Annotated in this window: 97 protein-coding genes, 1 tRNA gene, 2 pseudogenes and 1 riboswitch; of the genes and pseudogenes, 52 read left to right on the forward strand and 48 right to left on the reverse strand. The window is 42.9% G+C overall.

Annotated features, from left to right (window positions below; all coding sequences use genetic code 11):
* Positions 1 to 70: 70 nt before the first annotated feature.
* Entirely contained in the window at positions 71 to 982 is a 912-nt protein-coding gene (locus JMY00_RS03325) for a DUF262 domain-containing protein (RefSeq protein WP_201579123.1), read from the reverse strand.
* Between the two features lie 125 nt (positions 983 to 1,107).
* Between JMY00_RS03325 and JMY00_RS03330 the strand changes: the two genes are divergently transcribed.
* The gene (locus JMY00_RS03330) at positions 1,108 to 2,406 is read left to right on the forward strand and encodes a VWA domain-containing protein (RefSeq protein WP_201579124.1); all 1,299 of its coding nucleotides are present in this window, start codon (positions 1,108 to 1,110) and stop codon (positions 2,404 to 2,406) included.
* Between the two features lie 109 nt (positions 2,407 to 2,515).
* Here JMY00_RS03330 and JMY00_RS03335 read toward each other — a convergent pair whose 3' ends face one another.
* On the reverse strand, positions 2,516 to 3,412 hold the full coding sequence (locus JMY00_RS03335) for an ABC transporter substrate-binding protein (RefSeq protein ID WP_201579125.1): 897 nt from the start codon (positions 3,410 to 3,412) through the stop codon (positions 2,516 to 2,518).
* Between the two features lie 172 nt (positions 3,413 to 3,584).
* Positions 3,585 to 3,701, reverse strand: a riboswitch (TPP riboswitch).
* A 273-nt stretch (positions 3,702 to 3,974) separates the two neighbouring features.
* Complete coding sequence (locus tag JMY00_RS03340; RefSeq protein WP_201579126.1) at positions 3,975 to 4,805, reverse strand: hypothetical protein; 831 nt, start codon at positions 4,803 to 4,805, stop codon at positions 3,975 to 3,977.
* A gap of 431 nt (positions 4,806 to 5,236) precedes the next feature.
* Here JMY00_RS03340 and JMY00_RS03345 point away from each other — a divergent pair, with 431 nt between their 5' ends.
* Both JMY00_RS03345 and JMY00_RS03350 read left to right on the forward strand, forming a co-directional pair.
* Entirely contained in the window at positions 5,237 to 5,659 is a 423-nt protein-coding gene (locus tag JMY00_RS03345) for a YbaN family protein (RefSeq protein WP_201579127.1), read from the forward strand.
* Between the two features lie 243 nt (positions 5,660 to 5,902).
* Entirely contained in the window at positions 5,903 to 6,112 is a 210-nt protein-coding gene (locus JMY00_RS03350; protein ID WP_045453470.1) for a cold-shock protein, read from the forward strand.
* Positions 6,113 to 6,352: 240 nt separating this feature from the next.
* Here the strand turns inward: JMY00_RS03350 and JMY00_RS03355 are convergent, their stop codons facing one another.
* Positions 6,353 to 7,474 (reverse strand): YeiH family putative sulfate export transporter, encoded by a 1,122-nt coding sequence (locus JMY00_RS03355; protein WP_201579128.1) that lies wholly within the window; start codon positions 7,472 to 7,474, stop codon positions 6,353 to 6,355.
* 220 nt (positions 7,475 to 7,694) lie between these two features.
* On the opposite strand from JMY00_RS03355, the gene JMY00_RS03360 reads away from it, so the two are divergent.
* Positions 7,695 to 8,630, forward strand: a complete 936-nt coding sequence (locus JMY00_RS03360; protein WP_201579129.1) for a LysR substrate-binding domain-containing protein — start codon at positions 7,695 to 7,697, stop codon at positions 8,628 to 8,630.
* 116 nt (positions 8,631 to 8,746) lie between these two features.
* Here the strand turns inward: JMY00_RS03360 and JMY00_RS03365 are convergent, their stop codons facing one another.
* Entirely contained in the window at positions 8,747 to 9,208 is a 462-nt protein-coding gene (locus JMY00_RS03365) for a universal stress protein (RefSeq protein WP_057761630.1), read from the reverse strand.
* Positions 9,209 to 9,307: 99 nt separating this feature from the next.
* Positions 9,308 to 9,769, reverse strand: coding sequence for a universal stress protein (locus JMY00_RS03370; protein WP_160023545.1), 462 nt, complete (start codon positions 9,767 to 9,769; stop codon positions 9,308 to 9,310).
* A gap of 296 nt (positions 9,770 to 10,065) precedes the next feature.
* On the opposite strand from JMY00_RS03370, the gene JMY00_RS03375 reads away from it, so the two are divergent.
* A complete protein-coding gene (locus tag JMY00_RS03375) occupies positions 10,066 to 13,131 on the forward strand; it encodes an insulinase family protein (RefSeq protein WP_201579130.1) in 3,066 nt (1,021 codons plus the stop codon).
* Between the two features lie 82 nt (positions 13,132 to 13,213).
* Here JMY00_RS03375 and JMY00_RS03380 read toward each other — a convergent pair whose 3' ends face one another.
* Entirely contained in the window at positions 13,214 to 13,777 is a 564-nt protein-coding gene (locus JMY00_RS03380) for an NUDIX hydrolase (protein WP_201579131.1), read from the reverse strand.
* A gap of 467 nt (positions 13,778 to 14,244) precedes the next feature.
* Here JMY00_RS03380 and JMY00_RS03385 point away from each other — a divergent pair, with 467 nt between their 5' ends.
* The gene (locus JMY00_RS03385; protein ID WP_201579132.1) at positions 14,245 to 14,979 is read left to right on the forward strand and encodes a CoA pyrophosphatase; all 735 of its coding nucleotides are present in this window, start codon (positions 14,245 to 14,247) and stop codon (positions 14,977 to 14,979) included.
* A gap of 132 nt (positions 14,980 to 15,111) precedes the next feature.
* On the opposite strand, the gene JMY00_RS03390 is transcribed toward JMY00_RS03385, so the two are convergent.
* The 3 genes from JMY00_RS03390 to nhaA all read right to left on the reverse strand — a co-directional run bounded on the left by JMY00_RS03390 (position 15,112) and on the right by nhaA (position 18,602).
* A complete protein-coding gene (locus tag JMY00_RS03390; RefSeq protein WP_346764999.1) occupies positions 15,112 to 16,509 on the reverse strand; it encodes an oxygenase MpaB family protein in 1,398 nt (465 codons plus the stop codon).
* Between the two features lie 68 nt (positions 16,510 to 16,577).
* Entirely contained in the window at positions 16,578 to 17,180 is a 603-nt protein-coding gene (locus JMY00_RS03395; RefSeq protein WP_201579134.1) for a DUF2799 domain-containing protein, read from the reverse strand.
* A 219-nt stretch (positions 17,181 to 17,399) separates the two neighbouring features.
* Positions 17,400 to 18,602 carry a Na+/H+ antiporter NhaA gene (gene nhaA, locus JMY00_RS03400; RefSeq protein ID WP_201579135.1) on the reverse strand — a complete coding sequence of 401 codons (1,203 nt, stop codon included), beginning with the start codon at positions 18,600 to 18,602 and terminating at the stop codon, positions 17,400 to 17,402.
* A 465-nt stretch (positions 18,603 to 19,067) separates the two neighbouring features.
* On the opposite strand from nhaA, the gene JMY00_RS03405 reads away from it, so the two are divergent.
* On the forward strand, positions 19,068 to 19,823 hold the full coding sequence (locus tag JMY00_RS03405) for a TSUP family transporter (RefSeq protein WP_201579136.1): 756 nt from the start codon (positions 19,068 to 19,070) through the stop codon (positions 19,821 to 19,823).
* A gap of 118 nt (positions 19,824 to 19,941) precedes the next feature.
* Here JMY00_RS03405 and JMY00_RS03410 read toward each other — a convergent pair whose 3' ends face one another.
* The 3 genes from JMY00_RS03410 to radC all read right to left on the reverse strand — a co-directional run bounded on the left by JMY00_RS03410 (position 19,942) and on the right by radC (position 25,797).
* On the reverse strand, positions 19,942 to 21,318 hold the full coding sequence (locus JMY00_RS03410) for a dicarboxylate/amino acid:cation symporter (RefSeq protein ID WP_057761609.1): 1,377 nt from the start codon (positions 21,316 to 21,318) through the stop codon (positions 19,942 to 19,944).
* Between the two features lie 515 nt (positions 21,319 to 21,833).
* Positions 21,834 to 24,764, reverse strand: coding sequence for an acyl-CoA dehydrogenase (locus JMY00_RS03415; RefSeq protein WP_201579137.1), 2,931 nt, complete (start codon positions 24,762 to 24,764; stop codon positions 21,834 to 21,836).
* Positions 24,765 to 25,113: 349 nt separating this feature from the next.
* Positions 25,114 to 25,797: a DNA repair protein RadC gene (radC, locus tag JMY00_RS03420; RefSeq protein WP_165597972.1), complete on the reverse strand. Its 684-nt coding sequence runs from the start codon at positions 25,795 to 25,797 to the stop codon at positions 25,114 to 25,116.
* Between the two features lie 128 nt (positions 25,798 to 25,925).
* Between radC and coaBC the strand changes: the two are divergent.
* Positions 25,926 to 27,302, forward strand: a pseudogene (coaBC, locus tag JMY00_RS03425) (bifunctional phosphopantothenoylcysteine decarboxylase/phosphopantothenate--cysteine ligase CoaBC); the annotation flags it as partial.
* A gap of 125 nt (positions 27,303 to 27,427) precedes the next feature.
* On the forward strand, positions 27,428 to 28,210 hold the full coding sequence (locus tag JMY00_RS03430) for a sulfite exporter TauE/SafE family protein (protein ID WP_201579139.1): 783 nt from the start codon (positions 27,428 to 27,430) through the stop codon (positions 28,208 to 28,210).
* A gap of 58 nt (positions 28,211 to 28,268) precedes the next feature.
* Here JMY00_RS03430 and JMY00_RS03435 read toward each other — a convergent pair whose 3' ends face one another.
* The 3 genes from JMY00_RS03435 to JMY00_RS03445 all read right to left on the reverse strand — a co-directional run bounded on the left by JMY00_RS03435 (position 28,269) and on the right by JMY00_RS03445 (position 31,306).
* Positions 28,269 to 29,183: a histone deacetylase gene (locus tag JMY00_RS03435; protein ID WP_201579140.1), complete on the reverse strand. Its 915-nt coding sequence runs from the start codon at positions 29,181 to 29,183 to the stop codon at positions 28,269 to 28,271.
* A 128-nt stretch (positions 29,184 to 29,311) separates the two neighbouring features.
* Positions 29,312 to 30,166: a YbjN domain-containing protein gene (locus JMY00_RS03440; RefSeq protein ID WP_201579141.1), complete on the reverse strand. Its 855-nt coding sequence runs from the start codon at positions 30,164 to 30,166 to the stop codon at positions 29,312 to 29,314.
* 30 nt (positions 30,167 to 30,196) lie between these two features.
* A complete protein-coding gene (locus JMY00_RS03445) occupies positions 30,197 to 31,306 on the reverse strand; it encodes a hypothetical protein (RefSeq protein ID WP_240990638.1) in 1,110 nt (369 codons plus the stop codon).
* A gap of 162 nt (positions 31,307 to 31,468) precedes the next feature.
* Between JMY00_RS03445 and ccmA the strand changes: the two genes are divergently transcribed.
* The 5 genes from ccmA to ccmE all read left to right on the forward strand — a co-directional run bounded on the left by ccmA (position 31,469) and on the right by ccmE (position 34,933).
* Entirely contained in the window at positions 31,469 to 32,098 is a 630-nt protein-coding gene (gene ccmA / locus JMY00_RS03450) for a heme ABC exporter ATP-binding protein CcmA (RefSeq protein WP_201579142.1), read from the forward strand.
* A gap of 84 nt (positions 32,099 to 32,182) precedes the next feature.
* The gene (locus tag JMY00_RS03455) at positions 32,183 to 32,890 is read left to right on the forward strand and encodes a heme exporter protein CcmB (RefSeq protein WP_160023583.1); all 708 of its coding nucleotides are present in this window, start codon (positions 32,183 to 32,185) and stop codon (positions 32,888 to 32,890) included.
* 272 nt (positions 32,891 to 33,162) lie between these two features.
* The gene (gene ccmC, locus JMY00_RS03460) at positions 33,163 to 33,951 is read left to right on the forward strand and encodes a heme ABC transporter permease CcmC (RefSeq protein WP_057761594.1); all 789 of its coding nucleotides are present in this window, start codon (positions 33,163 to 33,165) and stop codon (positions 33,949 to 33,951) included.
* A gap of 16 nt (positions 33,952 to 33,967) precedes the next feature.
* A complete protein-coding gene (gene ccmD, locus JMY00_RS03465) occupies positions 33,968 to 34,189 on the forward strand; it encodes a heme exporter protein CcmD (protein WP_160023571.1) in 222 nt (73 codons plus the stop codon).
* A gap of 243 nt (positions 34,190 to 34,432) precedes the next feature.
* Positions 34,433 to 34,933, forward strand: a complete 501-nt coding sequence (gene ccmE / locus JMY00_RS03470) for a cytochrome c maturation protein CcmE (RefSeq protein ID WP_201579143.1) — start codon at positions 34,433 to 34,435, stop codon at positions 34,931 to 34,933.
* Positions 34,934 to 35,033: 100 nt separating this feature from the next.
* Here ccmE and JMY00_RS03475 read toward each other — a convergent pair whose 3' ends face one another.
* From JMY00_RS03475 to JMY00_RS03505, 7 genes are all read right to left on the reverse strand, one after another.
* The gene (locus JMY00_RS03475; RefSeq protein WP_201579144.1) at positions 35,034 to 35,882 is read right to left on the reverse strand and encodes an aldo/keto reductase; all 849 of its coding nucleotides are present in this window, start codon (positions 35,880 to 35,882) and stop codon (positions 35,034 to 35,036) included.
* A gap of 328 nt (positions 35,883 to 36,210) precedes the next feature.
* The gene (locus JMY00_RS03480) at positions 36,211 to 37,188 is read right to left on the reverse strand and encodes a MetQ/NlpA family ABC transporter substrate-binding protein (RefSeq protein ID WP_201579145.1); all 978 of its coding nucleotides are present in this window, start codon (positions 37,186 to 37,188) and stop codon (positions 36,211 to 36,213) included.
* A 170-nt stretch (positions 37,189 to 37,358) separates the two neighbouring features.
* Positions 37,359 to 38,045, reverse strand: a complete 687-nt coding sequence (locus JMY00_RS03485; protein ID WP_201579146.1) for a methionine ABC transporter permease — start codon at positions 38,043 to 38,045, stop codon at positions 37,359 to 37,361.
* Between the two features lie 19 nt (positions 38,046 to 38,064).
* Positions 38,065 to 38,835, reverse strand: coding sequence for a methionine ABC transporter ATP-binding protein (locus tag JMY00_RS03490; protein ID WP_057761581.1), 771 nt, complete (start codon positions 38,833 to 38,835; stop codon positions 38,065 to 38,067).
* 248 nt (positions 38,836 to 39,083) lie between these two features.
* A complete protein-coding gene (locus JMY00_RS03495) occupies positions 39,084 to 41,213 on the reverse strand; it encodes a sensor histidine kinase (protein ID WP_201579147.1) in 2,130 nt (709 codons plus the stop codon).
* Between the two features lie 85 nt (positions 41,214 to 41,298).
* Complete coding sequence (locus JMY00_RS03500) at positions 41,299 to 42,021, reverse strand: response regulator transcription factor (protein WP_057761578.1); 723 nt, start codon at positions 42,019 to 42,021, stop codon at positions 41,299 to 41,301.
* Between the two features lie 256 nt (positions 42,022 to 42,277).
* Complete coding sequence (locus tag JMY00_RS03505; RefSeq protein WP_201579148.1) at positions 42,278 to 43,501, reverse strand: efflux RND transporter periplasmic adaptor subunit; 1,224 nt, start codon at positions 43,499 to 43,501, stop codon at positions 42,278 to 42,280.
* A 684-nt stretch (positions 43,502 to 44,185) separates the two neighbouring features.
* Between JMY00_RS03505 and pilG the strand changes: the two genes are divergently transcribed.
* The 9 genes and pseudogenes from pilG (at position 44,186) to JMY00_RS03550 (ending at position 57,348) form a co-directional block, all read left to right on the forward strand.
* Positions 44,186 to 44,563, forward strand: coding sequence for a twitching motility response regulator PilG (pilG, locus tag JMY00_RS03510; RefSeq protein ID WP_057761576.1), 378 nt, complete (start codon positions 44,186 to 44,188; stop codon positions 44,561 to 44,563).
* Between the two features lie 180 nt (positions 44,564 to 44,743).
* On the forward strand, positions 44,744 to 45,106 hold the full coding sequence (locus JMY00_RS03515) for a response regulator (RefSeq protein WP_057761573.1): 363 nt from the start codon (positions 44,744 to 44,746) through the stop codon (positions 45,104 to 45,106).
* Between the two features lie 3 nt (positions 45,107 to 45,109).
* Positions 45,110 to 45,640, forward strand: a complete 531-nt coding sequence (locus JMY00_RS03520; RefSeq protein ID WP_160022438.1) for a chemotaxis protein CheW — start codon at positions 45,110 to 45,112, stop codon at positions 45,638 to 45,640.
* Positions 45,641 to 46,129: 489 nt separating this feature from the next.
* Positions 46,130 to 47,230 (forward strand): annotated as a pseudogene (locus JMY00_RS03525) (methyl-accepting chemotaxis protein); the annotation flags it as partial.
* 188 nt (positions 47,231 to 47,418) lie between these two features.
* Positions 47,419 to 48,276 (forward strand): CheR family methyltransferase, encoded by an 858-nt coding sequence (locus JMY00_RS03530; protein ID WP_201579150.1) that lies wholly within the window; start codon positions 47,419 to 47,421, stop codon positions 48,274 to 48,276.
* Positions 48,277 to 48,306: 30 nt separating this feature from the next.
* Entirely contained in the window at positions 48,307 to 55,182 is a 6,876-nt protein-coding gene (locus JMY00_RS03535; RefSeq protein WP_201579151.1) for an Hpt domain-containing protein, read from the forward strand.
* On the forward strand, positions 55,172 to 56,167 hold the full coding sequence (locus JMY00_RS03540) for a chemotaxis protein CheB (protein WP_201579152.1): 996 nt from the start codon (positions 55,172 to 55,174) through the stop codon (positions 56,165 to 56,167). The genes JMY00_RS03535 and JMY00_RS03540 overlap by 11 nt, the downstream gene beginning before the upstream one ends.
* Before the next feature lie 17 nt (positions 56,168 to 56,184).
* Complete coding sequence (locus JMY00_RS03545) at positions 56,185 to 56,682, forward strand: hypothetical protein (protein WP_201579153.1); 498 nt, start codon at positions 56,185 to 56,187, stop codon at positions 56,680 to 56,682.
* Between the two features lie 138 nt (positions 56,683 to 56,820).
* Positions 56,821 to 57,348: a cytochrome b gene (locus tag JMY00_RS03550; RefSeq protein ID WP_201579154.1), complete on the forward strand. Its 528-nt coding sequence runs from the start codon at positions 56,821 to 56,823 to the stop codon at positions 57,346 to 57,348.
* A gap of 85 nt (positions 57,349 to 57,433) precedes the next feature.
* Here JMY00_RS03550 and minE read toward each other — a convergent pair whose 3' ends face one another.
* The 5 genes from minE to JMY00_RS03575 form a co-directional block, all read right to left on the reverse strand.
* Positions 57,434 to 57,724 (reverse strand): cell division topological specificity factor MinE, encoded by a 291-nt coding sequence (minE, locus tag JMY00_RS03555; protein ID WP_057762631.1) that lies wholly within the window; start codon positions 57,722 to 57,724, stop codon positions 57,434 to 57,436.
* A 2-nt stretch (positions 57,725 to 57,726) separates the two neighbouring features.
* Entirely contained in the window at positions 57,727 to 58,539 is an 813-nt protein-coding gene (minD, locus tag JMY00_RS03560; protein WP_057761560.1) for a septum site-determining protein MinD, read from the reverse strand.
* 289 nt (positions 58,540 to 58,828) lie between these two features.
* Positions 58,829 to 59,653 (reverse strand): septum site-determining protein MinC, encoded by an 825-nt coding sequence (gene minC, locus JMY00_RS03565; RefSeq protein WP_201579155.1) that lies wholly within the window; start codon positions 59,651 to 59,653, stop codon positions 58,829 to 58,831.
* A gap of 71 nt (positions 59,654 to 59,724) precedes the next feature.
* A complete protein-coding gene (locus JMY00_RS03570; RefSeq protein ID WP_240990639.1) occupies positions 59,725 to 60,822 on the reverse strand; it encodes a hypothetical protein in 1,098 nt (365 codons plus the stop codon).
* A 351-nt stretch (positions 60,823 to 61,173) separates the two neighbouring features.
* Complete coding sequence (locus JMY00_RS03575; RefSeq protein ID WP_201579157.1) at positions 61,174 to 62,136, reverse strand: acyltransferase; 963 nt, start codon at positions 62,134 to 62,136, stop codon at positions 61,174 to 61,176.
* A 375-nt stretch (positions 62,137 to 62,511) separates the two neighbouring features.
* Here JMY00_RS03575 and JMY00_RS03580 point away from each other — a divergent pair, with 375 nt between their 5' ends.
* The 7 genes from JMY00_RS03580 to JMY00_RS03610 all read left to right on the forward strand — a co-directional run bounded on the left by JMY00_RS03580 (position 62,512) and on the right by JMY00_RS03610 (position 71,297).
* Positions 62,512 to 63,168, forward strand: a complete 657-nt coding sequence (locus tag JMY00_RS03580; RefSeq protein ID WP_057761553.1) for an OmpA family protein — start codon at positions 62,512 to 62,514, stop codon at positions 63,166 to 63,168.
* Between the two features lie 340 nt (positions 63,169 to 63,508).
* Positions 63,509 to 64,969, forward strand: a complete 1,461-nt coding sequence (locus JMY00_RS03585; RefSeq protein ID WP_201579158.1) for an imelysin family protein — start codon at positions 63,509 to 63,511, stop codon at positions 64,967 to 64,969.
* A 403-nt stretch (positions 64,970 to 65,372) separates the two neighbouring features.
* A complete protein-coding gene (locus tag JMY00_RS03590; protein WP_201579233.1) occupies positions 65,373 to 66,953 on the forward strand; it encodes a di-heme oxidoredictase family protein in 1,581 nt (526 codons plus the stop codon).
* A 69-nt stretch (positions 66,954 to 67,022) separates the two neighbouring features.
* Complete coding sequence (locus JMY00_RS03595) at positions 67,023 to 68,174, forward strand: imelysin family protein (RefSeq protein ID WP_102091839.1); 1,152 nt, start codon at positions 67,023 to 67,025, stop codon at positions 68,172 to 68,174.
* Positions 68,175 to 68,177: 3 nt separating this feature from the next.
* Positions 68,178 to 69,740: a DUF1513 domain-containing protein gene (locus tag JMY00_RS03600; RefSeq protein ID WP_201579159.1), complete on the forward strand. Its 1,563-nt coding sequence runs from the start codon at positions 68,178 to 68,180 to the stop codon at positions 69,738 to 69,740.
* Positions 69,741 to 69,956: 216 nt separating this feature from the next.
* The gene (locus JMY00_RS03605) at positions 69,957 to 70,490 is read left to right on the forward strand and encodes a M48 family metallopeptidase (RefSeq protein WP_201579160.1); all 534 of its coding nucleotides are present in this window, start codon (positions 69,957 to 69,959) and stop codon (positions 70,488 to 70,490) included.
* Between the two features lie 204 nt (positions 70,491 to 70,694).
* Entirely contained in the window at positions 70,695 to 71,297 is a 603-nt protein-coding gene (locus tag JMY00_RS03610) for a methyltransferase domain-containing protein (protein WP_201579161.1), read from the forward strand.
* Here JMY00_RS03610 and JMY00_RS03615 read toward each other — a convergent pair.
* Both JMY00_RS03615 and JMY00_RS03620 read right to left on the reverse strand, forming a co-directional pair.
* Positions 71,275 to 71,946 carry a hypothetical protein gene (locus JMY00_RS03615; RefSeq protein WP_201579162.1) on the reverse strand — a complete coding sequence of 224 codons (672 nt, stop codon included), beginning with the start codon at positions 71,944 to 71,946 and terminating at the stop codon, positions 71,275 to 71,277. The two genes, JMY00_RS03610 and JMY00_RS03615, sit on opposite strands and share 23 nt — an antisense overlap.
* Positions 71,947 to 71,986: 40 nt before the next feature.
* On the reverse strand, positions 71,987 to 72,898 hold the full coding sequence (locus JMY00_RS03620) for a hydrogen peroxide-inducible genes activator (protein WP_201579163.1): 912 nt from the start codon (positions 72,896 to 72,898) through the stop codon (positions 71,987 to 71,989).
* Between the two features lie 268 nt (positions 72,899 to 73,166).
* Between JMY00_RS03620 and ahpC the strand changes: the two genes are divergently transcribed.
* Positions 73,167 to 73,733, forward strand: coding sequence for an alkyl hydroperoxide reductase subunit C (gene ahpC, locus JMY00_RS03625; protein WP_201579164.1), 567 nt, complete (start codon positions 73,167 to 73,169; stop codon positions 73,731 to 73,733).
* 192 nt (positions 73,734 to 73,925) lie between these two features.
* On the opposite strand, the gene JMY00_RS03630 is transcribed toward ahpC, so the two are convergent.
* Complete coding sequence (locus JMY00_RS03630; protein ID WP_057761532.1) at positions 73,926 to 74,174, reverse strand: DUF465 domain-containing protein; 249 nt, start codon at positions 74,172 to 74,174, stop codon at positions 73,926 to 73,928.
* Positions 74,175 to 74,613: 439 nt separating this feature from the next.
* Between JMY00_RS03630 and ahpF the strand changes: the two genes are divergently transcribed.
* Together ahpF and JMY00_RS03640 are read left to right on the forward strand one after the other, a co-directional pair.
* Complete coding sequence (gene ahpF, locus JMY00_RS03635; protein WP_201579165.1) at positions 74,614 to 76,191, forward strand: alkyl hydroperoxide reductase subunit F; 1,578 nt, start codon at positions 74,614 to 74,616, stop codon at positions 76,189 to 76,191.
* Between the two features lie 257 nt (positions 76,192 to 76,448).
* Complete coding sequence (locus JMY00_RS03640) at positions 76,449 to 77,897, forward strand: alanine/glycine:cation symporter family protein (protein WP_201579166.1); 1,449 nt, start codon at positions 76,449 to 76,451, stop codon at positions 77,895 to 77,897.
* 84 nt (positions 77,898 to 77,981) lie between these two features.
* Here the strand turns inward: JMY00_RS03640 and JMY00_RS03645 are convergent, their stop codons facing one another.
* The 6 genes from JMY00_RS03645 to JMY00_RS03670 all read right to left on the reverse strand — a co-directional run bounded on the left by JMY00_RS03645 (position 77,982) and on the right by JMY00_RS03670 (position 83,180).
* Positions 77,982 to 78,740: a glutathione S-transferase family protein gene (locus JMY00_RS03645; protein ID WP_201579167.1), complete on the reverse strand. Its 759-nt coding sequence runs from the start codon at positions 78,738 to 78,740 to the stop codon at positions 77,982 to 77,984.
* 198 nt (positions 78,741 to 78,938) lie between these two features.
* The gene (locus tag JMY00_RS03650) at positions 78,939 to 79,796 is read right to left on the reverse strand and encodes a bile acid:sodium symporter family protein (protein WP_201579168.1); all 858 of its coding nucleotides are present in this window, start codon (positions 79,794 to 79,796) and stop codon (positions 78,939 to 78,941) included.
* A 377-nt stretch (positions 79,797 to 80,173) separates the two neighbouring features.
* A complete protein-coding gene (locus JMY00_RS03655; RefSeq protein WP_057761521.1) occupies positions 80,174 to 80,506 on the reverse strand; it encodes a TIGR01244 family sulfur transferase in 333 nt (110 codons plus the stop codon).
* A 63-nt stretch (positions 80,507 to 80,569) separates the two neighbouring features.
* On the reverse strand, positions 80,570 to 80,896 hold the full coding sequence (locus tag JMY00_RS03660) for a sulfur transferase domain-containing protein (protein WP_057761519.1): 327 nt from the start codon (positions 80,894 to 80,896) through the stop codon (positions 80,570 to 80,572).
* Positions 80,897 to 81,142: 246 nt separating this feature from the next.
* A complete protein-coding gene (locus JMY00_RS03665) occupies positions 81,143 to 82,846 on the reverse strand; it encodes a SulP family inorganic anion transporter (RefSeq protein WP_201579169.1) in 1,704 nt (567 codons plus the stop codon).
* A 46-nt stretch (positions 82,847 to 82,892) separates the two neighbouring features.
* The gene (locus tag JMY00_RS03670) at positions 82,893 to 83,180 is read right to left on the reverse strand and encodes a metalloregulator ArsR/SmtB family transcription factor (RefSeq protein WP_201579170.1); all 288 of its coding nucleotides are present in this window, start codon (positions 83,178 to 83,180) and stop codon (positions 82,893 to 82,895) included.
* Positions 83,181 to 83,558: 378 nt separating this feature from the next.
* Here JMY00_RS03670 and JMY00_RS03675 point away from each other — a divergent pair, with 378 nt between their 5' ends.
* The 3 genes from JMY00_RS03675 to trxC all read left to right on the forward strand — a co-directional run bounded on the left by JMY00_RS03675 (position 83,559) and on the right by trxC (position 85,772).
* Positions 83,559 to 84,431 carry an MBL fold metallo-hydrolase gene (locus tag JMY00_RS03675; RefSeq protein ID WP_102091850.1) on the forward strand — a complete coding sequence of 291 codons (873 nt, stop codon included), beginning with the start codon at positions 83,559 to 83,561 and terminating at the stop codon, positions 84,429 to 84,431.
* A 159-nt stretch (positions 84,432 to 84,590) separates the two neighbouring features.
* Positions 84,591 to 85,211 carry a class I SAM-dependent methyltransferase gene (locus tag JMY00_RS03680; RefSeq protein ID WP_201579171.1) on the forward strand — a complete coding sequence of 207 codons (621 nt, stop codon included), beginning with the start codon at positions 84,591 to 84,593 and terminating at the stop codon, positions 85,209 to 85,211.
* 123 nt (positions 85,212 to 85,334) lie between these two features.
* Positions 85,335 to 85,772: a thioredoxin TrxC gene (trxC, locus tag JMY00_RS03685; RefSeq protein WP_160022393.1), complete on the forward strand. Its 438-nt coding sequence runs from the start codon at positions 85,335 to 85,337 to the stop codon at positions 85,770 to 85,772.
* Between the two features lie 187 nt (positions 85,773 to 85,959).
* On the opposite strand, the gene JMY00_RS03690 is transcribed toward trxC, so the two are convergent.
* The 4 genes from JMY00_RS03690 to JMY00_RS03705 all read right to left on the reverse strand — a co-directional run bounded on the left by JMY00_RS03690 (position 85,960) and on the right by JMY00_RS03705 (position 88,374).
* Positions 85,960 to 86,355: a hypothetical protein gene (locus tag JMY00_RS03690; RefSeq protein WP_057761508.1), complete on the reverse strand. Its 396-nt coding sequence runs from the start codon at positions 86,353 to 86,355 to the stop codon at positions 85,960 to 85,962.
* Positions 86,356 to 86,521: 166 nt separating this feature from the next.
* Positions 86,522 to 86,881 (reverse strand): SirB2 family protein, encoded by a 360-nt coding sequence (locus JMY00_RS03695; RefSeq protein ID WP_101205742.1) that lies wholly within the window; start codon positions 86,879 to 86,881, stop codon positions 86,522 to 86,524.
* A gap of 74 nt (positions 86,882 to 86,955) precedes the next feature.
* On the reverse strand, positions 86,956 to 87,276 hold the full coding sequence (locus JMY00_RS03700) for a BolA family protein (RefSeq protein ID WP_201579172.1): 321 nt from the start codon (positions 87,274 to 87,276) through the stop codon (positions 86,956 to 86,958).
* A gap of 285 nt (positions 87,277 to 87,561) precedes the next feature.
* Positions 87,562 to 88,374 (reverse strand): M48 family metallopeptidase, encoded by an 813-nt coding sequence (locus tag JMY00_RS03705; protein ID WP_057761502.1) that lies wholly within the window; start codon positions 88,372 to 88,374, stop codon positions 87,562 to 87,564.
* Between the two features lie 530 nt (positions 88,375 to 88,904).
* Here JMY00_RS03705 and JMY00_RS03710 point away from each other — a divergent pair.
* Positions 88,905 to 88,979 (forward strand) — tRNA-Gly (locus JMY00_RS03710).
* A gap of 210 nt (positions 88,980 to 89,189) precedes the next feature.
* Positions 89,190 to 90,596, forward strand: a complete 1,407-nt coding sequence (locus JMY00_RS03715) for a Na+/H+ antiporter NhaC family protein (RefSeq protein WP_201579173.1) — start codon at positions 89,190 to 89,192, stop codon at positions 90,594 to 90,596.
* Positions 90,597 to 90,630: 34 nt separating this feature from the next.
* On the opposite strand, the gene JMY00_RS03720 is transcribed toward JMY00_RS03715, so the two are convergent.
* The gene (locus tag JMY00_RS03720; RefSeq protein WP_201579174.1) at positions 90,631 to 91,536 is read right to left on the reverse strand and encodes a LysR family transcriptional regulator; all 906 of its coding nucleotides are present in this window, start codon (positions 91,534 to 91,536) and stop codon (positions 90,631 to 90,633) included.
* Positions 91,537 to 91,695: 159 nt separating this feature from the next.
* Here JMY00_RS03720 and JMY00_RS03725 point away from each other — a divergent pair, with 159 nt between their 5' ends.
* From JMY00_RS03725 to JMY00_RS03735, 3 genes are all read left to right on the forward strand, one after another.
* Positions 91,696 to 92,409, forward strand: a complete 714-nt coding sequence (locus tag JMY00_RS03725) for a pirin family protein (RefSeq protein ID WP_201579175.1) — start codon at positions 91,696 to 91,698, stop codon at positions 92,407 to 92,409.
* Between the two features lie 67 nt (positions 92,410 to 92,476).
* Positions 92,477 to 93,430: a pirin family protein gene (locus JMY00_RS03730; RefSeq protein ID WP_201579176.1), complete on the forward strand. Its 954-nt coding sequence runs from the start codon at positions 92,477 to 92,479 to the stop codon at positions 93,428 to 93,430.
* Positions 93,431 to 93,637: 207 nt separating this feature from the next.
* Positions 93,638 to 94,249 carry a nitroreductase family protein gene (locus tag JMY00_RS03735; protein ID WP_201579177.1) on the forward strand — a complete coding sequence of 204 codons (612 nt, stop codon included), beginning with the start codon at positions 93,638 to 93,640 and terminating at the stop codon, positions 94,247 to 94,249.
* A gap of 176 nt (positions 94,250 to 94,425) precedes the next feature.
* On the opposite strand, the gene JMY00_RS03740 is transcribed toward JMY00_RS03735, so the two are convergent.
* The 3 genes from JMY00_RS03740 to nadR form a co-directional block, all read right to left on the reverse strand.
* On the reverse strand, positions 94,426 to 94,860 hold the full coding sequence (locus JMY00_RS03740) for an Mpo1-like protein (protein WP_071003023.1): 435 nt from the start codon (positions 94,858 to 94,860) through the stop codon (positions 94,426 to 94,428).
* A 212-nt stretch (positions 94,861 to 95,072) separates the two neighbouring features.
* Positions 95,073 to 95,804, reverse strand: coding sequence for a nicotinamide riboside transporter PnuC (gene pnuC, locus JMY00_RS03745; protein ID WP_201579178.1), 732 nt, complete (start codon positions 95,802 to 95,804; stop codon positions 95,073 to 95,075).
* A 127-nt stretch (positions 95,805 to 95,931) separates the two neighbouring features.
* Entirely contained in the window at positions 95,932 to 96,990 is a 1,059-nt protein-coding gene (nadR, locus tag JMY00_RS03750) for a multifunctional transcriptional regulator/nicotinamide-nucleotide adenylyltransferase/ribosylnicotinamide kinase NadR (RefSeq protein WP_201579179.1), read from the reverse strand.
* A 722-nt stretch (positions 96,991 to 97,712) separates the two neighbouring features.
* On the opposite strand from nadR, the gene JMY00_RS03755 reads away from it, so the two are divergent.
* From JMY00_RS03755 to JMY00_RS03770, 4 genes are all read left to right on the forward strand, one after another.
* Positions 97,713 to 97,925, forward strand: coding sequence for a PspC domain-containing protein (locus JMY00_RS03755; RefSeq protein WP_057761485.1), 213 nt, complete (start codon positions 97,713 to 97,715; stop codon positions 97,923 to 97,925).
* Positions 97,926 to 98,394: 469 nt separating this feature from the next.
* Complete coding sequence (gene glyQ, locus JMY00_RS03760) at positions 98,395 to 99,396, forward strand: glycine--tRNA ligase subunit alpha (protein ID WP_201579234.1); 1,002 nt, start codon at positions 98,395 to 98,397, stop codon at positions 99,394 to 99,396.
* A 9-nt stretch (positions 99,397 to 99,405) separates the two neighbouring features.
* Positions 99,406 to 101,499, forward strand: coding sequence for a glycine--tRNA ligase subunit beta (glyS, locus tag JMY00_RS03765; protein ID WP_201579180.1), 2,094 nt, complete (start codon positions 99,406 to 99,408; stop codon positions 101,497 to 101,499).
* Between the two features lie 296 nt (positions 101,500 to 101,795).
* Positions 101,796 to 102,086, forward strand: a complete 291-nt coding sequence (locus JMY00_RS03770) for a hypothetical protein (RefSeq protein WP_227522949.1) — start codon at positions 101,796 to 101,798, stop codon at positions 102,084 to 102,086.
* A gap of 73 nt (positions 102,087 to 102,159) precedes the next feature.
* On the opposite strand, the gene JMY00_RS03775 is transcribed toward JMY00_RS03770, so the two are convergent.
* Both JMY00_RS03775 and JMY00_RS03780 read right to left on the reverse strand, forming a co-directional pair.
* The gene (locus JMY00_RS03775; RefSeq protein WP_201579181.1) at positions 102,160 to 102,621 is read right to left on the reverse strand and encodes a cell division protein ZapA; all 462 of its coding nucleotides are present in this window, start codon (positions 102,619 to 102,621) and stop codon (positions 102,160 to 102,162) included.
* 108 nt (positions 102,622 to 102,729) lie between these two features.
* On the reverse strand, positions 102,730 to 103,170 hold the full coding sequence (locus JMY00_RS03780) for a hypothetical protein (protein ID WP_057761479.1): 441 nt from the start codon (positions 103,168 to 103,170) through the stop codon (positions 102,730 to 102,732).
* 212 nt (positions 103,171 to 103,382) lie between these two features.
* Here JMY00_RS03780 and JMY00_RS03785 point away from each other — a divergent pair, with 212 nt between their 5' ends.
* The 4 genes from JMY00_RS03785 to JMY00_RS03800 all read left to right on the forward strand — a co-directional run bounded on the left by JMY00_RS03785 (position 103,383) and on the right by JMY00_RS03800 (position 108,457).
* Positions 103,383 to 104,036, forward strand: a complete 654-nt coding sequence (locus JMY00_RS03785) for a UPF0149 family protein (protein ID WP_057761477.1) — start codon at positions 103,383 to 103,385, stop codon at positions 104,034 to 104,036.
* Positions 104,037 to 104,084: 48 nt separating this feature from the next.
* Complete coding sequence (gene argE, locus JMY00_RS03790) at positions 104,085 to 105,365, forward strand: acetylornithine deacetylase (RefSeq protein ID WP_240990640.1); 1,281 nt, start codon at positions 104,085 to 104,087, stop codon at positions 105,363 to 105,365.
* Between the two features lie 175 nt (positions 105,366 to 105,540).
* Positions 105,541 to 106,305, forward strand: a complete 765-nt coding sequence (locus JMY00_RS03795; protein ID WP_201579182.1) for a LysE family translocator — start codon at positions 105,541 to 105,543, stop codon at positions 106,303 to 106,305.
* A 319-nt stretch (positions 106,306 to 106,624) separates the two neighbouring features.
* Entirely contained in the window at positions 106,625 to 108,457 is a 1,833-nt protein-coding gene (locus tag JMY00_RS03800) for a DUF3413 domain-containing protein (protein ID WP_201579183.1), read from the forward strand.
* Between the two features lie 133 nt (positions 108,458 to 108,590).
* Here the strand turns inward: JMY00_RS03800 and miaB are convergent, their stop codons facing one another.
* Entirely contained in the window at positions 108,591 to 110,084 is a 1,494-nt protein-coding gene (gene miaB, locus JMY00_RS03805) for a tRNA (N6-isopentenyl adenosine(37)-C2)-methylthiotransferase MiaB (protein ID WP_201579184.1), read from the reverse strand.
* Between the two features lie 347 nt (positions 110,085 to 110,431).
* Here miaB and JMY00_RS03810 point away from each other — a divergent pair, with 347 nt between their 5' ends.
* The 3 genes from JMY00_RS03810 to JMY00_RS03820 all read left to right on the forward strand — a co-directional run bounded on the left by JMY00_RS03810 (position 110,432) and on the right by JMY00_RS03820 (position 115,075).
* Positions 110,432 to 112,546, forward strand: a complete 2,115-nt coding sequence (locus tag JMY00_RS03810) for a lytic transglycosylase domain-containing protein (RefSeq protein ID WP_201579185.1) — start codon at positions 110,432 to 110,434, stop codon at positions 112,544 to 112,546.
* A 488-nt stretch (positions 112,547 to 113,034) separates the two neighbouring features.
* Complete coding sequence (locus JMY00_RS03815) at positions 113,035 to 113,715, forward strand: hypothetical protein (RefSeq protein WP_240990641.1); 681 nt, start codon at positions 113,035 to 113,037, stop codon at positions 113,713 to 113,715.
* 376 nt (positions 113,716 to 114,091) lie between these two features.
* Positions 114,092 to 115,075, forward strand: coding sequence for a malate dehydrogenase (locus tag JMY00_RS03820; RefSeq protein WP_102092813.1), 984 nt, complete (start codon positions 114,092 to 114,094; stop codon positions 115,073 to 115,075).
* The last annotated feature ends 268 nt before the right edge of the window (positions 115,076 to 115,343 follow it).

Genomic DNA, 115,343 nt, shown 5'->3' on the forward strand with positions numbered 1-115,343 from the left:
AGGTTGGATGGAGAATAATCTACCTAAACTATTTCATAATATGGGTTGTACTTCTTTTATTTTGGATTGACTATAGAGAGTCGTATACAGCAACATTAAAGTTAGACATTTTAACTAGTTGATTGTTCTTACTTTTGAACTTAGCAAATGGCAGATCAATATTTGAATTATCAATTATTTTGAATGTATCTATGAAATATTTTTTCATATAACTAAGTTGATCAGGTTCAAGTTCATTAAAATCTATCATCTTTTGAGTGAGGAAGTTTTTAAATGAACCTTTATATTGTGTATAACCGTTTCTATAAGATAAAGCAAAGAATCTTAGAACTAATTCTTCATCTTCCATCTTTTTTACTTTGCCTTCCGAGAGGTTCGTTGCAGATACAAAAAACTTATTCTTTACTAATTCTTTAATCAGTTTTTTAAAAGGTCCTCTGCATGTAGCATTTCTAAGCTCTTGTGGCTCTAGTTTTACAGAACCTGAATTTAATCGTTCAAAAATATCGTATTTAACTTGATTGTCTATTGTCGAATCAATGCGTAAACAACGTATTGTCCTTTCTTCTAATCTTCTTATTAAGAAAGGGGGTAGTTGGTTATATTTAAGACCATTCAATTCTTCTAATACTTCTAATCCAACTAATACAAGCTGGTTCTTCAAAAACTCATAAATCGCAGTTAGTCTTTGTTGACCATCTATAACAGAATAGCGAGCTATTCCTTCGTCAACTTCATCATCTACGTCTACATCTTGTGATATATAAATTAGAGGTACTGGTATGTTTAGAATCAGACTCTCAATTAGTCTGGAAGAGTACTCTGGAGTCCATCTATGCTTTCGTTGATAATCAGGATTTAATTTTATAATTCTTTTATCTATTTTTTTCACTAAAGTTTCTAGATCATATTCAATGTTTTGAGTTTTAACTGTTCGCTCTTTAGCCTTATTTTGTATGTCTTTTAAGTTGTCTACAAGCATGATGTTTACCTAGTATTAAAATTTATTTGTTAATATGGATATAGTAGCAAATAACATCTTTAATGTAATAAGTGAAATCAAAATTCTAATCTAATAAAATAATGCTAATTGTACTAAGGAAAACCATGAACTATCTCACCGTCGGACAACGCGCGCCTTTAGGCAATCTTACTATTGACGATACCGTACCCATCACGCTTAAGTTCACTCGCCAAAGTCCGATAGAGATTGATATCAGCTGCTTTGCCTTAGACGCAGCGGGCAAACTGATCAATGATGATTACATGGTGTTTTATAATCAGCCAACCTCACCGTGCGGGCAAATCAAGCTCACCCATTACGAGTCGCAGCCAACAGCGAGTAAAGGCATCCAAGCCGAGTTTGAGGTGAATTTATCCAAACTGGCGACTAATATAGACAGCTTTTTTTTTGTGTTATCAGCCGACACACCGCTCAATCAAATTCAATCGTTAGAGATTGGCATTTGGCAGCAATCGCAAAAGGCGCAGGCAGAATATCAAGCAGCAGACTTTGCCCAGCAGCAAGCCAGTATGCTGATGCAGCTTTATCGTAAGAGTGGTGTGTGGCGGGTATCTAACGTCGCGCAAGGTTTTAATGGTGGACTTGCTGCCATCGTGCAGCATTTTGGTGGTGATGTAGAAGAGAGTAGTCCACAAGCAGCAGAGACGACCGCCACGCCAATGCAAGCAAAACCATCGCTAGAAAAGGTCATGCTAGACAAAGCCCCAAAACTGGTCAATCTGGCTAAAAAAGCCACGATATCGCTTGAGAAACGCCAATTACAACAATTAACGGCAAAAGTGGCGTTGGTGCTAGACGCCTCAGGCTCAATGAATAGACAGTACAAAAAAGGCCGCGTGCAAGAAGTAGTCAATCGCATATTACCATTGGCAGTGAACTTCGATGACGACCAAGCGCTAGACTGCTGGGCATTTGCCCGAGATCCGCAGTATTTGGGCGAGATTGGACTGAGCAATTATGACGGTTTCATTAACAACGCTCATGGCGGCTGGCGCAAATGGGCACTTGGCCCGCGCATTAATAACGAAGCAGAGGTCATGAAAGCTGTGACGGAGTTTTATCAAAAGGACGGCTTGGATGTGCCTGTCTACGTGCTATTTATCAGTGATGGCGGGGTGAATGACAATCGCGGTATCACGAGAGTCATGACGGAAGCCGCGAAACTGCCGATATTTTGGCAATTTGTGGGCTTAGGTGGTCGTGTTTATGGCATCCTAAAAAAACTAGACGACATGACAGGGCGCGTGATTGATAATTGCGACTTTTTTGAACTCGATGACTTGGATGATATCAGCGAAGAAGCGTTGTATGAAAACATGCTAGAAGAGTTTCCAATGTGGCTAAAAGAAGCCAAGCAACTTGGTATAGTCACTTCACTATAAAAGTATGACTGCGTTAACCTCATTATTCGATTACAGCTCAATAAAAAACCGCCACAGTAAACACTATGGCGGTTTTTTGTTATTTAAAATATCTTAACTTATAGAATACCTATAGCGCCCACAGCGACTGATACTGCTCATCAGTCAAGGTCACGATATCGATCTCGGCTAGCATCTCACGCAGTTCTTCCCATTTGCTCGCACTTGGCGTAATCGGCGTGACTAATCTACCCAGCGTATTATCAATGATGGCATCCATCAGAGTATCCGCTTCGGTTTTACTATAGTCGTAGTACATACGGTGGGCAGTCTCTGGCTCGTTTTTGCACAGTTCCGTCATTTGGTTGGTCACTTGGATAAAGGTATCTATCGCATCTTTTTTCGCGCTATAGATCTCATCCGTTGTCAGAATCTCTAACGCCGAAAAGTTAGGATAAGGTGACAGATGCTGATCGATAAACTCAAACTCTAAACCCTCATGAGTTGCTTCAACGCCTTCAAAGTTATAAAAGCATAGCCATGCACCATCTAGGCTTGGGTCTTCTTGCAGATTTTTTATATGATAAAAGTCTTTTTGTACAAAGCTCACATTATCACGGCTGATACTAAAGCCGTTTTTCTTTGTATAGCGAGCCAATATCTCAAAGCCAATACGATTGGTTTTTTCTTCAGCGGCAGGGGTGCAGATGCGAATCGGCTGATTGTTTTTTAATTTATCCATGCTAGCGCGTTGCATCAATATGCCGCCATCGGTCTCAAAAAAGCAGCCTAGTGCGCGTAGATTAGGCGCGTAATGCTCAAACAGGTGGATAGGCTCATTGACATGTAGATCGATACTTTGGTTCTGTAATTCGGCAAAGCCATCATAGTGATCATCTGGCTCGATAATGGTGATATCAAGCCCTGCCTGCTCATATGCGCCCGTGGTCACACCAGCGATAAAGGGCAGATGATCAGGGTTTAAAAACCATTCGAGGGTCAGAGTAAGTTTGGTGGTCGGCTGCATGGTTGTTCCCTTTTAAGTATAGAAAACAATCAGACTGATACGATTAAGTAAAACAAGAAAGGCCAAATAAGAAAAGTGAAGTCTCGATGCTAACTGTCAGATGCTCGGTATTTGATATGGTCAACACTATCAGTACGTCATCTATAGACTGCTCTTATTTATAGACCTCTGAGGGCGTGTCACGCTTGTTTCCTACGTCAGTGCTAACTGCTTCAGGTTCACGGGTGTGTCTCAGCGATGATGTGGGCTGTGTCTACAGCGTTAAATCAAAGCACCCCGACAAGATTGATTGGTATTGCATTATTTTCGATCAGTACCGCTAATGAATCCGTACTGCGAAAGGCTATTATCGATAGCTACTGCGTCATCATAGACGACCTGTGAGAGTTAATGCAAGATTTTGGACAGGTCAGTAAACTGACTACACATGACTAAAAGAAGCACGTGAAACAGAATTGATAAAAAAATAACCGTATCAAACGATTACTGCTAACAGAGAAACCGCTTACAGTGTGACTGTGAGCGGTTTTTTATGATCTAGTGTTTACAGACAATTAGATAATTATTCGGCATATAAAGGATCAAGCATTTTCGGCAAAACGTAGCTATTATCGACTGGCATTTTGAAGATATTACCCTCGATGTCACCAACCTTGCTCCATTTAAGTTGATTGGTCTCCAAATCAATCAGATAAATGCCGTAATTCTGTGATTTGACTAGGATATCCATATTAGAGATTCCAGTTATCATACCTAACATGCCTATTGCACCAGTCGCTACTCTTGCACCTACTGAAGGTTGCGCACCATCAGCCAATACGACAAATATCTTGTTCGCACCTTCGATTTTTTTGATGATTTGCAGGCTCTTACTATCTAAGAGTAAGTCTGGATAATCTATAGGATCATCATTAGCTGCTTTTCTACTGACTATTAAAGCCTTGTACAGATCTTGATAAGCTTTATTGGTTACTGAGTCAAAGGTATTGATTGAGCTCAAGACAGGATAGTCAGTATTAGGTTGCTCTTCGGCACCGTCGGTTAATACAATATCCATCTTGGTCAATATCTCTTTAGTACGTGCTCCGCATATAAAAGGGGATGAAATATGATTAACTTTGACCCCTTTTTCTACTAGTTTAGATTTGACAGTTTGCGCCATAGCACGAGAAGCACTATCCGACTGTTGGAACATGATGTCATTATTACCATTTTCTATGCGGATAACGCAACCATCACTAATAATACTGACAGGCTCAGATTTTAAAGACTGCTGAGTTTGGTCGTAAGCTGAGCGCACCTCTGGGTTAGTAGTAGTTGCACAACCACTAAAGATTGCGGTGACTGCTAAAGCAAGAGATAGGGTAGCTGTTTTTGTAGAAAGTTGAATCATAACAATCCTAATAAGTAGTACAGATATGAGAAGAGGCAGTCATAAACAGTGATTAAATAAACAGCAAGCAAAGAGGCATTTTAAGAGATAACGCTTAAGGAGATAACCCTGAGATACTCTTAATACTTAGCTATAAATAAAAATCTAATGAAATGTACATTCATAATAAGTTACATAAAGACACTATTTAGAAACTTTATAGATTATGTATTTATATCAAACAAATATCTACTAAATAAATAGATCATTAATGATTATTGATATATGGCGAAATCTTATACATGACACAAAAGACAAACTAAAAACGCAAAAGTAATCTTGTTTGTATATAAGGTCTAATGCATGATAAATGCTTAATTTGGACTGATATTAATAGCGTTTATCGATATTGCTCCTCGTATTTCACTTACTAAAAACATGATACGACCTTCATGACCGACAATAAAAAAACGTTCTATTACCGACCCAAGACCGATCAATCCAACAGCCCAATGCTGCGTTGGACCTTTGTGACGCTTGGTTGGTTGTTTTTTATCTTAGGTATTATCGGTATATTGTTGCCAGTGATGCCTACCGCGCCTTTTATCTTGCTAGCAGCAGGTTGCTGGGCACGCAGTTCTCGACGTTTTCATTTTTGGCTGATTAATCATAAATACTTTGGTAAATTCGTCCGTGACTGGGAAGAAAATCATGCTGTTCCGCTTTATGCCAAGTGTTTAGCGACGATTATGATGGCAGCATCGACAATTATGTTATTTTATCGTTTGCCTGCCGATATGATGTGGATGGCATGGGCGGTAGCCGCTGTCTGTAGTGGGGTGGCGATATATTTGTTCCGTTTACCAAATGCTTAAATCCGTTGCAATTTGCGCCAAAATCAGCCAATAAACGGCTCTGGTTACACGAAACATGAGATAAGACTTGCGATACTGGGATGTACCCCTTATAATACGCCCAAGCTTAAGAGCAGTTCTGCACCAAATCATTACCTCGTAGTATTAGTTATAATCCTTCGTTTTAATATTTATCGTTCAGTAGCTATTTGCAAGCGTTACCGGTCACTAGACCATTAATAAATTTAAAAGTAGGATTATACTATGTCAGACGTTCAAAAAGGTACAGTTAAGTGGTTCAACGAAGCTAAAGGCTTTGGTTTCATCGCTCCAGAAACTGGCGCAGACGTTTTTGCTCATTACAGCGAAATCACTGGTTCAGGTTTCAAAACTTTGGCTGAAGGCCAAGAAGTTGAGTTCACTGTAACTCAAGGCCAAAAAGGCCCACAAGCACATAACATCGTTGCTATCTAATTTGTCTTTATAGACAGATAGATGAATAGATGTAGAAAAGCGAACCTTCGGGTTCGTTTTTTTTCGTCTGCGATTTGGTATTTAAGATATGAGTACTTAAGCGAGTAGAGGTCTTATTCGAAAGATTTTAACTAATCATATTAGACCGCGACCAATGCAAAAAGGCCTCTAGCTATTTATAACTAGAGGCCTTTTATGTTGTGCAATGAAGTAATAAGCTAAAAATGAACAGTCGAATTATTATATAAAGCTAATGCCGATATTGATCAGACCACCGCCCAGTATCAACCAACCAAACATAATAGCACCCAAGATAAGCGGTCTAACGCCAGCTTGCTTAATTGCACTTAGATGAGTGGTCAGACCTAGCGCAAACATAGCCATCGTCAGTAACACATCATCTAGCATCACCATACTGCGTACGATACTCTCAGACATTGGCACCCACGTATGTATCAACACAATGCCGATAAAGATAAACGCAAACCATGGCACTTTGACTTGTTTGACACGGGTCATAAATGACGCTGTCTCGTCTTTATTATCTTCTTCTACAGCTGCACTATCTACGGTGCGATCTTTGGTTAGCGCAAACGATAACACAAGCAGGAAAGGCGCGAGCATCATGACGCGTATCATTTTGGTCACGACCGCGGTATCACCAATCTCGGTATTGATTGCATTACCTGCGACTACGACTTGCGCTACTTCATGGACGGTTGAGCCAGTGTACATGCCGTACTGCTGGGCGCTGAGCCAAGGCTGTAACCAACCAAGATGATATAAAAAAGGATAGAGCAGCATCGCGATAGTACCAAACACCACCACAGTTGCCACGGCGATAGTGACTTTATGAGCTTGCGCGTTGACCACTGGCTCTGCGGCAATGACGGCAGCAGCACCGCAAATACTTGCCCCTGAGCCAATCAAAATCACCGTTTCTTTATCGACTTTTAACCACCTAGTACCTAACCAATAGGTCAGCAAAAAAGTTGATGTCAGTACCAGTGCATCCGTCATAATCGCTGGCATACCGACGCTCGCAACTTGCGTCATGGTTAGCTTAAACCCATAAAACATAATTGCAAGTCGCAGTATCTGACCTTTGGAAAAGCAAACGCCGCTGTTTAAACGTTCAGTGAATTTGGGATAGATAGTATTGCCTAAGATCATACCTAGCAAAATTGCTAGCGTTAAAGAGGATAGTCCAACGATATGCCCGTTTGACCAGATATCCAAACTGCTGTCCAACCATAAGCAAAACAAACTACCAATCAGAACGACTACCAATCCCGCCAAGTGAAGGTGATTAGGGGTATAGTTATGAACGGAGTTGCTGACTGATTGGACGAGTGTGTGCATGACGCGGCATCCTATTACTTATATTAAGATAAGCATAAGCTTATGAATAGACATTATATGCCTGCTATATTTATAATAAAAACAGATTAATAAGATATAAGCTATCGATTTTTTAGGTTAAAGTTTATGATAGAAGTCGATGTACCGCGCATAAGCATCAAAAAAGACAAACGTCACGAATAAAACAGCGCAAAAACTGACATAAGGTATTATCAGTATCATGAAAAAATCTGTGCAGACAGTGCCAAAGATTACGCTTAAGCAGCTTGCTGTTTTTGTCAGTATTTATCAGACAGGTAGCACCAGTCGTGCCAGTGAGGAGCTGCATTTATCACAATCAGCGGTCAGTAGCGCACTGACAGAGCTGGAGTCTAGACTACAGATGCCGCTATTTGAGCGCGTCGGTCGCAGGCTTAATCAACACCCTAATGCCCATCCTATTTATATACAGGCACAGGCTATCTTGGGTCAGTCGCTCACGCTTGAGCATTATCATCAGTATCAAGCAGAACAGATTCATATCGGTGCCAGCACCACTATTGGCAATTACGTGCTGCCATCTTTACTTGGTAAGCTATATGAGGCGTTACCCGATGCCAATGTCGATATGTATATTGCCAATACTCAAGAGGTAGTTAGCGAGGTTGAGCAACTAAATATCGATATCGCGCTGGTAGAAGGAATGCCGCGTCCGGTAGATATGAAAGTTATTGAGCAGCACAAATGGCGTACCGATACGCTAATGATATTTGCCAAGCGTGATAGCAAGTGGCTAAAGGGTATAGCTACCTATAGCCAAGATAAGGACTGCTATCAGCTAAGTATCAATCAGCTAGCGCAGTTGCCGTTACTGGTGCGCGAGGCAGGGTCAGGCACACGGCAGATTATCGATGAGCAATTGCTTAAGTATCTACCTAATGCAGAAGTGGTGAAGGCGATACATCAATCCGAGGCCATCAAGCACATGGTGAGTGCAGATATTGGTCTTGGTTGTCTATCGCAGCATGTGATTGAGACGGAACTCTCGACAGGGACGTTGGTACAAGTGAACGTGGCGGGAATTGATTTATCAAGGACATGGTGGCTAGTCTGGCATAAAGCCCGTCACCAGAGTCCTATTTGGCAAACCTTTATAGATATTATTCAACAGGGTTAAGCAATGAGTTTGGATTAACCTAAAACCTATTAACCATAAAAAAGCGCAGCGTTAAAAGTTACGCTGCGCTTTCTTTTAGAGATTCTTTAATAATATAAGACAATCAAAGTATATTGTTATGCTGAAACAGGCTTGTCCAGTCGCACCACAAAGCTGTCGCAAGGTACATTGGGCAAGATATTATCCGCAGTTGCCCCACTGATCCATGCAGCTATACCCGTACGCTTATGACGTCCGATGACCAATAGATCGACATCATGTTTATGACAGTAGCTGACGATACCTTCACTGCTAGAGATAGCAGTCGTGACTTCTGACGTTGCTGCATTTAGCTGATTGCGTTCAAGGAATTGCGCTAGCTTTGCACGCGCTTCTTGGCAGCGTTCATCATCAATCTCATCGTATAGGCTAGAGGCAGGCACCAGCTCATAGCCGAAGCCAACCATGGTGTCTTTGACAATATGTAAAACAGATAGCTTAGAGCCTGGACGGTTTTCGACGATGCGCTTGGCCTTTTGGGCGACTATATCTGCATCAGAGAGTAAGTCGGTGACCAGTAAAATATGTTCGTAACTCATAGCGTCTTCCTCATGTCAGATAGTATTTACTATAGCACTACTCTAGGGCGCTGTTAAGTAAAGCTTGTCGTCTTTAGCAGCGGATGAGAGCAATGCCAATTATTCCAAGACAGGCTGATCAAGCTTCACCACTAAACTGTCGCAAGGCACATTTGGTAAGATACTGTCGGCAGTGGCTCCTACCAGCCAAGCGGCAATACCATGGCGCTCATGGCGTCCAATGATAAGTAAGTCGACGTCTTTTTCACGGCAATAGTTAATGATACCTTTGCTATTAGAGATAGCAGCGGTGACCTCAGAGTTGATTGCTTCTAGCCCGTTACGTGCCAAAAATTGCGCTAATTTCGCCCTTGCTTCTTGCCACTTCTCACTATCGACATCACCTGATAGGCTAGAGGCAGGCACGAGCTCGTAACCGAAGCGAACCATGTCATCTTTGACTATATGCAAGACAGACAGTCTGGCTTCAGGAGAGCCTGCGAGAATACGCTTGGCTTTTAGCGCCACTTTGTCCGCATCGGATAGCAAATCAGTGACCAGTAAAACGTGTTGGTAGCTCATAAAGTACTCCACTCCTGTTAATAGTTAACTTTATAGTAGCAGTGCAGGCTGTTTTTGTTAAGCAATAAATCCATAATAAAATTGTGGGTATTTATAAATTTGTAACTTTAAGGCTCTGATAGCTAAAGTTGATAGCTGCGTAGATTATGTGGTGGATTATTGCATGGCTGTTGCCTTGACTTATCCATGTCGCAGCCCCACTAATAGCGCTAAGCCAACTCTTTTTTAGCCAATTTATTACTCTATTTTCCCTGACAGTCAGGGCACTATACGCATAATAAGCGATAAGGATAACTATGACGGACACGCCATTTACTGCTGATTTAACCTTGCATCCAGCATTTGAGCTGATTGAGCATCGCCATATTGAGGCGCTATCGATGGATGTGCTGATCAGTCAGCATGTAAAAACAGGAGCGATGCATTATCATTTGGCACACCCAAGTGATGAAAATGCGTTTTTGGTCGGTTTTCGCACCCAGCCAATGGACTCAAAAGGCGAGGCGCATGTCTTAGAGCACGTGGCATTGTGTGGTTCGAACAAATTCCCAGTGCGTGATCCGTTCTTTTCAATGATTAAACGCTCGTTAAATACGTTTATGAATGCGATGACCGCCGCTGATTGGACGGCCTATCCCTATGCGACGCAAAACAAAAATGACTACTTTAACTTGCTTGCTGTCTATCTAGATGCGTCGTTTTTCCCGAATATCCATCCGCTCGATTTTGCCCAAGAAGGCATTCGCGTGGAGCTTGACGAAAATGATAAGCCGCAGTTTAAAGGTATCGTTTTTAATGAAATGAAAGGCGCGATGAGTGGCGAGATTGATCAGCTATATCATACGGTTGCTCATCATCTGTTCCCAACGACGACCTATCATTATAATTCAGGCGGTGATCCTGCTGATATCCCTGACTTGACGCACACTGAACTGACCGAATTTCACCAGAGCCATTATCATCCGTCAAACAGCGTCATCATGAGCTTCGGTAATATTCCTGTTGCCGAGACGCAAGCGAAAATACACGAAGATGCTCTGATTCAATTTGAAGCAGGCAAGAAGCATGTATCGCGTCCAGAGCAACGTTTGTCTGCACCAATCAGTGCGGTTGATACTTATACTGCTGACGAAGCAGGCCCAGATCAGACGCATCACGTGGTTGCTTGGTTACTACCATCGATTACCGATCCTAAGCAGCGCTTAGCATTGCGTCTATTAGAAGGCGTATTGATTGAGCATGCAGGCTCGCCATTGCGTGCTTATCTTGATAGCCATCCACTAGGTAAAGCGCCAAGTCCACTATTGGGTCTTGATGACAGTCATTATGAGATGGTCTTTTATACGGGACTGCGCGGTTCTAACCCTGAACATGCCGAAGCGGTAGAGCAGGGTATTATCGACTTACTGACCGAAGTAGCCAATTCACCAGTTGATGATGAGACAATCGAAACCATTCTGCATCAGATTGAGATTGATCAGCGTCACATTGGTGGCGATAGCATTCCTTATGGTCTGAACTTGATGCTAGAAGGGTTTAGTACTGCCATTCATGATGGCAACCCTATCGATGTTTGGGAAGTAGACGAGCACCTACAGTGGCTACGTGAGCAAGTCGTCGATCCACAGTGGCTACCGAACTTAATTAAAACGCATCTATTGGACAATCAGCATCGTGTACGCGTAACGATGACCCCTGATAGCGAAAAAACAGCCCGTTTGGCAGCAGCTGAGCAGACTCGTTTGGATACTATCGCGATGGATTTGACTGCTGATGACAAAGCTATTTTAAAGCAACAAGCCTTAGATTTGGCTGCACGTCAAGCTGCGCCAGATGATTTAAGCTTATTGCCAAAAGTTGGTTTAGAAGACGTGCCAACGGATATTAGCTTTAAAGAAGGCACGCAAAAGCAGGTGTGTTTGAGCGGGCAAGACAGCACGCTATTTGCGTATGAAGCGGGCACCAATGGCATCTATTACTATCAAGTTATCATACCGTTGACCGATGCGATTGGTAATGCGAACGCAGATGCGCTACCCGTCAATGATGTGATCAATCATCCATTGTTGCCTATTTATTTAAGTCTATTGTCTGAGCTAGGTACTGACTCGCTTAGTGCTCATGAGATGCAAGCTAAGCAAGCAGCGCATTCTTCTGGTGTGACCGCTCGTATCAGCCAGCGTACCAACGTCGATGATAGCCAAGCAATTAGCAGCTACTTTGTCGTGGCAACGCGTGCGCTAAATCGCAAACCTGAAGCGATTGATTTGCTCAAAGAAGTCATGGAGCACAGTATTTTTTCTGAGCATGACCGTATCAAAGAAATCTTGCAACAGCGTCAAGCGGGTTGGCAGTCAAACCTTGCAGGATCTGGTCACTCTTATGCCATGCAAACAGCTAGTCGTGGCATGAGTCGCCAAGCGCAGTTGGAATATGTGCGCAGCGGTCTACCAGCATTGAACGCGCTTAAGGATTTCTTGGCACATGCTAGTACAGATGATGCTCAGTGGGATCAACTGGCTACGAGCTTGATGGATTTACATCAACGTCTGATCAGTTTGCCTAAGCATGCCGTTATTATCTGTGAAGCAGAGCAAACCGAACGCTTAAGTAGTTTAATCGTTGATAGCTGGAAAGACAGCCAAGCGACGACCGCTTCTAATGATTTAACCAACGCAGCAGCAAATATCCCAAGTGAGTTTGCAAATCTGCAATTAGATAATGCATTGAATGGTGTGACTGATACAGTCAAAGCATTAGAAAACGGGGTAGCGCTTGATGTTGCAGATCTAGCATGGCTAGTACCAACCAACGTATATCACAATGCCAGTGCTTATACTGTACCTGCTGCTGACCATCCTGATACCCCTGCACTCATGGTATTAGCGCCTTACTTACGTAACGGTTATTTGCACAGTGCGATTCGTGAGCGCGGCGGTGCCTACGGTGGCGGTGCAGGTTACGATGCCAACGCTTGTGCCTTTAAATTCTTTAGCTATCGTGATCCACAATGTGCTGAGACCTTTGCTCACTTTGAAGCCAGTATCGAGTGGTTATTAAACGAGCCACAGACCGATGAGCAATTGGAAGAAGCTATTTTAGGTATTATCTCAGGCATGGATAAGCCAGGCTCTCCTGCAGGCGAAGCAATCAAAGCCTGCTTTGCAAATCTACATCATCGCGGTGTCGACTGGCAGCGCAAAATGCGTGCGTCAATATTGGCCGTGACAGTCGCTGATTTGCAGCGCGTTGCTAAGCAATATCTACAAGGGCAAAAGCATGTACGTGCAGTACTAGCGCCTTACGACAAAGAAGAGACGGTAAAAGGTCTTGGTTTTGAGGTTTGTAGAATAAAGAGCTAAGACAATTAGGTTTATTTTTGATTAAAAGTTAAGCACAGAAAAGCCAAGCATCATGCTTGGCTTTTTGCGGTTAGGTAATTGACTAATATCGTTTGATACTCAAATCTTTGCCAATTTTGTCTTGATGAATCGGAAATTCTGACAACTCGTTATACTGCTTACGATCAGCAAAGTAGCTTTTTAGAGTACGGCGAATGGCTTCAAATGCAAGTTTATCCCATGGGATGTCTTCTTCGCTAAACAGTGCACAGTCGAGACTTTCTGAGCCAATACCATACGCGCCATCTTTTAGATCGGCCAGATAAATAGAGTAGATCTGCCCAATATCTGGCAAATCATAAATGCAGTATAGATGCGGATTTAGTACGATAGCATCAGCTTCTTCGTAGCTCTCGCGCGCAGCACCCTCAGCCATGGTCTCACCATTTTCCATAAAACCTGCAGGTATCGTCCATAGCCCATATTGTGGCTCAATGGCACGGCGGCAGAGTAGTACTCTATTTTCGTGTACGACTAGCGAACCACAAATAACTTTTGGGTTTTCGTAGTGGATATAGTGGCAATTGGGGCATACCAAACGCGGCATATTGTCCGTAGGTGGGATTTTTCGTTCTGCTTCATGACCGCATTGGAGGCAATAGCGCATATCAACTACCTTGTTATAAAAGTTATTGTGTATGATGTTTTTTATAGGCTATAAGACCTATATTCTGCAGTGCTGCTGTCATCGTTTCGAGATACGTTAGATACAAGGATGATGAGACAATTGCTACAGGCAGCAAATGGCGTAGAACTGACAATAAACCTAACTTAAATGCATCTGATTTAAACGTACCTGACTTATATAAGATCGACTATATAAGATATTACTCTAAAGAGCAGCTATCGTCTTAAGATAGCACATATTATCGACGGACAGAATCACGATAACAGTAACGCATCATTTCACAGATAGGCTGACTATGATCTATTGAGAGTGCCGTTATTGAGAACTGATAAGCAATGAATTAGTCACATAAATAATATGCAGCCATTATTATATTACGCTAGTCTAGTGAGTGTTCAGTAGTTATTAAGAACGCTTAATAATGATAAAAATATAGGGCAATTATAATGTTATTCCCACCGGAGGCTGTAAGCTTCGATAACCTGTCAGTTGCTGTACCTACTTTTATTCGTCATCCGACGCTTCGTCAATTAGCTGAACGAGTGCAACATGAGACCTTAAATGCGCTGACAAGTCCGGCGATGTACGAGGCACATAATGCCTCTCATAGTAGCCGTGTATTAGACAGCCTATATCAGACACCGATTGCTGATGCCTCAATACTGGTCGCTATTACTCATGAGCGCAGGCCTAAACTACTACTAACACGCCGCGCCGCCCATATGAACAGTCATGCGGGTGAAGTGTCTTGTGTGGGTGGTAAACATGATCGAGGCGATGGTAATAATGTCGTTACTGCATTGCGTGAAGCCTGTGAAGAAACAGCGCTACCACCCAATAAAGTCCAATTGCTTGGTCAGCTACCGATCCAAACTTCAAAAAGTGGTATGAGCGTACGTCCAATCGTGGCACTCATCGCCCCAGGTCTAGTGCTAGTTCCTGAAGCGGGAGAAATATCACGTATCTTTTGGGCAGACTTAGAGTCGTTAGTCACTCAACCAACGGTAGAATATGAGATTGAGTATAAGATGCAAGAGCAAATGGCTACCATACTGACGCCGAGCTGGCAGGTCGATGGTGAGACAGTATGGGGGCTAACAGGACGGGTAATTGCTAACCTATTAGAAACAGGGTTTGATCGACAGCTAGAATGGTATTACCGCGTAGAAAACAAACGCTGATAAATGTCATCTATTTATAATATAGTCGATGCAATTTAAAAGTAGTACAAGGCAACCGAGTGTAGATGTATATGTAATACTTCAAACGAGGTTAACGCAGTAATGCTTTTATAGTGGAATGACTATGGTCATCTACTTATAATAATCATCGTTCTTTTTAAGCCACCAGTTCATATTGTCTTGGCGCTTGGCACGGAATGCTTCTAGCTTATGAGCAACGGACGCGTTATGCTGCCGTGCAGTATCGAGCGCAAAAAGAATCGGTACTGAAGACAATACACCAAAGCGTATCTTCGATTTTGGTAAGTCCAGCCCATCGCCTATATCATCACCGACCAAAGTCCGAGTGACACTTGCGTTGACCATTTCAACAAAACGTCCACGCCGATTGTCTTCACCCATCAGCTGACGCGGTAAATCATGCAATGCTTTTGCCAATGGCTGACCCATCTTAAAATCTAGCTGCTGTATCGATAGATAGGTATAGAGCCATTCCCAACACGCGGCCTCATCTTTTGGTAAACGATCTAGATCAACTCCCATCCAATAACTGGCAAGATTCCATAGATGCAGAATACCTTCAGCTTCTTCTGTACTAATACGTGCGCCTAGCAATCGTAGACCGCGCATAATCAGTAAGGAGAATTGTAAATGGGTGGCAATCATATCGGTTTGATTGATAGGGATGCCCCAATAGTCGGTATTCCAACTACCGTCAGGGTTATGATGTTGCTCGGCGTTTGGTATCACGCCTGTAGCAGCATTGCCTTTACCTTTGAGTAAGTTTTGCCGTACCAAAGTATGTATCTGACGTACTTGGATCGATTGGCGCCAGCCCTCAGAACCAATAGCTAATACTTGCTCGATAGGTTTGTTTTGATTAACTGCATTCACATTAGTTGAGGGGTGTTCAGACACGGCCAAGATATAAGCATAAGTACGCATCAGTCGCGGTAGTGCATCGTGCATCAGTGCACCCGTCTGAATGAGTGGTAGCGAGAGAGCAGGAATGCTATAGCCAGCCATTAGAGCAACATTACGCAGTAGCCAAATGAGCATCAATGGATAGCGCCGATAGGCAACCGCACCTATCCGAGCAAGCTTTGGGTCGAACCAATCAGGATGGCTGCTAAATTGCTCAGTGAGCGCGTTAAATGATGGGTTGGTTGCAAGGTCCTTGTTTACAAGGTCTTTGTTCGCAGGATTATTGTTTGAACTATCGCCAAGAATATTATGCTGTAAAGGCTTCGCAAATTTTATGCTTTGAGCGGCTAGCGCGTCTGCAATCGGATCGCCAATATCATAACCTGCCACTATCTCATTTAGCAGAGCAGACGATATCGTAAAGTCTTTCGGTAATAGATAACGTTTAATGCGTTTTAAAACCTGCAAATCACTATGGTCATCGATAGCAGTAGTACGTCCATGACGCTGATAAACGTTCGATGATTGAGCATTCGATGACTGAAAGTCAGGTTTGTCAGTTGGAGTACTTGCCGTATTGATGATTTTCTTATCCATAGTTATCAAGTACCATTTTCGGAGTGAGGACATGCCTTAGAACGTAAAACTTGCATTGCGATAGCTTCGCATCCCAGTCATTCGTAAAAATTACTGGATTGGTTCAATGAATCCAATTGCTGCTGTGTTATTCGGATACGGCGTTTAGTATCACGAATCTCATCAGATAGAGATAGCAGCCGTGCACGAGCTTCTTTTTCATTAGCAAAATCTAGCATGTCACCATTTTCCAGCTTATCGAATTCTGATTGATAAGTATCTAAGAGGCGATTATCTTTGTCTAATTGACTGTCTAAGGCGTAATAATCTAGCCCTTTTTGATTAGCCGCTTGCAATGTATTGACCATAGTGATCGGGCAAACGTTGTTCAACTGACGACCACGTCTACCGATGTTATAGGCATTATTGATAGTGCAGTATTGTTGCAGGCCAAGTTTACGGCCTCGCTCCCATGCCTGATAGTCAGGCGCGACGCTAGCTTTGGCACAGGCTTTTGTATGAGAGGCTAAGCGGTCTGAATGATAACCTGCCACGCCATCGTTATAGCCGATAGCTTGCCAGTCACCGATGAGACATTCTTGCTTGGAGAGTGTTGCACAGCCTGCTAGCAGATAGACACTACCGAACACAGATAATCCTAATGCCAGTTGACGTACAGCATGGTATATAGGTTGGTACATGGTTAGCTCCGATAGCTGTGATAACTATGATAACGATAATAACTACGAACACAAATAAATGATGCTAGCAATCAATCACATTATGCAGACTTGTCATTAATTGCTAAGTCACTTATAAATATCTCGATAACGCATATATAAATAAAATAGAGCAGCTTATAAGTGGGATCAATATTAAGCAATACCACCATAAGCTACTCTATATCTCAAGGGTATTCATTAATGCGGGCGAGTCAAGTCGACCGATGTACCACTAGCATTGTCTTTTAAGCTCATTTTTAGCATGATGTAACCAGCAATACCAGAGACGATTGAACCCATGATAATACCCAAGCGCTCATCAAACATAGTGGTGTCGCCAGCGAACGCCAAGCCACCAATGAACAAACTCATGGTAAAACCAACACCACACAATAGAGCTGCACCGTAGATTTGCTTATAGTCCATACCTTTTGGCATGGTTGAGATACCAAGCTTAAAGATTAACCAGCACATGAACATGACGCCTAACTGCTTACCAATAAACAAACCAGCAGCAATACCTAGCGGCACTGAGTGGAATAACTCAGCAAAACCTGCGCCTTCGAGAGAGATACCCGAGTTGGCAAAAGCAAAGATTGGCAAAATACCAAAGGCAACAGTATTGTGCAGATCATGCTCTAGCTCTTCAAGCGGAGAGTGCTCAGGATCAGTACGATCGAACATCGGGATAAATAGTGCTAATACCACCCCTGCCAATGTTGCATGGATACCAGACTTGAGTACAGCAATCCACATGACCAGACCGATGAGTAGATACGGCGTGATGTTGGTGACGTTACGGCGATTAAGAACATATAAGAACGGCAAACATAAACCAGCTACTGCCAATGACTCTAATGACAACTCACTGGTGTAAAACAAAGCGATAATCAGAATCGCGCCAATGTCATCAAAAATAGCAATAGAGACCAAAAACACTTTTAGCGAGTTTGGTACGCGATTACCTAAGAGACTCAAAATACCGAGTGCAAAGGCAATATCTGTCGCCGCAGGAATAGCCCAGCCTTTCCAAAACTCAGGCTCATTGTAGTTAAAGAGCAGATAGACAATCGCCGGCATAATCATACCGCCGAGTGCAGCCCCTGCAGGCAGTATTATTTGCTTGACGTTGGACAGCTCACCGATGAGTACTTCACGCTTAAGCTCTAATCCAACCAAGAAAAAGAAAACCGCCATCAGACCATCGTTGATCCAGTGATGAGCGTCTTTGGCAATCGCAAACTCACCGATCTGAATGGCGACTGGTGCATGAATAAAACCTTCATACCAAACATTAAGAGGGGAGTTGGCAATGATCATTGCAGCAATGGCAGCCAATGCTAAGACGATACCGCCTGCTGCCTCAAATTCAAAAAATGCCTTAATCCTTCGTATTGCCATATCATCCTCATTCGCTAAATACAATTTACTAAATAACCTCAAATATCCATCAATGTCTGCGCTACCTATCATTTTGAGGTAGCAAATAGACAGAAACAGTTTCTCATACTCTTATCAATATAGACAACAAAATACGTTGAGCCAGTGCCAACGGTCTACTTTTTTATATTCACAATAGCAATATTATAAAGAGGATTTGACGAGCACAATAGTTGTAAGTCGTTACATCTTTTTAATAAGTCGCTATTTGGTTGAACATATTCGGAATGTTATTAGACAAATTTAGCAGACTTTGTTACGTTTTTGGCTTTTTTTACGGTTTTATCTTTATAATGAGCAGCGCTGTGCGACGTGTCATTATTTCTTTTGCTAGCACTGGTAAGCTGTCAGATTATCGATAACGATATTTTAGCCTTATCTCATAACTCCTTTTTCTCTTCTTATAATATTTTGCAGGTCAGTGTCATGGACTTAACTTTCTCGTTAGAGATTATTTTAATGCTTACTGCGGTGGCCGCATTAGCAGGATTTATTGATGCTATCGCTGGCGGCGGCGGGTTATTGACTATCCCCGCTATGCTACTGGCCAATATCCCGCCAGTATTGACGCTCGGTACCAATAAACTGCAAGCGGCATCAGGCGCACTAGCGGCGTCTATTACTATGATTAGAAAAGGGGTCGTCAAACCGCAACGTATCAAAGTAGCCATCATCGCTGCTTTTATTGGTTCTGTTATTGGCACCATCGCTGTACAGATGTCACCACCTGACTTGCTCGAAAAGGTGATTCCGTTTTTAATCGCGGCTATCGGTATCTATACATTATTTGCCCCTAGGCTTGGCGAAGTAGAGGCTGCACCGCGTATCTCAGAGAGCAAATGGCAAAAAATCGTGGCACCGTTGATTGGTTTTTATGATGGTTATATTGGTCCAGGTACTGGTATGTTTTTTGCGCTTGGCAATGTGGCATTACGTGGTCGTCAAATTATCGAAGCAACAGGTGCGGCAAAAGTATTGAACTTATCGACCAATATTGGCTCTTTAATCTTCTTTATTTTGGGTGGCAACGTACTGTGGAAAGTGGGGCTAGCGATGATGGTTGGACAAACCATCGGCGCTTATTTTGGCTCGCATATGGTGGTTAAAGGCGGTAGTAAATTGATTCGTCCAGTAATTGTATTGGTCTGTCTGGCGATGTTGACCAAGTACGTGTTTGGCTAGTTAGTTGTTGATAGAACCGTATCAATCATTATTATTTACTGATTATTAATCATAAAAAAACCTCAGCCAACTTGACTGAGGTTTTTTATTTTATGCACTTCTATCTAACAGGAGTGGGTTAGCGGCGACGATCAACATCATCGTATTCACTACCCATGATGCCATCGCTAAAGACTTCAGAGAACTCACGCTCATTGTCTTCATCGATATGACCATCAAATACATCTTTTGCACCAGCGTTAGGATCGTTGTAAATAGCCAGATCCATTTTGCCTTCTGATTTTGCTACGATAGTAGTAACAGCAGCATCACCACCAACGTTTACAGCAGTACGTAACATATCAAGGATACGATCCACACCCAAGATTAGACCGATACCTTCGATTGGCAGACCCACTTGAGCAAATACCATAGACAGCATGATTAGACCAACACCAGGTACACCAGCCGTACCAACAGATGCTAGTACTGACATCAAGATCACGGTTAAGTATTCGGTCACGCCCAAATCAATGCCGTAAATGTTGGCAATAAATATGGTCGCAGTACCCTGCATGATAGCTGTACCATCCATATTGATAGTAGCACCAAAAGGAACAGTGAACGATGCAACTGAGTTGTTTACACCCATACGCTTGGTAACCGTACGCAAGGTAATAGGAATCGTCGCGTTCGAGCTTGAGGTACTAAAAGCAAAGATCTGTACTTCACGCATTTTTGCCAAGAACGTCTTGATAGACAGGCCTGAAGAGACCTTAAGTACAATCATCATGGTGACAAAGAAGTGGAAGGCCAATGAACCGACCAATACCGCGACATAGCCAAGTAGTGACCAAATCAAGTCTAAACCTAGCTCTGCCATTGCTTTGGTCAATAGCGCAAATACACCATATGGTGCAAGGTTCATGATGATCGTGACCATCTTTAAGATGACTTCGTTGATCAGCTCTAGGCTCTGCACTAAGCCTTTGGCAGGTTTACCTACCATCAAGATACTGACACCAATCAAAATAGCAAAGAAGATGATCGATAACATATCGCCATTTGCCATCGCGCTGATGGGGTTCGATGGGATAATGTTAGAGAACACATCAAGTAGAGGCGGCGCTGACGCAGCTTCAAACTCGGCTTCCGTTCCGATATTCATGCCTTTACCGATACCGAATAACGAGCCAAGACCAATCGCAGTCGCAATAGCGAGTGCAGTGGTTATCATATAAATAATGAACGTTTTGGTACCAATACGTCCAAGTAGGCGAATATCACCAATACCGCATACACCGCAAATCAGTGAGATAAGCACCAAAGGTACGACCAACATTTTTAGCGAGTTGACAAATAGTTTACCAACAATGGCAAGGAAGCCATTGGTGATGTACGTATTAACAAAGCCACCTTCGCCGTTCAATCCTGAGTAGTTTAGAAATAGGCCCAGTCCAATACCGAGCACCATGGCAACAATGATCTTGCCCGTCAGTCCCAAATTCTTCCACATAATTCATATCCTTTGTGTGCATAACAGCTTTATAGTAAGTGTTCATTAGCCAACATGATTGTACTTATCAGCCTTACTACAAAGCTTGTTATGACTATTAAGTTCCCGTGATTGTCGCTCGATGTCACATTTTCGTGGACAATATAAAAGAATAGCTAAGGGCACTGCAAGATTTTTTTCTGATTTTATTCTAAATGTACATTCCTCGTTACAACTATGTGCCCATAATATAGTCAATATTTATTCTAAACGGTTTGTTTCCCATATGAAACAAAATATTCATGAAAGAGTTTTTAGGGTAAGCGAATATGTCAAACTATTGATATCAAACCGTTGATTTTAAATTATCCAAATGCAAAGGAAAGAATATGATTAATTAAGCTTGAAATTTCTAATAGACCAAAAAAAGCCAGACTATCGTTTATAGATAGTCTGGCTAATGAAAAGTAAAAATTTTACTATAAAATCTAATAATACTCAGTTTCTAATACTAATATCAAAAACAGCATAGACTTTTAAACTTTATCGTCTTTTTCGCGTGATAAAGGTGATTGGCGTTCTAAAGGTTTGATGTCACTATCACTTGCTTCCGTATTGATCTCGTCAGGTGGTGCAATATGACGATTATGATTATTGCCCATACGCTCGTTAAGATGTGACTCAGCATCACGATGTCGATGATCGAGTGCCTCTATCTCAGGCTTTGACTCTTCAAAATCTGTCTGCGAATGTACTTCTTTGACAGTATCTTGCTCACTGACCAACTCTACATCGCCATCACTTTCATAACCATGATTAGGATTGGCATCGCCAGTATGATTGTCTGTGTTTGCAGGACTGTCTAGATCGTTAATAGTTAGTTCGTTAGTGGCTAGCTCATCAACGGCAGATGCATCGGTATCCACAGCGATACCATTTTTACTCTGCGCTTGTCTTTTTAGCTGTGCGTAATCAGTCAGTTGGTGAACCGCATTTTCGAGGGCATGAGGATTGTCACGTTCTAGCGCTTCCGATAGATGCTCGTCAAACGTATCGGTCAGTAATGAATCAAAACGCATGGCGTTATATTGAATCAGAACTTCTGCTTCTTCTTCGGTAATGCCGCCATTTTGACTGGCGTGTACCACATGGTCTTCAAAGGTTAGACCTTCAAAGCTGTCTTGATGCTCTGCCTTTTTGAACTTCTGCCACAATGGTTCGATTTCGACCAACGTCTGATAAGCATGTTCCATACGACCAGTCACATCGTCTGCATCTGTATTGTAATAAACCATGGTTTTCAGATAATCGCGGAACGGGTTGGCTGCAAAATCATCCATGAAAGTATCACCCAACTGGCGTTTTAACTCATCGCTTGCTGGAGTAAAGATACGTCCACTTGGGAAAGTTACAAAGCTAACCACATTGGCTGCCATACGATTTGGGAAGTTGGCGAAGAATGACACAAAGGCTTCTTGAATCGTATACAAGCTATTTTGTAGCGCAACTTCGGCATGTAAGCGCTCAGACTCTGACTTACTACCATGCTCATAAAATTGCAAAATAGCAGTCGCAATAAATAGATGACTATGAATATCTGCTAAGCGACCAGATAGCATCTCTTTACGCTTTAAGTCTCCTGCTAGTAGTCCTAATGCCATATCAGCAGTTAGGGCAAAGCTTGCACTTAAACGGTTGATATGTTTGTAATAGGGACGGGTAAAAGCATCTGCGAAACTCGGGGCCTTATCGCTACCACCAATATAACCTGCGACAAAGGCTTTAGCGCCACGGTTAAACGTGTAGCCTAAATGTTTGAAGAAAAGGGTATCAAATTTTTCAGTAGCAGCCGCTTTGTCTTCGCTTTGTAGTAACTGAAGCTCGTCGAATAAATAAGGATGACAACGCATCGCACCTTGACCAAAGATCATGAGTGAGCGGGTCAAAATGTTTGCGCCTTCGACCGTGATAGAGACAGGAATCGCTTGATAAGGTGTCGCTAAGAAATTGCGTGGACCCATTTGCACAGCACGACCACCGACCACATCCATACCGTCGTTAACGACGCTACGCATGGTTTCAGTCGCATAGTATTTGGCCATGGCAGTCATAACAGATGGCGTACCACCTTGGTTTAATCCGCAAGTAACCAAATGACGGAATGCTTCTAACATATAAGTGTTACTTGCCATACGGCTAGTAGCGTCCTGTACACCTTCAAATTTACCTACTGATATCTTGAACTGTTCGCGAACTTTGGCGAATGCACCGACAGATAGGTAAGTCATTTCACTGGCTGATGTCGATAGAGCTGGTAGAGAAATACCTCGGCCAACGCCCAAGCATTCCATCAGCATACGCCAGCCGCGACCAGCGTTCTCAACACCGCCTATAATGTAATCTAATGGAATAAAGACATCTTTACCATCGACTGTACCATTCATAAATGGTGAGCCAATTGGATTATGACGTGGCCCTGTTACCACACCTTCGTGATTAGCTGGAACGAGGGCACAGGTAATGCCGTAATCGGTTTTTTCAGGATTACCAAGCAGACCTTCAGGATCGTGCATTTTGAATGCTAAGCCAACCACAGTAGCGACAGGTGCTAGGGTAATCCAGCGCTTTGAGAAGTTCATGCGTAAGCCAAGCACTTGCTCGCCTTCGTGCATGCCGTAACAGACCACACCTGTATCAGGAATCGCACCTGCATCAGAGCCGGCTTCGGGCCCAGTCAAACCAAAGCAAGGTACTTCATCACCTTTCGCAAGACCTGGCAACCAGCGCTGCTTTTGCTCGTCCGTACCGTAATGCATCAATAGCTCACCAGGGCCAAGCGAGTTGGGAACCATACAAGTCACAGCGGCAGTTGGCGAGCGCGAAGCGATTTTACTCATTACGCGGCTTTGCGCATAAGAGCTAAATTCTAAGCCGCCAAATTCTTTTGGAATGATTAAACCTAAGAAACCATTACTTTTGATAAATTGCCATGCCTCAGGTGATAGGTCTTTATCTTTATGCTGGATTTGCCATTCATCAAGCATGGCACATAAGGTTTCTACTTCATTATCAATGAAGCTTTGCTCTTCTTCTGATAGTTTTGGGTAAGGGTAACTGGCAAAAGTATCCCAGTTTGGCGCACCCATGAATAGCTCTTTTTCCCACCAACTAGTACCCGCATCAAGTGCTTCACGCTCCGTATCACTCATACTCGGCATCGCACCGCCCAGCGCCTTATATACAGGTTTAGTGATTAACGATTGGCGAAGCGGTGCAATGAGTAAGACCAAGCACAGTAATGCCATTGGTATACCCAAAATGAGCGACCATGGGCTGATAATTGCGGTAACGATAACCGTAATCAGGGCGACGACGCTACCGGTGACCCGTGATAAGGACAACAAAAAGATGGCCAAGACCACGGCTAACTGAATGATGACTGCCAAAATAAACAAGCCAATTGCCATGACTATCTCCTTTAAAGCGCTGAATAAAAAATGCGAAAAGTACGTGAATGAAAGAGCTAACTATAATTGTTTTTCGTCTTGCCATTCACTGTCTTACAAGTAAATCGAATGATTTGTTAATCCATAAATGCTCGGTTTTACGTCTCTTAAGTACTAGTATTAACGGTCTAGTAAGTAATTGACAAATAAATGACAAGAATGGCTACTAATATGAAACAGTTGTCGATAACTATCAAGAGCCAAAATGCTACGCTCTGTCGATGATATGTATCAAACATAATTGTTTGCAGGTTAATCATATGTCTAGTTGGAACACGTAGCTAGCTATTATCGAAAACTAGCCAAAGAGCTAACCAAAAGGGGAAAGGCAGCTTTCGGCATAAGACAAAGTGTCGTTACGTCCGACGATAATGTGATCGACAAGCGAGATATCCAACAGGTCACAGGCTTTTTTTAGCTCGTAGGTCAATAAATTATCTGCCGTTGATGGTTTGGCATCGGTATGAGGATGATTGTGGGCGATGATAAGTTGGCTAGCAGCATGGCTTAGTGCATGTCGCAATACGTGCTTGATACAGACGGAACATGATGAGATACCACCCGTGAATAATATCTCAAAGTTTAAAAGGTTCAACGCATTATCCAGACAGAGTACCGCAAATACTTCACGGTGCTCACCGCGCAACTGGGTGCTGATATAGTCTTTGACTGCTTGTGAACGTCCTAGTGCTTGCCCAGTTTTGAGTTGGCTGTCCAGATAGCGCGTACCCATCTCAAGTGAAGCTAATATTTGGGCGTACTTTGCAGGTCCCATACCATGGCAGGCAAGAACCGTCTTTTGAGGGGCGGCTAATAGCTCGGCTAAGCTACCAAACTGATCAATCAAATGCCGCGCTAATTCAATCGCTGATTGAGACTGAGTACCCGTACGCAAAAATATGGCCAGTATCTCGGCATCAGACAAATGAGCTGCACCAAATTTTAAAAGTTTTTCGCGTGGCCTGTCATCCTCGTGCCAGTCTTTGATCGCCATTGTCACTCCTTGAAAATGGGTTGATACTCGTTATCTGAGATAGATACGGAAAATCTTACCCAATTTATCTCATAATTGTTACTATAAGCGCAATTTTATCTTTTCACTTTTTTGTTGATGCCACGCTTATGTCCAATATTGTGCTTGCTATTACTGGCGGTATCGCCGCTTATAAATCTGCTATATTTGCCCGCTTGTTAGTCAAGGCAGGCTTTGATGTGCGCGTTATCATGACGACAGGCGCACAAGCATTTATCACACCGCTGACGCTACAAGCGTTGACTGGTAACGAAGTGCATGTCTCGTTGCTCGATGAGCAAGCAGAGGCAGGCATGGGGCATATTGAGCTGGCTAAGTGGGCCGACTTAATCGTGATTGCACCTGCTTCAGCCAATACGCTTGCGCGTCTGGCCATGGGTATGGCTGATGATTTATTGACCACAGTGTGCCTTGCTACTACTGCGCCTGTCATTATTGCGCCTGCCATGAATCAGCAGATGTGGGCGCATCCAGCAGTCAATCTAAATGTGCAAACATTGCGCGATATGAATTATCAAATTATCCAGCCAGCTAGCGGTGAGCAAGCATGCGGTGATGTCGGAGCAGGACGATTGCCTGAGCCTGAGCAATTATTGGATGAGGTGTTGCTGTTCATAGCGATGAATACGACGCCACAATTACTGGCAGGTAAAAGAGTAGTTATTACTGCAGGTCCAACAGTAGAGGCGATTGACCCTGTGCGTTATTTGTCTAATCACTCTTCAGGAAAAATGGGCTTTGCATTGGCACGTGCCTGTGTGGCTGCTGGTGCAGACGTTGTCTTAATCGCTGGTGGTAAAGTGGCATTGCCCACGCCGCTTAATGTCACACGAATCGATGTGCTGTCTGCCGAAGATATGCTGATAGCGGCGCAGCAATGTGTGGAAGGTACGCATAGCGAGCTTCAATTAGTCTTTGAAGATGAGCATGACCATTCTCATGAGCATATGCACGATCACTCTCATAACCATTCCCATTCTCACGAACATCATCATGGCGACTGTGGTTGCGGTAATGACGATGTAGGCGACCATAACCATAATGACAATCATGACTTGCTACAGTCTTATGATGACAACCAATTTGTAAAAGCAGATATCTTTATCGCCACCGCCGCCGTGGCAGATTATCGTACGGAAGAAGCTGCACCACAAAAAATTAAAAAGACACAAGATGCCATGACGCTCAGTTTGGTTAAAAACCCTGATATTCTAGCGGCAATTTCTCTTGCACATCCAGAGCTATTTGTCGTTGGCTTTGCAGCAGAGACGCAAGATGTTGAGCGTTATGCCCGTGGTAAGTTGGTAGCAAAAGATTTGGATATGATTGCTTGCAATGATGTCTCACGTGCAGATATCGGTTTTGCTAGTGATGACAATGCGATGCAGGTGTTTTTCTCTGAGCGCTATGAGCGTGACGCGGTAACACTTGAGAAGACCAGTAAAGATAAAATTGCTGAGCAACTAGCTAGCATTATTGGTCAAGCAATCGGTCAACGTAAAGATAGTTAGAGCTACAGGCGCTAAATCTGATAGCTAGCATGTAGATAGTGTGTAGATACAGACGCTGAGCCTAAAATGGTGTGACCGATATGATGAATATAGCTGGTAACGATAGCACTCAGATGCTAGTGCTGACGATCATTTTTGCGCTTGCTTCACTGCTACATGGTATTAGCGGACTTGGCGCAACGCTAGTAACGACCACTGCGCTTGCTAGTATGTACCCACTGCAACACGCCATTGTGTTAGTGATTTTCCCCTCGCTAGTCGTTAATGTGATGACATGGCTAGTAGGCGGTGAACGCACCATTTGGCAAAACTTTATCTACTACGGCAGATGCTATTGGTTGCTTGCGCTTACTAGCCTATTGGGTAGCATTTTAGGTGCGAAACTATTGCTATGGGTCGATAGCGCTTATATCCTCTTATTGTTGGCCGCGGTCATTGCCTTCTACGTCGTGAGTAGCTTACTCGGCAAACAAATCCGTCTACCAAACACCAAGCCTATGTTGATTGCCGTTGGTTTTGGTGCAGGCGTGATTGGCGGCTCGACCAATGCAATGTCGACCATCCTGATGATGTATTTACTGTCTGCCAGTGACGATAAAAACACCATCGCCAAAGTCGGTAACATGTGCTATTTCTTAGGAAAGATTGCTCAAATTATCGTGCTGCGTGAGCCTATCATGGCATTGAGCAGTGGTGAGTGGCAGCTGATTACTTTTTTGAGTGTGTTATCTATAGTGACTCTTTTGGTTGGAATCCGTTTGCGTCGCTATTTACCGCAAGCGCGTTTTCGTCAGCTTATTTTATTGATTTTAATCGTGCTTGGAATACGCGTTGGTTGGCAAGGCATTACGGCATTATTATAACTAGAGCATATGAGCCATTCCAACTCTGGAATCGTCTTCACCTTTCAGCGATATGTTATTAGACCAATTCTTCAAAAAATATCTGCTGCGCCAAACGAAAGGTATTGCAGTGCGCCTCGACCACATCTTCGATATCTTCTGAGTAGCCGCCACCCATCACGATAGCGACAGGGATATTGGCGGCTTTTGCTTGCTGCAGAACGTATTCATCACGCGCCTTGCATCCTGCTTGTGTCAAACCAAGTTTGCCGAGCTTATCGGTAGCGAGCACGTCGACAGCAGACTGATAAAAAATCATATCTGGCGCAACCTTAGCGATTAAGCGTGGCAGCGTATCTTCTAATATCTGTAAATACTCAGCATCGCCCGTATCATTGTCTAGCTCAATATCTAAGTCTGATACCTGCTTACGAAACGGGTAGTTCTTTGCCCCATGCATGCTAAAGACGAAAACGCGGGGCTCATCTACCATGATACTGGCATTGCCATTGCCTTGATGAACGTCCAAATCGATAACTAAAATTTTCTGTGCCTGTCCACGATTTAACAATAAATTGCTAGCGATACAAACATCATTAAATACGCAAAACCCTTCTCCATGACCAGCAAAAGAGTGATGGGTGCCGCCCGCGACGTTCATTGCCACGCCATATTGCTGAGCATATAGCGCGCACTCATACGTTGCATGGGCAATATAACGACCGCGCTCCACCAACTGCGGCGTCATCTCAAATCCGATCGCACGAGCAGCCTTGCGCGGCAGTGTTTGGGTTTTAAGCTGATACCAGTACTCTGCGGTATGGGTGGTCAAAACCTCATCTTCGCTCAAGCGAGCAGGGGCAAAGAAGTTATCTTGGCTAATAGTGCCTTCTGCCAGCAAACGCTCAGGAATCATAATGTATTTTTGCATAGGGAAGCGGTGCTTTTCTGGCACGGAGTAGCGAAAGACGTCAGAGTAGGCGATTTTTAGCATAAGATTTCTAGCTTAGTATTGATGGTTTTTTGGATAGAAAAATAAAGAGATAAGTATCCGCGATCGTAGATTATGGCTTGATTAAACAACCAGTTTATCGAATGAACTTAATTATCGAACGGACTGAACTATTGAACAAACTGAGTCGGTAAAAAGAACGTGCGCGCGTCTGACTGTTGACGTAGCTCGACAAGTAGCGTTTGCATGTCTTCAGCAGGTTCTTGATTATTAACCAAGTTGCCAAAAAGCTCGTTGGCGACCGTAGTCATCGCAACCACGCTTTGTAGTAAATGCTCAATAATCTCATTATCTATACCGACTGCTTCGACATCGATAGCATTTTTGTAGCGTATCTCACCATCGTTGACATCCATCTCTAGATTACCGACTAGCATGTCATAGTTGATTTGGGTGATGAGTAGCATCGCGGCACTTTGATGAGTTTCTGGTATCAAAAATGGCAAGATGCCGTAGATGGCTAATAGTTTGTTTTTTTCTTGCACCCGAAACAGATAGCCACAGTTTATTTGCTTATGACGCATTCTCAAGGATAAATGATGCGATTTTTGGCTGTCGTTGGTTTTGGGTCGATAATGCGTGTAGTGCCATTGTTTGTCATTGAAGTATTGCTTTAAGCAGTCGACGATAGGCGTGTTACTTTGGTTTTGAGGCTCTGCACTTGCGATATCGGTTTTTAAGTTATCGGTTTTGAGTTGAGATGTATTTGTTTGCGCTTGAGGGTTATTCTGTTCGCTGCCCTGATTCGCCTCTAACTCATGAGAGATATCAGAGACAGTAATATCAGTAGCTTGAGAACTGATATTAGAAATATCAGCCGACATATTTTTTGTATTATTAATCTCGCTATCAGCAAGTGATGCATGCCCTTGCTCGTTTGCACCATCAATGACTGACTGCGGTGCGGCAGAAGTCAGTAACCGTTTGATTTTTTGCCACAAGCTGAGTTTATTGCGTTGACTCATAATAGTATGCTGACAAGTAAGGGTTGTAAATTAATCGTGAGTGAATGCCAAGCCTTCTTTAATAGCAGGCTGTGCATAGAACGCTGCTAGCATTTCACGAATATGAGCTGTCAACCAAGGCGTCGCAATCGCATCGTACACGATAGGCAGTAGAGCGGTGCTACCTTGCTTCATCGCCTCTTCGTCAATGTGCAAACTCGCGGCGATGGTAGCCATCGTGTCAGACTGATGATTGGCATACCAAGTGTCGATGCTCGCTGATACCAAACTGTGCAGATATGGTGACAGTCGCAGGCGATTATAGCTTTGTTGGATACTGGCTTCGATATGGTCAATGCTACTATTACCGGGCTCATCGCTTAAATAGGTTTGTAGTTCACTAATTGGTTGGTCTTTGATACGATCCCAGCCCATTACCATCAGGCGTGCCACTTCTTCATTTGATAAGTGTTCTTGGGCATTGGCTTCGGCTTTGCGCGTCAAATCTTTGATATTGCGATGCAAGTAGGTTTGTAGTTTTTCATCGAGGTTTCTGTTGGTCGCCTTTTCGAAAGAGCTACGCCCAAGCTTCATCAATTTACCAACGCCACCTGCTTTATCGAGGGTGCTTTCCATAAAGTCGTTGATAGCGTGATAGAGTGTTTGGGTCAATAAATCCGCAAAGGTTTCGTTACCGACTAGCGTATGAATCAATATATTGCGCTGCTGCTCATGGCTACCGATATAGTTGGCCAGCGTTTCGACTTGGGCATCATCGACCAACTCAGACAAAGGCACGTTGTCATTGACTGGATGATAAATAATAGTGTGCAAAATATCACGGATGTCGGTACGCATCACCTCAGTCATCGGCTGATTTAACAGCCAGTCTTTCATCAGCTGCTGTAAATGATCGCAGGCAATATATTTGCTTAAAGGCTGCGCACCAAACCATTGCCAACCTTCCATCGCTAGTGGCTCAGCTTGATTGTGCAACCACTGCTGCATAAAGTTGACTTGAGCATCAATCAAGCCATCTACTGTCAAACGGCTGGCTGATGGCTCTTTTGAAAAGTTAGTTTCTGCGTTGTCATTTTTAGTTTCTGCAGCAGTATTAGGTTTTTGGCTATCTTGTGAAGTCGGCATAGGTTTTGAAGTCATATTTTAAAGTCGTATTTTTTTGAGGTCGTACTTTTTGAAGTCAGAGTAATCGACAATTTGTTATACTGTGTGTTTGTAGCGAGCATAGGGTATTATGCCACGAACATTGCCTGTGTTTGTGATGAATATTGATTGCTGCTTGATAAATAACCAGAGGTTTTGATGACGGTTTTGGATACGCCTTTACTTGCACTTGAGGAGCTGACGGTTCAGCGCGGTGAGATACCGCTGTGCGAAGGAGTTGCGTTGCAGCTATCTGCTGGTAGTATTTGCCATCTAATCGGGGCAAATGGGACGGGAAAGACCACGTTACTCATGCAGTTGGCTGGATTGTTACCTGTTTTGTCAGGTGAAGTTACTTATCAAGGACAATCGTGCTTGCCCATCCAGCCTTTATATGTCTCGCACCAGTTGGGCATTCATCCGAATTTGACAGTGGCACAAAACCTGACGTTTCTACTGAACCTATATGGTATTACGCCAAGCGCTGCTGATATTGACGATGCACTCACATGGGTTGGGCTACAAGGGTTTGAAACGATCAGCTCAAGTCATCTGTCCGCTGGGCAAACGCGCCGCATCACGCTGGCGCGATTGTACCTACTAACTCCTGATGTGACACCGCTCTGGTTACTTGATGAGCCTTTCACTGCGTTAGATGTCGATATGGTGGCACGTATGGAAGAGCGGTTATGCGAATTTGCACAGGCTGGCGGGTCGATACTAATGACCAGTCATCAGGCAGTCGGTGTCGCCAATCAGGTACTCGATTTATCAGATTATATGGTATAAGTTTGATTGCTATCAGTACCATCAGTATATGTGCAAGGACAAATAATGACAGACAGTCCAATACAAGTAGGATCTGTAGTAGCCATGAATAAAAGTCCAAATGCTATTGTCGCAGTGCCTCGCAGTATTGGCTTCCTGCAGCTATGGCGACGCGAATGGCAAGTCAAGCAGCAAGGAGCGGTACAGTGGTTGTACCCATTAGTGCTGTTCTTAGTGATTATTACTTTGTTTCCGTTGGCAGTTGGTAGTGAGCCTGCGCTATTGCAGCGTCTGGGCGTATCAGCAGTGTGGATTGCTGCGTTGCTGTCACTGGTAATGGGCGTTGATGGATTATTCAAGCCTGCGCTTGATAATGGTACGCTTGCGCAATTGGTCGTGGCCAAAGCGTCACTACCGCTATGGGTACTGATTAGACTGGTCATTCATTGGATTTTTAGCAGTGGTATTGTGGCAGCGCTTAGCTTGCTTGCCGTGCCGTTATTTCAGCTTAGTTGGTTTGAAGCGTGGATATTGATGGCTTCTATTGTGACAGGTAGCCCGATGCTCCTAATGCTATCCGCGATTGCCAGTAGTTTGACGCTATCATTGAAGAATGGGGCAGTATTGGTGCCTTTGATTGCTTTACCGATGCAGTTGCCAGTCTTGATTTTTGCTACAGGTGCAGTTGATTTATTTGCTTCTGGGCTGAACGGTTTGCCTATTTTAGCCTTATTACTAGCAGGAAGTATTGTTTCTGTCTTGGTCATGCCATGGGTGATTGCTACAACTTTAAAAATGTCATGGCTCAATTAAACGATTTGCTTGTTGCAATCCTAAAGTCCAGTTGTCGAAATTTGATTAGCTAAACCCATTTATCTCAACCTAGCCATCGAAATCTAGTTATCTGTATCACATGTATTAACATCGTGGTGAAAACTGGCAATTTTGCTATAATAGTCAATTGAATACGTAAACAGCTCTTTGTAGATTCTATCCAGTGTTTAACGCCAGCAGGTGAGTTGATAGTGGTGCTTTGGTAGACCGCATCCTTTATCGCCAGTAAGCTGTGTAATAGGTTTCTTCCCATGCCCAACCTGAATAACGTCTCATCCCCTAGCTTGTGGCAGCGCATTTGGCAGGGTTTCTTGACCACTGTGGGTACTAAGCAGTTTTTCCGTATCTTTAGCCCTTGGGTCAAGTGGTTAGCCATATTGGCCAGTCTCTGTTTGCTCATTGGTAGCGTATGGGGCCTTGCTTTTGCACCGCCTGATTATCTTCAGGGCAATAGCTATCGCATTATATTTATCCATGTTCCAGCGGCCAGTCTTGCCATTTCTATCTATTTTTCTCTTGCGGTTCTGGGAGTGATCTATTTGGTATGGAAGATTAAGACGGCCAGTTTGGTCGCGCAGGCACTTGCCCCAATGGGGTTTTTACTGTGTGTCATTAGTTTGCTTACAGGCTCTATCTGGGCAAAGCCAACATGGGGTACTTACTGGGTGTGGGATGCACGCCTTACATCAATGCTGATATTGGCGTTTCTATACGCAGGCGTGATGGCGTTGTTTGCCGCTTTTGAGCATACGGCCAATCGCGGTAAAGCGGCTGCTATTTTATCTATCGTGGGTGCAGTGAACCTGCCTATTATCAAGTACTCAGTAGAGTGGTGGAATACCTTGCATCAAGGCGCGACCTTTAGCTTGACCGCCGCACCGAAGATGTCGGCAGATATGTGGATGCCCTTGTTACTGATGATTATCGGCAGCTATTTACTGGTTGCGACATTAGCAATTTATCGTACCAACACGCTGATTTTATACCGTGATCAAGGCAAAGCGTGGGTCAAAGAATACATTCGTGGTCAACACAAATAACGGCTAGGAAAATACTATGCAGCCTTACTTTTATAGCGTATCTGAGTTTTTCGCCATGGGTAAGCATGGGGTTTTTGTGTGGTCGTGCTGGGCGATAACGATCGGCGTGATGTTGGCATTTATTATCTATAGCCGCAGACAGCGACAGTCACTTATCAAACAGCTGACCATCCAGCAAGCTCGTCAAGCACAACGCACCACCAAAACCTCAACGCCTGTAACCAAACAAGCTGAATAAAAATCATCTTAATATCAGGGCTTTAGCGTAAGAAGCCGTATCCTTACACTGACAAAAATATGACCTTATAGGCAGTGATGAGGCTTATTGATTTGTCTGAAAAATGCTACCATATAGCGATTAGAAGAGTACGATTAGAAAGACATTTTTAGAACGTTTTTCTAATGGTAGTTTCTTCAAATTTTTCTGTTTTATAGATTGATTATGGTTTATAAAACAGTGACTCATTAATGGGGTAGTGGTATGAATGCAGTTCGTCGGAAAAAACTGACGTGGGTTATGTTTACGCTGGTAGGTGCGGCAGTAGCAGTTATGTTGGTTATCTATGCCATCGGGCAGCAAACTGACTACTACTTTGATGCAACTGCGATTGCCCAAGGTGAAGCGCCTCAAGACAAACGTATTCGTGCTGGTGGTATGGTGGTTGCTGGTAGTGTGCAGCGTGCAGCAGACAACCCATTAAATGTTGAGTTTGCGATTACTGATTTTCAATCAACCGTGCCAGTGACTTACCAAGGTATCCTGCCAGATTTATTTGCTGAAAATTCAGGCGTCGTGGCTACGGGTAAAATGCAGGGCGATACTTTCGTTGCTGGGGAAGTACTGGCTAAGCATGACGAAAACTATATGCCACCAGAAGTTGCTAAATCTATGAAAGAAAATAATCGCAGCGGAGCGATACCTACTTCTGAACAGTATAATCCTGCTGAAAAGATTCATGAGACCGAAACGCTACAGCAGTAATGATTTTGAGCTTTCGTACCATATAAAAAAGCCACCGATAATCGGTGGCTTTTTATTTTGCTGCGTTTAGCTAATCAGTTAATCGTACTTATTAACCCTGTTAGTCATCCCATACTGGGCTATAGTCAGGGTGCTCAATTTTACGACCGTCAGAGCTGGCTAAGTTACCGATTTTTTCTAACTCATCTGCACTTAACTCAACCTTAATGGCATCTAGATTGCCTTGCAAGTGATCAGGGTTAGATGTTTTTGGAATAGCCACACGATGCTTGTCTGATAAGATCCAAGCTAGTGAGATTTGTGCTGGTGTGACGTTGTGCTTATTTGCAATCTCTTTAATCACTTCGTTATCAAATACATCACCACGCGCTAATGGCGAGTAGGCTTCTAGTAGAATATGATGATTATTCAAGAAGGTCTGCAATGTGTTTTGCTTAATAAACGGATGAAACTCTACTTGGTTCACGACGATAGGCACATCAGCATATTTCTTGGCTTCGATGATATTAGCGATATTGAAGTTTGAAACACCAATATGACGCGTCAAGCCTTGCTTTTGGAGTTCACACAGCGCAGGAATGGTCTCAGATAATGGCACGCGGTCATCAGGCCAGTGCAATAGCAACAGATCGACATAATCTGTACCCAAATCTTCCAAAGAGCGTTTTGCTGCTGCAACTAGTTTTTCTGGCTCAAACTTCATATCATCTGGGAAAATCTTGGTAGTCAAAAAGAACTTATCACGAGCCACGCCTGACTGTCTGATACCTTCGCCAACTTCTTTTTCATTACCATAAGCTTGAGCGGTATCGATATGCTCATAACCCATTTCTAACGCTTTTTTGACCACATCTACACAATCTTGCCCAGTTGACTGCCAAGTACCTAGGCCTAGGATTGGGATATTTGCTTGGCCAGCGGTACGAATATTATAGTTTTTAGCGCTCATATTATTATCCTTGTTATGTGTATTTTATAATTTTTCATTAGTTTTAAATGTCATCAATAGTATGGTCTAACGAGTAAATCACTATTGAGCCTGTCCACTATAGGAAAAACCAAGGACAAGTGGAAGCGTGAGTGACGGTTTCCTACAAAGGGCAAACAGGCTGTAACGTGATTTTTAATAGTTATTTGATACTCAGTTAGTCTTTTGATAACGGTATTGGAAGACAGCACTCCCAAAATTAAAGACAAAAAAACGCCCATCACTTTAAGTAATGGGCGTTTATATTAATCATAACACTTAAAAAACTAGGTACTTTTGATTTAAAGTCTTACTGAGCAGCAGCTTCTGCAGTTTCTGAAGCGTCAGCGCTTTCAGTTTTAGCAGTAGTGTCCATATTCGCGCTGTGGTCAGTACCCCAGATTTTTGGGTACTTGTAGCCAGGGAACGTTTCATGAGCGTACTTTTTGAAAGCTTCTGAGTTATAAGCGTTGGTCACATCTTCAACCCATTTTTTACCAGTATCAGCAGATTTGATCGCTGACCAGTTTACATAAGCAAAGCTTGGCTCTTGGAACAATGCTTCGGTCAATTTGATACCAGAGTCAGTAGCATAGTTACCGTTGATAACTGCGAAGTCAACTTCATCACGTGCGCGTGGTAATTGAGCAGCTTCTAGCTCAACGATTTCGATATCGTATTTGCTGTTGTCAGCAATATCAGCTTTTGACGCAGTCAATGGATCGATGTCGTCTTTTAGGGTAATCCAACCAAGATCATCCATCATTACCAAAGCACGAGCAAAGTTACTTGGATCGTTTGGTGCAGAAACACTCATACCTTTGAATGCAGCGTCAAGGCTAGTCTTTTTACCTGAGTAGATGCCAAGTGGAGCCGTTGGTACTTGGAATACTTCAACCAAATCAAGGTTGTTTTCTTTTTTGAAGGTATCAAGGTAAGGCTTATGTTGGAAGATGTTGATATCCAAATCGCCTTCAGCCAATGCAAGGTTAGGACGGACATAATCAGTAAAAGCAATCAACTCAACTTCATAACCTTGAGCTTCAAGCGTGCTCTTCACTTGGTTACGAACCATATCAGCAAAATCGCCTTCAGTCGTACCGATAACAATTTTGGTATGGTCAGGATCGATATCGCTAGCGGCAGTTTCTGCAGTGGCACCCTCGGTTACTGGCTCTTTAGTCGCTTCTGGCGCTGATGAATTGCTGCAACCAACTAAGACTAGACCTGATACACCAACAGCAGCAAATGCGGTAGCTAACTGACGGCTGATATCTGTTAATTTCATAATATGTCCTTAATAATGAATGGGGTTGAGTAAAACGTTTATCGTCTGAACATTAAAAAAGCAACATTATAAATAGTAATGCTGCTTTTGTTGTAAGAGCTGAGATAAGGGTTGAGTGTTGCCAAAAATAAACCTAGTCGCTCGTAATGTCAAGTATTCTCTAAAGCGGTTTAACGTTTGTCTAAACGATTGGCGAGCCAGTTACCAGAGGCTTGAATCGAGACGACCATGATGGATAGTACAATCACGATAAAAATCATTACCTCGGTTTGATAGCGATAATAGCCATAGCGAATGGCCAAATCACCCAAACCGCCACCACCAATCATACCAGCCGCCGCTGAATAAGAGAGCAAGCTGATACAAAGAATAGTGACTGACAATACTAAACCTGAGCGAGCTTCATTAAGTAGTACTTTAATAATGGTAAAAGGTCGTGCACCCATTGATTCAGTGGCTTCGATAATACCGCGCGGCACTTCACGTAAATTTTGCTCGACCAAACGCGCAAAATAAAACGAACCAGCGATAGCAAGTACCAGTGATGCAGCGATCGGTCCGATACCCGTACCAACGATGACCTTGGTAAACGGACTCATTGCAATCATCAAAATCACGAAAGGGAAAGCACGCATAAAGTTGGTAATCCCGCCAAGCACACCGTACAACGTCTTGTTTTGCAAAAACTGTCGATCACTAGACAAAAACAAGAATACGCCAAACAGTCCACCGATGACGATTGCTACCGTGGTCGAAATACCAAGCATCACAAACGTATCAATAAACGCGCTCACGATCTCTTTGCGTAACACAAGTAGCTTATCTATAGAGGCGGATAATTCAGTACCAGTTAACATATCTATTTCTCCTGCCTCATTAGTCCTCGACGACTAGGCCTTTGCCAATCGGGGTGGTTGCTTGAATCAGACCGTCTCGCACATCCGCAACTTCTAATAGTTGTCCTTGATGCAATAACGCTGCGCGATCACAAAGTCTACGAATAACACTCATCTCATGGGTCACGATAACGATAGTCACGCCAAGTTGCTCATTGATATCGCGTAGACAAGTCAGCAAACTACGGGTCGTTGCAGGGTCAAGTGCACTGGTTGGCTCATCGGCCAACAATACTTTTGGACTAGGGGCAATCGCGCGGGCAATACCCACACGCTGTTTTTGTCCGCCTGATAGCTGCGCAGGATAGTGACCAGCACGATCGGTTAGATCGACAATCGCAAGACAATCCATGACGCGTTTATGAATGTCGCGACTTGGATAACCAGAGATTTTTAAGTTAAATGCCACGTTGTCAAAGACCGTTTGATTAGACATCAGATTAAACTGCTGAAAAATCATACCGATATTATGACGAGCAATACGCAGCTCACTGGCAGACAGCGTGGTTAGGTCAGTACCGTCTATCACGACTTGACCCGAATCTGGACGTTCAAGCATGTTGATTAGGCGCAATAAGGTAGATTTACCTGCACCTGAATAACCCATTAGACCAAAGATTTCGCCTTGTTTGATAGTCAGAGATGTCGGCTCAACAGCGGTAAACCAATGTGGCTTGCCGTCTTTGTCTTTGATTGATCGGTCGCTTAAAAAACTTTTGGTCACATCGTTTAAGACAATCATGTCATTCATGGAGGGCTCAAAATTTAATAAATTTTTTAATGGTTATAAACGCGTCATCAGGCCTCTTTAAATATGTAAGAAGCTCGTCAAAACGACAACAGTCAATAACCGTATAATAAGGGGCGGTAATATAGCATATTATCAAGCACTTTGGATATGCACATACGTGTCCGGCTTATGATTAATAGCTATTAAGAATAAGCAGTTAAAACGGCAAGTATGAAGGTGACAGCTATCTATATAATGATTGGGATTGATTACTCGTGATAGTTGTAATGAGGATCGTGATGAATGGGGATGGTCACCAAAAATCTAGTATGACCATTTAGCGTATCTGTAATAATACGTCCTTGATGGGCGGTAACGATTTGTGAGACTAACGATAACCCTAATCCAGAGCCTTTGTTTTTTTGCTGCAAACGTACAAATGGGCTAAAGACTTCTTCTCGCTTACCTTCAGGGATACCAGTGCCTTCGTCGATTACAGCCAGTACAGCATATTTTGGCAAAGGACGTTCAGGTTCAGTTTTGGCTTTTTTCATATGCTTAGCAAATAAGCCTTCTTTACGCACAACTGCGCCTGAGTTCTCATTATTTGAGCTATTAGATTTGGCGTCATCTTTCGTATTTTTTGAACCGTTATTTTTAGTAGCGGCATCAGTAGTAGAACTATCTGATTTTTGAACACTGTTCTCGATGAGAGTGCCAGTATTCTCGCTTTCTACGTTGCTTATAGAGTTTGTTGATGCTACTTCAATCAAGCTGGTGTGAGCAGTATTATGAGTGTCGTTAGCAAGGTCAGTAGAATCTGGAACAGCCTTCCAAATAACTTTCTTAATTCTGTCAGTTAACTCACTGGTAAAGCTGTAATAGTCAGCAAGTAGTGATGTTTCGCCAGTAGTAGGTTGGGGTTTGCTAACACTGTCTATTAAGCTTTCATCTGAAAGGTCATTATCAATACTGGTGTCATCATCGCTATCGTTGTTCTCATTGCTGGCAGCTATATCTTCACCGTTTTTATAGATAGTCGGCGTCGGTAGCTCTGCTATCGAGTCAATTGTGTCTGATTTATTTTTATCAACTGAACTAGTAGCTTCATATTTAGCAGTTTTGTGTTCAATTACTTTGGCATCAGCGTTTTCTTCATAATCGTCAAAGTCTAAACTGTTGTAATCGACAAAACTGCTGCATAGCACTGTTTGTAATAGATAGTCGGGCACAGTTCCGGCTTCTTCTATGCTCTGAACACCATATAGTAATACCGTAACAGGTGGCTTGCCATGTAGCATAGCGTTGGTAAGTAAATTACGAATCAAATGAGTCAACATTGATGATTGACCATCTATCACGATATGCTCACCAATCAGTGTGGCTTCAGGATAGTGCTGACGCTCTTGATTTACCAAATCGTATAAATCTAAGTTTTCAACTTGCTGTAAGGCATGACCTGCATCCAAACGGCTAACCAGTAATATGCTTTCCACTAAGTCATTAAGACCTGATAAGTCTCTATTGATGGCTTGTGCCCGTTTATCGAACTTTGCTTTGGTATCAGTTGGCAGCGCACCAGCTAGCATATCCATCATTTCAATCTGTAGTCGGATACGTGTAATCGGTGTACGAAGCTCATGAGAAGCATGTGCCAGTAGCAAGTTATTGGCATCAATTAAGTGTTCAATTTTTTGTGCCGCTTGGTTGAATCCACGTGCTAGTGCAGCGATTTCGTCATTACCACGTGCATTCACTCGCACCGTAAAATCACCATCACCCAATTGAGTCATTTGTTGGCTCAACTGGTCAATCCGCCATGTCATCGTCCGTGCAATCAACCATAGTACACCTGCCATAATGAGCAAGAGTAGTAACGTACCAGTGAACAAGTTCAAGGCTGCAGAAAGGACAGGTTTTTTAGGCGTGAGACGTGATTCATATAATAAGGTATAACCCGTACTGCTATACACTTGGGCTTGTTTGGTAGGTGATGTATCTGCAAGTGATGGAAAAACACGTGAGAATAAAGACGGAGTAGGGGGAAGCTCTAGGGGTAGGTCACTGTTATCGGTTTGCATGAGTAGCCGACCTTCGCTGTCATACAATCCCATTTTCGCTTGCAGTGATTCATCAAAAATATCAAAGCTTTTCTTAACGACAGCCAGCATAAAACGAGACTGCAAACGATTGTCTTTGCTGATGGAGATATTTAATTCGTGTAAGAATGGATCAATTTGTCCTAGAATCTGTGTGGCTAATATTTCTGAGCGAATACCAGCGTCTTTGTCATGAACAAGTTGGGTCAACAGCACCATTGCCACAGCAAATAAAGTAAGTGCCAGCATAACGCTGGCAAATAGTTTGGCAAATACGGAACGAAAACCCAATTGCTGCATTAAACGATCTCTATTATTAAACGCTTGTACCGACTCATGGTATAGAGTTTACACCATGAGTCAGCTAATTAGGCATCCTTTATGGTCATACCTGATCAGTGGCAAATTGATAGCCGACGCCGCGTACGGTAATAATACGCTTTGGTTGGCGTGGGTTGTCCTCGATCAAAGCACGTAGACGCGAAATATGTACATCAATTGCACGGTCAATGTTGTCTGAGCTGTCATCATTTGGCATCGCTTGCCAGAGCTGCTCACGATTCAACACTTTGCCAGAGTGAGTGGCGAAGTAGTGTAACAACTGAAACTGATGCGTGGTTAGACGTACTGGTTGGTCATCGATAGTGACTTCATGACTATCAGGGAACACACTCAAACGGCCAAAGGTTAAGCTGTCTGATTGGCTATCGGCTTGATTTGGTTGCTCATGACGACGAATAACCGCACGAATACGAGCTAAAAGCTCACGTGGCTCAAAAGGCTTGGCGATATAATCATCAGCACCCATCTCCAGCCCCAATACGCGATCGGTTGTATCGCCTTTTGCGGTCAGCATAATAATAGGTACTTTATTGGTCATGTTATTTTTGTTGCCACGAATCTTTTGACATACTTGCATACCGTCCATATCAGGCAGCATAAGATCCAATACAACCAAGTCAATATCGCGCTCTTTGGTGTCTAATAAATCGAGACCTTCTTGGCCAAGACCAGCATGATGCACATCATAATAGTTCATGGTCAAATAATCGCTGATCAGCTCAGCCAAATCTGGATCGTCTTCAATCAATAAAATCTGCTTACTCATGGAGTGTCCTCTAATTGTTATTGTGATTTATAAAAATATAACGTTTCTGGTAATAATGACTGTTGGTAATAATAAACAGTTAAACCTCAGCCTCTATGTTTTCAAATATACAGAATAGTGAATAATTAAATATGAGTCGTATTTCAATACTCGGATAATGCTATATATAGTAGGGTCATATTGCCTAATTATGCTGTTACAAAACAAGAGAAGCTTTGTTAATGTTTCTACGCAATGTAACTGTCAGCATAAGCTATTATGACACAATGACTTTTTTACCTTTAGAATCAACAGGTAAGTCCGCCAAACAAATCAAGCTATCATTGCTCACACCTGCTATCAAATACTGCTGCGTAGTAGGATCGTATTCAACTACTTCAATAGGTTGGCGCGTTAAACGCTGATCTTGACCTATAATCCAAACATTTGCAGTCAATGGTTGTAGCGGCATATAAGGAGGAGTTTGCAACTCTGTCAGATCAACATCATGTAGCGCGCGCTTAGGTACGATAGTACCGACATCTATTTGACCATAATTGACGCGGCCTGTGACTTTCATATTTGGTAATAATTTATCACGACTAACTTCGTTGTCGATGACATTAACATAGACCAAGAGCTTTTTGGGCTGACTGGTCGATACCAGTTTGCTGACCTGTCCCGTAAACTTGTCTGAGACACCTTCGGCGGTAAAATTGACTGTCTGACCAACGGAAAGCTGTGGTTTTGCTTGTATAGCCAGGGTAGCCATAAAGTGCAGTTTGGTCTCGTCACTGATCTGTAGTAGAGACGTGCGCGCCGTTAACTGTTGTCCTGCATCAGCAGATAAGCTTTCTACTCGACCCGAAAAGCTGGCATGAATGGTAATCGAATTATACTGCATATCTTGTTTAGCAGTATTAACGTCTGCATTCTGACTAGTAGGGATGTTGCTATCAGTATCTATCGCAGATTTTGCTTCTAAATTTTTATCATTGTTAGTCTTTCTTACAACAGCGATATCTGCGTCTGGCGCAGCTTGTGCGGAGTTAGCATCAGAGTTTTGCGTATCTTCTTGATTGTTTTGATTAGTACCCCCTGATTCTGAATTACCTTGTTCAGGCTTTTTCAAATCTTCAGCTTTGCTAGCCGTGCCCGTACGTCTAAAGACCAGCAATGGCGTGCCTTTTTCTACCCATTGACCTTCACTAACCAGTGTCTTTTCTATACGAATCGGATGTACCGCAACAAATGTAGTCTGCTTGATAGGTTCGATATTACCTTGTAAGCCGAGACTCGGCTGATACCTTGAAGGTTTGATACTCAAGATATGTTCTGGCGTCATTGTGACACTATCACTTGTGATGATAAGAGGCGTGTCTGCGGTCTCTGCTTCAGTGTCAGTAACAGTCGATTCATTTACAGGTGACGGCTGACAAGCAGCGATAAATAGCACGCTGAATAAATAGAGGATTTTTCTTAAATGTCTAGAAGCTGTCATAACAGTCACCATTGTAATCGTCATATTATTATATAGTGAATTGTAACGTGGTGGAACGACTGTAAAATATTTACTAAACTTAAGAAAGCTGATGAATCGAATACTAAGCAGAGTTGAAGTTATATCTTTAATAAATAAGAACAGTTATTTATGATACTAATGAGTTCGAACATAATTTTACTAATTACTGGAAAAGCAATAATAACTGTGCTAAAACAAACACTATAAAATGCATTGATACATTTTTATTACAAATGAAAATTATCCAGTAATATCATTGCCAGTTATATACAATACAAAATTATAATAACGATGCCTTTTATTTGAACTCTAATCTATTTATATGTCAAAGAACGGATTTATGATTAATTGGAATCATTGTTATATGTGACTTTCTTCTTGGATATGCGCAGGGTAAGTTAACCTATCCAAGGCACTTAAATAACGCTAGATTTTGTAAGATTAATAATAAAGTGCGTATAGTACGTTATATTGATACCGCGATTAGTCATTAGGCATCAATTGTAGAAGATTCGCTGTTATCACAAACTTCAACGCAGACAATGCAAATATAGGTACTTATATCGATCTGACAAGAGATGATATAAAAGTTTAAAATAGCCAAGCAAATTTTGTATTGTTAGATAGCGTTACGAACAAATAGTCGTTTACAGGACAATGAGAATGGAAAATAATTTTGAAGGTTTAAAAGTAATGGTAATTGATGATTCAAAAACCATTCGCCGTACTGCAGAAACTTTATTACAAAAAGCGGGCTGTGAAGTAGTGACCGCTATCGATGGTTTCGATGCGTTAGCAAAGATTGTAGATAACAATCCAGATATTATTTTTGTCGACATTATGATGCCACGTCTAGATGGATATCAGACTTGTGCGCTGATAAAAAATAACCCTGATTATGCCAATAAACCGGTAATCATGTTGTCATCTAAAGATGGTCTATTTGATAAGGCGCGTGGTCGTATTGTGGGTTCTGATGAGTATCTGACAAAGCCATTTAGTAAAGATGAGCTTTTTGATGCCATTAATCAGTACCGTTAATCGAATAAATATAGACTTACAGGGAGTGATTGATATTATCGCTCCAGATTATTCAATACTGAATAATCTATGATTAAAGAACGGCTACCAGTAGATTTATAAGTGTTATTTTTAATCATTCTATCTGAACCATATATCAATATATCTTCACAGATATTTTAGAACATAAAGGAACCTCCTATGACTACCGTTTTAGTCATTGACGACTCGCCATCAGAAATGGCGAAATTTCGCGATATGCTTGCCAAAAATAACTTCCAAGTGTTGGAAGCGACCAATGGTGAGCAGGGTTGCCAGATGGCAGCTGAACATTTACCAGATGTAATCCTGATGGATGTGGTCATGCCTGAAATGAATGGTTTTCAGGCCACACGCAAGATTACCCGCGGTAAAACCACTGCTCATATCCCTGTCATCATGATCAGTACCAAAAACCAAGAGACAGATAGGGTTTGGGGCAAGCGTCAAGGCGCCAAAGAATATATGAACAAGCCAGTTGATGAAAGTGGATTGGTCAATATGATTCGCAAAGTGATGGAGTAACTTGTGGCTTCTAGAGGATTTATCGAGCTTCTGCGTTTAGCAGATTTGGCACGCGCGCGCAAAAGCGGTCGCCGCGGTGGCCAAGAGTTTGATTGGCAAGGTGTGGTATTTGAAATTGGTGGGCAGCGCTTAGTTGCCCCTATGGGTCAGGTATCAGAGGTATTATCTATGCCAGAATATACTAGCCTACCTCTAGTAAAGCCATGGATGCTAGGTATTGCCAACATTCGTGGGCGACTCTTACCTTTAACGGATTTGTCGCATTTTTTGCAAGTCCCTAGTCGCTTGACACAAATGAGCCAACGAAAAGTTATCGTCATTGATTATGATAATAACTTTTCAGGACTGCTGGTGGATCAAGTACTTGGTATCGAACAGTTCACACAAGAACAGTATCGTCCAGAAGCCATAGATCCAGAGTCGCCGTTTGCGCCTTATAACCATGGCAAGTTTTTCAAAAATGACCAAGACTGGTATGTATTTATGCCAAGTTTGCTCGCACAAGATCCTCAGTATTCAGATGCTGCAATATAATTGTCGATAATAGAAGACCTGTCTGTTAAGTAACGACAGAGAAATAGCGACTGACATAATAGGGTTCGATGTCAGCATTTATACAGGCTTTGCTAATCATTGTTTAGATAACAATACGATTGTCAAAGTCAGCCACAATTAGACTTTGATGACTGTTTGAAAGGAAGACGCAAGATGAGTGATGTGATAAAAAAACCTGTAGCTGGTATGGCTAAAACATCAGCAGATGGCAAAGACGCTGATAGTACTTGGAAGCTATTGTTAGGATTTTTTGTTCTATTAAGTTTGGCTTGTCTGATTTGGCTAGTTAACTCGCTATCATCGGTAAGTCAATATTTCGATAGTTTCAATCAATCCGTTATCTTGCCAGCGGCTGTATTTGCAATCGGCGCATTAGGGATTCTGTTTGCTTTGTACCAGCTACTGAAAAACCGTGGTGGATCAGAGCGATCGCTTATTGAAAAAGAAACCTTGCGTCGTCGCCAAGAAGCAGAAGCTGAGTCTGAGCGAGCGCGTCAAATCCAAGAAGAAAACGAACGTAACCAGATCGCTATTTTACGTCTGCTTGATGAATTGGGTGATTTGGCAGAAGGTGATTTGACAGTCAACGCGACTGTATCAGAAGATTTTACAGGGGCAATTGCTGATTCAGTCAACTTTGCAATTGACCAATTGCGACAGCTGGTACTGGTTATTAACAGCACTGCTGACCGCGTATCGCAGTCTTCAGATCAAACGCAGATGAATGCTGTTGAACTGGCCGAAGCTTCTGAACACCAGGCACAAGAGATTGCTGGTGTATCAGCCGCTATTAATGAGATGACTGTCTCAATTGATCAGGTTTCAAACAACGCTGCGGAATCTGCAACGGTTGCCCAGCGTTCAGTTGCTATTTCTCACAATGGAGCAGAAGTTGTACAACGCTCTATTGAGGGTATGAACGTTATTCGTGATCAGATTCAAGAAACGTCAAAACGTATTAAGCGTCTTGGTGAGTCTTCGCAAGAGATTGGTGATATCGTTGGACTAATTAACGATATTGCTGACCAGACTAACGTTTTGGCATTGAACGCCGCTATTCAGGCATCGATGGCAGGGGAAGCGGGCCGAGGCTTCGCGGTTGTTGCTGATGAGGTACAGCGTCTGGCTGAGCGTTCAGCGAACGCTACTAAGCAGATTGAAACATTGGTAAAAACCATTCAGGCCGATACCAACGAAGCGGTTATGTCAATGGAATCGACAACTTCTGAAGTTGTACGCGGCACACGCTTAGCGAAAGATGCGGGTGAAGCACTAGAAGAAGTACAGAGCGTTTCTAACACCTTGGCTGACTTGATTCAAAACATCTCAAATGCTGCATTACAACAGGCTGAGTCTGCTGGTCATATTTCTCACACCATGAACATCATTCAAGATATTACCTCACAAACTTCTTCTGGAACGATGGCAACAGCCCGTTCTATTGGTGAGCTAAGTGAAATGGCAGCAGCACTACAGGAATCGGTAACAGGCTTCAAAGTATCGAACGACGACGAGCTAGTAGATTATGAAGTGTTGGATACGGAAGGCGCATTGAAAGAAAGCGTTTAGTGATTATTTATTCTTTTAGGACAAGATCGACAGCATTTGATTGTTCTGCGTATTGAATAAATTTGCTGCTGTATCAAGAATGATAGAAAGAAGCCGTAATTATAGTAGATGATTTATCTAGCTTAAATAACGTTAATTAGCTAAATCATCTGCTGAATACAGTTGATCTGACATTGGGTAATACTTTGATGAAAGTCGACAGTTTGGATGTGCAGCGATGGCAGAAGTATATAGAGCAAGAGACTGGATTTGTGCTGCCAGACATACAGCTACAGTGGCTGGCTAATGCAATCGACTGTACGGCTATGTCGAACGGATTGAATGTTCAACAATTATGGTATCAATTATCGAAAAGTGATGAGTTGCGTCAGCAGTTGCTGGATAAAGTACTCATTCATGAGAGTCGGTTTTTTCGACATAGACCCTCTATCGATTTTGTCACAAAGTATGCACTCCAGCATTATAAAGCAGACAATATTGAGAGTTTATTTCGTATTTGGAGTGTTGGCTGCGCAAGTGGACAAGAAGCTTGGTCACTGGCCATGAGCTTGGCCGTACAGCGATGTCAAGACTATGTCATATTAGGGACAGACATCAGTGAAGAGGCTATTAAAAGCGCACGGTTGGGGCAGTATGATAACAGGCAGCAAACTTTAATCCCGCAATCATGTCAGTCGTTTGTTCAGCCGCTGCCATCTAAAGGTAGATTAAACAGATTGAAGCCTAGCACACCAGAAGCGGCTAATAGTATCCAGGAGAATTGGCAGGTAGCCCCTGTATTGCAACCGCATGTCAATTTTTCTGTACACAATATTATTGAAAAAATACCACCCACTACGCATCTTCAGAATGTGATTATTTGCCAAAACATGCTGCTATATTTTCGTAAATTTGATCAGCGTGATATTTTGGCACGGTTATCAGAGCAATGCGCGTTAGAGGGATATATTGTATTGGCTCCAGGTGAGGCGTTGTTCTGGCGTCCTTCAAATATGCGCCGCATTGCGCACCCACAGGTTAATGTGTGGCAAAAAATTAGTGCCTAAATTAGTGCATAGACGAGTTAGGATAAACCTATGAAAAACCAGCCCAATGACATCGTGACATTTCAGTGGTTGCTACCATTATTCAATCAGCAGTTAACACAGATATCTGACGGTTGGCAATTAGGTGAATCTAGCATCGACCATGAACAGCTGATATCAAGTTATCATCAGGTTAGTGGTGCACTCATCATACTTAAACTTCCTTTACTAGCAAATGTTGCTAGCAAGTTGAGTCAACTCGTAGAATTACAAAGTTGTGATGATTTTTCTATCAAAGAGCGCCGTATAGGTCAGTTCTCTCATCGATTGTTGCAACGAGAGATCAATCAGTATGCGCGTACAGGAATCTATCATATAGGCCTAATAAATAGGGCAGTTGATGAGCTGACCCAAGCTTTGTCTCAACGAGACATAGAAACTAACTTTCTTGTAAATATTAGTGATATTCAGCATGAATACATCAATGATCATGCGAATAACGAAAATATTATCAATAGTATTGAAGTGGCCGTGCCGACAGAACAAGCTACCGCTAGCTTGACAAGTGAACAGTGTCAGCAGTTGCTACTTGTATGGCGTCAGCAAGTACAAGCATTACTAATCACTAATACAAATCAGTCGTCAGCACTCAGTACCTTAGAAAAAGCTAGCCAGTATCTTAAGCAGACAACACAAGATAGTGGTTTACAAAGACTATGGTGTTTAACCGAATTACTGCTAAGCGATCTGGCCCAAAACGAGAAACCACTTCCTGAGCGTTATGCTCCATTATTAGGTCAGCTTGATCAAGTTATAGAATCTTGTGCCCAATCAAATGAAGTACCTTCAACTATAGTTGTAAGATTGACCACCGCAATCTATGTCGAATTGAGTTATCTAGCGCACAGTAGCAAACGTACTCAGTCTATTTTGGATAAAGTATCTCAAAGTAGCACGACAGCGTCTCGTTTTTTACCGCAATTATTAACTCAGCTTGATGCGCTTATTTTCAAACTGGATGATCCAGATAGCTTGGTAGCTCCTTTACAACATATCAAAGAGCAGCTCAAAAACCGAGGCTGGACTTACTATGTGTCTCAGGTGGAATCAATCCTTGCAGATTTAAAACAGTCTCTCGTATCAGAAACAAGTTTTGCGCAAGAGCAGTGGCAAATTGAACGCAAGCTGCAAGAGCTATACAACGCTATTTATAGTACTGAGCAAACCATTTCTCTTAAGATTGGTGAGGCAACCTCTTTCGCTACTGTGCCTGAAGTGATAAATAGTAACGAGACAGAATTAAAAGGTAAACATGACTCTATTCCTACCGATGATGGCCTACGTGAGCTTCGAATTGCAGTAGAAGAGATAAAGCAAAACTTCAACGACTATATACAACACCAAGATATTGGATTATTACCAGCGTCTACTGATTTTACCAGTATTGGTCAAGCCTTTGACGATATGGAATTGCCAGAAATTCGTCATACTATGGATGATATTGGTAGTTTATTTACACAGTTAACTACTCGTAATATTACTACCCCGAGCTGGAGTTTGGTGCAGGCGTTGGCTGAGAGCTTAACGTCTATTGAGCTATTACTTGATTATCTTGCGCAGCAGGTTTTCGACCAGCAGTTGCTCACTTTAGCAAATACACATACGGCCAGAGCAACACAGCTTCTTGATACTGATATCGAATCACCAGCAATGCTTAACGAGACTGTACTCACTCAAGAGTCAGCTGCGACGAATGTTGTACGTTACGATGATAGTGGCGAGATCAGCCCTGTTATCAATATAGACGATGCAAATGTAGTTGAACAAGATAATGTGAGTCTGTCCAATAGTACTGAAAGTGATGCACTAAAGCAGGCTCGTGAACACGTGAAGCCTGATAACTTTGAAACAGATGAAGATGTCCACGATATCTTTATCGAAGAAGTGACCGAAATTATCACTGATCTTGAAGATTTCCTTCCTATCTGGGCGCAAGACTCACAAGATCTAACCCCATTGACTGAAGTGCGTAGAGGTTTTCACACTCTAAAAGGCTCAGGTCGTATGGTTGGTGCCTTTAGTATCAGCGAGATAGCATGGTCAATCGAAAACCTACTCAATCGTTTACTAGATAAAACATTACCAGTAACAGATGATGTTGTAAATCTAGTGGTTGAAACTACAAAAACTCTACCAGCATTGGTAGCAGATTTTTCAGCGCAGCGACCACCAAGCTTTGATCCTGCGATTGCTATCTTACAAAGTAGTAATCTTATGAGCCAGCAGCCTGTAAACACTGGTCTGACGCTAACTGAACTTGCTCCTAAAGAGTTTATGTCAGATGATGCAGAATTAGAAAAATCGCTACTAGAAATTGATGATGTTGATACTGATTCTAATAACGATAGTACCGAGTTAGTCACTGACTCGAATAACAAGGAAGTGAATATCAACGAATATCTATCTACATTGGATATTCCAGAGAGTCTTGCACCTTTTATTAGAGAGACTAACCAACTACCAGCTGATGCCGACGATGCAGATCCTGATATCAAAGAGATATTCATAGAAGAGGCCAATGAAGTATTGGCAGAAATTGTGCCGTTGTATGAAAGCTGGCAGAAAAATTCGACCGATCTAGAGGGCTTGAAAGATATTCGCCGTGGTTTCCATACCTTGAAAGGTTCGGGCCGCATGGTAGGCGCTAACTATACAGCGGAGCTGGCATGGTCTATAGAAAACATGCTTAACCGTGTTTTAGATAATAGTGTCACTGTCTCAGCTGATATGAGGCAGTTAATTACAGATGTATTGGCAGCTTATCCTGATATGCTCATAGCATTTGAACAGGGTACTCAAGACTATCCAGCTGTTATTCCAGTGTGGATTGCGTGTGCTGATGCGTATAGCAAACAGCAGGGTAATGAATTTAGTTATTCTGCGTTTTTTGCACAGTCAATAGATAGTTCTATAGATAAGATTGAAAAAACAATGCCATTGTCTGATACAACTGAGACTGACAATGCTTATGATGACGACAGTAATGAAGCTATAGACTCTACCTTACAGACCTTTCATTCGGTCAATGAAAAAATGGCAGAGGCAGCGGTTGTCCTTACCCCTCAAACCGAAGAAGAAAAAGTATTTTGTAAGATATTTATTGATGAAGCGGAAGAGCTGCTTGACTGTATCGAACAGTTTGTCAAAGACAATAGAGAACAGCCTCATATAGAAATCACAGATGAAATCGTACGCGCATTTCATACTTTGCGCGGCGCTTCGGGTTCTAGTGCTTTGGCCGCTATCAGCGAAGTCAGTGCGACCATCGAGCATAGCTTGGAGTCACTACAACAACAAGATATAGGCATGAATGCTCAGCACTTAGCAGCATTAGCCCAGTCAGCCACATTAATAGAGGGTTATCTAAATAACTATAAGCAAAATGTAGAGCAGCATGATGCATCAACAGAGGACGATGGTTCGCAGAGTCAGCATGATATAGCGTCATTGCAAGCCATGCTTGGTGAGCAATACGTGGCTAATGACACTACTGTCATGACAAACAATAAACCGACGATAGAAGAGTTATTAGACAGTAATATTGATACGTTGCTCGATGCTGAGTGGGAATTAGATGATGCGCTGAATCATGCTGAGATAGATCATATTCAAGACTATATAGAGCAGCAAGTCTCTCGAATAGTTTCTCTCAAGGAAAAGGCGCAAGCATTTCCAAAATTCGTCACGATTTTAGATGAGCTGGGTAATGCGTATCGTTATTTGAGTAATCATATCGATAAAGCTCAAAATCAAGACATTCAAGCGATATTGCATGCAGGTCATGCTCAGCTGATAGGCTTGTTCGATGCCTTAGCTGGAAGTACCTCCTTAAAAATAGATAAACAAGTCATTGATGATCTACAGAGTATCTATCAAGAAAGTAATGACAATGAAGACGTTGGCTTCATCGTTAGAGCCGTTCCAGCAGCTGACCTACAATTTGAAACCATTGACACTGATATCGAGCTGTTAGAAATATTTTTAGAAGAAGCACAAGAGCTTGATACTGCACTAGATGAAAGCTTCAATAAGTGGCGTGCCGATATCACCAATATCAATTCGCTAAAGGTTCTACAGCGTCATTTGCACACGATTAAAGGTGGTGCACGGATGGCGGGTATCCGTAGTATTGGCGATTTGACTCACGAAGCAGAAAGTGTCTATGAGTCGTTTGTAGAGAGCCGAAGAGCGCCAACCGCGCAGTGGCTTGAAATCATGCAAATGGTGCAAGACACCATGTCACTACAAGTGATGCATATTGTGAGTCATAAGAAATCTTTCTTTACTCCAGAGCTGATTGAGCAGTTGCGCCAGCTTGAAAAAGCAAAAACGTTACCAGAGGTAATCGATCTAGTCATACCAGTGCCAAAAAATCATTTTGAACCTACAGAGCGTAGCATTGCTGCCAATGTTGTTGACAGTGATAATGAGGTATTGAGTACCCTAAGTCTGGATAGCATGATTAAACAATCATGGGCTAACGGACTTCCTGATCCTGATATATTAGCGGTATTTTTAGAAGAGGCAGAAGAGCTTACCAATCGTAATAAGTATCTACACTTGTTCTTAAAAGACACGAGTAATACCACAGCGTTGCAAGCGCTCCAACGTGATTTGCATACCATAAAGGGTGGCGCACGAATGGTCACTGCCTCTGGTATTGCTGACTTGGCTCACGAGATGGAGTCGGTTTATACAGACTTTGTCAGTAATCGACGTCCAGCCACCAAAAAAGTATTAGAGTTGCTGGTTGCAAGTCATGATTGGCTAGCTGATGCAGTATTTATTCTTCAACAACATGTTAATCCACCGACGCCTACGCTATTAATTGAAGCGTTGGAGCAATTTGGTAGAAACCCTGATAGCCTAAAAACGATACCTAAAGAGTCTCTACAAGCCCAGCGTGAAGCAATCTTGATTGCCAAAGAAAACCAAGATTCGCAGTATCTTGCAAAAGATATCAGTGAAATGCCGTCTATGCTTAGAGATACTCACGAGGAAGATCAGAGCACTAGTAGCAATGAGATGATTCGTATCTCGGGTGGTTTGATTGAGCACATGATTAATCTATCTGGTGAGTCAGCGATTAACCGTGCTCGTATCGATATGGGTATCAGTAGTTTAACAAACAGTATCGAAGAGATGGGTACGACAGTACAACGCCTGGCAGATCAGCTACGTCGTATGGAGATCGAGCTAGAAGCACAGATTTTGTCTCAGATAGATGAGGAACTCATCGATAATGAAGACTTTGACCCTCTAGAGATGGATCAATACTCATCTTTGAATCAGCTGTCTAAATCTTTAACAGAGTCAGCCTCGGATTTGGTTGATATTAACCATACATTATTAGAAAAAACCCGTGATAGTGAAAGCCTACTGCTACAGTTGTCTCGTACCCAGACTGAACTGCAAGATGGTTTGATGAATTCACGTATGGTGCCATTTACGCGCTTGACACCACGTCTTGAACGTATCGTACGTCAAACAGCTAACGAGCTTAATAAGTCTGTTGAATTGTCCATCATTAATGCTGATGACGAGATGGATAGAACCATCCTAGAGCGCATTACGTCACCGCTTGAGCATATGTTACGTAATGCTGTCGACCATGGTATTGAAACCACATCGACCCGTCTAAAGTCAGGCAAAGAGCGTAGCGGCCGTATTACCCTTGAAGTGCATCGTGAAGGTAGTGAGATCGTCATTCAATTAACAGATGATGGGCGAGGCATTGATGTTGAAGCAGTACGTAGTAAAGCCATCTCTCAGGGTCTAATTGATGCAGACGATAATAGTTTGTCAGACCTTGATATTATACAATATATTTTCAACGCTGGATTAAGTACGAGTCAGCAAGTGACTCAGATTTCTGGACGCGGCGTTGGTATGGACGTTGTTATTAGTGAGATTCGCCAACTAGGTGGCTCAGTATCCGTTGTTTCAGAGTTGGGTAAAGGCTCTAGTTTTACGATGCGCTTACCACTGACAGTAGCCGTGTCTGACGCGTTGGTTGTTCGTGCTGCAGATCGCTACTATGCGATTCCATTGGTACAGATTGAGCGTGTGGTTCGAGTGAATCCAGAGAAGCTCTATGACTATTATCAATCAAATGATGCCACATTGAATTTTGAAGACACTGAGTATCGAGTACGCTACCTAAATGAGATTTTATCAGGTAATAAGTTAAATGAGTTGGTCGTAAATACCAATACTAGCTTACCGCTTATCATTATTAAAAACCGTACCGGACAGAATATTGCTTTGCAAGTGGATCAGATTGCAGGTTCGCGCATAGAAGTTGTTGTCAAACCTTTAGGACAACAATTATCAAATATTCCAGGAGTTTCAGCTGCTACTATCATGGGTGATGGCTCGGTCATGCTCATCTTAGATCTGATTGCTCTTATGCGTAATGCGCAATTGGTTAAGAATATTACGAAAGCTGCTGATGCTAAAAGAGGACGTATAGAATCTAAATCTACCATTCTAGTCGTCGATGACTCTGTGACGGTACGTAAAGTAACCTCACGTTTCTTAGAGCGCCAAGGGTTCAATGTGGCAGTCGCTAAAGATGGTATTGATGCAATTGAGATATTGCAAGATATGACACCAGATATGATATTGCTTGATATCGAAATGCCTCGTATGGACGGCTTCGAGGTCGCCACTCAAGTCCGATATAATAGTCGTCTAAAGCAAATTCCGATTATTATGATAACATCACGTACTGGCGAAAAGCATCGTGAACGTGCCTTAGAGATTGGTGTGAATGACTATATGGGTAAACCATTCCAAGAAAAAGAGCTGCTTGATAAAATGCAAAAATTACTAGGTGAAGGGGTCAGCCTGACTAATGAAGGATAATGCACGTGTTTTAGCGCTGCGAAAAAAAAATAGAAACGATATTAAAGTGATGGTGGTGGCAGAAGACCATCGCCAGCGCATGGCGTTTTCAGATACGGTACGTGGCTTCGGCTTTACGCTGGTCGGCTGTGTGTCACGAGCACAGTGGCGGGAAACAGGTGCGCTTTCTAACTCAGCTATCGATATTTGGCTGATAGACAGTGATTATGATGACAGTGTGGCAATAGCGACGGTGGCATCCAAACCAGCGGCAGTACTAGTGGGCTTCAGTCAAGCACCGTATCTAAACGAATCACAAGAATATGCAAAGTGGCAACGTAAGTTAAAGCGTAAATTTGCCCAATTGCTTGACTTGCCAATATTGGTAGATGCTCCAGCTTACAAGAGTGCTGATACTGACTGGCATTATGTCGTATTTTTGGGTGCTTCTATGGGTGGTCCTAGCGCGGTCAAAGAGTTTTTAGATAACGTACCAGCCACACTACCAATTTGTATTTTATTGGCACATCATTTTAATCAGGCTATGATTGGTACGTTGCCCCGCATACTTAATCGTCATAACGACTGGCGCTGTAAGATTATCGCTTCTTCACAGCGGCTACGAGCAGGAGAGTGTCTGATAGTACCTATTGATAAGCAGGTTGTCTGTGATTCAACAGGTCGCGTGATACTATTGGATCAAGATTGGCATGGTGAATATAAGCCTGCAATCGGGCAGCTGCTCAAAAATACCAGTGATGTTCATGGTAGCGAGCTTATTAATATTATATTTTCAGGTATGGGTAATGATGGCTCTCAGTATCTAGATTTAATCCAAGATAATAACAGTCAATTATGGGCACAAGATCCGAGATTAAGCGCATGTCCAAGTCAACCTCAGGCTATCATTGACTCAGGGTATTGCAATTTTGTTGGTAGCCCTACCGATTTAGCAAAAAAACTAACCGATTACATTGGTGAAAGGGCAGATAGCCATTCACATTAACTTATTGCGAGTGACGTATGACACAAATTTTAAAACATTCGTTTGAGGCTGTGAGTCTGTTGACTACCAACAACGGTATGCTTGACGTTACTATTGTTCCAGCAGCTAACCAGCCGGACTGGATCATTCCAAGCAGCCTAATTTTGAGTGTGAATGAGTCCCAGCAGCAGGTTTCTAGATACGATTGGCAACAACAAGATTTGGCTGTATTTAATTTGCTACTGCAAAATCAAACTCCAGAAAAAATGATTGTTTTGGAAGGTAATACGACTGATCACCGTTTTGCCTTACAGACGGCAGGTGATTTGCGTCAGCTGCAAGCACGAATTTCTGAAGTCAAAGATGTAGAGACACCGGAACAGTTTAGTACTACCAATGGCAAAGATAGGGAAGAGTATTTTGATAAAAATGACATCTCATCTTACCTATATCAAACAGTAATGATTGATGACGAAATCTATTTAGTGCCAGATTTGGATAAAATTGCCTATCACCTGATTGATTTAGATGGCTAGATTCTTATCGTTATTTAAGGTATTCTCCATTCTATAAATAGTAAGCCAGTAATGTTAATGACTTCATCTATTGAAGAGCATTAGCTGGCTTATAAAATCGATTAGAGATAATTCCTGATAAAGGTAGTAGAGTCACTCATGAATAATGCCAACTCGAATGTATCAAAGTGGTCGGTTAGTAGCCGTATTTTTCATTGGATTAGTGCAGCTTTACTGTTAGTCACATGGATAATGATACTGCTATATGAGAATTTAGATAGCAATCTGTTTATTGGATATCATAAAGCGTTTGGCGTGAGCTTGTTATTTTGGATGATTGCCCGAGTCATCAACCGCGTTTTTACTAAGGCGCCACCACCGTTAGCCATGCCAAAATGGCAAATGCTCGTATCTCAGCTGTCACATTTTGCTCTCTATGCCATACTGATTGCTATGCCACTGGTTGGCTTATTGATGGCAGTATATGGCGGTCGACCGGTTGATATTTTCGGTATCTTTCAGATCCCTGTATTCGTGACCCCAGATAGAAGCTTGGCTCGTTTTTACAATAACTTGCATACTGAGATTATCTGGCCAATGATTATTGGTTTTACGGTCTTGCATATAGCCGCCGCGCTATACCATCAGTTTGTCAAAAAAGACAATCTCATTGCCCGTATGAAATAATCTATAATCGATAAACATCAAAAAGCCCCAAGTATCAAACTTGGGGCTTTTTTTATTCATTGTAGAAATACGTACTGTTAGAATGCTATTTCTTATGCTCAGGCAAATTAATATTCATCTCTAACACATCTAAGCTGTCTTCAGAACGATGGTTAATATTGACATCATCAATCTGCACACCGTTAACGTATTTGTTCACAACTTCTAAGATTTCACGTTTCATTTTTTCGATACGATCAACCGTTAAGCGATTGTTCAATCTGTTTTCGCTAGCAACGATAACTTTTAAACGCTCAGTTGCTAAATTTGCACTACCTGCGTTACTGTTGTCGTCAGTACCAAATAGGCTACTCCAAAATCCTTTTTTCTTAGTCATCATTATCCCCCAAACCAGCGCTGTAATAGACTCTTTTTCTTCACGTCAATATGACGTAGTGGACGCTCTTCACCCAAGAAACGGGCGACAATGTCTTCATAACATTGACCAGCAACAGAGTCAGTATAATGGATAACTGGTTCGCCATGGTTGGACGCTTCGAGCACTGAATGGCTCTCGGGAACAACACCAAGTAGTGGAACTTTTAGGATATCGTTCGAGATAGTATCAATATCCATCATCTCATTGGCAGCCGCACGTTCAGGATTATAACGAGTGATAATCAAATGCTCGCGAACAGTCCCTTGGTTCTCTTCTACTTTTTTCGTCTGACTTTGCAGAATACCGATGATTCTATCTGAGTCACGCACTGAAGAGATCTCAGGGTTAGTGACAATAATAGCTTCGTCCGCATGGTACATCGCTAGCTGTGCACCGCGCTCAATACCAGCAGGCGAGTCACAGATGATATAGTCAAACTGTTTAGAGAGCTCAGCCATTACCTCTGATACCCCTTCGTCAGTCAATGCGTCTTTATCACGCGTCTGACTGGCTGGCAGGATATACAGGTTTTCAAGCTGTTTGTCTTTGACAAGTGCTTGCGACAAGCGCGCATTTCCAGTGATGACATCTACGAAGTCATAAACAATTCTGTTTTCGCAACCCATGATTAAGTCTAGATTACGTAGACCTACATCAAAGTCGATAACAACCGTTTTATAGCCACGTAACGCCAAACCAGCGGCAAAAGAAGCACTTGTCGTGGTTTTACCCACACCGCCTTTACCTGAAGTGATTACAACTATCTTCGCCACAATGGCACACTCCTATGAATCAATGGGATATCTTTTATATAAATAGCAAAATTACATGTTATTAACCTAACATATATACACTATCTTCGAAGCTAGCCTAGCATAAATAAACAAAAAATTATAGCAGCTCGATACTAAAGCAGAAAAACAACCTATGTATCGCTCAATTAGCCTCTCTGCGTGGTATTAGTAGAGTCATAACTATGGTTTTTGGCTTGTCGAATAGAGCAGCTTAACTACCTTAGTTTTCTATAAAGTCACTTCACGGTGTATTATTTTTAATAGCGTTCTAAGCTTCATCCATCACGGTAAATACTAAGCCTTCGCCTTCTACAAATTTTACTTGCACCGACTTGTCGATAACATGCTCAGGTAAGTTGTCTCGTAAGCAATAGGTTCCTGCTACTGACACCAATGACGGATTAAAGACTTGGCAGAATATACGGGCATCTTTATCCCCTGTTGCGCCTGCCACCAAACGTCCTTGTGCACGGCCATATACATGCAAGCTATTGTCAGTAATCGCTTCAGCGCCGCTATTGATACTACTGGTCAAGATCAAGTCGCCACCAACGTGATTGAGACTTTGTCCTGAACGCAACATTTTATCATAGATTAAGCTGGTAATATGCTGAGTGCTTACCAACGTCTCGGTGGGCATATTAGATAGTGTGGTTTCAGTAGCAGGTTCGCTCGTGGTAGAAGTATCAACGACGCTATTAGCATTAACTGCTTCGGCATTGTTATTCTCTGGTGATGGTTGGGTAGGGATAGGCACTTTTTTACTTGGTAATATACGCTCAATACGCTTACCATCTGCTGGAAATATCGCTAAGCGCTGCTCACGTGCTTGCGCATCAAGCATACCTGTCACCACGCCAATAGGCTGTAACCCCCATGCCCATAACAGCTCTACCAATGCTGATAAATCCTGCTCAACGTCACTATCAATAAGGATAGGACTATTGCTCGATTTATTGCTGAGCGTTTCAGTTAGCTGAGCTTCTATAGCTGCTAGATCGCTTGTACTAAACTGTACGCGTGAAAACGTCAGCATCTTGCCATAGAAAGCTAGCGCTGGTGCAGTCTGGTTATCGTTAGCTGAAACTGTCATATACAAACCCTTAAAAATAATTCTGTCACGGTATTATGTCTCTTATTACGTCATGCTATTAGATAGCTAAACTATAGATTTAGCATATCTTGGTGCTTCCATTGCTGCACTTTTACTTGCGCTTCAAACGCAGTCAAACTGTCATCAATGATACTAGAAATTAAGGTATCTAGCGCTGTATTATTGGTATCTATTTGCGCAATACCGCTAGCAATTTCCATCATTAATATATCCAAGCGCTTAGGGTCTAAAAGTCGCTTGTTTAATGCATTGACGACGTTTTCACCGATATTGTGCCCGACGTGATGTAGCTGTGATTCAATCAGGCTGCCCGCGATCGGTATCATGCGTAGATAGCGGCGCAACTCAGGTGTGTTGGCCAACCCTTCTTCAATAGCATTGCCCATCTCGCTTGCCAATATACTGCCGCCACCTGATGAGGCAGCCAATTCCTGCAGCTTTGGTGCAAGCTCTGTACGCAGCACGGATAATACGGCTGCTTCAATCTCATTTCGATTTTTTGCAATGGTCGACTCGATGAATGATTTATGCGTGTCTGAACTGGTTAGCTCTTGTCGAAAATTTTGTATCGCTGTCAAAATAACGCGATCGGAGAGCTCTTCTAACAGTAGGTCAATGTAGAACTTGATTCGATTGATCCACGCCTGCGGCAGTACTTGATAGCCAAGCTGATATAGACGTAGTCCAATAACCACCGCTCGCAGCAGTCGTAAAGCACGTAGCTGCGGAAAACAGCCTAATACTTCATACCAATGAACGAATGGGAAAAAGAACCAGCGATAATAGACTTTTTGTTTGATGGCAATCGCCCAGCGCAATAGCAACTCAATAACCAAAAAGATAGTAAAAAAACCTCCAGAAGTGCGTAGAGGATCATGCAACGTTGTTTGATACCAGATAAGTGCGTCGCTCACCGTTAGCCAATTGGCAGCATTACTACTAAAATTGCTCATCAAAATAGCATCGATACTGATCAATAGCAGATCAATACTGATGGCAATAATCATGACGATATCGTAAGTGAGCTTAAAGCGACTCGGCTTTGGATGGTTCGGTTTTGGCGGCTCATCACTTATTGGATAAGGAGGCTGACTCAAAACAGATTCGGTAGCTAACGGCGAGCTAGTAGTAGAGGTGGGCACAGTCATACCTTATAAGTAATAAATGGCACAAAGAATGGGTCAGAAATCGATATTTACTACCATTTACTATCAAAGTAGACATCGAAAATCTATGGGTTCATGATTAGTCACATTATCAATGAATAAGGCTAAAAAACAACCCATCTTTGATTAAAATTTACTTATGATGCATGGCTGTTTGAACAGTAAGCATCATAAGTAAGATATGACTATTGTGACATTTGTACCCGTAACTTTGTTCCTCAATAACTTTTTATCTCGTTATCGATATTTATTACTTAGTACGCTTGCATAAACTGTGCTTGGTATTTGATAAGGTCTAACAGTCAGCCAGTTTAGTATTGCTGAGCGTCTTTGTTAGGCATCTTGCGTTTTAGGATTGGTTTCAAAATCTGCCAACATAGTGCTAATACGTTCATCTTTTTGACGCCACACTTGTTCAACCCAGTCGAACATTTGAGCTTTTGTATCTTCATCATTTTCGTAGCCACCTTGCTTGATACTTTCGAACAAGGCATCTGGTATATTGATGTAGCGCAAATCAACGCCCAAGCGTTTGATATTACCTTTCCAAAGATCCCCATAGCTTGGCACACCATCAGGGTATACGATTGTCATGTCTAGTATGCCATCGATATCTTCACCTAGTGCGCTAATAGCCAATGATAATCCACCTGCACGAGGTTTCAGTAAGTGCGTATAAGGCGATTTTTGCTGAGCTTGTTTGGCTTTGGTAAAACGAGTACCTTCCAAATAATTTAATAAGGTAAACGGTTTGTTTTTTAGTAGGGCGCAGGCACGTTTGGCTTCTTCGATGTCCTTGCCTTTTAGCGCAGGATTTTTGGCGATGGCTTCTTTTGAATGTCGGCGCATCATTGGAAAATCTAAAAAGTAAAAAGCTTGACCAACGATAGGGATGTAGATCAGCTCAAACTTAGTAAAAAATCGCGTGAGTGGTAAACGTTTTTCGCCAATATACTGCACGATGCTAGTATCGACCCATGATTGGTGGTTGCTCACCAGTAGGTATTTACCATTGGTATGAATATCGTCGGGTAGACTGATACGCCAATCTTTGCGAGGCAACATATTGTCGATTAAGGCACTGTTGCTACTGATCCAGTGAGTAGCAATTTTTATGACGGCTTTGTCTGCAATAGAGGCGCCAGTAATGACTTTACCGACGCCCATTAGCCATAAAGGAATACTACCACCGAAGCTATTGGCGGCGATGACACCAGTAGCTGTTGCAAGCGACACAGCTTTGCCTAATTTAGGCGAACGTTTATGCATTTTTCGAATGGTAGATGTCAATCGCATGCTCAATCCTTTTCAGTCTATCTGATTAATAATAAGCCGTATGTCGCTGAATCTGTCCTAGTCAAGTCAGTAATATTATGACCGTAAAGCTTTAAATCATGACTATTTAAAGCCGACAAATCTAGCGATATAATTTTAGCAGAAACATGTTGTAGTGTACGGTTGTAAACGTGACTAGTGGTAGCAAGGCGCGAAGATTTGACCTATAAAATCATTGAAATATAACCTGCACTTCTCATACATAGGTATGACAAAATATTACACAGAGATAGGTTGTAGTTGCCATAATAATGGGGAATGTAGATAAGTACTTAAAAAAGATTAATGGACAATCTTTATAAAAAGCACGATTTTTTAAACTTAAGAGGAAATATTATGCGTAATACTTTAATGATTGCAGCAGTAGCATCAGGTCTAGCACTTAGCGGTTGTACAACAGATCCAAACACTGGACAACAGCGTCTAAACAAAGCTGCTCTAGGTGGTCTAGTTGGTGCAGCAGGTGGTGCAACTATTTCAAAAGCAACAGGCGGCGACAAAACTGGTCGTGATGCAGCTATCGGCGCAGCACTAGGTGCAGGCGTTGGTTACTACATGGAGCGTCAAGCTCGTCAACTTGAGCAGCAAATGGCTGGCACAGGCGTAACTGTTGAGCAGAACCCAACCACTGGTAACATTGATTTGGTTATGCCAGGTAGCATCACGTTCTCATTTGATGATGCAACCCTTAGCTCATCATTCAAGCCAACGCTTGATAAGCTTGCTTCAACAATGAACCAGTACAACCAAAACACAATTACTATCGCTGGTCACACTGATAGCAAAGGTTCAGCATCTTATAACATGGGTCTGTCACGTGATCGTGCTTACTCAGTTGCTAACTACTTAACAGCTCGCGGTGTTGCTTCAAACCGTGTAAACGTTGTTGCTTACGGCGAGTCACGTCCGATCGCAGACAACAATACTGAATATGGCCGTGGTCAAAACCGCCGTGTTGAGCTAACAGTTAACGCACCACAGAGCGTAAACTAATCAATAGTTATATATAGCTATTAAGTATGTGCTAGATATTTGAGCACATATATTTTAAAAAGAGCCAGCGATATGCTGGCTCTTTTTTTGTGTTTTCAGTTTGAATAAAACAGTGATGATTAATAGATATAGTTAATATTAAATTAAATATTGATAATGATTATCAATAACACTATAATTTGTCAGTGTTTGCTATTGATACAATATTAAACGTCTTATCGTGCGCACTGAGAATCAATGTGCATGGCTAAGATAGCCTGCTGTAACATGGCTTGATTATCAAAATAATTGAGGCTACTTAACCAAAACGAATTTTTTGCTATATTTCTTGAGGATATGTATGACGATTACCACAGTAACGAGCCGTAAGCTTTTACCAACTACTTTAGCTGCTGCACTTGCAGGATTGTTAATGGTGTCGGGCTGTACAAAGCAAGCCGATGAAGACACCAATGCTGCGACAGAAACGCAAACAGAAGTAGCAAACACAGAGACAGCGGATAATCCAGAGATGACTGCTGCCGAAAAAGCACATATTGATAGATTGATTATCAGTTATGCAAATATGGCACACGCCGCTTATAAAGATTCGTTGGACACGGCTAAAGCGCTACAAACTGCGGTAGAAACATACGTGGCCACTCCAACACAAGAAAACCTTGATGCTGCAAAAGCTGCCTATAAAGCAGCACGCCAACCATATTCACAAACTGAGATTTTCCGTTTCGATGAAGGCTTTGTGACTGCCAATGATAAACGTGCTATCAACAGCATCGATAGCTGGGAAGGGCAGATCAATGCTTGGCCACTTGATGAAGCGCTGATTGATTATGTTGGTGATGACTATGAAGGCGAATATAACAGCCAAGAGAACATCATCAATAGCGACAGCATTACTGTCGGTAGTATCAAGCAAGATACCAGTACAATCACACCTGAGCTACTCGCAGAAATGAATGAAATCGGTGGTAGTGAAGCCAACGTAACGACTGGCTATCATGCGATTGAGTTTATGCTGTGGGGTCAAGACAACAACGGTGTGAAAGAAGGCGCAGGTAATCGCCCAGTCACTGACTATGCGACTGAAGCTGGACAGTGTACTAGTGGTGAGACCGCCAATGAAGATGCCAGTATCTGTGAGCGCCGTGGTGAGTTCTTAACTGCTGCAACTCAACTATTGGTCGATGATTTGACCGCGATGGAAGCCCAGTGGCAGCCTGATACTGAAAATACCTTGCGTAGTGATTTGATAGCGCGCAAATATGACAATGGTCTGCGCCAAATTATGTATCAAATGGGTAGCCTAGCATTAGGTGAGCTTGCGTCTGAGCGTATGCAGGTCGCTTTTGTTACTGGCTCTACCGAAGATGAGCACGAATGCTTTAGTGATTTGACTCATTTGAGCTATGCCAATAATGCGCGCGGTATTCAAAACGTCTTTAATGGTAGCTATACAACAGTCGCTGGTAAGACAGTGGGCGGCTACGGTATCAAAGATTATCTGACGGATAACGGCCACACAGAAGCTGCTGATAAATTGGCTGCTGAGTTCAACAAAGTAGAAGGCGCGTTTAACGTTATCGTTGAAAAAGGCGAAAAAGACGGTATCAAGATTGACCAGATGATTGCAACTGTCGGTCAAGCTAGCCAAGAAGGTATCTCTGCTGAAGAACAAAACGTCCGTCGTGGATGGGTTGAAGCGGGCATCACTAGCTTACAAGAGCTGACCGCCAGTATCGAAAACGCTGCAAAAGCAGTTGGAATCGATAATCTAGACGCAGATGCCGGGTCACAATTTTAAGAAAAAATTTAGGCTAGCGGTCCTTATCTATAAGCTAGCGGCACTTATTTAAAAGCCTTTCATTGGCTTTGCGACGTTTTATTAGTCGTTATAGGTCAGCAACCGCTGTTTATTGGATACTTAGATTAGATATAATACGTGCGTTGTCAGCCACCGTTGGCAACGCATTTTTACGAGCATTAAATAAGCCAATTGGCCGGTTTACCATTTCATTATATGTCGATAAGCAATGATTGTGACGACATATAATGAGATGGTATGACAAAATTTTAATGGTTCTACTCTAGCGCTAAGGCAATTAATTTCTATGAACGCCAATTATGTTAACCCCTCTGATTCCCCTCTTGCTACTCAAATCCTACGACATATACCTTCTAAGCTTGCGCTAATTATCGCGAGTGCAATGGCTATCAGTGCGTGTCAACCATCTGATAGCGTTTCTGACGACACTTCTAACAATGTTTCTGATAACACTTCAGAGCAGGCCTCAAATAATGAAAGCAGCAGTGAAAACAGCCAAGCGCTGTCATCTGAACACGCCAAAAATATAGAAACACTGGCGGGCGTGCCGATGCAGCAACTGGTGAGCTTTGACCCTCAAGAGATCAAGCAGGGCGGTGACTCTGGTATTAGCATTAGCAGTGCTGAGAGCTACTCGAAGCCCTCATCAAACCTAGCTGCTTCTCGTAAAGGATCATTCTTTATTGGTAACGCGTTTTTCAAGCAGCCGTGGGTCGTCGCACCTGCTAGTACTGATAGTCGTGATGGACTGGGCGCATTATTCAATGTGGCCGCTTGCCAGTCTTGTCATGTCAAAGATGGGCGAGGTCATGCGCCGATGACTGCCGATGACGATGCTGATAGTTTATTGATTCGTCTGTCTATGCCAGCGACGACCGATGAGCAGCGCCAGCAGCTACAGGATTCGCTAATTGAAAAGGTGGCTCATCCTATGTATGGTGGCCAGCTACAAGATCGTGGTATTCAGGGCGTGCCTGCTGAAGCGAGAATTGCGGTGCAGTGGACAGACACACCAGTTACCTTTGCTGACGGATATGTCGAGACACTACGTGCGCCAACGTTTAATTTGACCAAACCTGGTTACGGTGCTTTTGACGATGACATGATGGTATCGCCGCGTGTGGCGCTACCGATGATTGGGCTTGGGCTACTAGAGCAAATACCTGACGATGACATTAAAAAGCAAGCCAGCGACAGTAGTAATGGTGATATCAGTGGTAAATTTAACTGGGTGACGGATCCACAAACGGGCAAGCGTGCGCTTGGACGATTTGGGTGGAAAGCGGGTCAAACCAAACTTATCACCCAAAACCAAAGTGCCTTTAACGAAGACATGGGTCTGACGTCGAACATCCGTCCTAACGAATCCTGTATGCCAACGCAGACCGCATGCCTAAATGCAGCGACAGGTGCTGATGAACAGGGCAATGGTAAATCACCTGTTGAAGTAAACGATGAGGTAGCGAAATTTGTAGAGTTTTATACTCGCAATTTAGCAGTGCCGCATCGCCGTAATGCAGATGATAAGCTTGTGCTAGCGGGCAAAAAGCGTTTTTATGACATGGGTTGTCAAAGCTGTCATACGCCAAGATATCAGTTGCCAAAAACCGACGATGATCATCTTGAGCAGCATGGACAAGTGATTTATCCTTACACAGATTTGCTATTGCATGATATGGGCAATGATCTCGCTGATCGTACGATTGCCGGTAAGCTACCACCAAAAGATGCCCAAGTTGAGTTTTTAGCCAACTCTTATGAATGGCGTACGCCAGCACTTTGGGGCGTAGGACTTGCGCAGACAGTTGATCCTCAAGCGACGTTTTTGCATGATGGCCGTGCACGTACGTTGATGGAAGCGGTTTTATGGCATGGCGGAGAAGCCGAAAAGCAAAAGCAACAAGTATTGAAGTTGGACAAACAAGGTCGCGCAGAGCTTAATGCGTTCCTAAAGTCGCTGTAATAAAGTCGCTATTATAAAATCAGTATAAAAACGCTATAAATTACTACCTATAACATTACCGAGAAACCTATGAAAATAAACCACGCTTTGGCAATGGCGCTATCTGCATTGAGTGCTGGACTGCTGATCAGTTGTGTCAAACCTGCCGATGACAACAAAGCTGCAGATGTAGACAGCCAAAAAGTTGTGCAAGACAGTGCAGCTACTGACAGCTCAATAGAAAACAGCAAAGAAAGTACTGAGCAAATCGTTGCAGTAGATATCAGCCCTGAGACTGCAAAAACGTATTTGACGCATGTGGCAGACGATATCGTGATTCCTGCGTATGCTGATGCAGCCAAGCAAAGCGATCTGTTGAACGAACTGGCGCAGAAGCACTGTACCCAAGCTCCAGTAAGTGGCGATGAGCTACAAGCATTACGTGCACAGTGGCTAGTATTGGCACAAGCCTGGTCAAGTGCTGAGATGGTCAACTTTGGTCCTGCGACTGCTAGTATGAGCAATCTATACATCAACTACTATCCTGACGAGCGCGGACTTGTACACAGTGGCGTGGCTGATTTGATTGCTGCCAATCCAAAACTAACGCCAGAACAACTTGCTGGCGAGAGCGCTATCGTACAAGGCGTACCAGGGTTGGAAGAGGCTTTGTTTGCCAATGACAGTTTAGACGCTGGTCAGTGTGCTTACGTGATTAGTGCCAGTAGTGCGTTGAGCACGCGTCTAAAAGACATCGAGAAAAACTGGCAGCAAAACGCGACTGATTTATTGGCGATAGACAAAACAGCAGAGAGCGATAGAGGCCTAAATCAGTGGATTAACTCTCTACTATCATTGATTGAGACCATGAAGTCTAATGCCATTGATCAGCCACTCGGTCTGACAGGTAAAGCAAAAGGTCATTTACCTGCTGCTACTGCTGGACAAAGCCGCGCTATCATCAATGCTAAGTTAGATACTATCAATAAAGCCATGACTGATCCAGTACTGACGGCTATTCTTGGTAGCAATGATGAAAACAAGGTTTCGGATAATCTATCAACTGCACTTGCTGATACGACTGCATTATTAGCACAAATGCCAGAAGATTTATCAGAGGCTAGTAAGGACGACCAACAAGCGTTGTATGATCATCTGACTGATGTCACTCGTCTGATTAAACGCCAGTTAATCCCAGCACTTGGTATCCGTGTGGGGTTTAATAGCACTGATGGCGATTAGACAATGTCTACTATCGAAGCGAGTACAGCAACGTCAGCAGCCCAGACTCATGACCAGATGAATAGGTCTAATCGGTCTGGGAGAACTTCGTCAGCTCATGAGCTTTTGACGACTTCAGTGCTGACAGCAGTTGGTACGGCGGCGCTGGTCGGTATTCACCATCGTTATCGTAAGCAGCAGCATCCAGATGCCAGTCTACAAGATTATGTGGAGGGTATTCGTACGCAGATGCAGGTATTACGAGCTGGTCCTGATTCAACGCCGAAGCTTTTGCGCTTACGTTATGCTTGTGAGCAAGCAGCGGCAACCTGGAAGCAGGCTTATCATGCTGCAGGTGATGATAAAATTGATGTACCTAATTATGCTGCTGTGCATACAACAACGATGCTAGCACGACCAGTCAGCTGGGTCAGTGGCGTCGCATCACTGCCAAAAGATCAGAACTCATCAAGCCAAAATGAGCATGACTTTGGTGTGGTAGGTATTGATGCTGACAGACAAATCGTTTGGCAAACGACTATGCCTGAGCGTGTCCACGACATCGTTGTTCAGCCTCTGCCTGTCAATGTATCTGAAGCTCAAACTCAGCATAATAATGTCGAGCAGAGACGTGATGTCGTCGTCATGGGTCGTCGTCCAAGTGAAAGATTTTGGGTGCTTAATACGTCAAATGGGCAAGTACAACATGCGATCAAAGCTGATATAAACCGTCACTTTTATGGTCATGCTTGCTATAGCTTAGATGGCAGCTTGCTCTATGTAACCGAGAATGACACGGTGAGTCTGGCAGGTAAAATTGGTATCTATGATGCCCATGATGCTTATAAAAAAGTAGCAGAGTTTGATTCATATGGTATCGGCCCGCATGAGCTGATTATGCATCCTGATAGCGAAACACTCGTCATTGCAAATGGTGGTATCAAAACCGAGCAGGCCTCACGCGAAGAGCTAAATCTAGATACCATGCGACCCTCTCTGGTTTATTTGAATCGTCACGATGGCACACTGCTCGAGCAAGTGACTCCAGAGCATAATCAGATGAGTGTGCGCCACTTAGCCATGCACAATGACGGCACAGTGATGATCGGTATTCAGTTCCAAGGTGAAAAACATATCAATGTACCGTTAGTGCTGACCCATAAACGTGGTGACGGCAGCTTTACTCCATTGACCATGCCAAACAATCAATGGCAACGCTTTCACCAATATATCGCTAGCGTGGCGGTGGATAGTGAGCGTAACCTACTGTGTGTGACCACACCGATTGGTGGCTGTGCGGCAATTTATGATTTGCATACTCGCGAGCTGATTGATGATGTAAGTCTGCCAGATTGTGCAGGGGCTTCGGTGTTAGTTAATTCTAGTGCTTCAATGAGTAAAATTGATAAACATACCGAGCCGACAGGATTTATTGTCAGTGATGGTCAAGGTCAGTTAACAGCGCTAAGAGTAAATGCTTTACCAGAAGTAAAGTTGGACGTAAACGACGTTGAACCTCATGAGCGGATTATCAAAGACAGTCAACTGCATATGATGTCGTTTGACAACCATTTGCAAGCGTTATAATAAGTGACGCTAAGCAAGAGCGACAGACGCACAGGCATGACTATTAATAACGACTATTACTAGAATAGCAGTAATAGTCAGCCAAGGAGGTAGAGCATTAGCTTAGATACCAATTTAGATACAATCAGACAGCAGCTTGCACAGGTAGGCATCGAGCTACACATCAGTAAAAAGCGTGTTAAAAATATCAATTTTCGCTTAAAGCCTCATACGTTGATGGTCTCTGCACCAATGCATGTCAGCGCATTACAAATGTTGCATGCTGTTGCTAAGCGGGTGCCTTGGGCTATTGCAAATCACCCGCAGGTATTAGAACAGTATAGACGTAGACAGAATACTTCGTCAGACATTTCAGCTGCTAATAATTCAGTTCTATTATGGGGTGCAGAGCAATCATTTACGCTCAGTCCTGATAAAAAAGTTACCTATTATCGGCAACAACTCTCCGAAGTCACACCTGCACTATTTGATAAGTGGCAGCCAATCGTTGGCACTTATGCCAATGAAATACGATTAAAAAAAATGCACACGCGTTGGGGCAGCTGCAACACGCGCGCAAAACGAATTTGGCTATCAGTCTATCTTCCTGCCTATCCTATTGAATGCACCGAATACGTAATCGTTCATGAGCTGTGCCACTTGCATCATGCCAACCATAGCCGAGCGTTTTGGCAAACGGTTGCAACAGCGATGCCAGATTATTTGCAATGGCATAATACCCTAGCGGGCAAGACAGGGCAGCTGGACTAAACCTATCATCTAAGTATCTAACTATCTAAATAGCCCTAATAAATATCTCGATATCATCTGCGTAACATTCATTATGCTGAGCAACAAGTCCTATTTTTATTATCATTTTTAAAATAAGGACACACCTGGATAAGCCTGATATTATAAGAAATAACGGTACAAATCGTGTCGTTTAATTAACAAGTTTATATACAGGGATGTCATATGGAAAACGTCAACCAGGCGGAGTTTTGGCAACAGCGTTATGAGAAGAACAGCATCGGTTGGGATATGGGGCAGGTATCACCACCGCTCAAAGCTTATATTGACCAGTTACCTGAGAGTACAAAAAATCAGGCGATACTAGTGCCAGGTGCAGGTAATGCTTATGAAGTGGGCTACTTATATGAGCAAGGTTTTACCAATGTCACGCTGGTTGACTTTGCCCCTGCACCGATTGAGACGTTTGCAGAGCGCTATCCTGGTTTTCCTTCTGAACACCTGATCTGTGCGGATTTTTTTAGCTTGTCAGCTGAGCAGTATCAATTTGATTGGATACTAGAGCAGACGTTTTTTTGTGCGATTAATCCATTGCGACGTGATGAATACGTGCAGCAGATGGCGAGGTTGTTAAAGCCACAAGGTAAGCTGGTTGGATTGTTATTTGACACGGATTTTGGACGAGAAGAGCCACCATTCGGCGGCAGCAAGGAAGAGTACCAACAGCGTTTTCAAAGTCATTTTGATATCGATATTATGCAGCCCAGCTATAATTCACATCCAGCGCGGCAAGGTAGTGAGCTATTTATAAAGCTGCAAGTAAAGTAAGCTCGCGCTTAATATTATCTCGAGCTTGCGTTTCTAACTGCTCATAGTAATGGTCAGTCAGATAGAGTTTGGGATGCGCTAGTAACCCTTGTAACACTGCAGTGCGCCCATCACGGTAGCTGTCATCGGCGACATGCGTATATTCTTTGCGTATCGCCTTTGCATACTGCTCATATGCAGACCACGGCGCGCCCAAGATACTTAAATCCACATCTAATAGATACGCAGTATCGTTATATTTGTCCCTGTCTACCAACATATCTATCTGATGATTAGCCGTCATCATAATGAGAACGTGAATCTGTTGGCATTGCTTTGTGCTTAGATAAGGGCCCAAAGCATCTATCGCAAACTCTGCACTTTTTAGCTCATTGTCGAAGCGTGTTGGGTCATATATCACATCATGATAGTACAGTGCCAATGCAATGATATGTGGCTTAGCAAGATGGTGCTTAATATTCTCAAACTGTACCAATAACTGCTCAATATGATTGAGTGTATGATAAGCACGTTGTGGTTCGCCGTAGCGCGACACGATATCTTGCCAAAGCCTATCTATTTGCTTTGGCAGGATATCGCTGGTCATAGCTGACAAATGCTGTGCAAAGCACTTGCCAAGCTCATCATGCTTATTTGAGACAGTTTTCATATGTCATTTTTTCACTATGCACATGGTAAAAATGGTTTGATTATTCTTTATTAGCTACCGCATCTTTAAATGCTTTATTAAACACCTCACCAAGCAAGCTAACATCATCGACACGCGCATAGTTCAGACGGGTGACAAAGGCAATATGGCGATGCGGCCCTTCTTCAGCTAGTGGTATGGCGACGGCATTCTGGTTTTGCAGGTGTAGCTGATCGAGCGCCATTTCAGGCACTAGCGTTGTGCCCATATTGGCAAGTGCCATTTGAATCAAAGTATTTAAACTGGCATCTGAGAAGCTTGATTTCATTTGTGCGCGGTCGAAATGACAAACAGACAGGGTCTGGTCAGTTAGGCAGTGTCCTTCACCAAGTAGCATGAGGTTGGCAGTTGCCAGTTCGTCAGCATTGATGGTCTCAAGCTTGGCATGTATGTCATCTTTTGGAAATACAGCAAAGAAGTCTTCACTCCAAAACTCAAAACTGTGTAGCCCATCTACCGCATAAGGTAGCGCAATAATAGCGGTGTCGATATGACCGTAGCGTACCTGTTCAAGCAAACGCTCTGTCTGTTGTTCGACGATGGTCATACGGAACTCTGGATATTGTGCACGCAGCGCAGGCAGTACTTTTGGCAGCAAATAAGGCGCAATCGTCGGAATGATACCGACAGTCATGGGATAGGCAAGCGGCGTCTGATGGCTATGAGCACGCGTGGTCAAATCGCTGACCTCAGAAAACACTCGCTGCGCCCGTGTGAGGATGTCTTGACCGATAGGGGTAATCAATACCTGTTTATTGTTGCGCTCAAAAATCTGAGTATCTAGCTGTTTTTCTAATTCTGCGATACCCAAACTTAGTGCAGATTGCGAGATATTGCAATCTTCAGCCGCACGTTTAAAATGACGATGTTTGGCGACGGCTAGGGCAAACTCAAGTTGTCGTAAAGTAATCATAAAACCTCTCTGTTAGTGGGTTTTTAATGCAATTTATTATGTTTGGTCAACCTTTATAAGGTAGCAAATTACCAATTGAGCACCAATGATAAAATGTAGAGATAATAGTTTAACAAGTTTAATAAAACAAAACATCACATTAAAAACTTTTAACTGGATTAACCATAGAATTCGCGTATAGTTTGTCAGGTAGCCCAGAGAGCTAGAGGGCTAATTGAAAAAACCATATAATTAATTTCCAATTTACTTAACTATAGAGGAGCCAACCATGGCGTCTATCATCAATCAAGAAATCCCAGAATTTTCAGCAGATGCATACGTAAACGGTGAGTTCAAAACCATCACTTCAGAAGACGTAAAAGGCAACTGGGCGATTTTCCTATTTTACCCAGCTGATTTCACGTTCGTTTGCCCAACTGAGCTAGAAGACATGGCCTCTCATTATGACGAGCTAAAAGGTCTTGGTGTTGAAGTATACTCAGTATCTACTGACACGCATTTCACGCACAAAGCATGGCATGATTCTTCAGAAGCTATCGGTAAAGTACAATACCCAATGATCGGCGATCCTACTGGTAAAATCACTCGTGGCTTCAACGTCATGATTGAAGAAGCAGGTTTGGCTGAGCGCGGTACATTCTTAGTAGATCCTGATGGCTTGATCCAAGTCGCTGAAATCCATGCTGGCGGTATCGGCCGTAGCGCGAAAGATATGCTACGTAAAGTGAAAGCAGCACAGTATGTTCGCGAAAACGATGGCGAAGTTTGCCCAGCAGCTTGGGAACAAGGCGGCGACACATTAAAGCCAAGTCTTGACCTAGTTGGTAAAATCTAAGTAGATATTTTATACTTAGATAAAAGTAGCGCTGTATCTTAAACGTCTGATTTAAGTCAGTGCTACAAATAAAGACCCCATTAACATAAGTTGATGGGGTCTTTTTACGTCTTAAGCATAGATATTGTTAGTATTATTTTTTCAGCATATCTCTAAGTATAAACGCAATATTAAGCGCGAGACTATGCTTTATTAAGCGCGAGACTGTGCTTTATTTTTATCAATGGTTTTATAAATCTCGTCTTTGAGTTGTAGCTTTCGTCGTTTCATCTGTTCGATTTCTTCGTCGCGACTGGCATGCTTGACCACATCGTTTTCAAGCTTATTAATTTGCCTATCTAGAGTCGTATGCTCGTCAAAGATACTCGCAAAATGCGTGTCCTTTTGCTTGAGCTCATCGATAATATCACTGTGATCTTGCCATGTGTCTGTCATTGTCATGTTGTCATCCTTGTTATTTAGTGCAAGCTTAGAATAAGCGTAAGCACGTTATGGTTAAGACGCTTATGATGGTGAGATTTTTTTTGGAAGGGGTGAACGTTTAATGGTAATAAAGATAGCTACTTCACGATATTGATAATGCATATTGCTATCAATACCATTCGATTGTAGCGAAAAAATAGACCATGTACCATCACTATCATTTGTTTGTGTATTTGTATTTAATTATTTAAAGCAATAAACGATTGGTTTTATAAAACATAAAGTTTGAGTTTCTCAGCTTGCCGAAACTCGCTAAACGCTTGATAATAGACACATCAAAGGGCAAGAGCCCACTATATATAACCTTTTATACAAAATTATCGACGCCAACTATTTCATATTTAGACGCGTAGCATGACAGCTGCCGTTACATATTCAGTCATAATGAGGAACAAACATGATAGATCAAAATTTATTAGATGCCGTTAAGAGCTATAGCGAAAACATGACACGTCCAATTACCTTTGTATTAGGTAATGGTACGCATGCAAAACGTGCAGAATTGGTAGATTTTTTGACCAAGATTGCTGGAACGACAGACAAAATCAACTTCGATGCAGAAGCAACTGACGATAGTTTGCCAAGTGCGATTAGTTTCAAAGTAGTCAGTCACATTGATGGCGCATCAGTTGATACTGGTATCGTATTTAGCGGTATCCCAGGTGGTCATGAGTTTACGTCATTGATTTTGGCGATTCTGCAAGCGGGCGGTCATACGCTAAAGTTGGATGAAGGTATCCAAAAGCTAGTTAAGCGCTTTAATAAGCCATTACAGTTCCAGACCTACGTGTCATTGTCATGCCATAGCTGCCCAGAAGTTGTTCAAGCATTGAACCAGTTTGCGCTACTAAACGATGGTATCAGTAATGAAATGATTGATGGTGCATTGTTCCAAGAGCAAGTAGAAGCAAATAAAATCCAAGGCGTACCAGCTGTGTTTTTGAACGGTAAGCCATTTGCTAACGGCCTAATCGACACTGCTAAATTGATCGGAAAATTGCAAGAGCAGTTCCCTGACTTATTGTCAGAAGTAGAAGACGATGCTGAGCAATTAGAGCAGCAAGACGTTACTATCATCGGTGCTGGCCCTGCAGGTGTGGCTGCTGCTATTTATACAGCGCGTAAAGGCTTAAAAGTTACAATGGTCGCTGACCGTATCGGTGGACAGGTGAAAGACACGCAAGATATCGAAAACTTGATTTCAGTGCCGCTAACCAATGGTACAGATTTATCGACCAACTTTGTTAAGCACTTGGCCGAATACAACATCACGTTAAAAGAGCATGTGAGCGTCAAAGAAATTGGCGAGACTGAAGAAGAGAACTACAGTATCCACCTAAACACTGGTGAGACATTTAATACTCGTAGTATTATCTTGGCGACAGGTGCTCAGTGGAGAAAGCTTGGTGTACCGGGTGAGGAAGAAAATATCGGTAAGGGCGTGGCTTTCTGTGCACATTGTGATGGCCCATTCTTCAAGGGTAAAGACATCTCAGTGATCGGCGGTGGTAACTCAGGCGTTGAGGCAGCACTAGATTTGGCAGGTATCGTCAATCACGTTACTGTACTCGAGTTCGCTGACGAGTTAAAAGCTGACCAAGTACTGATCACCAAAGCTAAAGAAAAAACCAACATCGAGTTTATTACGGGTGCAGCGACGCAAGAGATCAAAGCGACTGATGGCAAAGTATCGTCTATCGTCTACCAAGATCGCAGCACAGGTGAGACTCATGAGCGTGATTTATCAGGGGTATTTGTACAGATTGGTTTAGTACCAAACACCGGATTCATCAAAGGCTTCGTTGATCTAAACCGCTTTGGTGAGATCGAAATCGATGAGCGCTGCCGTACAGATCGTAAAGGTATCTTCGCTTGTGGTGATGTAACCACCGTACCATTTAAGCAGATTAACATTGCGATGGGTGAAGGTAGTAAAGCAGCATTGTCAGCGTTTGAATACCTAGTCATGCAGTAAGCTGTTCGGTTTAGTTTCAGTATAAAAGGCCACCTCGGTTGAGGTGGTTTTTTTGTGCTATTGCATAAATATGTCTATATAAAAAATCCTGATATTTAGAAAATGGACTCTTAAGTAAACAAATAACGCGATTTTACTCAGAAAATATCAGTATTTACGTTACAAATTCGACATTTGCATTACAAACTGGTGTTGTCGATGCAATAATGTATGCAATAAAACCTAACATAGCGTCATGAACTATAAGGAAAGTAGGCATGGAATACATTGAAGCTTTTTTTGCCCTAGTCGGGGATCTAACGTGGGGCTGGGCGCTCGTGCCTATGCTAATTATCTTTGGTTTATTATTTACTATTGTAGGTAGGTTCGCTCAGTTTAGATATTTTAAACGTATGTTCCGTGTGTTCAAAACGGATGAAGTAGGAGACGACGGGATTTCTGCCCGTCAGGCGTTGCTCGTTTCTATCGGTGGACGTGTAGGCGGCGGTAACATTGCTGGTGTTGCGGTTGCCATCTCTTTAGGAGGACCGGGAGCGGTATTCTGGATGTGGGTTGTGGCCTTAATTGGCATGATGACCAGTATTGTCGAGTGTAGCTTAGCGCAGCTTTATAAGCGTAGAGATAATGATGGTAACTTTCGCGGTGGCCCTGCGACGTATATTTTACATGGGTTAGGTAAAGACTATCGCTGGCTCGCCGTCATCTATGCGATCTCGTTACTACTGTCTTTTTCTATCGGGTTTGTGGCGTTCCAGGGCAACACAGTAGCAGGCTCAGCGCTTGAAAGCTTTGGGATTGACCGCTGGATAACGGGTCTGGTTCTGGTGATTGCAGGTGGATTTATTGTCTTTGGCGGTATTCAGCGCATTGCAAAAGTAGCCGACGTTGTCATTCCTGTTATGGCATTAATCTATATCAGTATGGCACTTATTATTATTGCATTTAACTTTACAGAACTGCCTGCACTGATGGTAATGATTGTCAAAAATGCTTTTGGCATTGAATCTGTCGTGGGCGGTGGTATTGGTGTGGCGATTGAGCAAGGCATGAAGCGTGGTTTATTCTCTAATGAAGCAGGTTTGGGTTCTGCACCTAATATTGCCGCCACTGCTTACGCTACTCATCCTGTTAGTCAAGGTATCTCGCAGTCACTGTCTGTGTTTATTGATACGATAATCGTATGTAGTGCCACCGCATTTATGATTTTACTGAGCGGCGTGTATCAACCAGGTGCTGAAGTCGATGGTATTGTACTGGCACAGCAGGCGCTAACGACCCAGCTTGGGGATTGGGCGCAGTATATTCTGACCATATCGATATTGTTATTTGCCCTAAGCTCTATCATGTATAACTATTATATGGGTGAAAATGCCATTAATTTCTTGATCAAAAAGAATATCAAAATGGCGACTCTGATTTTGCGAATTGTTGTGATTGCGGTATTATTCTTGGGCGCAGTGGCTCCTGCAGCAACCGCAGTGTTCTTCTTTGCTGATCCGTTGATGGGCGTGCTAGCGCTAGCAAACTTATTGGCCTTGATAATGTTATTTCCGCGAGCTAAGCGTCTACTTGACGACTTTGCAAGTCAGTTAAAATCAGGGATTAAAGAGCCGTTGTTCGATGCGCAAGAGTATGAAAAACTGGATCTTGATCTGAGCGCATGGGGCAAAAAAGCGGTAAAAGAGGCATTAGACCAAAAACAATAGTAACCGTACGCTTTACTTGTCATGAAAGAAAAAACCACTTTAACTGAGTTGAAGTGGTTTTTTTATGCAAGATATTATTTATGCCTAAAATGAATGGTTATTCGCCAATACGCCAGCTATCGACATGATCTCGCCTGCTTCATCTTCTTCAATAATACGAGTCTCTGTCAGTGCTGATTGTTGCCACGCTTGTATGTGTGGATGATTTAGCATGGTTTGGCAATACTGCTTGGTCAGTGGCTGCAAAGTAATATTGGATGCATCAGCATAAGTCTGTAATCGCAGCACCACTGGAGCAAAAAACACGTCAGCTGCTGTGAAATCTTCGAATAAGAAACTGTCTGCTGAGCGATTTTTTAAACAATCGGCAAAGATGTCTTCGATACGAGCGATATCTACTAAGCAAGCACTACTTGGTTGTATCTTAGCCGTTGCTCGTATATTCATCGGCATCTCGTTACGAATACCTGTCAATCCTGAATGCATCTCAGCCACGATGCTTTGGCAATAGGCGCTATTTATTCTACTTTGGTTATTATTCTGTTTTTTAGCGTTAGATTTATCAATACCTGTCCAAATATCAATATCCGTAAAGTACTCATTGACATGCATAGCAATCGCTAAGGTGTCCCAAACGGTTACTTTATTATCTTTTTCACCATAGACTAAAATAGGTACTTTACCCGTTGGTGAATGCGTTTCGAGCGTTGGACGTGCTGATGGGTGAAACAATTCAATAAGTTGCTCATCAAAATCAACATTGAATGCTTTGAGCAATAGCCACGCTCGTAGCGACCAAGATGAGTAGTTCTTATTACCAATAATTAATAGCGGTTTTTGCATCATAGAGTCCTATTAAGCGATAACAGTAGCATTTTATTATGTACTCAATGTTGAGCATTGACCAGTCTATAACCCGAGCTATATTTCTATCATGTAAATCCTATTCCGAAATAAATGCCCATCTAATATTTAGACGGGCACTTATTTAGACGAGCACTTATTGAGAAGGGCTATTTTTATTTCTCGTACTTACTACAATCAGTTTTTGTTTTTGATTAGGAAAATAACGGGCAGCGCAACGACATACATCAGCACACCGTACAAAGCAGCAGGCAGCGCGATAACGGGCAGTGTGCTCACACCCATGATGATAGGGGCTAAGGTAATAGCCGTTGTACTATTTTGGATACTGGTTTCTATCGAGATGGTTTTGGTATCAAACCAGCTGAGCTTTAGGACTCTAGAGATCAAGATACTAATAGCGAATAAAATAGCAATGATAAAGATTAGCTCTAAACCAATTTGAGTGAACTGTGATTGTAGTAGTTGCCAGTTAGAGGCAATAGCAGCAAAGACAATTAAGACAAAAAACACGCTGGCCAAGCCGTTTAGAAGACTGCTGCGACGTACCATAAAGTCAGTAAATTTGTGGCGAGCAAGCATACCAAGAGATACTGGCAATGTGGTCAATAAGAACATGACTAGGCCAATCTTTATCGCGCTAATAGAGTTCGCCTGATCTTTCATAAAATGATCAAAAGCCAACGTAATTAAGATAGGCAATGTAATGACCGATAGTATGCTGACCACACCAGTCAATGCGATAGAGAGCGCGACATTTCCTTTGGCATAGTAGGTCAACATGTTGCTAGTGACGCCACCGGGGCAAAAGCTAATTAGCATAATCCCAAAAGCAATCGCTGGTGGCGGAGCCGTCACTAACACGATTGCCAGCGCAACCAACGGTACCAACACAACTTGATTGATTAAGCCAACAAAGAACGCTTTTGGATATTTGGCAATGACCTTAAAATCACTAAGTTTTAGCCCTGCTCCTAGAGTGAACATAATGTAGGCAAGGGCTAGTGGCAGCAATGCTAGCGCGGTATTATTCATCAAACATTCCTTGTAAAACTAAAATGCCATATCAAGATGGCGTTTTGAAAGTAAATAGCAGCGGGGCAACCTTGTCACCATGCAGCCGCTCACATTCCATGTGTTTTGGTATTTAATTGTCTAGCTAATGAGGTGCCTTAACCACTAAGCCAGATCAAGTCTATCAAATGATAATAGCGGTATTACGCTCGTATAGTAACCCACTTGTCGTGATTATTGAGGTTGTTGGAAGCTATCGGGAGGTGATTAGGCAGTGACTAGGTAGTGATTGAGTTGTTTGTGGCTAATGACACTTTGAGCATAATGATACGCACAGTAAAAAGCCCACAAGATTCTGTGGGCTAAATACGCTAACTTTCTAGTCTACTTATGCTGCACTAGTCGTCTAGTAAATCCATTTGCTTGGCTGCTTCATAGATACCGTTTGAGCGGTTACCCGTGCGGCAAAAAATCAGCATTGGCTGCTCAGCTTGATTAAAGAAATCTGCAAACGTTTCGACGTGAGTTTGATTCAGCTCATTACCTGCAAAAGAAATCTCTTTATAAGCAAGACCAGCTTCTTTGGCTGCTGCTTCGATTTCGGCACTGGTTGGCTGATTTGGCTCTTCACCATCAGGACGGTTATTGATAATGGTTTTGAAACCATTTTCGGCAATCATAGGCACTTGGTCAGGCGTGATTTGTCCGGTAAAGCTAACTTCATGGCTCATAAGAGCTCCTTTTTTTATTGGTGTTGTTGGGTTTATAAAACGTGTTAGTTCGAGCGATGGTTGTTATAACAGGCCTTGCATCAATGCGCTTTGGTACAGTAGCTTGGCACGTGCCCCAGTACCGCAAAACATCAATATAGGTTTGGGCATTGAGTGATAGAAATCGGCAAACTGCTCGACCGTCAGCATACTTAGGCGCTCATCATCAAACGGTAGATGCTGATACGCTAGGTTTGCCTGTTCGGTAGCCGTTGCCAAATCGCAGCTATTAGGCTGTGTTTCAATCTCGGCATCTGGGCGAATATTAAGCACTGAGCGATAACCAAGCTCAGCAATCTTAACGCATTGGCTTGGGTATATTTGCTTATAAATCGTTAAATCATCGGTCATAAAATAAGTTCAGTTATATTTGTTAAAGTATATTTATTATTGATGGTTGGGCCAAGAATATCAAAGGACTATAAATCAGCATTCTTTAGGCCGATTTCTAGGTTAATTGATTTCCTATTTAGTGCGTCTAGCATAACACAGGCGCTATCGTAGCGATATTGTGTTGTAGGCGACAATAGTAATTGAGGTTGAGCGAGAACTAATGTTAAGGCTGTCGCAGCTATTTTGTTGTGGTCAAAATATAGATTATTTTAATGCATCGACAGCATCTAAAGTACTCAGATAGACCTGCCCTGATAGCTCACTAATCAATGGGGTGTGACCGATGATGTCCATCACAGGACCTTTGATAAAGCTGAAATGTAAGCGCTTGCTCTGTAACGCCAATTCGTGGTTTAAGGTACAAAGCATTTCTTGAGCGGTCAGATCTATATGATTGACGGCGGCCATAATCAAGATGATTTCATTGGCATCGGGATATTGCTGCATGGCATTGAGGATACGTCGATGTACAGATTCACTATTACCAAAGAACAGGCTCTCATCAATACGCAACATCAATAAATTGCTAAAAGTTACGACGTCATGGCGATTGATATTACGAAAATGTCCTGTACCGCCCAACTGCCCAACGACAGCCACATGCGGCTTACTCGACTGCCAGATGAGACTGGCGAATGACACCATTAGACCAATGACCAGTCCCGTGTTTAGACCAAATATAAGCACACCGACGAACGCGGCCAAAAAACTAGCGCCATCTAAGCGATCGCGCTGCCATGCGGACTTTAAGGTCGTGATATCTATCAGGCCAATGATTGAGGCCATGATGGTTGCGCCCAGTAGTGCATAGGGTAGAGGGGCTAACGCATTGCTAAAGGCTATAAGCGCGGCAATCATTACCAGTACGGTAACGAGACTGGCAAGCGGTGTCTTCGCGCCTGAGTCGGCATTGATAGCCGTACGCGAAAAGCCACCCGCAACCGCGAAACTTTGGAACAGTCCACCAGACAGGTTGGCCAGACCCAGTCCAGTCAGTTCACGATTGGCATCAAAACTCTCACCACGCAAGCGAGCATAGGTACTGGCAACTGAACTGCTCGACACAAACACAATCAGTGCCATTAACCCTGCTGTCGGCAAAAGCTTCAGCGCTTCTTGTAGATCAGAGATATGCGGTAACGTAAAGCTCGGCAGACCTTGTGGAATAAGACCGATGGTCGCAACGCCATGTGTGCTCCAATGCAGTGCCATACTGAGTACGATAGCAATGCCAAGTAAAATAAGCGGAAATAAGCGCTCTGCCCATTTGGCATACGACGATGATAGCCACGTCTGCCATATCCACTCACTTGCATAACGATTGGCAACCAATAGCGCAAATGCGGTAATACCGATAGCTAAGGTCAATGGATGCAGCTGGCTGGCATAGCGTTGCATGGTAGTCAAATACCCAATCAAACTATTGCCAGTGACCGGAATGTCTGTCAGATATTTGAGCTGACTGACAAATATAAGAACCGCTGCACCGCTTACAAACCCTGCGGACACACCGCGACTGATAAACTGCATGATCCAGCCAAGTTTTAACCGTCCTGCAATCCATAGCAGTGCACCTACCATTAGTGCCAATAGGCTGGCCATCAGTGCATACTGTTCAGTGCCTTGCTCAGCATAAGGCAGTAGGCCACTGGCTGTCATGATGGCGGTAATGGCAACGGGACCTACGGCTTGCACGTTGCTAGAGCCGAGCCACGCATAAACGAGGACAGGTACGATCGCTGCATATAGGCCATAGACAGGTGGCAGTCCTGCCAACACTGCGTAACCTAGGCTCTGCGGTATGACCAACACACCCACCACTATGCCTGCGACGAGATCAGTCGGCAACGCTGAGAGCTGGTATTGACGCAGCCAAGCTGGAATCAGACGAGCGACGATAGAGGACATATCAATCACCACAGTAGATAGTACAAATAATTAGGCGAGGGCAGCGTTATTCTGCTTTGGCACAAAAACGTTGATACAGTAGATCGAGTACAGCTAGCGCATCCTCGCTTGCGATACTATAGTAAATTTGCTTCCCTTCGCGGCGTGTGGTGACTAGCTCGTCTTTACGCAATATACCCAATTGCTGCGATAAGCTCGGCTGCCCAACCCCGACCAAGTCTTCCAGCTCGCCGACACAGTATTCGCCTTGGGTCAATTGGCAGAGAAGAAGTAGGCGATCAGGGTGCGATAGCGACTTTAGTAGTTGGCTGGCTTGTAGCGATGCTTGCTGCATTTGCTTGGCAAGATCGGCAGGTACTAAATCTGCAGTATCAGATGATATATCGTCAGTGGTACTGCGAGTAGGTGTACCTTCGGCTGAAATAGAAGTAGTCAGAACAAATTCCTTACATTAGAGGGTAACAAATACCATGATGTTTTGAACAATATATAGTTGATTATCAATGATATCATGCCACATAGCAAGTTATCATTAATTACATTATATAAATTGATAAATTGTATAGTGGTTGTTATATTGGTGGCATCAGATAAGTCGTAGGAACGCATTATATACGACTGAATATCATACTTAAGGGTTAATTAGAGATAAAAATCCCTATGTCCAAAATATGTATAAATAACTTATGTATAAATAATCAAAGAGACTGCCATGCAAGTTCATTCTTTTTTAGATAGCGATACAGAAACCTATACCCACGTACTTGCTGATACTGAGCAAAAATTATGCGCCATTGTCGATCCTGTACTGAACTTCGATGCTAAGTCAGGCAGAACCAATACCAGTAGTGTCGATGAAGTGATTGAGTTTGTACGTGAGCAAGATTGGGCGCTCAAGTACATTATTGAGACCCATGCGCATGCAGATCATTTATCAGCGGCTATTCATGTAAAAGAAAGCCTTGGCGGACAGTTAGTCATCGGTCAGCATATCACCGAAGTACAAAAAATCTTTAAGCAAATTTTTAACTTTGACACGAGTTTCCGCACTGATGCCAGCCAGTTTGATATTTTGACAGACGAAGGCGAGACCTTAGAGCTTGGCAACATTACTATCACTGCGATGTATGTACCCGGACATACGCGTGCTGATATGGCCTATCTAGCCGCTGATGATGAAAAAACAGTGGTATTCGTTGGAGATACATTGTTCGCACCTGATGTCGGTACAGCGCGCTGCGATTTTCCTGGCGGCGATGCCAAAACGCTTTATCAGTCTATTCAAAAGCTGCTAGCACTTCCTGAAGATACGGTCATGTATCTGTGTCATGATTATCCAAGCAAAGGCCGTCAGCATTGCCCAACGACGACAGTAGCCGCACAAAAACTAGAAAATATCCACGTCAAGGACAGTATAAATGAAGCAGAGTTTGTGCAGATGCGTGAGCGCCGCGATGCGACTCTAGATATGCCTCGCCTTATCATTCCTGCTGTACAAATCAATATCGATGCAGGACATTTCCCCGAGCCAGAAGATAATGGTACGCGTTATTTGAAAGTTCCGATCAATGTCCTCGGTGGATAAGTTAAACAGTTTAATAACTGAAAATCATTACCCGATGCAGCTCTACGTAAGTATCGTATGATTGATATCTATAAGAATGCTAACCTGTAGACTGTCCATTTTTAGATGCTATGTATGACTACCTGCAAGCGCTAAGTGCGGCAATAACTGGAGAGAGCAATGAACCCTTACGAGCGCTATGTGTTGCCAAAGATGATAGATATTGCCTGTAGTACAGGTAATGTGATGAAAGCGCGCTCTAAAATTGTTCCGCAAGCGCTCGGTAAGGTGTTGGAGATTGGCATTGGCAGCGGTTTGAATTTGCAGTTTTATGATGCTAATAAAGTCTCTTCTATTATCGGTGTGGATCCAGCGGCTCAAATGCAGTCGCTGGCTCGTGAGCGTGCAGCTAACATTGGCATTCCGGTTGAAGTGATAGCTGTCGATGTACAAGGTATCCATGCTGATACAGATCAGTTTGATACGATTGTAATGACTTTTACCTTGTGCAGTATTGATGACCCAGTAGCGGCGCTTCGAGAAATGGCACGTGTGTTAAAACCTAGCGGTCGATTATTATTTTGTGAGCATGGACTGGCACCAGACTCTTCTGTTGAACGTTGGCAGCATCGATTGACGCCTTTTTGGAAGCCTATAGCAGGTGGGTGTCATTTAGATCGCGATATTCCGGCGCTTATCAGAGAAGGTGGATTTGCTATTGATGAATTGAGCGAAGCGTATTTGCCCGGCCCACGACCGATGAGCTATGTGTATAGCGGTGTGGCACAGCAAATCGCATAAAAGATGAGCATAATTAACTATGCTAAAATTATTCATGTAATCAATCAACGTAACTAGCTTTTATATAAAATGGTTCATGAACAGTATTTGAAATAACAAAATAATTAGAATAGGAATTAAATAATGAGTGAGCAAAGTTTTCATCTAGTATGCCCACATTGCCAAGCAACCAACCGTGTGCCTGCTGCACGACTAAGCGCTGCGCCAAAGTGCGGTAAATGTGGCCAGCCATTATTGACTGCCAGTCCACATGAGCTAAATGCGCAAACAGCCAATAAGGTTATCCAAAAGAACGATGTACTGACTATCGTAGATTTTTGGGCGAGCTGGTGTCAGCCTTGCATCATGATGGCGCCAGAGTTCAAGAGCGCTGCTAGCCAATTACCGCAGGTGGTCTTTGCAAAGGTACAAACGGATAAATACGAGCAGGCAGCCGCGCCTTACAATATTCGCAGCTTGCCAACGATGGTTGCTTTTAGAAATGGTCAGGAAGTCGCTCGACAATCAGGCGCGCTACCAAGTCATCAAATCATCCAATGGGTGCAAAGCTTACAGTCGTAGTATTAGTCAGGCTAGATTACTTTTTCTCCAAGCTATCTATCTAAAAGCTCATGTTTTCTTATAAAAAACCGTAGCAGTAAAAAAGCCAATACGCGATCTGCATATTGGCTTTTTTGCTATTTCATGTACTACTTTATGGTGTCATACACTATCTTAGTCGTTCAGATAGCCTTGCATTTTCTTAAGCTTATTCACCATAAATTTTAATGCCATTGGCAAAACTGCAACGCTGAATGCGGGCAGATTGGACAATTGCATCACGCTCACCGTAGAGACGCGATAATTTTGCATCACGTGCTTTGGTATTGTTGCTCTTGCCTAGACCAAAGCTGATATTCGGCGAGATACCCCAGCGTCCAGCAGAGACGCCAACACCGACGCCTGATGCCGATAGCGTAGATTGCTCGTTGCGAGCCGCTTCGACATAGCGGTTGACGCGAGTGTACTCTTGGCTAAGTGCTTGACAATTATAATTTTGATAAGTACTTGGCGGTACATATTGCGGGGTGATGTTACCAGTAGAGGCACAGCCTGAGAGCGCAAAAATGCCAGCTAGTAGTGTCGCTGTCGTAAACGTTTTCATAATGGCTCCAGTAGGCTAAGTGATTGTATTTATATCTATTTAAGATAGCAAAAATAGCGCAACTAAGATATTGAAAATCCATCGATGATGAAAAATTTTCACATCTTGTCATCAAAATATCGACAGCTTTCTAAAGCGGTTGCTTATTAAAACAGAAAATCGCTTATTAAAATAAGTTTGCTGGCTTAGCAAAGGCAAGTATCACGATCCCGATATAAGCAACGGCAGCGATAAGAATGCCTGTTTTTCTTTGTACAGGTGTCGCATCAACCTTAAACGCTTTGATACTTGAGCTAATAGCAGCGATAAGTAAAATGATTTTGGCAAACACCCACTGGACAGGAGCGTTGGCACCCATCAATTGCATTAGCATCATTGCCCCTGACAGGATAAGTAGGGCATAGATAATATGCGTGGCTATTTTGACCACACGTGGTGCGCGGCGGTCTGCGCTGAGTACTAAGTAGCTTTGATATAAAAATAGCACAACAGTCAGCGCTGCCATCAGCATATGTAGGTGTTTCATTGAATATTGCTCCCTCTAAAACTGCAGTATATAGGCTAATTTAAAATACATAGTTGCGATTCAAATCCAATCGGCTATTTGTTTTGACCAGCACATAATGGACTCGCAGGGCTTTGACCTTGCCATTCTGTCGGAGTATAGGCATGGATAGCAAGGGCATGTACTTGGCCGCCTTGTGAAGTAAGCAAAGGCGTGACTAGGCCATATATCAGCTGATGACGCCCGACCAGTCTTTTGCCTTCAAATGCATCGCTAACGATAGTGAGCTTAAAATGGCTTTCTTTACCTTCAAAGTAACCTGAATGAGACATCGACTCATTGATCAGTTCGATATGCTGCGGCGCAAGCGCCTGTAATTCGGTATGAAGTGCGTCGGCAGTAGGTGTGGTACTCATAACAATCCTTCAATGTATTTTGCGCAATTGTATTGGGCAATCTGCAAATAATATTTATCGGCATTATAACAGACACGGTAGGCGGGATAGAGTGTGATTGCCAAATCGCCTAATTGCAAACCCTACCGATTACAGTGCTTATCAACTACAATGCTTGTCAATTATAAAACCTGCAGTGTCCTAGCTATAACTAAAAAAGCAAAGCACAACGCTTTGGCTGTACTTTGCTTCTATGATATCTAAACAAGCGCTGCTAAAGCGTAAAGGTAGTTAATTAGCTACTTATTAACGGCGCGACTGTTGATATAGAGGCGTAACTTTTGGCATCAATGACTGTAACTCTGCGATACGGCTACTGCTTGTTGGGTGAGTGCTGAGGAATTGTGGTGGCTCACCTTGGCTTGCTTTTTGCATTTTTTGCCACAGGGTAACAGCCGCCTGAGGGTTATAACCTGCACGTGCCATCAGCTCAAGACCGATCTGATCGGCTTCGCTTTCTTGAGTGCGACTGTGGGGTAGGCTCAAGCCTAAATTACCAGCAGTACCTGCTAGCTCAGCCTGTCCTTGTGATAAGCCAAATATACTAGCAGCCAGACCGATACCAGTTTGGGTTGCATACTCGCGTGATAGACGCTCGCGTGAATGCTCACGCAATGCATGAGAGATTTCATGACCCATAATGGCAGCAATCTCATCATCAGTAAGGTTCAAGCGATCGATGATGCCTGAATAAAACATGATCTTACCACCCGGCACCACAAAGGCATTTAAATCGTTAGACTTGATAGTGTGGACTTCCCATTGCCATTTGGCTGCATCTGCGCGGTAGACGCCAACTTGACCAACCAAGCGATTCGCAATATTTTTTAGGCGGTTTAGCTGAGCGGTATTGGTATCTAGCACACCTTTTGATTTTGCGTCTTGTATTGTTTTGGCATAGCTTTGGGCAGATAGTGCCAATACTTGCTCACTAGACACCAATAGCAACTGCTGACGATCAACACCAACTGCGCCAGAATTGGTAGTGCTGGTACAACCAGTTAAGGTCAGTGCTGACAACGAAGCGGCCATCACTGTCGTGGTTAATAACTTCTTCATAAAAATATCCTCTCTATAAGTTGAAAAAACGTAAAGTCAAACAAGTTGAAAAATAGTGCAGCAGATGTGAGAGCCGTGTTTATTGATCTTTTAGTAAGGCTCATTCATCTGCTTAAACAGTAAAAGTTTACCTTAACTGTCATTGGACATAAGTATAATAATGTTAACCACCTAAAACCAAGATAGGAAAAGTAACAATAAAGCGTATGATTGTAAGTGCGATATGTTTTTATTAGAGTAAAAATAGTGAGTTTTTCTTTTATCGATTGTCTTATGACCACTATAAAGCTAAAGGAAGTAGATCTCAGACTTAAATCTCTATAATTAATGTGCAATATTTTTCATTTAGCTAAAATTAATTCCTGTTTTTAAATCAATTGCTTATGTTGACTTTTCCTGTAAAAAGGGCATTTGGCTAAAAATATTAGAAATAAATTCTAAAAAAGGTGTTGACACCCACAGAATATTTGCTAAAATAGCCAGCCTATCGAGACGGAGTAGTTGTTAATAACGCTACGGATTGATACTAAGCGGGAATAGCTCAGTGGTAGAGCATAACCTTGCCAAGGTTGGGGTCGAGAGTTCGAATCTCTTTTCCCGCTCCAAATATGGCTTGAAAAAGCGCAAAAAGCCTCACTTCACAGTGAGGCTTTTTTTTATGTGTAAAATCTGTCCTAAGCCAGCAAATAGTGGAAATATAGAAATCAAAAACTAAAGCTAACTATCAGCAAGACAGAGATTATCAATATTGAAGAATAGATGCGCACCCCCGAATACCTGAGCAAACTAAACCTATAGCAACATAAGGGTATCCAATGCCACCAAAACCGCTCACATTAATCAGTGCCAAGCTCGCCTTTATCATATCCGCCATCGTCATAGGTATCATGAGTATCACCATGATCGGCTTTGGCTGGGTGCCTCAACTGTCTCTTATATTGGCTATCTGTGTGCTACTGGCTATCGGTATGTATAAAGGGCTCAGCTTTGATGACATGCAAGCGCAAATGGCCTCAGGTGTCATGCGTGGTATTGGTGCTATCTATTTGTTCTTCTTTATCGGACTGATGGTTGCGGCTCTAATGATGTCAGGAGCGATTCCCACACTGATGTATGTAGGCTTTCAGCTGATATCACCTGAGTATTATTATATCTCTGCCTTTATCTTGACCTCTATTATCGGTATTGCATTGGGTAGTAGTTTGACGACTGCCGCTACTTTGGGCGTGGCCTTTATTGGTATGAGTAATGCCTTTGATGCCAATGTGGCGATAGCAGCGGGGGCTGTAGTGTCAGGGGCGTTCTTTGGTGATAAGATGTCGCCCTTATCTGATACTTGTACGATTGCGTCCTCTGTCGTGGGTATTGATCTGTTTGAGCACATTCGCAATATGATGTATACAACCGTACCTGCGTGGATACTGACGGTGATCTTGTTCTGGATGTTCTCAGGACAAACGACCAGTGCTGATTTGAGTCAAGTAACCATATTGCAAGGTCAGTTGATAGACAGTGGTTTGGTACATGGATATTCAGTACTGCCATTTGTGATATTGGTTGGATTGGCACTGTTTCGGGTTAATGCGATTTATACGATTATCTGTACTATAGCAGTGGCATTGATCATTACTTATATCCACAGTTCACCAAGCTTTGGTCAATTGGGTGGTTATCTGTTTGCAGGCTATGCCCCTGCTGAGTCATTAGAGCTGGGTGAGGTAGGTGGTATGCTGTCACGCGGCGGTGTGCAGAGTATGTTCTTTACCCAGGCGATTGTGATACTGGCATTAAGCTTAGGTGGTCTATTAACGGCATTAGGGATTCTGCCAGCACTGCTATCTGGTATTAAGGATACATTGACGACATCAGGACGAGCTATCTTCGCGGCAGCGATGTCAGCACTGAGCATTAACGTGCTAATCGGTGAGCAGTACTTGAGTATTCTACTATCAGGTACGGCATTCCGGTCGACGTTTGAGCGCTTACACTTACATCCGAAGAATCTGTCGCGGACGATTGAGGATGCGGGAACGGTGATTAATCCATTGGTACCTTGGAGTGTGTGCGGGGTGTTTATCAGTCAGGCATTAGGGGTGCCGGTATTAGACTATCTACCTTATGCGTTCTTCTGTTATTTGTCATTGCTATTGACGTTGCTGTTTGGCTTTACGGGGGTCACGATTAGTAAAGTGAAAGAAGGGACGGCGCCCCAAAACCAGTAACAATTGATATCGTTAGGGATAATAAGAGTGTTGATTAATACTGATCCCAGTACGGATTGTCACCGAATTGCTCTGCAATAAAATCAATCAAGTAACGACAACGCTGCGACAAAAAACGATTCTTTGGATAAACAGCATAAGCGGTTAGGGTTGGCAGTTGATAGTGTTGGAATACAGGTACCAGCTCGCCAAGCGCCAGTTTTTTATAAGCAATAAAAGTCGGCACAAAGGTAATCCCATGCCCTTTGACTGCCAAATCTACTAAGAACTCACCATTGGTGGCTTTGATTTTGGCATCTATCGTACGATGATGACTTCTGCCTTCAGTATCCACCAAGTTTATACTATTGGTTTGACCGAGACTGTATTGCAAAAGCGCATGGTTGTCTAAATCGTCTAGCGTCTCAGGCGTGCCCATTCTTGCCAAATAATCGGGACTGGCGCAAATCACACAACGAATCAATGCCAACTTTTTTGCTTGATAGCTAGAATCTTGTAGCTCGCCGATTCGAATGGCCAACTCATAACCTTCTTCAATCAAATCGATACGTCGGTCAGAAAAATCCAGATCGAATCTCAGATTGGGATGTTTATTGGCGTATTTATCAATCACATCGTTTAGATGCATGAGTCCAAAGGACAACGGCGCTGTCATCTTCAATGTGCCTTCGATACGCATAGGAGCGTCAGTAGCATGCTCATTGATAGCGTCAACCGCACGCAAAATATTGTTTACTTGCTGATAATATTGCTCACCAGCTTGCGTCAATTTAGATTGGCGGGTAGTACGGCTGATTAATTGACTGCCTAAACGCTCTTCCAATTCTTTGAGTCGGCGACTGACGGCTGATTTTGCAATATTTAACTGCTCAGCCGCTTTGGTAATACTACCTGCCTCAACAATGCGTACAAACATCGCCATGTCTTCTAACTGTCCCATTATCGATGCCTCATTATTGTTCTAATAAAAAGAATAGTTATTTGCATTTATGTCTGTTTATCTCTATATAGTCAACAATTATAATAGATACATTGTTCAATCACGTGAATTAATAACAAATATATAGATAATAAACGTATGGACAGTTAAGGATAAATAATGAAAACGATCTATCATGCAGCAGACTCACGCGGTAATGCCAATCATGGCTGGCTAAAAAGCCGTCATACCTTTAGTTTTGCCAATTACTATAATCCTGAGCGTATGGGCTGTGGTGTTTTACGTGTCATCAATGATGATTTTGTCATTGGTGGTCAAGGGTTTGGCAAGCACTCACACCGTGATATGGAAATTATCAGCATTCCTCTAGCTGGCAAACTTGCGCATGGCGATAGCATCGGTAATGAGGGCATGATTGAGACGGGTGAGATCCAAGTCATGTCAGCGGGCACAGGCATCACTCATAGTGAAATGAATGGCAGTCGTGAAGAAGCTGTGAGATTTTTACAGATCTGGGTCATGCCAAATAAAATGAGTGTTGCTCCTCGCTATCAGCAAGTGCACATGGGGACCATCATGACGCCCAATGAATTCAATCAGGTGCTATCACCAAATGCAGATGATGCAGGGGTTTGGATTCATCAAGATGCTTGGTTCAGTATGGGAGAGTTTGATGAAGGCGTGACGCAGACCTACCAACTAAACAATCCTAATAATGGTGTTTATATTTTTGTGATTGCAGGAACAGTCGTGATAGACGGTAACATTTTGTTTACTCGAGATGGCCTTAGGGTTTGGGATACTAAGCACTTCACTATGGAAGTGAAAGAGGCGGCAAAAGTATTGCTGATGGAAGTGCCGCTTTCTATGTAGATCACGGATGAGCACCGTAGCATCGTTCGTTCGCTCGACTAACCGCATACAGATCAAGAGGTGCCACATGACGATTAGAACTCTAGAGCCACGATCAACGGAGGTTGGTGGTGTTCCTATCGCACGGTTATTACCCAATAAAGGCAAACAACCGATTGGCGCATGGTGCTTTTTGGATCATGCAGGGCCAGCTGAGTTTGCTCAAGATGATTTAGGTGTCCAAGTTGGGCGCCATCCGCATACCAATCTACAGACGTTTAGCTGGATGATTGATGGTGAGATTTTACACAAAGACAGCTTAGGTAGCGAGCAAGTCATTGCCAAAAACCAAGTCAACCTCATGACAGCTGGTACAGGATTGAATCAAGGTATTAGCCATACAGAGCAAAGCGTTTTTTTGGACAGTGCTGACTCAGATGTTGCTCACTCAAGCGTCACTGCACGTAGTATCAATATGATACAGCTGTGGATTGCTTTACCCACTGACCAGCAGATTGAACGCAGTTTTCATCATTACCCAGAGCTGCCAGCATGGACTGAGGGCAACGTCGAGCTGATTCTGACCACGGGCAGTTACAAATCAGCATCTGGTGAGCACCATCAAGCGCCAACGTTGCAGTACTCAAAGATAGTTGGTATCGATGTACATTTTTTAGAAGATGGAGACGTCACGCTGAATTTGGAGGCGAGCTTTGAGTACGGTATTTTAGTGGTTGTCGGTACGCTAGAGTCTGAAGGTGAAGTATACAAGAAAGACCAGTTATTGCGCTTTGATCATGATGACATGATCGACAAGACCTCTATAAAGCTGGTAGCAAACAAGGGCACACGTTTGATGTTCATTGGTGGGGAGCCTCTAAGCAACCAAGTATTACTGTGGTGGAATTTTGTCGCTGACAACAAAGAGGAGCTCAAGCAATCGGTCATTGATTGGAACAATGGTCATGAGCGTTTTGGTGAAGTGGATTCTAATATGCAGCGTCTGGTGGCACCAGAACTACCCAAAGGCTTCAAAGGCTAATTATCAACACGAAAAATTTATTAATCTATTTTTCAAAGGTAATCATCATCGTTAAGTTTTTTTACAAAAAATACATGGGGTTTCAGGTAAATTGTTCCGATAATAGCCCACATAAACAAACTATTTCATAAAAACTTGTTGATCACAAGATCGACAAGGTCTATCAACCCAGAGCAAATCATTCCTACAACAATATGGAGAAGTACCATGTCAGAACTAAAAGACTTACAGCAATTAGCAGAAAAGCGCCGTTCTATCTATGCACTAAGCGACCAGTTGCCAGTATCTAACGATGAAGTCGTAAAAGTAGTTGAGCATGCTGTCTTGCATACACCATCATCATTTAACTCGCAATCAACGCGTGTCGTTGTGTTATTCGGCGATGATCATCACAAACTATGGGATATGACTGAAGATGTACTACGTGCAATCGTCGGTGATGAAGAAGCGTTTAAATCTACTAAAGACAAAATTGCTGGCTTTAGAGCGGGTGCTGGTACGGTATTGTTCTTTGAAGATAAAGCAGTGGTGAGAGGCATGCAAGAAGCGGCGCCTTTATATGCTGATAATTTCCCAATTTGGGCAACTCAGACCAACGCAATGCATCAATACGTCATCTGGACGGCGCTAGCAAGCATTGATGTCGGTGCGAACTTGCAGCACTATAACCCAGTAATCGATCAAAAAGTAGCTAGCGCTTGGAACATCGATGCAGATTGGGAACTAAAAGCGCAAATGGTATTTGGTAAGATTGAGCAGCCAGCAGGCGACAAAGAATTCAAGCCACTTGATGAGCGTATGAAAGTATTTGGTGCTTAATGTTGTTGTTTGAGAATAGACAACCTATGGCCTTGCTTAGGAAGTTTGCTAAATAAACTACAGAGCACGTAAAAAACGTCACCCAATCATCGGGTGGCGTTTTTTTATGAATAATAAATATTAAAGACAGTACAGCTACACTGGATGTTTGCAGAACTGATGCGACAATTTAATGATTATTTACGTTGCATCAAACTGTTGGCGACCCATGCTGGACCGATTAATAAAAACTGTAAATCTTCAAAAAACGAGGGTTTTTTGCCTTCGATTTTATGACCAATAAACTGACCAATCCAAGCAACGACAAATACTGCCGCCCACGCTTTGAATCCCCATGGCATTGCCGCCATGACCGACAGACAAATCAGAATAAACAGCCCCATTGCCAAAAATAGCGGCGTCGATAAGCGTATATAAAATAATAAGACTAATGCGCTCAGTACGAGAGTAAACCATACAGACAGCGACATTCCCATCCCCAACAAACTCACAAAAATCGTCGGCACACATAGCCAATGGATTTTCTTATTAATCAGGTTTTGGTGACTGACCGCATACTCACTGAGCCACTGCTCAAGCGTGCGTTTGGACATTTTGGGTTGACGAGACATACTAACCTCCTTGTTAGTAAATGAAATAAGACGCTGACATGCGCTATCAATTTAAATATTAACATGCGCAATTAGTACCAGTTGTAGCACTAATTGCGCGTGTCTGCCATTTTATCTGATAGACGGCACAGTCAATTTCGCTCGTATTGCCAATGCGATATTGGTAAGACTTATCTCAATATCTCAAACGCTTTTTTCTACAGATGTTGCTATTAACCTCGTTCGCTGCGATGCCACTCATAGAGACCGACAAAGGCGTTTACCTGATACACCATAGTCTGAATCGCAAAAATATAGTTACCAGACATGAGATTGACGATTAGCCAAACAAAGTTGACGATGATCCATAACCACCAGTTAAAGGAATAACGCAGAATCATGGCAGCTTGCGCGGTAATAGAAAGTACAAAGGCAATGACGTTGATCCAAAAGAAAGAGATGAATCCCAAAAACAGGCTATTATCATCCTCTACGACGGCATAACCGTAGCTCGCCAGTAGATCATTGACGGTTGGGAAAAGGGCAAGACCGATGATGATAAATGCGGCAGTGATCAACCACACCGCTTTACTCGCTGATTTGGGTATCATGTCGCCATCAGGATCGGTGTGCTTCGACCAATAAAAAATACCATAAACATGGGTAAAAAAGTTAAATAGTGGAGCAAGCATCAAACCAACTGCGCCAGACGTTGCCTGTACGATGACTTCGCCAGCCGTTGCCCCCATGCCAAAGCCATTGCCCATGACGTTTTTGCGGAATGATAGCGAGACCACGCAAACCAAACCAATGAACGAGACCGCTAAATAAAACCAATCAAGCGTGGTATGGTCTGTCGTAAGCCAAAAACCTGCGGATAAGGCAATAACACCGCAAATAAACCAAATGATAATCCATTGCATCGCCCATTTTCCGGTGATGTTGTCCAATAGCTGAATACGCATCGCTTTTCCCCTAAAGTAAATACTGATATCAATATAGTGCTAACTGTCATGTATTAGTTAAATAAAGTGTGCTAGTTAAATAACATGTGCTAATTGAATAAATTATTATAAATATGCTCAGTACAGTTTATGATTTTTTGCCATAGATATATTGATCAATCAATAACAATGCTTGCTGATAGCGAGCGTCATAGTCGGGCTGATCAATCATATGCGGTGCAATATCGTGACGCGCAAAAATATCTATCAAACGCTGCTCAAAGCGTCCACGCGCTTCAGGCGTACCCAAAGATCGCATACCATCGTCAACCCATGGCGTATTATTGTCTAGCATGATGGTGTGGTCTAAACGAAACTCATCAATACAAGCAGCCACAAAAGGATGTGTACGACCCTCATACTCTTCACAAAATGCTTGCGTAGTGACAAAGTCAGTATCAACGATGGTAATAGGGGCCGTTGCATTGGCTTTAGCTTCTCGGATTGCCTCAGCATGGTCGAGACAAATAGGGCCATAATCACTGTACTGTAATCCAACCTCGCTACCACCCAAATCTGTACCAACATACAGACGCCCCATCTCTAAGGCAAAGCTGGCACCATAATAATTGGCAAGCTTATGGACTAGCGTTGTCTTACCTGAGCTTTCACCGCCGACGATAGCGACAGTCTTGGTATAGTCGATGCGCGCTTGCGGATGAAGTGCTGACCAGTGGGCGACTGGATCACGCGCAATCGCATAAGAGTCAAAATCAGGCTGTAGCGGCGTAGTAACGACTGGCAAAAGCAACTGCTCTTGTATGTCATTGCGAGTAAGCGGATGGTTTTCCGCTATAAACAATACAGTCTCTACTGATAGTGATAATGCGTCCATTAAGCGTTGCAATTTGGCATTACTGGCAGCGACATCGATACTGACATCATCGCTAGTGCTATACAGATGTTCGTGCAGCGGTAGCTCTATCTCATGAGTAGTATGAATATGAATAAATGGCAAGTCGGCACAGGCCATCTGTAGCCAACGTGCTTTGTCTTGCAAGGTAATAGCAAAATCTGGATGCGGCGATGGATGCGCCATAATAACGATATGTAAGGTTTTGGCTTGTCCTGCTGCATCCAATATGCTGCGCATCTGCCCTAAGTGCAGGGGCTCAAAATGTCCAATCATCAATCCAGTGTCGTACATAGTTATCCTTATTATTTTTTATTTTAATCTCAGTGTTCCATGTCTATTCCAAAGAATACGGCTAATACTGTCTAAGTTAAATGATCCAAAGTAGACATTTATTAAGAACAGTAATACCAACCACGTTCTTTACTTCTAGTATTCTTCGTAAAGGTATTTTTATCTAATAGTTGAGCAGTGTTATAACTTTCATCATAGAACGTCTGAAAACTTAAGTTGCTTATTAGCATGGTATAAAGCTTTTGGAGGATTTGCAGGTGGGTTATTGTAAAAATACGGTATATCGCATGTACACGGAATCGCACGTTTTTTAATTGAGGATTTTCTAACAGAGCAAAGTTGGTTAGCTAAAAATTTATCCGGACTATCAAAATTTTGACTCGATTTTGGCGTTATAAAGCGAGCTTATCTCTTTGATTAAATTAAAAATAACGAGATATGTGAGGCTAGATTGCAAGGTTATAGCAACAAAGATGATTTTGAAACATTTTGAAATAAATATTTAAAATCAGGGACTTGCATGGTGCTATGACAGATTAGGGTAAGCTTGAGTAGCATAAACTCACAAAGTACTGCTATACCTTCAACAGATAAATCCTGAATTATTGATATACTGATTCGTAAGTTAGCAAAGCAAGATAATGTTTTAGCTGAATACGTAAGACAATCAGAAAAATAGAATAAAAAAATAAACAAGAATAGAAAATAGAGAGGTATTTGATTTGGCTAAGTTAGCAAAATTACATCGCTCACCAAACAATCGCATGATAGCAGGTGTGATGGGCGGCATTGCAGAATATGCTGGTTGGTCGCCAACATGGGTGAGAGTATTATTCGTAATCATCTCATCGTTAAGCGCAGCAGTACCAGGCATTTTGATTTATATCATCCTATGGATAATTATGCCAAAAGCCAATAGTCAGTCTTATCAATAACAAAAGCTTGATAGTTATTTTTAAAATTAGGTTTTCTGAACCAGTTAAAGAGTCAAGTTTAAGTTAGACGTAGTTGCTAAAAACAGTAGACCTCTAAAAAATAAAAAGCCTGATCAATCAGGATGCCCAAGATACAATTTTCCTCCTGCCCGAATGCTAGCGCATTTGGGTATTTTTTTATTTATTGTATTAGTGCGACTTCTATGATGATTTGCCTAAAAATACGCTATACAACCGAGATTTTGTGCTCACTATGCAAATTTAGTTGATGTAAATATGGATAAAATAGTCAATTTTTAGTAAGGTGAGCAGGCAGATAGAGTCGTTGCCGAATAGGTCGCGCGAGCGCTATCAGAGATTTATTTAATAATACTCATTTCACAGTGGCTTTACTATGAAAACTGAAACTATGACATCCCAAGCGATAACCCCGATAACCCCGATGACCCAAGATAAAGACTCTCAACCGATGACTTTTCAAGATTTAATCTTAACTTTGCAAAATTATTGGGCCGATAAAGGCTGCGTTGTATTGCAGCCCTACGACATGGAAGTCGGTGCAGGTACTTTTCATACCGCGACGTTTTTGCGCTCGTTAGGTCCTGAGCGCTGGAATGCGGCCTATGTACAGCCATCACGTCGTCCTACTGACGGGCGCTATGGTGATAACCCGAACCGTTTGCAGCATTATTATCAGTTCCAGGTTGTACTAAAGCCAAACCCACCGAACATCCAAGAGCTGTATTTGGACTCACTACGAGCCATTGGTATTGATCCATTGGTGCATGATGTGCGCTTTGTAGAAGACAACTGGGAATCGCCAACGCTTGGTGCGTGGGGACTTGGTTGGGAGATTTGGCTAAACGGTATGGAAGTCACGCAGTTCACGTACTTCCAGCAGGTCGGCGGTATTGAATGTTTCCCAGTCACTGGCGAAATCACTTATGGACTTGAGCGCTTGGCTATGTATGTACAGGGCGTCGATAGCGTTTATGATTTGGTCTGGGCAGATGGTGAGTTTGGCCGTGTCACATATGGCGATGTCTTTCATCAAAACGAAGTCGAGCAGTCTACCTACAACTTTGAGCACGCTGATGTGCCAATGATGGGTGAGATGTTTGACTTTTATGAGCAACAAGCCGACAAATTGGTCGATGCAGGATTGCCGTTACCAGCTTATGAGATGGTATTAAAAGCATCTCATGCCTTTAACTTGCTTGATGCACGCGGCGCTATTTCAGTGACTGAGCGTCAGCGTTTTATCCTACGTGTGCGTACACTTGCTCGTAAGGTTGCTTTTGGTTATGTCGAAGCTCGTGCCAAATTGGGCTTCCCATTGGCTGATGAAGAACATCGCCAAGCCGCACTTGATAAGTATTTGCCAAAAGAAGACGTGGCAGCAGACAGCTTAGCAGTAGACAACTCAGCAAAAAAAACTACTGACACTAATCAATCTACTAACGATAAATAGGAGCATCCCATGAGTACTATTCTATTTGAACTGGGGTGTGAAGAGCTACCTCCAAAAAGCCTAAAACCATTACGTGATGCACTACAAACCAGTGTCACTGAGCAATTGACGGCAGCAGATATTACCTTTGATAGTATCAAAGCCTTTGCTGCTCCGCGCCGTTTGGCAATTCAGATTCAAGGTATTAGCGATAAGCAGCCTGATCGTACTGAGCAAAAACGCGGACCAGCGATTAAAGCGGCGTTCGATGCAGAGGGCAATCCAACACGTGCGGCCATGGGTTTTGCCAAAGGTTTGGGTATTGAAGCTAGCGAGCTTACGACGATTAATACCGATAAAGGTGACTATGTCGGTTTTGAGCAGACTATCCGTGGTCAAGCGACCACTGAGCTACTGCCTGCTATTTTCCAGACCGCGCTAGATAATCTGCCGATTGCTAAGCGTATGCGCTCAGGCGCTAGCCGCAACGAGTTTGTACGTCCAGTACAGTGGGCAGTATTGATGCAGGATGATACTGTCATCGATGCCACTATCCAAGGTCATCAGACTGGTACGCAAACGCGTGGTCATCGCTTCCACAGCTCTGATTATCACAATATTGCTCATGCTAATGATTATGAAGAGTTACTAAGTGGTCTAAAAGTAGTGGCAGATTTTGATAAGCGTCAAATGCTGATCAAAAACCAAGTCAAAGCATTGGCGGATGAAGTCAATTCTGATGCCATCGTACCGCAGGATTTGTTGGACGAAGTCACCGCATTGGTCGATTTCCCAATTGCGCTACGCGCAAGCTTTGAAGCACGTTTTTTACAAGTACCGCAAGAAGCACTTATCTCAACTATGCAAGCGGATCAAAAGTATTTTTGCTTAACCGATAAGGCTGGCAAGCTACAGCCTTACTTTATCTTTATTACCAATATTGAGTCAAAAGACCCGAACCAAATCATTGAAGGTAATGAAAAAGTTGTGCGTCCACGTTTGGCTGATGCAGAGTTTTTCTTTTTACAAGATCAAAAGCAGCCGTTGTTTGCGCTCACAGAAAGCCTGAAAAATCGCGTGTTCCAAGACAAACTGGGTACGATTTGGGAGAAGTCTGAGCGTATTGCCAAGCTGGCAGCGTTCATTGCCACGTTGATGCAGCAGCAAGGCCACGATATCAATGTTGATGAAACCGTACGTGCGGGCATTTTATCTAAAGCAGATTTAGCCAGCTCGCTTGTCGGCGAATACCCTGAATTGCAAGGTATCGCAGGTACGTATTATGCGCGTCTAAATGATGAGCCTGAAGCGGTTGCTGCCAGTTTAGAAGAGCAGTATCTGCCGAAATTCAGTGGCGATGTGCTACCACAAACACCAATTGGCATTTGCTTAGCATTGGCTGATCGTTTGGATACATTGGTTGGGATTTTTGCGATTGATCAAGCACCGACGGGTTCAAAGGATCCGTTTAGCTTACGTCGTTCTGCTATTGGTATCTTGCGTATTTTGATTGAAAAGCAGTTGCCGATTAATCTGGTAGCGCTCGTTGAGCAAGCGATTAAAGGCTATAGTGATGCTGAAGGTAGCAAGATTGCCAAAATGGGTGATACTTTTACCCAAGTCATGGCATTCCTAAACTCGCGCTACCGTGCGATGTATACGGAGCAAGGCGTTAGCGTCGATACGATTCAAGCAGTGCAAGCGATTAACCCGCATATGCCGCTTGATTTTGATCAGCGTATCCGTGCAGTGCAAGCATTTAGCGAGCTGTCACAAGCGTCGATGTTGGCTGACTCAAACAAGCGTGTCGCTAATATATTGGCCAAGTCAGAAGTGAGCGTGGCTGATACAGTCGATGAAGCGCTACTGTCTGAATCTGCTGAGCAAAATTTATATGCGAATGTGAAGCAAGCACAGACAGTGGTACAACCATTGCTTGAGCAAGCGGACTATACGCAAGTATTGCAAACGCTGGCTAGCTTAGATGAGCCGTTGACACAGTTCTTTGATCAAGTAATGGTCAACAGTGAAGATGCTGCGCTTAAAAACAATCGCTTGGCATTGCTAAAGCAGGTTCGTGCCTTGTTCTTGACGGTAGCTGATATCAGTGAGCTACAGCTGTAACCCTGCTAAAACCTGATAGTTACTTTAACCTGATTGTTGTTTTAAATTGACTATTACTTCTGATAAAAAACCTGGCTTATCATGGCCAGGTTTTTTGTTATGCAGTTGACTGGTTTACTCATACAGTTATCCGTTAGATATAACCAGTCAATTAGTGCAATCAGCAATTAAACGGTAAAAGCATTGTATTATCGCTATTATTGACGGTAAAATTTATGCTATCAAAACGTATTAAATAATTTATTTAGTAGATTTCATTATTTCTCACGTTTACCCGTAATCGAAGGAGCACTGCCGTGTTTGCTGTTATTATCGTCATCCTTATTATTTGGGCTTCAATGTGGGCTTTTTATAAGTTTATGTACCCGCGTGCACCTAAAAGCATGATGCCAAAAGAAGGGGATGTGACCACTCCGCGTCAGTGTAATTTCTGTGGCAACAGCTTGGCTGAATATCGCGGCGTACTCGAAACCAAACCAAGCACAGTTACCGATGGCAATGTTGAAGCGAACCAAGAATTGTTCTTTTGCAATTATGAACATCAGGCAGACTTTCATGCAGGCAAGACCTACACGCCTTATGCATAAATAAATGATTGACCAAAAAAAGCGCCTAACTTTATTAACTAGGCGCTTATATGTTTAATACAATACGATGCATCTACAGAATAGAATGAGCATCCTTCATAATTTTATTGAGCAATGCCTCAGACTGTTTGTCTTTCTGCAAGCGATCTTCATCACTTCTTTGATTGGCATGGATTTTTTCATATAGGTTCAAGCAGCACAGTACCAGTATGCTTTCTTGGCTGAGGCTTGGCGCATCTCTTTTTAGATCGAGCGCGTAGTTGTTGATATACGAAACCGCTGACAGTAGCTCTTCTTGCTCATGTACTGGACAAAAGATTGGATAAGTAACCCCAGCAATCGCGATATCAACTTTTTTGATTTGTGGTTCTGGCGCTTTAGGTGTTTTGGTATTAGATTGTGCCATGGCGCTTGATATATTTGATGCTGCTGGTGTCGTTTTTTGCGCTGGTACTGTCGCACTTGTTACTGGTGCACTTGGCGCTTGAGTATTTTTTGGTTGTTTTTCTATCGATTTGCTTTGGTCATCGGTCATGATAAATCCTACAATGTCTGGTCAGTGAAATGAGTGATATCAGATTTTACAAATAGCATTGGGCAGTTGAATAAACAGTACGTCTTTGCTATCTGCTACAAGAATGCGTTAGCCTTCTGCTTGATCGATACGAGTTAGGCGTTGTAATACGACTTGCGTACGCTCGGCTGCCAATTGGTTCTTCTTTTGCAGCTCACTGTTTTGTTGTTTGATATCGCTATACTGCTGCTTTAGCTCATTATTGTGTTGTTGCAGCTCGCTGTTTTGTTGTTGTAATTGGCTGATCTGTTTTTGCAGTTTGTCTTGTTCTTCACCGATCATATGGTGCGCTTCTGCAAGACTCTGATAGCGCTTGTCGAGATCGTTCAGTTGTTTTTTGGCACCGTCACGTTCGTTATGACTGTTATCCAGTTTAGTTTTTAGAGCGGCAAATTCTTTTGAATCAGTAACAGGGTGTTGTTTTAAGCTGCTAAGTTCAGCACTGACAAGCTGATACTGTTTTTTGATGTCGAGTACCATTTTTTCTAATATTCTAAGTTGATCATACATAGTCAGTTTTTATCCTTAACAAGTAAGCGTGAATGAATTTTGTTCGCTGCATTTAATAATGCCATAGGTGACCGCATAATATCTATATCAACAAAGTAATTACAAGCATCAGGCTTTGTCTTTTCACTTTTATTTATCGATGATTTGTTCATGACATTTTATCGCGACTATTTTTATTTTATAAGCAGTAATCAATTACTAGGACATCTATTATGAATGATAATATCTCTGGCTGGAATACTTGGCTGACCGCGTTTGATGATTGGACTGACGTGTCTATCAGCGAAGTGCATGGCATGATGACAGGGCTTATGACGGCTTGTAATGCACCTGATGAAGCAACTTGGGCTAAGGTGTTTGAGGAGCTTAGCTTTGCTCCATTACCGGAGCCTGCATTGACCTTGCTGACAGAAGAAGCGGAAGACATCGTTTTTCAGCTAAAAGACAAAGATGATGCCTACGCGTATATGCCGCTCATCCCAGATGATGAACATGATTTATACGAGCGCGTGATGGCGTTGAAACAGTGGGCAAACGGTTTTATGACCGGTTTTGGTATTACTGATTGTGGTTTGACCAGTGAAGAAAACGAGATGCTATCTGATTTGGCTAAGATTGGCGCAATTCGTCTCGAAGATGATGAAGATTTTGAAGGTGGCGAAGAGTCTTATCTTTATATCTATGAATTTGCTCGTATGGTACCCGTAAGCTTTGCTACGCGTAAGCGTAAGGCTGTCAAAGATATCGCGCTCATCGCTGGTTTGTCTATCGATGCCAAAACAACCAAAGAGCTACAGGCAGAAGGTAAGTTACCAAAACCAATGCCGCCAGTGGTTGATGTGATGAATCATAACAATCCATCATAAGGCAGCTCTGACACATCATAGTTCTGAAAATTGTAGTAAGGATATTTTATGATCCAAAATAACAGTAGTAATAGCGACAACGTCAGTAATAGCGATAACGTTAGCAGTAGCAGCGATGTCCAACTGAAAAGTATCGAGCATCCTACTCAAAGTCTCGATTGGCTAACACGTCTCATCGCCTTTGACACGGTTAGTCGTCATTCTAATTTGGCTTTGATTAATGATGTAAAGTCGTACTGTGAACAGTTAGGTTTGACGGTAGATTTGACTTTTAACGAGGCTAAAACCAAAGCCAATTTGTTTGTGACTGTACCGGCTGGCGAGAACGCTGATATTACTAATAACGGTCTGGTCTTATCAGGCCATACCGACGTTGTACCTGTCGATGGACAAGCGTGGTCTTCAGAGCCATTTACCGCGACGATACGGGGTGATAAGCTATATGGTCGCGGTGCGTGTGATATGAAGGGCTTTATCGCTTGTGCGCTTACGGTATTGCCGCAAGCCGTGCAGTTATCGAACAGCGGTCAGCTACGTCGTCCGTTGCATTTGGCATTGTCGTTCGATGAAGAGGTTGGTTGTTTGGGTGCGCCATTGATTTTGGCAGACCTAAAAGCACGCGGCATCACGCCTGATTACTGTATCGTTGGTGAGCCCACTAACATGGCTATGGTAGTTGCACATAAAGGCATCGCGGTTTATCGTTGCCGTGTACATGGCAAGTCGGCGCATTCGTCATTGATTGCACAAGGTGTCAATGCTATTAGCTATGCCAGCAGATTGGTTGGCTATGTAGATACGCTTGCTGAAGAGTTGAGCGCTCGTGATGATAACGATGCGTTATTTACGGTGCCATATTCGACATTGTCAGTAGGTACCATCCATGGTGGTACAGCGACCAATATCGTACCCAACCTATGCGAGTTTACTTTTGACTATCGTAACCTGCCGCACATGACGCAAGACGATATACTAGCGCCCATTCGAGCCAAAGTCGCTGAGCTAAATGCCCAAATGCAAGCACGCGCGCCAGAGACTGGTATTGAGCTCATGCAAGAAGAAAGCGTTCCCGCCATGATTGATAATGATAGTGCCGAGTTACAATTGTTAATCGCTGCGCTGACAGGAGATGATGAGCGTCATAAAGTGGCTTACGCGACTGAAGGCGGTCAGTTTACCAATGCAGGTATCCCAACGATTATCTGTGGCCCTGGTAGTATTGAGCAGGCGCACAAAGCGGATGAGTATGTGGAGCTTAGTGAAATTGAACGCTGTGATGTGTTTTTAAAGAAGCTATTAGATAGCTGTACGACTCAGCCGTCCATGTAATCGTAATTATTCAGAAGAAGGCATGTCGTTTCTTTAATGATTTCTGCGAGAATTTTTGATATATAGGTATAAATGACACCGTCTTAATGGCGGTGTTTATTTTTTAGTCGCGTATTTAAGTCGTATAGCCTTTCGTATTAGAACCATTTACACATGACAAAGTAGGGGTGGGTTGATGTCTTGGCATCTGTTTGCAGTGTTTTTCGCAAGTACGTTTTTTATCTCGGCGACCCCTGGTCCTAATATGCTGCTGGCGTTTCAGTATGGGATGAACTATGGGGTAAAGCGTACGCTATGGACGCTGGCAGGATTAAGCCTTGGTTTATTCATCCTATTGCTGTCAACCTTGCTAGGGCTAGACGTTATCAGTCGTCAATCGCCTTGGGCTTTAGAAGTAATCAAAACAGTAGGTGCGCTATATCTCATTTATCTGGGTATTCAGTCATGGCGCGATGCTGGTGAGGGCAGCTTGATGAGTGATGCCAAAGAAATGGGCGAGGAGGTCGCGACCGATTATCCGACTACTCTGCCATTTATGACTGATGAGAAAACACCGCAGCCGCGCTCACTATCGAGTGCAGCAGTTAAGTTGTCACCAAACAATATGACCTTATTTCGTACCGGCGTTTGGGTGTCACTGTCTAACCCAAAAGCTATATTATTCTTCGCTGCTTTTTTCCCCAAGTTTATCAATTTTACGGCGCCCCTTTGGCCGCAGTATATAATGCTGACTTTTGGCTTGTTTTTAAGCGAAACCATTTGGCAGATCATCTATACGCTTGGCGGAAAGCAATTGGCTGGCTGGCTTGATGTTGGTGATCGTCTGGCTTGGCTTAATCGCGCTTGCGGGGTGATATTTATCTTAATTGCCGCGGCTTTGTTGGTTGAGGTTATCGGGGGGGGGTATTATAAAAGCATGTTTATCTCAAAGTTAATTTAAACAATTGTTCAATTCATCTAAAAGCTTTATAATCTACTATTTTTCTGAAATCTTACCAAGTATAGTCAATTCTAAATAAAACAGATACATTATATTTTAACGCAAGACTGGTATATGTTTGTCTGGCGTGCTGTGCCTACGTAGACAGAGGCTACAACAAATATAAGCCAGTCCCGCTGTACTATTTTTATATTGAACTCACTATACCTTTAAAAATTAACCGATCCGTTACCACTGATGCCCATACCACTAATGATTGTGCCAGTCATTTTAGAGGGTTCAAAAGGCCTTCGTCACTTCAATTTTATTGCGACTTAATATGACTTTTAAAGAAAAATTAACGACTTTTGGATATTTTGTCCTAATTAACTCTGTTTTCACTGTTTTTATCGCTCTACGGTATTTAAAGTTTTTACCTGAAGTACCGAGTGATAAGCTAGGGCTAGCATTTTTAGTGTTGTCGACATTCTCACATATGGTGGCGCTAACGACTCTTGTCAGCCTGGTGTTGCTGCCCTTTTTCTTTTTACCCAATCGCTTGATACGCCGAACAATTATTGCGACATTAGCATCGTTAATATTGATTTTTCTATTCATTGATACGATCGTCTTTGCCAATTATCGCTTTCATATCAATATTGCCATGCTAGATTTGGTTCTTTCAGGACAGATTGTGAGCTTTTCCATAGCGACTTGGCTTATGGTCATCGGTGCTGTGGCATTGGTATTTGCGATAGAGGTGGGAGTTTTAGCTAGTCTTGAAACCAAGAAAATTAAGCTGCCAGCAAGAACAGGGCGTGTTTTTAGCGTGACCGCAGTAATCGCTTTATTGTTCAGTCATCTGATTCATATCTGGGCGGCCGCGCACGCTTATCAATCCGTCACGCAGCTTAAGCGCTATCTGCCATTATTTCATCCGACAACTTCTAACAGTCTAATGAGTAAATATGGCTGGATTGATGAGGAGGCCTTAGAAAAGCAAAAGTTAATGACCATGCAAAAACAAGGGGATTTTCATTTTCCATTGCAGCCTTTGCAAACCGAAACGGTCGAAAACCCACCAAATATTGTATTTTTGGTCATAGACTCTTGGCGAGAGGAGACTTTTAATGCAGAAAACACCCCAAATCTTTGGAACTTTGCTCAAAATGGCACGATATATCAAGAGCATCTATCAACGGGGAATGCAACACGAGCAGGGGTTTTTGGCTTTTTTTACGGCATTCCATCGACGTATTGGCACAGTGCGATAGACAATAAGACTAGCCCTGTTTTTATTGATCGCATGCAAGAGTTAGATTATCAGTTGGGTATTTTTGCCTCTGCACGCCTGACCAGTCCTGAGTTTGACCAAACGGTGTTTTTGAAAGTTCCTGATTTACGAAAAGAGTCCACAGGAGACACTGCGGTTGCACGTGATCAAAATATCACTGAAGAATGGTTAGACTGGTTTGAACAAAAGGATGACTCAAAGCCTTCCTTCTCATTCTTATTTTATGATGCGCCGCACGGATATGCATTCCCTGAAGATTATGATCATCGCTATGAGCCGATGTTATCTGAAGTCAATTATTTAAAGCTAAACAATAATACCGACCCCATGCCATTGATGAATCGTTATAAGACCAGCGTGCACTTCATTGATAGCTTGGCTAAGCAAGTATTGAATGCACTGAGTGCGTCAGGAGAGATGGAAAATACCATTGTGGTGATTACCGGCGATCATGGTGAGGAGCTGAACGACAACAAACAAAACTATTGGGGACATAATGGCAATTTTTCCAACCCTCAAGTACACGTTCCCTTTGCTATCATCGGTAAAGGTGTGCCTAAAAATACCAACGGTTGGAATAATCGCTTTACCAGTCATCAAGATGTTGTGCCAACACTAATGCAAAATTATCTTGGGGTCAAAAATCCAGTACAAGATTATTCTATGGGAGTAAATTTATTAGGTAAGCCTATTGATCGTGATTGGTTACTGGTTTCTAGCTATAGTAAATATGCGGTAGTGACCCATAAAGATATTATGGAAGTTGGCTCTGTGGGGCAGTTCTCATATGTCGATAAAAAGTACAAACCATTAAAAGATCAGCCAGATTATGAGCTATTACAGCAAGCACTGGAGCAAATCAGTCGCTTTAGTAAATAGGCTATAACAGTAAACTTTTAGGGTATCTAAATTAAAAAAAGCCGTTTACTATTTAATAGTAAATGGCTTTTTTAATTTAAATTATTGAGTATGTGGTGCTTTGAAAGCACCCTACGACTGAAATGTAATCAATCTATGCCAGCACATCCTCAAGCTCACCTTTCACCATGTGCGGACTGACGAAATCAGTAATACGTACGCTCACGAGTTTACCCAACATCTCATCCATTTTCTCAACATCATGAGGGAACATAACGGTACGGGTATTATCTGCCGTACCAATTAAGCAATCGGGATGACGATTGGCGACTTGTTCAACCAAGACGCGAGTCGTGGTGCCGACCATCTCATGCGTTTTCGCTAGCGTTGAGTCAATGATGACTTTTTGGAATTCTGCCAAGCGCTCTTTTTTAGTTTTGAAACTCACATCATCTGGCAACTCTGCCGCTGGCGTGCCTGGACGCTTAGAGTAGATAAAGCTATAAGAGTGATCGAAGTTCAACTCTTTTGCCAAGTTCAATGTATCTTGGAAGTCTTGTTCGGTCTCACCTGGGAAGCCAATGATAAAGTCGCTCGATAAGTGAATATCAGGACGAATGGCTTTAAGCTTATTGATCTGATTGATATAAACATCAATCGTATGGTTGCGCTTCATCGCTGCCAAGATAGCATTCGAGCCACTCTGAACCGGTAGATGCAAGTGCGAAACCAGCTCTGGTAATTGTGCATACGCATCGATGATGTCATCAGTGAACTCTAGCGGATGGCTGGTCGTATAGCGAATACGTTCGACACCATCGACATGCGAGACATAGTGCAACAGCTCAGCGAAACGGCAAATACTGCCATCGTCTTTTTCGCCGCGATAGCCGTTTACGTTTTGACCCAACAGATTGATTTCACGGATACCTTGAGCGGCAAGGCTGTCAATCTCAGCCAATACGTCATCAAGTGGACGCGATAATTCTTCACCACGCGTATAAGGAACAACGCAAAATGAGCAATACTTTGAGCAACCTTCCATAATAGAGACAAAGGCTTTGTAGCCTTCTACTCTTGGCTCTGGCAAAAAGTCAAACTTTTCGATGCTAGGGAACGACACATCAATCGTACCGATACGATTCTTAGGCGCGATTTCACGTTGCTCATTTGATTGGTCATATAGTTCTGGCAGGCGATGCAAGGTTTGCGGGCCAAATACCATGTCAACATAAGGCGCGCGTTTTTGAATGTTATCGCCTTCTTGGGAGGCTACACAGCCACCGACGCCAATGACGAGGTCAGGACGTTTTTCCTTTAGTTTGCGCCAGCGGCCCAATTCCGAAAAGACTTTTTCTTGCGCTTTTTCGCGGATAGAGCAGGTATTCATCAGTAGTACATCGGCCTCATCGATATCATGAGTGACTTCCATACCATGCGAATCGCCGAGCACGTCTAGCATTTTGCCAGAGTCATAGACATTCATCTGACAACCTTGGGTCGTGACAAAGACCTTTTTTGTCGCTGCTTTTTCGAAAGGCGCTTGGGCTGAACTTGCTTCTTTGAGTGCAGTGACAGCACGTGCGGTGACAGTCGTCTCAGCAACAGCATCGTCATCGATGCGGGGATTGAATACAGTAACACTCATAAGGATAAGTCCATGATTGACCAAAAATATAGCGGAGTAGCCGATTAACAGGTGGCGTATTTTATCACAACCCTGTGCCAATGTGAAAAATTAGCACGAGCGATAGGTCCTCAATATGATAAATAATTCATAGCAGTATCAATTATTTACTGTCGTTCGTATTACTATTCATAAAAACTGCGGCTCATTATCACTTCTATGTTACACCGTGCTGTCCTATTTATTAACAAAAGGTAAAGGAGATAGTTGAAAGCACAATGAGTATAGTATGATGATTGCTATACCCTTGGCGGTACTTAGCGAACCGTTATTCACATGTTTGTAGAGATATCATAAAGAGAGTCAGTATGACAAAGTTGCGTGTTGCGCATAGCATCAAGGATGAAGAGTCTATCAGTCAAAAACACGCGTCAAAGCGAATCACAGTAGGTACGCTACGGTTGAGCGCGTTGAGCGTGGCAACAGCGGTCAGTGCACTTGGTGTGTCACAAGTCGCTTGTGCCGAGTTGACGTGGGGCGATGAGGAAAGCTATCAACAAGATTATCAGCAAGACAGTAGTATTGACTCATTTATGGCAGCCGCTATCGCCGCAGATCGCGGTGATGTGAGTGCGCTCTATAACTATGAGCAAGTCATGAGCGGCGGCTTGTTTGCGATGTATCCGACCTATTGGCGCATGAATCTAGATCTCAATTCACAGAGTTCAGCGGCGGTCTCGCAGTTTGTGCGCCAATATCCAGACACAGTTATGGCTGAGAAATTAGTGGCTGATTTTGCGGAGACCAAAGCAGGATCGAACGATTACGCCTCGGTTAGACAGGTAGCCAATTTGATTACCAATGCCGATGCCAGTGAGCGCTGTGCGGTTGCGCTTGGGTTTAATAATGGCGGTGACACCATGCGTGCTATGGCAGCCAAATCTGATGTTTGGCTAACCACTAAAAAGCAACCAGCTTTGTGCGATCAGCTAGCGATGGAGATGAACAACAACGCGCTAATTAGTAATCAAGATCGTGCGGCTCGTCTCAAGCGTATGCTACGTAAAGGCAAGACAGGTGATATTATGGCATTGTCCTCACGCCTTGGTACGCCAATTGCTTATTCGGCGCTCAGTGAAATTCAGCTAAATCCGTCTTCTTTCTTTAGCCGTTTTGGTCGTGAGCCTGCAAGCCAAACCAATCAATACCTATATATGTACGCAATCGGCCGTATGGCTGACAAGTCTTATCGTGAGGCGGCGCTACAGTTAGACTTTGATATCAAACAAGACAATCAGCGCGCGGTCAGATTGTTGAATGACGAAACCCGACGCTATGCTTATCGTACGCTTGGCGTACAGCGTATGAACCACAACACTGACGATGGCTTTAACGCTGAAGCAGTGGATTGGTTCCGCAACAGTTTGGACAATGATTTTAATTTTGAAGAAGCTGAAGATTACGCTATGGCGGCGATTCGCTTCGGTCGTTGGGATGACGTGGTAGAAGCTATCTCAAAAATGGACGGCGAAACCCAAAAAGAAGCCCAGTGGCAATATTGGCTAGCTCGTGCGTATGAGCAGTCAAGCGATAGTAGCAAGCGTAATACGTCTAAAAAAATGTATCAGAACTTAGCAAAAAGTAATGACTACTATGGCCTGATGGCAAAAGACAAAATAGGGCAGCGTTTCGATGCTAGCCGTTTAGGCGGTAGTAATTTGCCTAATGTCAGTACTGCTGACCGCGCGCGCGTCATGCAAGACGCTAACTTCGCTCGTGCGTTTGCATTATATAACTCTGAGGCCAGTCGTGCTTATGCCAACCGCGAGTGGAACTGGGCAGTGAAGCAAGCTCGTGACAATCGTGATGACAATTTGATCGTCGCTGCTGCTCGTCAAGCCTATGATATGGGCTGGCTCGACCGAGCGATTTATGCAGTTGATAATACTGATAGGGTGGATAGTCTCGCACTCTCGCATCCGATGCCGCATCAAAGCGCAGTCGTACGTTATAGTGAGTCAGCAGGTATTGATCCAGCATGGGCGTACGGTATTATGCGTCAAGAAAGCCGTTTTGTATCCTCTGCGCGCTCAAACGTGGGCGCGAGTGGACTGATGCAAGTTATGCCTGATACCGCAAAATATATCGCTCGTAACCTAGGCGAGACGTATAGTGCGAGCCGTGCCAACAGCGGTGATACCAATATTCGTTATGGTACGTGGTATATGGGTGATATCTTGGGCAAGCTTAATTATCAACCAGTATTGGCAACCGCAGGCTATAATGCTGGACCTAATAATGCCAAACGCTGGCAGCCAGTTTATGGTTCACTGGCCGCAGATCAGTATGTAGAGTCGATTGCATTCCCTGAGACACGTAACTATGTCAAACACGTAATGGAAAACGCCACTATCTACAGCAGTCTGTTGGGTCGTGGTCAGCCAATCACTCAGCGTATGGGTACGGTGCCAGCTGGATTTTAATCACTGAACTTGTATTTAATAAACCACTAATAATTTTTTGTTAGTGGTTTATTTTTATCTGCTGATTTGCTTTGTCAATTGATCAACTCTGATTTGCCCAAGCATCACTCATCTGGCTAAGACAAATTTTAAAGTCTTTATCCTTCAGTGCTTTATCAACATTTATCGAGATTCCTGACGATGTCGTCAACGTTTACGTTTTTGCTATAGATTAAAAAAAACGTTTTGTTACCATTGCCTTAATGGGAAACCCTATTTTTCAGTCTTGTTCTTAGGTCAATGCGTGTTTTATGTATCGCGTCTAATGATTTAAGTTATAGCCTATGTCTTATCATTGCTAACTAACTGCCTTCAGTCCTATGATCAAAAAATATTTTAGTCTGTCTACGTCGCCAAAAACCAAATATTCGTTATCTAATCGGATATGTTTTTTATCGAAGGCAAATACAAAGACAGATACAAACCTGAGCAACAAGGCTGCTAACTCTATGATGCGATTGCGTGCAGGTTTGGCTAGCAAACACAGTGTAGGTAGTATTAAAGCGACGATGAGCTTCGGCGCTTTAATACTTATACAAGGCGTTATACTGCTACCAGCACAGGCGGCTAGCACGGTTAAGACTGGTCAGCGCGTATTGATGATTGAGATGACCCCAGCATTATGTAATATGCAGCCAACGCGGGCACGTATGCGTCAGTGTTTAGAAGGGTATTCATTGACCGTATCTGGTCTAGATATGGGATATGGTGAGCGCTGCGGTCGCGGTAGTGAGCCACGCCTTACCCCGCTACAACTAAAAGTTGTCAACCGTATCATGCCTGACACAACGGTACGTAGCCAAACGTGGCAACGCTATGGAGCCTGTAGCCCGCTTAGCGCCAGCAGTTACTTCCGCCAGATTACTAACTATGCAGGTGGATTAAAGCTACCGAATGAGCTAAATACGGGTAATAGTTATACCGTTTCCAAATCACGATTTATCAGTCAAATGACCCGTCTCAATAGTGGTATGTCATCAAACAGTGTGGATCTCATCTGTCAAGAAGGCAGCCGTCGCCAATCGATACTTACTGATATACACGTGTGTTATGAAGGTAGTGATTTTGGGACTTGTCATGACGTTATAGACAGCTGTGGCAGTAAATTTATCATTTCAGGTGGACGATAGCCTTTACTTAGTTACCTGCTCAAACTTCTTTTTTGATACCATTTTTCATTTCACTTAGCCCAACTTAATAGTGCAAATTGCCTATTTTGACCATTGTATCTACGTACAATACAGTGAAAATATGCTTTAGTTATCATGTACTGAAACCCTCTAGCGCTTTATTCGTAAGCGCTTAGCCTCTACAAAAATCCTCTCGTATAAAATGTAACAATATAATCCCTGACGGGTCTATGACTGTATCTAGACGGTCACTGCGATGAAGTGCTACACTAGCTCTCGGTTTATACATGCTGCTATGCGGCAAACAAGTCGATATCTAAAATGATAATCGTTCATTAGAATTATCTAATAATTAATTAGGGAGTATTCAATGTCAATGAAACAGCCTTTACGTGTTGCCGTCACTGGTGCCGCTGGTAATATCAGCTACGCGATGCTATTTCGTATTGCATCTGGCGAGATGCTAGGTAAAGATCAGCCAGTTATTTTGCAATTACTTGAAATTACGCCAGCTCTTGACGCCCTAAAGGGTGTGGTCATGGAACTAGAAGACTGTGCATTCCCATTGTTGGCTGGTATCGTCCAAACTGACGATGCTAATGTCGCATTCAAAGATATCGATTATGCTTTACTGGTTGGTGCACGTCCTCGTGGCCCAGGTATGGAGCGTAAAGATTTGCTAGAAGCCAACGCTGCGATCTTCTCAGCACAAGGTAAAGCATTGAACGAAGTCGCTAGCCGTGATGTAAAAGTATTGGTAGTCGGTAACCCTGCCAACACGAACGCACTTATCGCTCAGCGCAATGCACCAGATCTTGATCCACGCAACTTTACTGCAATGACTCGTCTAGACCACAACCGTGCTATGGCACAGTTGGCTGGCAAGACTGACAGCACTGTAAATGACGTGAAAAAAATGATCATCTGGGGCAACCATTCGTCAACTCAGTATCCAGATCTAACCGCTTGTACGGTAAACGGCAAGCCTGCGCTAGATTTAGTTGATCGCGAATGGTACGAAGCAACTTATATCCCAGAAGTACAACAGCGCGGTGCTGCGATTATTAAAGCTCGCGGTGCATCATCTGCGGCTTCTGCTGCCAACGCTGCTATCGCACATATGCGTACGTGGGCACTAGGTACTGATGAGAATGACTGGGTATCTATGGGCGTTTACTCAAACGGCGAATACGGTATTGCTGAAGGTTTGATCTATTCATTCCCATGCACATGCGCTAACGGCGACTGGTCTATCGTAGACGGCGTTGATGTATCATCAGATTTCTCGAAAGAGAAAATGGCTGCCACTGAGCAAGAGCTTAGTGAAGAGCGTGATGCAGTAGCACATTTACTACCGTAAATCTAAGCTGCTATCCAGTAAGCTATGATTTAAGTAGTAAAGGTAAGTAGTACAAAAAAGCCCTCTTAAGTGTGAGGGCTTTTTTTATGTCTATAAGAAATAGGCAAATGAGAGCAATTCAATCATCATCTTAAATGAATAAAAGCGATTTACTGTTAATACAATTGATAACGTTAGATAAACGTTGATTAACAGCTATTAAAATAAAGCTTGCTACAATGAATGTGTCAATTTGAATAATAAGCACATTAAACAATAAGTACGATCC

Source organism: Psychrobacter sp. Pi2-52 (genome assembly GCF_904846705.1).
Lineage (GTDB): Bacteria > Pseudomonadota > Gammaproteobacteria > Pseudomonadales > Moraxellaceae > Psychrobacter.

Bases quoted from the DNA above. Each gene is read 5' to 3' on its own strand.
- JMY00_RS03325 (WP_201579123.1), bottom strand. From the start codon at position 982: ATGCTTGTAGACAACTTAAAAGACATACAAAATAAGGCTAAAGAGCGA.
- JMY00_RS03330 (WP_201579124.1), top strand. From the start codon at position 1,108: ATGAACTATCTCACCGTCGGACAACGCGCGCCTTTAGGCAATCTTACT.
- JMY00_RS03335 (WP_201579125.1), bottom strand. From the start codon at position 3,412: ATGCAGCCGACCACCAAACTTACTCTGACCCTCGAATGGTTTTTAAAC.
- JMY00_RS03340 (WP_201579126.1), bottom strand. From the start codon at position 4,805: ATGATTCAACTTTCTACAAAAACAGCTACCCTATCTCTTGCTTTAGCA.
- JMY00_RS03345 (WP_201579127.1), top strand. From the start codon at position 5,237: ATGACCGACAATAAAAAAACGTTCTATTACCGACCCAAGACCGATCAA.
- JMY00_RS03350 (WP_045453470.1), top strand. From the start codon at position 5,903: ATGTCAGACGTTCAAAAAGGTACAGTTAAGTGGTTCAACGAAGCTAAA.
- JMY00_RS03355 (WP_201579128.1), bottom strand. From the start codon at position 7,474: ATGCACACACTCGTCCAATCAGTCAGCAACTCCGTTCATAACTATACC.
- JMY00_RS03360 (WP_201579129.1), top strand. From the start codon at position 7,695: ATGAAAAAATCTGTGCAGACAGTGCCAAAGATTACGCTTAAGCAGCTT.
- JMY00_RS03365 (WP_057761630.1), bottom strand. From the start codon at position 9,208: ATGAGTTACGAACATATTTTACTGGTCACCGACTTACTCTCTGATGCA.
- JMY00_RS03370 (WP_160023545.1), bottom strand. From the start codon at position 9,769: ATGAGCTACCAACACGTTTTACTGGTCACTGATTTGCTATCCGATGCG.
- JMY00_RS03375 (WP_201579130.1), top strand. From the start codon at position 10,066: ATGACGGACACGCCATTTACTGCTGATTTAACCTTGCATCCAGCATTT.
- JMY00_RS03380 (WP_201579131.1), bottom strand. From the start codon at position 13,777: ATGCGCTATTGCCTCCAATGCGGTCATGAAGCAGAACGAAAAATCCCA.
- JMY00_RS03385 (WP_201579132.1), top strand. From the start codon at position 14,245: ATGTTATTCCCACCGGAGGCTGTAAGCTTCGATAACCTGTCAGTTGCT.
- JMY00_RS03395 (WP_201579134.1), bottom strand. From the start codon at position 17,180: ATGTACCAACCTATATACCATGCTGTACGTCAACTGGCATTAGGATTA.
- nhaA (WP_201579135.1), bottom strand. From the start codon at position 18,602: ATGGCAATACGAAGGATTAAGGCATTTTTTGAATTTGAGGCAGCAGGC.
- JMY00_RS03405 (WP_201579136.1), top strand. From the start codon at position 19,068: ATGGACTTAACTTTCTCGTTAGAGATTATTTTAATGCTTACTGCGGTG.
- JMY00_RS03410 (WP_057761609.1), bottom strand. From the start codon at position 21,318: ATGTGGAAGAATTTGGGACTGACGGGCAAGATCATTGTTGCCATGGTG.
- JMY00_RS03415 (WP_201579137.1), bottom strand. From the start codon at position 24,764: ATGGCAATTGGCTTGTTTATTTTGGCAGTCATCATTCAGTTAGCCGTG.
- radC (WP_165597972.1), bottom strand. From the start codon at position 25,797: ATGGCGATCAAAGACTGGCACGAGGATGACAGGCCACGCGAAAAACTT.
- JMY00_RS03430 (WP_201579139.1), top strand. From the start codon at position 27,428: ATGATGAATATAGCTGGTAACGATAGCACTCAGATGCTAGTGCTGACG.
- JMY00_RS03435 (WP_201579140.1), bottom strand. From the start codon at position 29,183: ATGCTAAAAATCGCCTACTCTGACGTCTTTCGCTACTCCGTGCCAGAA.
- JMY00_RS03440 (WP_201579141.1), bottom strand. From the start codon at position 30,166: ATGAGTCAACGCAATAAACTCAGCTTGTGGCAAAAAATCAAACGGTTA.
- JMY00_RS03445 (WP_240990638.1), bottom strand. From the start codon at position 31,306: ATGACTTCAAAACCTATGCCGACTTCACAAGATAGCCAAAAACCTAAT.
- ccmA (WP_201579142.1), top strand. From the start codon at position 31,469: ATGACGGTTTTGGATACGCCTTTACTTGCACTTGAGGAGCTGACGGTT.
- JMY00_RS03455 (WP_160023583.1), top strand. From the start codon at position 32,183: ATGAATAAAAGTCCAAATGCTATTGTCGCAGTGCCTCGCAGTATTGGC.
- ccmC (WP_057761594.1), top strand. From the start codon at position 33,163: ATGCCCAACCTGAATAACGTCTCATCCCCTAGCTTGTGGCAGCGCATT.
- ccmD (WP_160023571.1), top strand. From the start codon at position 33,968: ATGCAGCCTTACTTTTATAGCGTATCTGAGTTTTTCGCCATGGGTAAG.
- ccmE (WP_201579143.1), top strand. From the start codon at position 34,433: ATGAATGCAGTTCGTCGGAAAAAACTGACGTGGGTTATGTTTACGCTG.
- JMY00_RS03475 (WP_201579144.1), bottom strand. From the start codon at position 35,882: ATGAGCGCTAAAAACTATAATATTCGTACCGCTGGCCAAGCAAATATC.
- JMY00_RS03480 (WP_201579145.1), bottom strand. From the start codon at position 37,188: ATGAAATTAACAGATATCAGCCGTCAGTTAGCTACCGCATTTGCTGCT.
- JMY00_RS03485 (WP_201579146.1), bottom strand. From the start codon at position 38,045: ATGTTAACTGGTACTGAATTATCCGCCTCTATAGATAAGCTACTTGTG.
- JMY00_RS03490 (WP_057761581.1), bottom strand. From the start codon at position 38,835: ATGAATGACATGATTGTCTTAAACGATGTGACCAAAAGTTTTTTAAGC.
- JMY00_RS03495 (WP_201579147.1), bottom strand. From the start codon at position 41,213: ATGCAGCAATTGGGTTTTCGTTCCGTATTTGCCAAACTATTTGCCAGC.
- JMY00_RS03500 (WP_057761578.1), bottom strand. From the start codon at position 42,021: ATGAGTAAGCAGATTTTATTGATTGAAGACGATCCAGATTTGGCTGAG.
- JMY00_RS03505 (WP_201579148.1), bottom strand. From the start codon at position 43,501: ATGACAGCTTCTAGACATTTAAGAAAAATCCTCTATTTATTCAGCGTG.
- pilG (WP_057761576.1), top strand. From the start codon at position 44,186: ATGGAAAATAATTTTGAAGGTTTAAAAGTAATGGTAATTGATGATTCA.
- JMY00_RS03515 (WP_057761573.1), top strand. From the start codon at position 44,744: ATGACTACCGTTTTAGTCATTGACGACTCGCCATCAGAAATGGCGAAA.
- JMY00_RS03530 (WP_201579150.1), top strand. From the start codon at position 47,419: ATGAAAGTCGACAGTTTGGATGTGCAGCGATGGCAGAAGTATATAGAG.
- JMY00_RS03535 (WP_201579151.1), top strand. From the start codon at position 48,307: ATGAAAAACCAGCCCAATGACATCGTGACATTTCAGTGGTTGCTACCA.
- JMY00_RS03540 (WP_201579152.1), top strand. From the start codon at position 55,172: ATGAAGGATAATGCACGTGTTTTAGCGCTGCGAAAAAAAAATAGAAAC.
- JMY00_RS03545 (WP_201579153.1), top strand. From the start codon at position 56,185: ATGACACAAATTTTAAAACATTCGTTTGAGGCTGTGAGTCTGTTGACT.
- JMY00_RS03550 (WP_201579154.1), top strand. From the start codon at position 56,821: ATGAATAATGCCAACTCGAATGTATCAAAGTGGTCGGTTAGTAGCCGT.
- minE (WP_057762631.1), bottom strand. From the start codon at position 57,724: ATGACTAAGAAAAAAGGATTTTGGAGTAGCCTATTTGGTACTGACGAC.
- minC (WP_201579155.1), bottom strand. From the start codon at position 59,653: ATGACAGTTTCAGCTAACGATAACCAGACTGCACCAGCGCTAGCTTTC.
- JMY00_RS03570 (WP_240990639.1), bottom strand. From the start codon at position 60,822: ATGACTGTGCCCACCTCTACTACTAGCTCGCCGTTAGCTACCGAATCT.
- JMY00_RS03575 (WP_201579157.1), bottom strand. From the start codon at position 62,136: ATGCGATTGACATCTACCATTCGAAAAATGCATAAACGTTCGCCTAAA.
- JMY00_RS03580 (WP_057761553.1), top strand. From the start codon at position 62,512: ATGCGTAATACTTTAATGATTGCAGCAGTAGCATCAGGTCTAGCACTT.
- JMY00_RS03585 (WP_201579158.1), top strand. From the start codon at position 63,509: ATGACGATTACCACAGTAACGAGCCGTAAGCTTTTACCAACTACTTTA.
- JMY00_RS03590 (WP_201579233.1), top strand. From the start codon at position 65,373: ATGGCTATCAGTGCGTGTCAACCATCTGATAGCGTTTCTGACGACACT.
- JMY00_RS03595 (WP_102091839.1), top strand. From the start codon at position 67,023: ATGAAAATAAACCACGCTTTGGCAATGGCGCTATCTGCATTGAGTGCT.
- JMY00_RS03600 (WP_201579159.1), top strand. From the start codon at position 68,178: ATGTCTACTATCGAAGCGAGTACAGCAACGTCAGCAGCCCAGACTCAT.
- JMY00_RS03605 (WP_201579160.1), top strand. From the start codon at position 69,957: ATGGTCTCTGCACCAATGCATGTCAGCGCATTACAAATGTTGCATGCT.
- JMY00_RS03610 (WP_201579161.1), top strand. From the start codon at position 70,695: ATGGAAAACGTCAACCAGGCGGAGTTTTGGCAACAGCGTTATGAGAAG.
- JMY00_RS03615 (WP_201579162.1), bottom strand. From the start codon at position 71,946: ATGAAAACTGTCTCAAATAAGCATGATGAGCTTGGCAAGTGCTTTGCA.
- JMY00_RS03620 (WP_201579163.1), bottom strand. From the start codon at position 72,898: ATGATTACTTTACGACAACTTGAGTTTGCCCTAGCCGTCGCCAAACAT.
- ahpC (WP_201579164.1), top strand. From the start codon at position 73,167: ATGGCGTCTATCATCAATCAAGAAATCCCAGAATTTTCAGCAGATGCA.
- JMY00_RS03630 (WP_057761532.1), bottom strand. From the start codon at position 74,174: ATGACAATGACAGACACATGGCAAGATCACAGTGATATTATCGATGAG.
- ahpF (WP_201579165.1), top strand. From the start codon at position 74,614: ATGATAGATCAAAATTTATTAGATGCCGTTAAGAGCTATAGCGAAAAC.
- JMY00_RS03640 (WP_201579166.1), top strand. From the start codon at position 76,449: ATGGAATACATTGAAGCTTTTTTTGCCCTAGTCGGGGATCTAACGTGG.
- JMY00_RS03645 (WP_201579167.1), bottom strand. From the start codon at position 78,740: ATGCAAAAACCGCTATTAATTATTGGTAATAAGAACTACTCATCTTGG.
- JMY00_RS03650 (WP_201579168.1), bottom strand. From the start codon at position 79,796: ATGAATAATACCGCGCTAGCATTGCTGCCACTAGCCCTTGCCTACATT.
- JMY00_RS03655 (WP_057761521.1), bottom strand. From the start codon at position 80,506: ATGAGCCATGAAGTTAGCTTTACCGGACAAATCACGCCTGACCAAGTG.
- JMY00_RS03660 (WP_057761519.1), bottom strand. From the start codon at position 80,896: ATGACCGATGATTTAACGATTTATAAGCAAATATACCCAAGCCAATGC.
- JMY00_RS03665 (WP_201579169.1), bottom strand. From the start codon at position 82,846: ATGTCCTCTATCGTCGCTCGTCTGATTCCAGCTTGGCTGCGTCAATAC.
- JMY00_RS03670 (WP_201579170.1), bottom strand. From the start codon at position 83,180: ATGCAGCAAGCATCGCTACAAGCCAGCCAACTACTAAAGTCGCTATCG.
- JMY00_RS03675 (WP_102091850.1), top strand. From the start codon at position 83,559: ATGCAAGTTCATTCTTTTTTAGATAGCGATACAGAAACCTATACCCAC.
- JMY00_RS03680 (WP_201579171.1), top strand. From the start codon at position 84,591: ATGAACCCTTACGAGCGCTATGTGTTGCCAAAGATGATAGATATTGCC.
- trxC (WP_160022393.1), top strand. From the start codon at position 85,335: ATGAGTGAGCAAAGTTTTCATCTAGTATGCCCACATTGCCAAGCAACC.
- JMY00_RS03690 (WP_057761508.1), bottom strand. From the start codon at position 86,355: ATGAAAACGTTTACGACAGCGACACTACTAGCTGGCATTTTTGCGCTC.
- JMY00_RS03695 (WP_101205742.1), bottom strand. From the start codon at position 86,881: ATGAAACACCTACATATGCTGATGGCAGCGCTGACTGTTGTGCTATTT.
- JMY00_RS03700 (WP_201579172.1), bottom strand. From the start codon at position 87,276: ATGAGTACCACACCTACTGCCGACGCACTTCATACCGAATTACAGGCG.
- JMY00_RS03705 (WP_057761502.1), bottom strand. From the start codon at position 88,374: ATGAAGAAGTTATTAACCACGACAGTGATGGCCGCTTCGTTGTCAGCA.
- JMY00_RS03715 (WP_201579173.1), top strand. From the start codon at position 89,190: ATGCCACCAAAACCGCTCACATTAATCAGTGCCAAGCTCGCCTTTATC.
- JMY00_RS03720 (WP_201579174.1), bottom strand. From the start codon at position 91,536: ATGGGACAGTTAGAAGACATGGCGATGTTTGTACGCATTGTTGAGGCA.
- JMY00_RS03725 (WP_201579175.1), top strand. From the start codon at position 91,696: ATGAAAACGATCTATCATGCAGCAGACTCACGCGGTAATGCCAATCAT.
- JMY00_RS03730 (WP_201579176.1), top strand. From the start codon at position 92,477: ATGACGATTAGAACTCTAGAGCCACGATCAACGGAGGTTGGTGGTGTT.
- JMY00_RS03735 (WP_201579177.1), top strand. From the start codon at position 93,638: ATGTCAGAACTAAAAGACTTACAGCAATTAGCAGAAAAGCGCCGTTCT.
- JMY00_RS03740 (WP_071003023.1), bottom strand. From the start codon at position 94,860: ATGTCTCGTCAACCCAAAATGTCCAAACGCACGCTTGAGCAGTGGCTC.
- pnuC (WP_201579178.1), bottom strand. From the start codon at position 95,804: ATGCGTATTCAGCTATTGGACAACATCACCGGAAAATGGGCGATGCAA.
- nadR (WP_201579179.1), bottom strand. From the start codon at position 96,990: ATGTACGACACTGGATTGATGATTGGACATTTTGAGCCCCTGCACTTA.
- glyQ (WP_201579234.1), top strand. From the start codon at position 98,395: ATGACTTTTCAAGATTTAATCTTAACTTTGCAAAATTATTGGGCCGAT.
- glyS (WP_201579180.1), top strand. From the start codon at position 99,406: ATGAGTACTATTCTATTTGAACTGGGGTGTGAAGAGCTACCTCCAAAA.
- JMY00_RS03775 (WP_201579181.1), bottom strand. From the start codon at position 102,621: ATGACCGATGACCAAAGCAAATCGATAGAAAAACAACCAAAAAATACT.
- JMY00_RS03780 (WP_057761479.1), bottom strand. From the start codon at position 103,170: ATGTATGATCAACTTAGAATATTAGAAAAAATGGTACTCGACATCAAA.
- JMY00_RS03785 (WP_057761477.1), top strand. From the start codon at position 103,383: ATGAATGATAATATCTCTGGCTGGAATACTTGGCTGACCGCGTTTGAT.
- argE (WP_240990640.1), top strand. From the start codon at position 104,085: ATGATCCAAAATAACAGTAGTAATAGCGACAACGTCAGTAATAGCGAT.
- JMY00_RS03795 (WP_201579182.1), top strand. From the start codon at position 105,541: ATGTCTTGGCATCTGTTTGCAGTGTTTTTCGCAAGTACGTTTTTTATC.
- JMY00_RS03800 (WP_201579183.1), top strand. From the start codon at position 106,625: ATGACTTTTAAAGAAAAATTAACGACTTTTGGATATTTTGTCCTAATT.
- miaB (WP_201579184.1), bottom strand. From the start codon at position 110,084: ATGAGTGTTACTGTATTCAATCCCCGCATCGATGACGATGCTGTTGCT.
- JMY00_RS03810 (WP_201579185.1), top strand. From the start codon at position 110,432: ATGACAAAGTTGCGTGTTGCGCATAGCATCAAGGATGAAGAGTCTATC.
- JMY00_RS03815 (WP_240990641.1), top strand. From the start codon at position 113,035: ATGATGCGATTGCGTGCAGGTTTGGCTAGCAAACACAGTGTAGGTAGT.
- JMY00_RS03820 (WP_102092813.1), top strand. From the start codon at position 114,092: ATGAAACAGCCTTTACGTGTTGCCGTCACTGGTGCCGCTGGTAATATC.